We start from the raw sequence: 112271 nt of genomic DNA, 5'->3' as shown, positions 1-112271 counted from the left end.
GGCGAGCTCAGGGATTTCGATTGGGTGGGGGTGGCCAAGAGGGGTTATCGAGTTGGCCTCGTGCCCGCCGGGCAGTCAGCGGCACGCTTCCACAAGGTGACGACCCCCGCTGACCTTCACGACTACACCGGGCCGAAGGAGCCGATCCCCGAAGTCAGCTAGAGGCCGGCACGCTTTATCGACCCGGGTGCGAGGCGCGATCAGCGGGCTTGGGGCCACGACGGAGCGCCGACGAGGCGGCCTGTGCTCACGCGCCCACAAACGGAAGCGATACGTACCGGTTGGAAGGCGCTATGCCTCTCCGACAGGGAAGGCCGCGGTGGGGAGGGGGGTACCTCCCCACCCCTCCGGCGTCAGACACCGCCGATATCGTGAGGGAATGGGCTACTCGATCGAGAGACTCCGCGGAATGACAGACGACGAGCTCGTCGCCGAGCACGATCACGTAGCGAAGTCGACTCAGGTCGGAGTGAACTACTACCTCGACGAGCTCGACCGTCGCTCGCGGGATCGCGCTACCGTCGCGGCGAACCGACTCGCACGCAACTCATTCTGGCTGTCGGTCGTCGGGACTGTGCTCTCTGTAATCAGCACCGCGATAGCTGTCCTCGCGCTGTTCGTCGCGATCGAGAACGGGTAATCAGGTGCCGCCGATCACCATCGCATGCCCGGTGTGCGGCGCGCGTGTCCGGGTGCTAGCCGAGGGCTACGTCGACGAGCACACCGGCCGGGGAGGCCTCCGCTGTTCGTTCACGAAGACGGCGAGCTCTCCCGGCGGGAGCAAGGCCCCCACGCCGCCGCGCGAGAAGAAGGCGGCCGAGACGCCGAAGGAGACTTCCGCCGTACCTCCGCCGACGAAGAAGGATCGGCCGAAGAAGCCTGCCGAGCATCAGGCGTGCCCCGCGTGTGGACTCGTCGTCGGCGTGAGCGGAGACGGGGAGCTCTACGCTCACCAGCGCGCCGATGGGCGATGGTGCAAGGAGGGCCAGAAGGCGAAAGGCAAGCGCAAGCCCCGCCGAAGCATCCGGGCACTCAGGGGCGGCCTGCCCGGCCTCGGCAGGAAATGACGCCGGAGGAGATCCGCCGGGCGATCGTGGACGCGCCGGGCGAGACGCTCCACGAGTCGAGCGCGCACGCCTGCTACGCGACGCTGCTCGCCGCGCAGGAGGCCGGAGCGCCGGGCCCCGAGCTCGTCGCGATCATCTGGGCATTCCGTCGGGAGTGGAAGGCGCTAGAGGCGGTCGTCGACGAGCTCGGAGTTTAGGCCAGGCCGCGCGACGCTCCGCGAGCCACGCGCGACGGCGACGACGAGCCTCGGCCTTCGCAGCGTGGGCCGCGGACTCCTCGCGCCGGACGACGGCGATCGGGGCCCACTCGCCAGAGGCGTCGGAGATCGCGAAGAGCGCACCGGGACGGAACTTCCGAGGGCCGCGAGGCGCGGCGGGCGGCTCTGCGGCGGCGGCCTGCTCGGCGGCGCGGCGGTCGCGGCGCTCGGCGAGCTCGGCGAGCGCCATGGCCGGAACGCGGGCGCGGATATGGGCCTCGCGCTCAGCGACGGTCAGGCCGAGGAAGGCGTCGCGGGTCAGGTTGTGTCGGAGCTTCGCGGGCGCACGCCTCGCGGTCTGCGGGTCAGCATAGGCGAGGAGCTGCTTTGCCCGGCGCCCGACATGGACGCGCTGGGACGGCGGGACGGCGGAGAGATCGAGGGTCATCGGAGGGTCCTTTCGGGGTGGGGCGGTGGGACAGCGGGACGGGACGGGTCAGCGGTCGCCGTCGAGACGGGCCGCGAGGTCCGCGAGGGACGGGACAGCGGACGACGCGGCGTCCCGACGAGCGTCCCGGCGGGCTTCCCGCTCGGCGGCCCGACGGGCCTCTCGGGACGACGGGACGGCAGCGTCAGCGGACGGCGGGACGCCGGACGAGAGGCTCTCGCGGAGGCGGTCAGCTCCAGCGGTCCGGAGCATCTGGCGCTTGCGGTTGTTGCTCACGCGCGGACCCCGTTCGCGGCGGTACGAGCGTCGAGGACCGAGGCGACGACAGCATCCGTCGCGGCGTCGAGCTCTGGCTCGATCGACAGCTCGCCGACGAGGCCGAGACGGCGACGCCGGAGCGAAGTCGAGACGGCCTCCTCGACTCGGGCGGCGGCGCGGAGCTCGGTTCGGGCGGCGTCGATGGTGAGGGACTCACGGGCAGCGAAGGCGTCGAGGCGGGCGCGGGTGTCGGCGTCGAGCGCGTCGACCGACCTCGGGAGGGTCGGCGCGTCGGCAGCAGCCTTCACGAGGGCGGACAGGCGGAGAGTCATCGGGCGGGCCTTTCGGTAACGGGAGGGAACGGGCGAGGGTGGGCGGCGAGGTAGGCGTCGAGCGTCGCCTCGACGCGGGCGAGGAATTCGGTCATCGGTCGGCGGCCTCCGGGGCCATGGCGCGCAGCCATGCGGGCGCGTCAGCGGGGAGCTCGGCGAAGTCGACGACCGGACCGACCGGGCGGCGCGGAGGGAGCGGGGCGTCGCCCCAGAGGACGCCGGAAGCGTCGAGCTCGTGATGACAGCGGCGGCACATCGGCGCGTAGTCGGCGGGGTAGGGGCTCCAGAGGGCGAAGTCCTCCGCGCCGCGGTACGGCGGGCCGACCTGCTCGTCGAGGGACGAGCCGGTGTAGGCCCACTCTTCGGCCCGCTCGCCGCAGCCGTCGCACCACTGAGCGGATGCAGGGCCGCGCTCGGCGCGGACGCGGGCGTGAGCGGCGCGATACGAGATCGGGCGGGGAGGGTGACCGCCGCGGAAGCGGAAGTCCCGGAGGTAGGGGCGCTGATCTTCCCACGCGGTAAGGCGGCGGCGGAGGACGAGCGAGCGGCGGGCGGTACGCTCGTGATCGGCGATCCGGACGATCAGGTCGCCGTCGAGGCGAGCGCCGTCGAGAGTCGACAGGAGGCGATACAGGCCGTCCCGGCCGAGGATGCCGGGGACCGTCTGTAGGTCCTTCCAGAGCGCCGAGAAGGCGATCCGGCGGATCCTATGGGCGGCGTAGGCCGGGAGGATCCACTCCAGAACGTCGAGGGTGGCCGCCTCACGGTCGGCGAGGTCGGCGGCGCGTCGGGCGCGGGCGCGAGCGGCGCGGTCGGGGGTGGGCGAGGTTGCGGGCATGAGGGCTCCAGAGGGGGTGTGGGATGGGGTGTCGTCTGTGCGGTGAACCCCGCCACGCTGAAGCGTGACGGGGCCTCCCATCCACACAGACGCGCGCGGGGGATCAATCCCGGCGCGAGGGAGCCGACGACGCGAGGCCGTCGGAGATTTAGGGGGCGGCGGGCCCGAGCCGGCACGCGACTAGACCACTGAGAAGACCCATCTAGGGCTACTAAGGGGATTCGTGGCGTTTCGTCACTGCTGGGCCGCCGAGAGGCCGCGAGGCCCGGAATGACGCGGAAGTTGGGCGGTGACGGTTCCGTCACCGATCGTCACCGTTCGTCACTCCGAGGGAGGCCAGGGCGTTTACACGCGGTCGAAGAAGGCCGCCGCGAGAGCGAGGCGGGCGGCGCGCTCGCGGGCGCGGAAGAGGCGTCGGCGGCACGTAGCGCCGCAGGCGACGGCGTAGGCGTTCGCGGCGGTGAACGGGAAGCGGCAGAAGCCGCAGGAGATCACGACGGGCGCGGGCATGAGGGCCTCCTAGAGAAACGTCACGGGGAGAGGGACAGAGAGAGGCGGGCCGCCCGCTCCGCCCGAGAGGGAAGAGGGGCGACCCGCCGAGAGGGCCGTTAGGCCTAGGCCGCGGTGTCCACGCGCACAGCGTTGCCATGCGGGACGAGGGTCACGGTTCCGTCTTCGTTGTCCTTCGCCTGAGGCATCGGGACGACGGCGACGAGCGCCTCGACGATCGAGCGGTCGGAGCCGGTCGCGACGTCGAAGGCCTGAATGTGCGTCAGCGCGAAGGGCGAGTCACCCTCGGCGCGGATCGATGCCGCGTAGGGCGCGCCCGCCGGGGGCTCGGGAGCGCGGACCACGAGGGAGAAGGCCTCGCGGGTGAAGGCGATCACGTTATCGGCCGCGATGCGGCTCGACTCGTGGATCTCGATCCCGCGGACGGTCGAGCCGGTCGCGTCCCACGTACCCGCCGGGCCGTCGAGGAGGTCCGCGTACACCGAGCTACCGACGACCGCGACGATCTTCGACTCGGCGTCGACGCCACGGTCGCGGAGGGTCTTCCGGATCGCGGTGAAGAGCTTCGCCGGAGTCGCGCTGGCGTAGGTGAGGGCGGTCGCCGGGGTCGCGACCAGCGCGGCGGCGGCCTCCGACTCGACCTTACGAGTGATCGCGCGGGTCTGCGGGTAGATCACCTGCTTGCCGAAGTCCATCATGTTCAGCTCGGTGTCTGCCACGGAGAGCGCGACGTTCGAGTAGGCGAGCGTGTCGAGGGTGACCGGGACGCTCTGCTCCGAGATCGTGTCGACCGCGAGGGCCGTGCTGACGTCGTTCGCGGCGCGCTCACGCGACGGGACAGCGCCGGGGATGCGGACGCGGATCGTGTCGCCGGTGCCGCCGCCGAAGTCGGCTTCGACGTCCCGGCTGAAGAGCTTCGAGATTCCGAGGTCGCCGCCGACGAGCTTCGCGCCGATCTCGGCGACCTGATCGGCAGTAAGGATGTTGTTGGGCATGGGTTGCTCCTTGGGTTAGGGGTTGGGTTGGGAAGGAGCCCCTCGCGGCTTCGCGGGACGCTGGATCCGTCGAGGCCTGCTCGGCGGCCGGAGTCCGAAGGGGTAGGGGTGGCGCGATCGAGCCGCGTCGCGTGGCCTGCACGCGGACGAGCTCGGCGTCGCCGAAGGGGTGGCGCGGGAGCGCCGACCGGACGGGATCCCCTCGCGACTCACGGCGCAAGAAGGGGTAGGACCGGGCGCAGGGGACGCCCGTCCGGAAGCTGAAGGAGGCGACCCCCTCCATCGCGACAGGAGCGCAGACGGGAGGGCCGCCGTTCGGCGAGAGCCTCCGGAAGCCATACGGAGGATCGCCGCGCGACGCGCCGGGGAACCAACCCGGAGGCGTCGCGGGCGCGAGATCGGCCGCCGATAATCAGCCGAGCTCGCGGGGGTGCGAGCGTGCCCGAGAAAGGACGACCGGGCGGCTCGCGGTGCAGCGTCATCGCCGCGGGCCGAGGCGCTCGCGCAGGAACGGGGCGGCTCGGGGGTCAGGGGTGCGCCGGAGAGGCGCGAGAGAGGGGTCGAGATAGTAGAGGGCCGGGAGGGCCTCGGCTGCTCAGACTTCGTCACAACCCCACGAAAGAAGAGAGGGCCGGGAAGGTGGGACACACGTCACGGGCCCTCGAAAGAGTAGAGGGCCAGGGTTACGCCGAACGGCGAGGGGCCACGAGATAGAAGAGGGCCGGGAGTGTTGCAGGGCGTCACGGCCCTCGAAAGAGAAGAGGGCCAGCTCGCCGGTACGCCCGTCACGGGCCCTCGAAGTAGAAGAGGGCCAGCGGTGTTTACACACGCCGAAGGCCGCCCCGGCGCGTCGTGCAAACGCGGCTGGAGCGACCTTCGGGGGGAGGCGTCAGGCGGCTTCGACCTCCGCGAGCTCGTCAGCCCAGACGATCGCGACGCGGTCGCGGTGGAGGCCCTTCCGAGGCTCCTCCGGGCGGAGCTTGCGGATCGCGACGTGATCCATCGCCGAGCCGAGGAGACGGCGACGCTCGTCGAGCTCGGCGGCGTCCCATGCCTCCGCGTAGGTTCGGCCGGTCGGCCGTCCGACCTCCCGGATCTCGGCCGACGCCGAGCTGAGCTCGGCACGACGAGCCTTCAGAGCCCCGATGCGAGCGAAGAGCGCGGCAGAGTCGGCATCATCCCGGAGGAGCTCGGTCGAAGCCTCTCGGAGGCCCGCCTCGATCTCGGCGAGCTCCTCGGAGACGCCGGGGTCGCCGACGAGCTGGACGATCTCCAGCTCGGGGTGAGATCCGACGATCGCGAGGAAGCGCTCGACGACGATCCGCTCGGCATTCGCGGCGGTCATGCGCGGACGCTCGCAGCGCCGGTCGAGATCATTCGGGCAGGCGTACATCGGGACGCCCCTCGACATGCCGATGTGCATTCGCGCGCCGCAGCCCGCGCAGAAGGCGAGGCCCGAGAGGAGGCGCGCCGCCCGCTTGCGGCGGGACCGCTTCCCCTCGGTCGTGCCCGGATTCCGCAGACGGGCGAGGACTCGCTCGCGAGTCTCGAAGTCGATCACGGCGGGCCAGACTCGGAGGCGGAGGCCGTCCTCGCCGCGGACGTATTCGCCGCGGTGGAGCACGTAGCCGAGAAGGTGAGCCGACGTCCACGTCTTCTGGATCGTCCCGCCGAGCCAGTGGCCGCGGTCGAGGCCCTCCGCGGGTCGCCCGGTCTTCAGGGCGCGGCGGTAGTCGCTACGGACGGTCGGCACGCCGCGAGCCGTGAGGTCGAGCGCGAGCTTCGTCGTCGACTCACCACGACAGAGACGCTCGGCGATCTCGCGGACGATCGCGGCCTCCGCCGCGTTCAGGACGAGCACGCGGCCCGGTCCGTCGGGGTTGGGGATCGCGTCGTAACCGAAGGGGACGACGCCGCCATGAAAGCGGCCGACTGTCTTCAGGTGAGAGATCGAGCTCCGCACGCGGGCGGACGTGTTCTCGGCCTCCATCTTCGCGACCTCTGCGAGGACCGAGGCGATGATCCCGAAGGCGGGCTGATCGGAGCGGAGGCCGTCGCGAAGGGAGACGAAGAGCGATCCGGGGGCGTCCTTCAGAGTGTCGGCGAGGACGCCGACAGCGGAGAGGCCCTGTCGCGTCCAGCGATCGAACTTCCACACCGCCAGGACGTCGGCCTCGCCGTCGGCGATCATCCGGAGCGCTTCGGTGGCGTTCGCGCGGGCCTTCCGGCCCGAGATCCCGTCGTCGACGAGAGGCGGCTCGATAACGTCCCAACCCTCGCGGGCGGCGATCTCGCGGAGGTCAGCCTCCTGTCGGGCGATCGAGGTCGAGTCGTCGTCGGAGGCTGAAATGCGGACGTAGAGGACCGCGCGGATAGGCTTCGTCATTGTGGAATGTCCCTTCTCGGAGGCGTTGTCGAGAAAGAAGAGGGCCGGGCGGCCGTTCTTGCTCGGTTAGCGCTCTCGGGGGAGACCGAGTCGAAGGACGCCAAGAAGAAGTAGGTCTTCCGTTCGCGTCCGAATCGTGATGTCGCGCGCACCGTCAGCCCAATAGGCTGCTGCTGCGCACCATGGGGGAGCGCCGGACGCAGCGAGTCCTCGCCTGGCCGTGGCCATCGACGAGGAGTCGCAGATGACGCCTACCCTGTCCGAACCCGAGCGAGATCCCGCGATCACGCCGGCCATCCCGACGGAGGGGGCCGATTCCGTGCGGGCGCGTCGCGCGCCGTTGTCCCGGCTGGTCTCGTCGGGACGCCGTGGACGAATCCTCGCCGCGGGGGCAGGGATCGTCGTCGTGGCGCTGGTCGCCGGCGGCATCGCGCTCGTCTCCGGCTTGTCGTCCGCCGAGGCTGACGCCTCGTCCGTCGGCAGTGAGACCGCTGCGGGGTCGGCGAGCGAAGCGAAGTCCGGAGGGACGACGACGCCGAGGGGCCTGGAGACCGCGTCGCCGACGGAGAAGCCGGTCGCGGTCACGCCGAAGCCGGCTTCCGATGATCCCGACGCCGCTCCCGCGTTCGAGGTCGGACCGAAACCCGAGGCACTGGTTCCGATCGGCTGCGAGGGCCTCGTCTCGGAGGACCTGCGCATGCGGGTGATGGGCGACGGCGGCACCCTGTACGAGGACATCGGGCGGCCGGCGAGGGATGACGGCGTCGCCGCCGAATGGCAGGCCGGCGTCCGGCACTGCGTCTGGTTCAGTGCCGGGGAGACGGCGTCCCTCGAACTCCATCTCCTCCCCGATGCGGTCGACGATTTCCGCGCCTTCTCGACGTTGTTCGGCACCTACGGGTCCGACGCGCTCGGACCCGATTCGCGACTGGACTGCACGCCGAGGACCCCGACTAGCGTGTGGAGCTGCAGGGGCGGGTTCACCGCTGCCGGCCACTGGGTCGAGTTCAACTTCGGGGGAGCCAACGCGAACGGTGACGAGGCGCCGTACGGGCTGGCTGCAGAGCTCGGCGCGTCGATCGAGGCGGCGTTGGACGCCGCCGGTCCGGCGCGCACGCGGGAGGACCTCGGCAGTGCACCGAGTTGCGACCGATTCGACAGTGCAGGGCTGCGCGGCGCGGTCGCCTCGCCGAACCTCGGGGCCCCCGTGGCCGACGTATTCGGACTCACGTTGACCGAGGCCGCATTCCGGCGAGCGGGTTTCGGCATCTGCAGCTGGAGCGGGTCGAGCGCGGGGAACAGCTTGCCGGGCGTGTCGATCGGCATCCTCCCGGGCGGCGGTTGGGCCGTACCGGAGCCTGCGACGTTCGCAGCGAAGTACCCGACCGGTGACGCCGAACTGGTGGCCATCACGGGCGCAGAGGCCGCCGTGCGGACCTGCTTCCACGCGTACGGCCACTGCTCCATCCAGGCATCGGTCCGCGGAACCCTGGTGACCGTCTCCACCGTCACGCCCACCAACTCTGGGCGCGACGCGGAGGCGGACGTCCTCGCGGCGGCCCGGTTCCTGATCGCGAATCTTCCTCGATGACGACGCCACCGGCGAGCGGTTCGAGGCGCCGATCCAGACCGCGATCGCTCGGCAGTTCGGAACTCCAGGGTCGGAGAGTGCCGTCACGCGCCCCGCTCCCGTTCGCGCTCCTCCTGATCATGCTGCTGTCGGCATGTGCCACGCCGTCAGGCGACGTGCAGACCACGACGGTTCCGCGACCCAGCCAGACTCCGATGGCGGAGCCGACGCAACCTCCCACCGAGCCCCCGCTCTCGCGGCCGGCGGCGCTCATCCCTATCGCGTGCGACGAGCTGGTGCCGGCAGCGGTCCGGGAGACCGTGCTCGGTGAGGGCGGTGTCGCGGTGGAGCATCCGCTTTCCGACGGGTCGGCCGCGCAGCTGCAGGCCGGCGTCGTCACGTGCGAGTGGCAGGTCGACGGCACACCGGCCGCGCGCCTGCACGTCGATGTCCTTCCGAACGGCGTCGAGGACTATCGGGCGTTCGTGGTCGCCTACCCGTACCCCGGCGGCACGGCGGCCTTCGGTCCCGACTCGGACCTTCGCTGCTGGACGGACGAGGTCGTGGGATGTTCCGCCGACCTCACCCCGGGCGGCCACTGGGTCGAGTTCGAGGTCTCCGTTCCGGCCGACGCCGCGACCGGCGACGCGTCGACGGCGGCCCTGCAGATCGGAGCGACGATCACCGAGGCGCTCTCCACGGTGCAGGCGGGAGCACGGGGTGACCTCGGGGACGTCCTGCCTGCGTGGGATGACTGCCTGCGACTCGATGCCGGTGACCTCAGGGGCGCCAGCGGATCTCCGTCGCTCGGCCTCCCGGAGCCGTCGTACGCCGGGCCCGGCGTGATCTTCTCGGTGGCGTGGCAGCGTGCGGCGTTCCGGACCTGCGTCTGGCGTCAGGCAGACATCTACGACGCGCCCGATGGCGAACTGCGGATGCTCACCGTCACCGTGCTCCCGGGGGGCGCGTGGGCGTGGCGTGAGGTGTCGGACGCGGCGATGTCGGGTGTGGATGTCCGTCCACTCGACGTCCCCGGTGCGGATGCCGCGTCCCTCGCGTGCGCCTACGAGACCGAGTGCGCTGTCCATCTCAGCGTCCAGGGGAGCCTGCTCATCGTCAACGGTTCCTACGACTCCGTGGACGACGGGGATCTCGAGGCGGTCACCGAGGCTTCGGCTGCAGCGGTCGTCGCGACGCTCACGGCCGGCTGACTGCGTCGGCGTAGCCCCAGGCGCGTTCCGTAGAATCGACGGATGACCCGACGCAGCACCTTCACCGACCAGTCGGTCACGTACGGCGCGATCGGCGCGACCCTGGCGCCCGATCTCCTGCGCTACCCGCCGGCCGGGTACCGCCCTGCGGAGGACTCCGTGCGGCTCGGAAGCGGCGCCGACCGGTTCGCGCGCGCCGCCGAGGCGCTCATGACGTGGGGCATCCAGCGCGGTGCGGGGTTCGAGGTCGTCGACATCTCCGAGGGCACGGGCGCGCAGTACCCGGGCATCGTGTACGACGCCGAAGGCGCCCCGCTCGCGGAGCAGCCGGCTCCGCGCACCGAGGACCGGTTCGGCGCCGACGGCACCCCCTACATCACGGCGGGCATGACCGCCACGCTCCGGCGGCGCCGGCGTATCGGACACCGCGACACCCCCGTGCTCGTCGTCTACGTGATCGACGAGCCGCAGCGCATCGGCTTCGCGTACGGCACGACCGCCGACGGCCCCGAGAGCGGCGAGGAGTCGTTCATCCTCGAGCACCGCGACGACGACGGCGTGTGGCTCACGATCCGGTCGCTCCTCGGCGGCCGCGGCGGCGTGCGGCGGCTCGGCTCCGGCCGGCGGCGGCGCAAGCGCCGGGAGCTCACGACGCGCGAACTGCGCGCGCTGCATCCCGCCTTCCCGAGTTGATCGTGGGATCGGCGCTTCCGCTCGGCGAGCCGGCGCCCCTCGACGGCCTGCTGCCGGCATCGGCCGCTGAGGGCGCCGCGGACCGGGCGTTCGGCGTGTACCTGCACGTCCCGTTCTGCCGGGTCCGCTGCGGGTACTGCGACTTCAACACGTACACGTCCGACGAGCTCCGCGGTGCGCGCCAGGCGGACTACGCCGACCACGCGATCGGCGAGGTCCGGATGTCGCGACGCGTGCTCGCGGCATCCGGCGTGCCCGCTCGAGCCGCCTCGACGGTCTTCTTCGGCGGCGGCACGCCCACGCTGCTGCCCGCCGACGACCTCGTGCGCATGCTCGCGGCGGTGCGCGACGAGTTCGGCCTCGTCGACGGCGCCGAGGTGACGACCGAGGCGAATCCCGACTCCGTGGGACCCGACGACCTGCGCCGGCTCGCCGACGGCGGCTTCACGCGCGTGTCGTTCGGCATGCAGTCCGCCGTGCCGCACGTGCTCGCGGCGCTCGACCGCACGCACGATCCCGATCGCATCCCGCTCGTCGTGGGCTGGGCCCGCGACGCCGGGCTCGACGTGAGCCTCGACCTCATCTACGGCACGCCGGGGGAGTCCCTGGCCGACTGGCGACGCAGTGTCGAGGCGGTCGTGGCCCAGCGTCCCGACCACGTCAGCGCCTACGCGCTCATCGTGGAGCAGGGCACGAAGCTCGCGCGGCAGATCCGTCGCGGCGAGCTCGCCCAGCCCGACGACGACCTCGAGGCGGACATGTACGAGCTCGTCGACGACATGCTCGGCGCCGCCGGGTATGCGTGGTACGAGGTGAGCAACTGGGCGACCACGCCCGAGTACCGGTCGCGCCACAACCTGGGCTACTGGCGGGGTGACGACTGGTGGGGCGTCGGGCCCGGTGCGCACAGCCACGTCGGTGGCGTGCGGTGGTGGAACGCGAAGCATCCGGCCGCGTACGCCGAGCGGGTGACGGCCGGGTTCTCGCCGGCGGTGGGGCGCGAGGTGCTCGACGAGCCGACGCGGGAGACCGAGCGCGTCCTGCTGCTCACGCGGATCCGGGAGGGCATCGACGTCCCGTCGCTGCACGCGGGCGGGCGCCACGCGGTCGCCGGGCTCATCGCCGACGACCTCGTGGACGCGAGAGCCGCCCTCGGCGGGCGGCTGACGCTCACCCGGCGAGGACGGCTGCTGGCGGACGCGGTGGTCCGGCGGCTGCTCGACGCCTGAGCGCGTCGCGCGCGTGACTGCCATCGCGAATGCAGGAAGAACCAACGGGTGGTCGGCGTGTCGACCGCAGACACGCCGTGAGGGTCCGACTTCTTCCTGCAAGCTCGTCGAACGAACGCGCTTTCCGGGCGGGAGCGGACTGCCGACGGATCGGCTCGGACGGAGCGCCGGTCGCGAGCCGTCGCCGGAACGCGGAAGCCCGCCCGACGGTGCTGTGCGCACCGCGGGCGGGCCTCCGCGCGACGAGTCCGGCGACCGGCGCCGGCCGGCGTCAGCTCACGAACTTGATCGAGAGCGGGTAGGTGTAGAGCTGGCCCTGGTTGGCCTTGATGGCCGCGATGATGCTGAACACGATCTTCACGATCTCGATGGCGATCACGAGCAGGATGCCGATGAAGAGGAAGATCAGGATGTAGCTCACGACGAGCGCGATCGCGATCGTGATCTGGAAGTTCAGCGCGGTCGCGGTGTGGTGCCGCACGAAGGGGCCCTTGTCCTTGAGGACGAGGTAGCCGATGAGCGCCGGCACGAAGTAGAAGAAGATGCCGCCCACGTTGATGAGCGTCGCCCACAGCTTCTCGTCGGCCGGGCTGAGCTGCTGCGGAGCCTGACCCCCGTACGGCTCCTGCGGCGGCGGCGGACCCTGGGGCGGCTGGCCCGGAGGCGGCGGCGGACCCTGCGAGGGCGGCGGCGGTGGCGGAGGGCTCTGGGGCGGCGGGGGAGGCTGGGGCGTGTCGGACATGCGCGGACTCCTTCTTCGGGGCCTCTGAGCGAGACTCGGTCGATTCTCATGCTGGCACAGCGACGCCCGCCGCGGGAGTAGGCACTCCTGCGGCGGGCGCAACGGTGCGACGCCTGCGCGCTACTTGATGAGGCGGATCGCGAAGGGGTAGCGGTAGTGCTTGCCGTCCTTCGCCTGCAGGAAGGCGATGATCGAGAACACCACGCCGAGGATCCACACCGCCCAGACCAGGATGGCGCCGATGAACACGACGACGAGGATCCACGAGATCACGTAGCCGAAGAGCAGCGTGATCTGGAAGTTCAGCGCCTCCTTCGCCTCGGTGTTCGTGAACGAGCCGCGGTCCTTGAAGACCAGCCAGATGATGAGCGAGGGCAGGACGCCGAGGACGCCGCCCAGGTGGGCGAACGAGCCCCACTGCACGTCCTGCTCGGGCGTGAGCGGCACGACGCCGGTGGGGGACGACGAGGCCGGCTGCTGCGGCGGGGGCGGCGGGACGTTCGGGTCGGGGGTCTGCGAGTTGGGGTCGGTCATTGCGTGCCTTTCGGGGGTTCTGGGGTGAACCGCGGGCTGCGAGCAGGGTGGATCGCAGCCGGGGTGACTCGCGGGGTACGGCTACGGTATCGCCGAGGTCGTCGGGTGGCAACGGCCGGGTCGCGGCATGTCGCGATAGGATTGGCACTCAGGAAGAACGAGTGCTAAGCGGTGAGGGAAGCGAGGAACATGGTCTCCGAACGCGGTCTCGAGGTGCTCCGCGCCATCGTGCAGGACTACGTCGCGTCGCGCGAGCCGGTGGGCTCGAAGACCATCGTCGAACGCCATGCGTTCGGCGTCTCCGCGGCGACGATCCGCAACGACATGGCCCTCCTCGAGGAGGAGGAGCTCATCGCGGCGCCGCACACGTCGTCGGGTCGCATCCCGACCGACAAGGGCTACCGCGTCTTCGTCGACCAGCTCACCGACGTCCGGCCGCTCACGCGGGCGCAGCGACAGGCGATCGAGACCTTCCTCGGCGAGTCGAGCGACCTCGACGAGCTCCTCGCGCGCACCGTGCGGCTCATCGCGTCGCTGACCAAGCAGCTCGCCGTCGTGCAGTACCCGAGCTTCGGCAGCGCCCGCGTGCGCCACGTCGAGCTCGTCTCGCTGGCGCCCGCGCGCGTGCTGTGCATCCTCATCGCGGACTCGGGCCAGGTCGAGCAGCGGCTCGTCGAGCTCGAGCAGCCCGTCGACGAGGAGACGCTCGCCGGGCTGCGCGTGCGACTCAACGAGATCGCCGGCGGTCGCACGATGGCGGATGCCGCGGTGGCGCTGTCGGGCGAGATCCCCGGCACCGACCGCCGTCACGCGCTCGTCCTGCACACCCTCGCCCTGACCCTCGCCGAGCAGGCGCGGGCCCAGCGCAGCGACCGGCTCGTCGTGGCCGGCGCCGCGAACCTCGTGCGCACCGAGCAGGACTTCGCCGGGTCGATCCTCGACGTGATCGAGGCGATCGAGGAGCAGGTCGTGCTGCTGAAGCTCTTCGGAGAGATGTCGGGCGACGAGCACGCCGTGGCCGTGCGCATCGGTCGCGAGAACGCCTCGTTCGGCCTCGGCGAGACCTCCATCGTCTCGAGCGCGTTCGAGATCCCCGGCCGCGACGTGTCGCGCCTCGGCGTCGTGGGCCCCACGCGCATGGACTACACCACCAGCATGGCGGCCGTGCGAGCCGTCGCCCGCTACCTCTCCCGCACCCTCGGCGAGAGTTGACTCCCGCTGCCGACCCACCCGCTCGGCATCCGGCAATCGAAAGGACACGCCCTCCGTGGCAGACCACTACGAGGTCCTCGGCGTCGCACGCGACGCCACCCCCGACGAGATCAAGAAGGCCTATCGACGCCTCGCACGCGAACTCCACCCCGACGTCAACCCGGGCGCCGAGGCATCCGAGCGCTTCAAGCAGGTCACGCACGCGTACGACGTGCTCTCCGACCCGAAACAGCGCCAGCAGTACGACCTGGGCGGCCGCGGCGGCGGGTTCGGCGACCAGGGGTTCGGCGGGTTCGGCGACATCTTCGAGACCTTCTTCGGCGCCGGGCAGCAGACCCGCGGACCCCGCTCCCGGCGCGAGCGCGGCCAGGACGCGCTCATCCGCGTCGAGGTGGGCCTCGACGAGGTGATCTTCGGCACGCACCGCGACATCGAGGTGGACACGGCCGTCACGTGCGAGACCTGCCACGGCTCGTGCTGCCAGCCGGGCACCGCCCCGGTCACCTGCGACATCTGCCATGGCACGGGCTCGATCCAGCGCTCGGTGCGCTCGCTGCTCGGCAACGTCATGACCTCGAGCCCGTGCGGCACGTGCCGCGGCTACGGCACGATCATCGCCACGCCGTGCGTCACCTGCCAGGGCCAGGGGCGCGTGCGCGCACGTCGCACGGTGCCGGTCGACATCCCAGCGGGCGTCGACACGGGCGTGCGGCTGCAGATGCCGGGCTCGGGCGAGGCCGGTCCGGCGGGCGGCCCGAACGGCGACCTCTACCTCGAGATCAAGGTGAAGAACCACGACGTGTTCAGCCGCAACGGCGACGACCTGCTGTGCACGCTCGAGGTCGCGATGACCGACGCGATCCTCGGCACGACGACCACGATTCCCGCGCTCGACGGCGACGTCCACGTCGAGCTCCGCTCGGGCCTGCAGAGCGGCGAGGTCATCACCGTCAAGGATCGCGGCGTCACGAAGCTCCGCGGCACGGGCCGCGGCGACCTCCGCATCGGCGTACAGGTGCTCACGCCGTCGAAGCTCTCGTCGAAGGAGCGCGACCTCATCCAGCAGTTCGCCGCATCGAAGAAGGCGCCGAAGCCCGAGCTCACGCACTTCCAGCAGGGCCTCTTCGCGCGACTGCGCGACCGGTTCCTGGGCTGATCCCTCGACGATCCTCCGACGAGCGCACGAACGAGAAGAAGGCACGGATGCCGCGATGAGCCACCTCTACCTCGACGAGTCGCTCGACCTCGCCGCCGTCGCGCCCGGCGCGGTGGTCGAGCTCGCGGGCGACGAGGCGCGCCACGCGGTGACGGTGTCGCGGGTGCGACCGGGGGAGCGCATCGCGATCGGCGACGGCCGCGGCACGCTCGTGCACGGCGTGGTCGCGTCGACCGGGCCGCGCGAGCTCGCCCTCGAGGTCGACGAGGTCGTCGTCGAGCCCGCCGCGTCGCCGCGCCTCATCCTCGTGCAGGCCCTCGCGAAGGGCGACCGCGACGAGCTCGCCGTGCAGGCCGCGACGGAGCTCGGCGTGGACGCGGTCGTGCCGTGGCAGGCGAGCCGGTCGGTGTCCCGCTGGGAGGGCCCGAAGGCCGAGAAGGGGCGCCTGCGCTGGGCGTCGATCGTGCGCGAGGCCGTGAAGCAGTCGATCCGCGCCTGGCTGCCGCCCGTGGCATCCGTGACCGCGACGGCCGCCCTGCCGGCCGCGCTCGGCGGCAGTCGGATGCTGCTGCTCGAGCCGACCGCGACGATCGCGCTCACCGAGCTCCGGCCCGACGGCCGCGACCTCGCGCTGGTCGTCGGCCCCGAGGGCGGGATCGCGCCGGCCGAGCTCGAGCGCCTCGTGGCGGCCGGGGCGGAACCCGTGCGGCTCGGGGCTTCCGTGCTGCGCACCTCGACCGCGGGGCCCGCCGCGATCGCCGTGCTGAACGCAACCCTCGGGCGGTGGTGAGTCATCCGTCGCTACGATGGTGAGATGACCGAACACGCTGAGCCGACCCTCTTCGAGCGGATCGCGGCGCGTGAGATCCCCGCGCAGATCGTGGCCGAGACCGACCGCGTGATCGCGTTCCACGACATCGCGCCCAAGGCGCCCGTGCACGTCGTCGTGACCACGAAGGAGCAGGGCGGCTACCGCGACGTCGTCGAGCTCGCCGCGGGCGACCCGGCGCTGCTCGCCGAGCTCGTGGCCGTGGCGCGCGGCGTCGCCGACGAGCTCGCCGACGGCGACTTCCGACTCGTGTTCAACACGGGCGGCAACGCCGGGCAGACCGTCTTCCACGTGCACGCCCACGTCCTCGCGGGCGGCCTCGAGGAGGGATCGCTTGCCGGCTGACCTTGAGGGTCCCGACGGTGCCGCCCCGCGGCCCGCTCGCGACGACGAGGAACGTCTCCGCATCGACGGCATCGCCATGGTGCGGCTGCTCGGCCCGCAGGACCGGCTGCTCACGTCGATCCAGCGCGAGTACCCCGGCGTCGAGGTGCACGTGCGCGGCAACGAGATCGCCATCCGCGGCGACGCCGACGAGCGCACCCGCGTGCGCCGCCTGATCGAAGAACTCCTGGAGCTCGTGCGAGCCGGCCAGGATCCGACACCCACCGAAGTGAGGAGCTCGGCCCGAATGCTCGATGCCGATCCCAACTCCCGGCCGTCCGAGCTGCTCGGACAGGTCATCGTGTCCGCGCGCGGACGCACCATCCGGCCCAAGACCGAGGGCCAGCGCGAGTACGTCGACGCGATCGACGAGAACACCATCGTGTTCGGCATCGGCCCCGCCGGCACCGGCAAGACCTACCTCGCCATGGCGAAGGCCGTGCAGGCGCTGCAGCGCAAGGAGGTCAGCCGCATCATCCTGACCCGGCCTGCCGTCGAAGCGGGGGAGCGGCTCGGCTTCCTGCCCGGCACGCTCACCGACAAGATCGACCCGTACCTGCGCCCGCTCTACGACGCGCTCAACGAGATGATGGATCCCGAGGTCGTGCCGAAGCTGCTCGCCTCGGGCACCGTCGAGGTCGCCCCGCTCGCGTACATGCGCGGCCGCACGCTGAACGACTCGTTCGTCGTGCTCGACGAGGCGCAGAACACGACGCCCGAGCAGATGAAGATGTTCCTCACGCGACTCGGGTTCGGCTCGAAGATGGTCGTCACCGGCGACATCACGCAGATCGACCTGCCGGGCGGCGCCAGCGGCCTGCGGCTCGTGACCCGCATCCTCGACCACGTCGACGACATCCACTTCTCCCGGCTCACGAGCGACGACGTCGTGCGGCACAGCCTCGTCGGTCGCATCGTCGACGCGTACACCGAGTACGACCAGCGTCAGCAGGCCAACAGGTTCGAGCGCGAGCAGGCCCGCGAGTTCGCCAACCGGGCGGAGCGCCGCGGCCACGCGCCGCGCGACCACCTCCCGCGGAAGGGCAAGGCGTGAGCCGGTGGGACGAGGCGTGAGCGAGTGGAGGGGCGGCCGGTGAGCATCGAGGTCAACAACGAGTCGGCGATCGAGGTCGACGAGGCCGCGCTGCAGCGGCTCGCGGTCTACGCGCTCGACGCCATGCACGTGCACCCCGACGCCGAGCTCGCGATCGTGCTCGTCGACGAGGGCGCGATGGAGCAGCTCCACGTGCAGTGGATGGACGAGCCCGGGCCCACCGACGTGCTGAGCTTCCCGATGGACGAGCTCCGCCCGGGCACCGAGGACCAGCCTGCGCCGCCCGGCCTCCTCGGCGACGTCGTGCTGTGCCCGCAGGTCGCCGAGACCCAGGCGAAGTCGGCGGGGCATCCGCTCATGGACGAGCTGCTGCTGCTCACGACGCACGGCATCCTGCACCTGCTCGGCTTCGACCACGCCGAGCCGGCAGAAGAGAAGGAGATGTTCGGCATCCAGCGCGACATCCTCGTGGGCTTCGCGATGCAGGAGCGACGCCGCTGACCATGCAGCCCTGGCTCTTCCTCGGCGCCGCCTTCGTGCTCGTCGCCTTCGGCGGCCTCATGGCCGCGGTCGACTCCGCCCTCGGCGTCTCGAGCCGAGCGGATGTCACGGACCTCGCGTTGGGCTCCCGCGTCCGTCGTTCGCTCCTCGCGATCGCCGACGACCCGGGCGCGCACGTCAACGCCGTCAACTTCGTGCGCATCATCTCGGAGACGACCGCCGCGGTGCTCGTGACGCTCGCGTTCACGTCGTTCCTCGACAACGTGTGGCTCGTGCTGCTCTACTCGGCGCTCATCATGACCGCCGTCTCGTTCGTGCTCGTGGGCGCGAGCCCCCGCAGCGTCGGCCGCGCGCACGCCGCGACCGTGCTGCGACTCACCGCGCCCGTCGTGCACTTCCTGCGCGTGCTCCTCGGGCCCCTGGCGAACGCGCTCGTGTCGCTCGGCAACCGGGTGACGCCCGGGCGCCTGCGGTTCGCGGGCGTCTCGAGCGAGGAACAGCTGCTCAGCATGGTCGACGAGGCCGCCGAGCTCGAGGTGCTCGAACCGGGCGATCGCGAGCTCATCCATTCGATCTTCGAGTTCAACGACACGGTCGTGCGCGAGGTCATGGTGCCCCGCACCGACATGGTCACGATCGACTCGACCGCGCACCTGCCGCAGGCGATGGCCCTGTTCCTGAAGGCCGGCTACTCGCGCATCCCCGTGATCGCGCGCGACGCCGACGACGTCACGGGCATCCTGTACCTCCGCGACCTCGCGCGGCTCGGGTTCGAGCGCCCGCTCGATGCCGAGGGCCTCACCGTCGGCGAGCTCGTGCGACCCGCCGTGTTCGTGCCCGACTCGATGAAGGCCGACGCGCTCCTGCGCAAAATGCAGCTCGAATCCAACCACCTCGCGATGGTCGTCGACGAGTACGGCGGAATCGCCGGCCTGGTGACCCTCGAAGACCTCATCGAGGAGCTCGTCGGCGACATCTCCGACGAGTACGACCGGGAGGCGGCGCAGGTCGAGGAGCTGGGCGACGGCCGCTACCGCGTGAACGCCCGCCTGCCCATCGACGAGCTCGGCGAGCTCTTCGGCCTCGACCTCGAGGACGAGGACGTCGACAGCGCGGGCGGCCTGCTCGCGAAGGAGCTCGGCCGGCTCCCGCAGACCGGCGAGCGCGTGACCGTCTCGGGGCTCGTCCTCGAGGCCGAGCGCACCGAGGGCCGACGCAAGCGCATCGCGACGATCCTCGTCGAGCGCGACCAGGCGCTCATCGACGCGCAGGCCGCGTTCGAGACCGGGGAGTTCGAAGGAAGGAACCACCGTGGCTGAGTACCGGGCCGGATTCGTCTCGATCGTCGGGCGCCCCAACGTGGGCAAGTCGACGCTCACCAACGCGCTCGTCGGCGAGAAGGTGGCGATCACGAGCTCGAAGCCGCAGACCACCCGGCGGGCCATCCGCGGCATCGTGCACCGTCCGCACGGCCAGCTCATCCTCGTCGACACCCCGGGCCTGCATCGGCCGCGCACGCTCCTCGGCGAGCGCCTCAACTCGCTCGTGCAGTCGACGCTCGGCGACGTCGACGTCATCGCGTTCTGCGTGCCCGCGAACGAGCCGATCGGCCCCGGCGACCGCTTCATCAACGAGCAGCTCGACCAGTACCCGAACGCGAAGAAGGTGGCGATCGTCACCAAGACGGATGCCACGTCGAAGGCCAAGGTGGCCGAGCAGCTGCTCGCCGTGTCCGAGCTGCGCGAGTGGGCGGCCATCGTGCCGGTCTCCGCGCCCAAGGGCGAGCAGCTCGAGGTGCTCGTCGACGAGCTGCTCGCGCTCATGCCCGAGGCGGAGCATCCGCTCTACCCGGCCGAGACCCTCACCGACGAGGACGTCACCGAACGCATCGCGGAGTACGTGCGCGAGGCCGCGCTCGAGGGCGTTTCCGACGAGCTGCCGCACTCGATCGCGGTGACGGTCGACGACCTCATCGAGCGCGAGGACAAGGACCTCGTCGAGGTGTACGCGAACCTCTACGTCGAGCGCGACAGCCAGAAGGGCATCATCATCGGCAAGGGCGGCGCCCGGCTCAAGGAGGTCGGCGCGACCGCACGCACGCAGATCGAGCGGCTGCTCGGGCGCAGGGTGTTCCTCGCGCTGCACGTGAAGGTCGCCAAGGACTGGCAGCGCGACCCCAAGCAGTTGGGGCGGCTCGGGTTCTGACCCGTCGCGCACCACGGCGGCGCGTACGACTCGAGGATGATTCCGCGCCGGGGCGCCGGAGGGCCTCCGAGGGAGCGCGTACGGTGGTTCGGTGCACACCTCCCTGAGCCGCGGCAGGCTGACGACCGACATCGTCCTCGCCGTCGTGTTCGGACTGCTCTGCCTTCCGTTCGCGCTGCTCGGCAACGCCGTCGACGTCATCGTCCTCATCGGGTTCGTCGGCGCGCTCGCGGTGCGCCGACTCTCGCCGGCCTGGTCGCTCGGCATCGCCTGGGCGGCGGCGATCATGCAGATGCTCGCGTTGCGCGACCTGCAGCTCTACGACGCGGCCGTGCTCGGCGTGCTCTACTCGACGGCTGCGCACGGCGGCAGCGTCGTGAAGTGGGCGGGCCTCGCGAGCGCCGGCGCCGGCGCGATCATCGCGACGGTCTACCTCGGTGTCCTGAAGCCGCTGTTCGGCGGCGCCGCGGTCCTCGGCACGCCGGGCGACGCATTCGGTGCGACCTTCATGCTCGGCTTCCTCTTCGTCGCCTCGATCGCCGTGCTCGTGCTCGCCTGGACGGCCGGCCTCCTCGCGCGGTCGGTGCGCGACTCCCGCGAGGTGCGACGCCGCGAGGACCTCGCGAACCGCGAGCGCGTCCTCGTCGAGTACCGCTACGCGGTCGAGCAGGAGCGGAATCGCATCGCGCGCGACATGCACGACGTCGTCGCCCACTCGCTCGCCGTCGTCATCGCCCAGGCCGACGGGGCGCGCTTCGCGGCGCGCACCCGGCCCGAGGCGGCCGTCGGGGCGCTCGACACCATCGCGGGGGTCGCGCGCGGCGCCCTCGGCGACGTGCGCGTGCTGCTCGCCGAGCTCCGCCACGACGAGGCGGACACCCCGCAGCCCGTGCTCGACGACCTGGACGGCCTGCTCGAACGCGTCCGCGACGCCGGGCTCGACGTGCGCTTCACCGAGACGGGCGACCGCCTCCCGCTCGGCACCGGACACCAGATCGCCGTCTACCGCATCGCCCAGGAGGGGCTCACGAACGCCCTCCGGCACGGGGACGTCACGGCTCCGGTCGACCTCGGCCTGCGCTGGGACGAGGGCGGCGTCGACCTCGAAGTGGTCAACGCGATGCGAGCGGATGCCGCGACCGCCGTCGAGTCGCACGGCATCCGCCACGGCATCCCGGGCATGCGCGAGCGCGCACAGCTCGCCGGCGGCTCCCTCACCGCCGATGCCGGTGCGGACGGGATGTTCCGCGTGCGCGCGCGCATCCCTGCCGTGACGGGGAGGGCGGCATGAGCGGCGTCCGCGTGGCCCTCGTCGACGACCAGGCGCTGTTCCGCGCCGGCGTCCGCATGCTCGTCGAGTCGCAGCCCGACCTCGCGGTCGCGGGGGAGGCCGGCGACGGGGTCGCCGCGATCGAGCTCGCCGCGCGAGCACAGCCCGACGTCATGCTCATGGACGTGCGGATGCCGCTGCTCGACGGCATCGCGGCCACCGAGCGGATCCTCGCCGATGCCGACCGCGACGGGCGCACGCCGCCGCGCATCCTCGTGCTCACGACGTTCGACCTCGACGAGAACGCCGCCCGGGCCATCCGCGCCGGCGCGAGCGGATTCGTGCTGAAGGACGCCGATCCCGAGTTCCTGCTCGCCGCGATCCGCACGGTGCACCGGGGCAACCAGGTGATCGCGGCGAGTGCAACGCGCGAGCTGTTCGCGCACGTCGGCCGGGGGAGCGGACGACGCCCGGCGCCGGCCGCATGGTCGGAGCTCACGCCGCGCGAGCGGGAGATCTTCGCGCTCGCGGCCCGGGGCCTCTCGAACGCCGAGATCGCGGCATCCGAGTACCTCTCGGAGGCGACGGTCAAGACGCACGTGAGCCGTGTCCTCGCGAAGCTCGGCCTGCGCGACCGCGTGCAGCTCGTGGTGTTCGCCTACGAGCACGACCTCCCGATGGTCGAGTAACGACAGCCGCCTCGGTGGTCGAGTAGCGCCGGCCGGAGGCCGACGCGTATCGAGACCGAACACGCTGCGTCTCGATACGCGTCGCGCTGCGCGCGGCGCTACTCGACGACCGGGTGGGGAGTCATCCCAGAGGATGACCCACGACCATCCGACCGCCCGATGACCCGCTGGCACCTCGGTCCGTAGCGTCGGAGGCATGCAGATCCAACCCTCCGACCTCGGTCTCATCGCCCGCGTGACGGGCCTCGGCAAGCGCTACGGACACGGCGCCGGAACCGTCACCGCCCTCGACGACGTCTCGCTCGGACTCCGCCGCGGCGAGTTCACCGCCATCATGGGCCCGTCGGGCTCGGGAAAGTCGACGCTCATGCACATCATGGCGGGGCTCGACTCGCCGACGGCCGGCCGCGTCTGGCTCGGCGACACCGACATCACCGAGCTCTCCGACTCGGCGCTCACGGTGCTGCGCCGGCGCCGTATCGGCTTCGTGTTCCAGTCGTTCAACCTCGTGCCGACCCTCGACGTGCGCGGCAACGTGCTGCTTCCGTTCGAGCTCGACGGTCGCCGCCCGAGCCGCGACGAGCAGGCGTGGATCGACGAGCTCATCGACACCCTCGGGCTCGGCGCCCGCCTGCGCCACCGTCCGCACGAGCTCTCGGGCGGACAGCAGCAGCGCGTCGCCATCGCGCGCGCCCTCGCGACGCGTCCCGACCTCGTCTTCGCCGACGAGCCGACGGGCAACCTCGACTCGCGCACGGGGCGCGAGGTGCTCGGCCTGCTCGCGACGGCGAGCGCGAGGTATGGGCAGTCGATCGCCATGGTCACGCACGACCCGGTGGCGGCCAGCCACGCCGATCGCATCCTGTTCCTCGCCGACGGTCGCATCGTGCGCGATGCCACGCGCTCGTCGGCCGAGGAGATCTCGGCGTTCATGCTGTCGATGGAGGTCGCGGCCTGATGCGCACCCGGATCAGGGACCAATGGCCGACGCTGCTCGTGGCGGCGCTCGCGGGCACCTTCGGCGTGATGCTCCTGCACGTGACGGGACTGCTCGGCGCGGCGATCGCGGCCGACGACGTGACCGGCGAGAGCGGCACGGTCCGGATCATCCTGGGGATCGTCGCGACCGTGTTCATCGTCATCGCGGTCTACGTGAGCGCGATCGTGACGGCGAACACGGTCGCCACGGTCGTGGCCGGGCGCACGCGGCTCATCGCGCTGCTCCGGCTCATCGGGTCGAGCGCCCGCGCCCAGCGCGGGCAGATCGCGAAGGAGGGCCTGCTCGTCGGGCTCGTCGGCGCCGTCATCGGCGTCGGCGCGGGCACGGGCGCCGCGATGCTGCTCGAGGAGGTCGCGGTGGCGACCGACCTCATGCCCGCGACCGACTACGACTACCTCAATCCGGCCGTCGTGCTGCCCGCCGTCGCGGTGGTGATCACGACGTGGCTCTCGGCCTGGGTGGGTTCGCGACGCGTGCTGCGCGTGCGCCCGATCCAGGCGATCGGGGACTCCCACGAGCAGGACCGCGAGGAGCTCGCCCGCCATCGGGTCCGCAACATCGCCGCGATCGTGCTCGTCGTGCTCGGCCTCGGGCTCCTCGTGGCGGGCATCCTGTGGGGGCTCACCGAGCCCTACGGCGTGCTCGTGGCGATGGCCGGCGGCATCCTCTCGTTCACCGGCATCGTGCTCGGCGCGCACGTGGTCATGCCGCCCGTGCTGCGGCTCGTCGGCCGCGCGCTCGGCACGTCGCCCGCGGCCCGACTCGCGGCCGAGAATGCCGTGCGCCACCCCGAGCGCAGCTCGCGCATGACGATCGGCCTCGTCATCGGCGTGACCCTCGTCACGACGTTCGCCGTGACCATGGAGTCGTACCGCGAGCTCATCCGCGCCGCGCAGCGCGCCCAGCCCGAGGTGTACCAGGGCGTCGACCAGATGCTCGACGTGACCGTGGCGGTGTTCACGGTGCTCATCGGCTTCAGTGCGCTCATCGCCGCGATCGGCATGGTGAACACGCTGTCGCTGAGCGTCATGCAGCGCACGCGCGAGCTCGGGCTGCTGCGGGCGCTCGGCTTCGAGCGACGCCAGCTGCGCTGGATGATCGTCGCCGAGAGCGCCGCGCTCACGCTCGCGGCCACGGTCACCGGCATCGTGCTCGGGTTCGCCTACGGCTGGGCGGGGGCCCAGTCGCTGCTCGGCGGCGCGCAGGGCGAGGGCACCATCGTGCTCCCCGGCATCCCGTGGGCGATGTTCGGCGTGCTCCTCGTGGCCGCGGGACTCCTCACGCTGGCCGCCTCGATCGCGCCCGCACGCCGCGCGATGCTGGTCGCGCCCGTCGTCGCGCTCGCGGTCGAGTAGAGCCAGAGCCGACCACGTGAACGGGCGGATGCCGCAGCCACGCGGCATCCGCCCGTGTCGTCATGGTTGCGCACCTGCACGAGGCAGGTGTTAGCCTGAGGTCGTGCTTCGCGGCCTGCTCCTCCTTAGCTGCCGCAGCGAGTCCTAGTTCACAGGCCTCCCTCGCTGCGGAGTTCGTCGTCGGCTGAAACCCCCGAGTAGCGAGAAGAGCACCCCATGCAGAACCACCAGAAGCCGTCGCCGATGCCCGTGCACCGGTATCGCCCGTTCCACGAGCAGATCCGCGTCGACCTGCCCGACCGCACGTGGCCGTCAACGCGCATCGAGAAGGCGCCGCGCTGGTGCGCCGTCGACCTGCGCGACGGCAACCAGGCCCTCATCGACCCGATGAGCCCCGAGCGCAAGCGCATCATGTTCGACCTGCTCGTGCGCATGGGCTACAAGGAGATCGAGGTCGGGTTCCCGAGTGCGAGCCAGACCGACTTCGACTTCGTGCGCAGCCTCATCGAGGAGGGCGCGATCCCCGAGGACGTCACGATCCAGGTCCTCACGCAGGCCCGCGACCACCTCATCGAGCGCACCTACGAGTCGATCCGCGGCGCCAAGCAGGCGATCGTGCACCTCTACAACTCGACGAGCGTGCTGCAGCGCGAGGTCGTCTTCCGCACCGACAAGCAGGGCATCATCGACATCGCCCTGCACGGCGCCCGCAAGTGCCGCGAGATGGAGTCGACCGTGCCGGGCACCACGGTGTACTACGAGTACTCGCCCGAGAGCTACACGGGCACCGAGCTCGAGTTCGCCGTCGACGTCTGCAACCAGGTGCTGGAGATCTTCGAGCCGACGCCCGAGCGCAAGGTGATCATCAACCTGCCCGCGACGGTCGAGATGGCCACGCCCAACGTCTACGCCGACTCGATCGAGTGGATGAGCCGGCACCTCGCGTACCGCGAGAACGTCATCCTGTCGCTGCACCCGCACAACGACCGGGGCACCGCGATCGCGGCCGCCGAGCTCGGGTACATGGCGGGCGCCGACCGCATCGAGGGATGCCTCTTCGGCAACGGCGAGCGCACCGGCAACGTCGACCTGGTGGCGCTCGGCATCAACCTGTTCACGCAGGGCATCGACCCGCAGATCGACTTCTCCGACGTCGACGACGTCAAGCGCACCGCCGAGTACTGCAACCAGCTGGCGGTGCACGAGCGCAGCCCGTGGGCGGGCGACCTCGTCTACACCGCGTTCAGCGGCTCGCACCAGGACGCTATCAAGAAGGGGTTCGAGGCCATGGACGCCGAGGCGGAGCGCCGCGGCATCCCGGTCGACCAGATGCACTGGGCGGTGCCGTACCTGCCGGTCGACCCGAAGGACCTGGGCCGCAGCTACGAGGCGGTCATCCGCGTCAACTCGCAGTCGGGCAAGGGCGGCGTGGCCTACCTGCTGAAGACCGACCACGCGCTCGACCTGCCGCGCCGGCTGCAGATCGAGTTCTCGGGGGTCGTGCAGGCGAAGACCGACGCCGAGGGCGGCGAGGTCACCAGCGAGGAGATCTGGCGCGTCTTCAACGACGAGTACCTGCCCGCCCCGGCCGACCGGCCCGAAGAGAAGTGGGGCCGGTTCGAGCTGCTGTCGCTGCGCACCGAGAGCGACCTCGACGGCGTCGTCAACGTGCGGGTCGGCCTGCGCGACGGCGACGAGCGCGTCGAGGCCGACGCGAGCGGCAACGGCCCGATCTCCGCGTTCCTCGCGGTGCTCGGCGCCGAGGGCGTCGAGGTGAAGCTCCGCGACTACGTCGAGCACACGCTCGCGGCGAGCGGCGACTCGCTGGCGGCCGCCTACGTCGAGCTCGAGGTCGAGGGCCGCGTGCTCTGGGGCGTGGGCATCGACGCCGACATCTCGACCGCGTCGCTGAAGGCCGTCGTGTCCGCGGTGAACCGCGCGCTGCGCGTCACCGCGCACGCCGAGGCCGAGCGCGAGGTCGTCGGGGTCTGATTCAACGGGCCCCGGTGGTCGAGTAGCGCCGCGCGCAGCGCGACGCGTATCGAGACCCATGCCCGGTCTCGATACGCGTCCGCCTCCGATGGGCGCTACTCGACCACCGAGGCGGGCACGCTCACGCCCGGCGCCACACCCGCCAGCTGCCGAGCGCCCGCTGCTCGGGGAGGCTCCACCCGAACCGCACCGAGCCGAGCCGGATGAGCGTCGTGACGATCACGCACGCCGTGCCGGCGATCACGATGTTCACGCCGAACGCGACGAGCACGACGAGCAGGACCGTGCCGGCCGTCGCCGCGATCGCGTAGAGCGAGCCCACGTGCATGAGCGCGATGGGGAGGTTCAGCGTCACGTCGCGCAGGATCGAGCCGCCGACCGCCGAGAGCACGCCGACGAACACGGCGGGCACCACGGGGACGCCGTAGGCGAGCGCCTTCGAGGTGCCGATCGCGCCGAACAGGCCGATCGTCACGGCGTCGAGCGCGATGATGAGCCCGTTCAGCCGCGTGAAGAGGCGCAGCAGCAGCATCCCGAGCAGGGCGGCGGCGGTTGCGACCGGCAGGTACCAGTTGTCGGAGATCGCGGCCGGCAGCTGGTTCAGCAGGATGTCGCGCATGAGGCCGCCGCCGAGGCCCACGATCACGCCGATGAGCGCGATGCCGAGCAGGTCGATGCGGCGTTCGGTGAGCCGGGCCGAGAACATGGCGCCCTGGATGGCGCCGATCGCGACGGCGGTGAGGTCGAGCCACAGGGGGATGGTGAAGAGCGCGGAGGACACGGCACCAGTGAACCACCTGCTGCGCGTCCGTGACGCCCGAGCGCGAGGTCGCGGCATCCGCGGGGCTCGGCCGTCGGGTCTGCAGGCCGTGGGATGATGAAGGGTGCCCGTCTACCGAGATGAAGCCGTCGTGCTGCGCACCCACAAGCTGGGCGAGGCCGACCGCATCCTCACGCTGCTGACGAGGCGCCACGGCAAGGTGCGCGCGGTCGCCAAGGGCGTCCGGCGCACGGGCTCGAAGTTCGGCGCGCGGCTCGAGCCGTTCATGGTCGCCGACCTGCAGCTCTACGAGGGCCGCACGCTCGACGTCGTGACACAGGCGGAGTCCCTCGGCTCCTACGGCGCCGAGATCACGCAGGACTACGCGTCGTACACGGCCGCGAACGCCATGGTCGAGGCCGCAGACAAGCTCACCGAGGCCGAGGGCTCGCTGCAGCAGTACCTGCTGCTCGTCGGCGCGCTGCGATCGCTCGCACGCGCCGAGCACGGTCCGAGCCTCACGCTCGACTCCTACCTGCTGCGGGCGCTCGCCCTCGCAGGCTGGGCGCCGAGCTTCCAGGACTGCGCGCGCTGCGGCCGCACCGGCGAGCACACCGCTGTCGTCGTGCAGCTCGGCGGCGTGGTGTGCGACGACTGCGCGCCCCCCGGCACGCCGCGCATCGCGCGGTCGACGGTCGCGCTCCTCGGCTCGTTGCTCGCGGGCGACTGGGAGCACGCCGAGTCGGCCGCGGCATCCGATCGCAACCAGGCGAGCGGCATCGTCGCCGCCTACACCCAGTGGCACCTCGAGCGCGGGCTGCGTTCGCTGCCGCACGTCTCCCGGGAGACGACCCCCACCGCACCGACCCCCAGGGAAGCGACCCCCACGTGACGCCCAAGCCCTACACCCACAAGGACGCCGTGCCCTATCGGCCGCTCGACTGGACGGGCCTGTATCCGCCGAACCTGCCGAAGGGCGCCGTGCCGAACCACGTCGCGATCGTGATGGACGGCAACGGCCGCTGGGCGAACAAGCAGGGCCTCACTCGAATCGAGGGGCACAAGGCCGGCGAGGAGGTGCTGCTCGACGTCGTCGCCGGCGCCGTCCAGATCGGGGTGAAGCACCTCTCGGTGTACGCGTTCTCGACCGAGAACTGGAAGCGCTCGCCCGACGAGGTGCGCTTCCTCATGGGCTACAACCGCGACGTGCTGCACCGGCGCCGCGACCAGCTCAACGAGTGGAACGTGCGGATCCGCTGGGCGGGGCGCAAGCCGCGGCTCTGGAAGTCGGTGATCGACGAGCTGCAGTACGCCGAGCGGCTCACCGCCGGCAACACGGGACTGCAGTTCACGATGTGCGTGAACTACGGCGGGCGCAACGAGCTCGTCGATGCGGTGCAGTCGATCGCCGACGACGTCGCGGCTGGACGCCTCCGCGCGTCGGCCGTCTCGGAGAAGCTCATCGCCAAGCGCCTCTACGTGCCCGGCATGCCCGACGTCGACCTGTTCGTGCGCAGCTCGGGGGAGCAGCGCACCTCGAACTTCCTCCTCTGGCAGTCCGCGTACGCCGAGATGGTGTTCCTCGACACGCTCTGGCCCGACTTCTCGCGCGTCGACCTCTGGCAGGCGATCGAACTCTACGCGGGTCGTAATCGCCGCTTCGGCGGTGCGATCGACGCGCCGACGGCGTGAGGGCGAGCGAGCGGATGCCGCGACCCATGCGCGGCCGCCTGGCGGGCCCGTGAGTCGACGGACGTTCTGCAGCGACACGCCGAGCCGGCTCGGCGTGTCGACGAATCCGTCCTTCGACTCGCGAATCGAGGGTGGAGTTCAGGAGTTGCATGCACGGGAATACGGATGCCGGGGCATCCGTTGGGCCTCATCGTGACGTCCCCCATCAAGATCGACATCTGGTCCGACATCGCCTGCCCGTGGTGCTACATCGGCAAGCGCCACCTCGAGGGCGGCCTGGCCGCGCTCGGCGACGACGCGCCGGAGGTCGAGATCGAGTACCACTCGTTCGAGCTCGCCCCCGACACGCCCGTCGACTTCGAGGGGTCGGAGGTCGACTTCCTCGCCGGGCACAAGGGCATCCCGATGGAGCAGGCCCGCATGATGATCGACCGCGTCACCGGCGTCGCCGCCCAGGCCGGCCTCGACTACGACTACGACGCGCTGCAGCACACCAAGACGCTGAAGGCGCACGAGCTGCTGCACTTCGCGAAGGAGCAGGGCAGGCAGCTCGAGCTGTCGGAGCGACTGTTCCGCGCCTACTTCACCGAGGGACGACACGTCGGCCGCACGGACGAGCTCGTCGAGCTGGCCGCCGAGGTCGGGCTCGACGCGGATGCCGCGCGCGAGGCGCTCGAGTCGGGCCGCTACGGTGCCGCGGTGCAGGCCGACATCGCACAGGCGGGCGCCTACGGGATCCGCGGCGTGCCGTTCTTCGTGTTCGAGGGCAAGTACGGCGTATCGGGCGCTCAGCCCGCCGAGGTGTTCTCCCAGGTGCTCACGCAGGTCGCCGGCGAGCGAGACGGAGCCGCGGCGTGACCGCGGAGCCGACGCCGTTCGCCATGCTCGGTGGCGAGGGCGTCGTCTGCGAGGGCGACGTCTGCTACGTGCCGGGGTTCGGCGAGGCGGGCGCTGAGTCCGCCTCGGCGATCGCGGAGTAGGGTCTCGATACGCGTCGGCCTGCGGCCGGCGCTCCTCGACCACCGGGAGGCTACTCGGGTTCGCTGATGTCGGCGACGGTCGCGTCGAGGGCCTCGACGAGCCGGTCGGCGTCGACGAACAGGCTGCGGCCGTGCTCGCCGGCGCCCATCGACACGCGTCGTCCGGGGATCGTCTCGTCGATGACGACGGGCCACGCGATGGTCGAGCCCAGCGGCGTGATGGTGCCGCGCTCGTAGCCGGTCGCCGCGAGTGCAAGCGAGGCATCCGGCAGCTGGAGCTTGTTCACGCCGAGGAGCGCCCGCAGCTTCGGCCACGAGATCTTGCGACCGCCCGGCACGAGTGCGAACACGTACGTATCGTCGCTGCGCTTCACGACGAGCGACTTCACGATGTCGGCGGGCGTGATGCCCATGAGCTCCGCGGCCTCCTCGAGGCTGCGTGCTGCCGGGCGCTCGATGATCTCGACGTCGAGGCCGCGCGCCGCGGCATCCGCCCGCACCCGGTCGGAACCGGTCAGCCCATCGCCTGTCGCCTGTCCGCCGTCGCCCATCTCGTCCTCCACACGTCGTCCTGCAGGTGCATCCTAGGCGCGCGGCCGGGGCACCGGGCGACGGGCCCCTGTTCTCTGGGAGAATCGAGGGTGATGTCCGCTTCCACCACGCTCCCGGCCGGTCCGCTCGCGATCGGCGACCTCGCCCTCGACGTGCCCGTCGTGCTCGCCCCCATGGCCGGCATCACGAACACCGCGTTCCGGCGGCTCTGCCGCGAGTTCGGCGCGGGGCTCTACGTCAGCGAGATGATCACGTCGCGCGCGCTCGTCGAGCGCACGCCCGAGTCGATGCGGCTGATCACGCATCACGAGTCCGAGACGCCGCGATCCATCCAGCTCTACGGCGTCGACCCGAAGACCGTGTCCGAGGCGGTCACCATGCTCGTCGCCGAAGATCGGGCCGACCACATCGACCTGAACTTCGGATGCCCCGTGCCGAAGGTCACCCGCAAGGGCGGGGGAGCGGCGCTGCCCTGGAAGAGCGGGCTCTTCCGCGACATCGTCGAGGGCGCAGTGAAGGCGGCCGGCGAGGTCCCGCTCACGGTCAAGATGCGGAAGGGCATCGACGCCGAGCACCTCACCTACCTCGAGGCCGGGCGCATCGCCGAGGGCGCCGGCGTGGCATCCATCGCCCTGCACGCGCGCACCGCGGCCGAGTTCTACTCGGGCGAGGCCGACTGGTCGGCCATCGCGAAGCTCAAGCAGACCGTCACGAGCGTGCCGGTGCTCGGCAACGGCGACATCTGGTCGGCCCAAGACGCCCTGCGCATGGTCGCCGAGACCGGATGCGACGGCGTCGTCGTCGGGCGCGGCTGCCTCGGGCGTCCGTGGCTGTTCGGCGACCTCGCGGCGGCGTTCCGCGGCGAGGATCGCAAGGCGGAGCCGAGCCTGGGCGATGTCGCGCGCACGTTCCGTCGCCACGCCGAGCTGCTGACCGAGTTCTTCGACAGCGAGGAGCGCGGCTGCCGCGACATCCGCAAGCACGTCGCCTGGTACTTCAAGGGCTACCCGGTCGGCGGTGAGCTGCGCGCGAAGCTCGCCACGGTCGAGTCGCTCGCCCAGCTCGACGACCTGCTCGGCACCCTCGACTGGTCGATGCCGTACCCGGGCGAGGGCGCCGAGGGCCCGCGCGGGCGCGCCGGCACGCCGAAGAACCCGTCGCTGCCCGACGGCTGGCTCACGTCGCAGGAGCTCGCCGGGCATGACCGCGTCACGCTGGTCGACGCCGAGCTCGACACGAGCGGCGGCTGACGTGCGCGAGCGACTCTTCGGCGGCTACGACGACGCCGACACCGAGCGCTGGCTGCCCGAGGAGCACACGAGCCGGCGCAGCGACTTCGCGCGCGACCGCGCCCGCCTGCTCCACTCGAGCTCGCTGCGCCGCCTCGCCGCGAAGACGCAGGTGCTGAGCCCCACCGCCGGCCTCGACTTCGCGCGCAACCGGCTCACGCACTCGCTCGAGGTCGCCCAGGTCGGGCGCGAGCTCGCGGCCAGCCTCGGGCTCGATCCCGACGTCGTCGACACCGCGTGCCTCGCGCACGACCTCGGCCACCCGCCGTTCGGGCACAACGGCGAGAAGGCCCTCAACACGTGGGCGGCCGAGATCGGCGGGTTCGAGGGCAACGCGCAGACCCTGCGCATCCTGACCCGCCTCGAGCCCAAGGTCTTCGGCGACGACGGTCGCAGCTACGGACTCAACCTCACCCGCGCGAGCCTCGACGCGAGCTGCAAGTACCCGTGGCCCGAGGCGACGTCGGTCGCCGACCCGAGCGGGCGCGCGAAGTTCGGGTTCTACCGCGACGACCTCGAGGTGTTCCAGTGGATGCGCGCCGGTGCGCCCGAGCGCCGGCTCTGCATCGAGGCGCAGGTCATGGACCTGTCCGACGACATCGCGTACTCGGTGCACGACTTCGAGGACGCGATCGTGAACGGCTACGTCGACGTCGAAGCGCTCGGCGCCCGCGTCGACCACGACGCACTCGTGTCCTCGATGCACGACTGGATCGGCGGTGCCATCCCGCACGACGAGCTGATCGCCGCCTTCGACCGGCTCGACTCGCTCGACGGATGGCTCGAGTCGTGGAGCGGCAGCCGGCGCGAGCAGGGCCGGCTGAAGAACCTCACGAGCCAGCTCATCGGGCGGTTCGCGCACGCCGCCACCGACGCGACGCGGTCGGCGTTCCCGCTCGCGAGCCTGATCCGGTTCGACGCCGACGTGGTCGTGCCGCGCGAGATCCAGGCTGAGATCGCGGTGCTGAAGGGCATCGTCGCAGCGTTCGTGATGTCGAAGAACACGCGGCAGCCCATCTACGCGCAGCAGCGACAGGTGCTCACGTCGCTCGCCGACGTGCTCTTCGCCTCGGGCGACGAGCACCTCGACCCGGGTTTCGCCGCCGACTGGAACGCCGCATCCGACGACGCGGCCCGCAAGCGGGCCGTCGTCGACCAGGTCGCGAGCCTCACCGACCAGTCCGCACTCGCCTGGTACGAGCGGCTGTGCCAGTAGCCATCGGCGACCAGCCGCGGCATCCGTCGCGCGGAATAGGATGAGAGCCATGGCGGGCCGCATTCGACAGAGCGATGTCGATGAGGTGAAGGCCCGCACGAACATCGCCGACATCGTCGGCGAGCACGTGAGCCTCAAGTCGGCGGGCGTCGGCTCGCTGAAGGGCCTCTGCCCGTTCCACGACGAACGCAGCCCGAGCTTCCACGTGCGACCGCAGCTCGGGTACTACCACTGCTTCGGATGCGGCGAGTCGGGCGACGTCTACACGTTCCTGCAGCGCATGGACCACGTCACGTTCGCCGAGGCCGTCGAACGGCTCGCCGGACGGATCGGCTACGAGCTCCACTACGAAGACGGCGGACCCGCGACCGACCACGGCAATCGGGCCCGGCTGCTCGCCGCGAACCAGGCGGCGTGGGAGTTCTTCGTCGAGCGTCTCTCGTCGCCCGAGGCCGAGCCCGGACGCCGCTTCCTCGGCGAGCGCGGCTTCGACGCCGAGGCGGCCCGCCACTTCGGGGTCGGCTTCGCGCCGAAGAGCTGGGACGCGCTCACGAACCACCTGAAGGGCCGCGGCTTCAGCACCGAGGAGCTCGCCGCCGCCGGACTCGTCTCCCAGGGCGACCGGGGCGTGTACGACCGGTTCCGCGGACGCCTGATCTGGCCGATCCGAGACGTGACGGGCCAGACGGTCGGCTTCGGCGCCCGGCGCCTGCTCGACGACGACCAGGGGCCGAAGTACCTGAACACCCCCGAGACCGCGATCTACCACAAGGCGCAGGTGCTCTACGGGCTCGACCTCGCGAAGCGCGACATCGCGAAGACCCGCCGCGTGGTGCTCGTCGAGGGCTACACCGATGTCATGGCCTGCCACCTCGCGGGCGTCACCACGGCCATCGCCACGTCGGGCACGTCGTTCGGCGTCGACCACATCAAGGTGCTGCGCCGCGTGCTCGGCGACGACTCGGGCGTCGGCGAGGTCGTGTTCACGTTCGACGGCGACGCGGCAGGTCAGCAGGCCGCCATGCGGGCCTTCGCCGAGGAGCAGCGGTTCGCCGCGCAGACCTATGTGGCCGTCGCGCCCGACGGGCTCGACCCGTGCGACCTGCGGCTCGCGCGCGGCGACGCGGCGGTCCGCGCGCTCGTCGAGACGAAGACGCCCATGTTCGAGTTCGTGCTCCGGCATACGCTCTCGCGCTACGACCTCGAGACCGTCGAGGGCCGCGTGTCGGCGCTGCGAGCGGCAGCGCCGGTCGTCGCGGAGATCCGCGACCCGGCGCTCCGTCCGGGGTACACGCGCGAGCTCGCGCGCATGCTCGGCATGGAGCTCGCCGAGGTCACGCGGGCGGTCCGCGCGGCGCCCGGCGGCGGCCGGGCGGGCGGTGGCGACCGGGGCAGGGGAGCGCCCGGCGGCAACGGCGGCGAGCGCTCGAACGAGGGTGCCTCCGGCCGGCCGGGCGGGCCCGGCAGCCAGCGCGGTGAGCCCGGCGTCTCGAGCGCATCCGGCGCGCCGGGCTTCCCGGGCGCCGGCGATGGCAGCGAGGCGGATGCCGCGACGCGCCCCTTCTCGATCGCCGACCTGCCGAACGACCCTTCGACCCGCCTCGAGCGCGACGCGCTGCAGGCGATGCTCCAGTACCCCGACGCGGTCGGCGACGACCTGCTCCGGCACGCCGTCGACAGCCGGTTCGGCAACGCCAACCTCGCCGTCGTCCGCGACGGCATCGCCTCGGTGCTGGCCTCACCCGACGCCGCCGTGCGGGTCGACCGGGTCGTGGCCGAGGTGCCGGCCCCGTTCGCCGGCATCGTGCGCCAGCTCGCCGTCGCACCCGTGCCGCAGCGCAGCGAGGCCGAGCTCGCCGCCTACGTCAGCGGCGTCGTGAGCGCGCTCGTCGACCGCGAGCTCCTCCGCCAGAAGTCCGAGCTGCTGGGCCGGCTCCAGCGCACCGACCGGAACGACACGGCGACGTACGCGAGCCTGCAGCGGGCCCTTGTCGAGCTCGAGGCCGAGCGGCGAGCACTCAGGGGGGACTGAGCCGAGCGTCCCGTCCTGAAGCGCCTGTGCGGGACTTCCGGCGCCGGAACCCCGCGTCGACGCGCATCGGTTGCGTCCAAGGTTGCACTTCCATAAACATTCCGCCGTCCGCCCCGGCCACCCTGCAACATCCCCGGGCTCGTGTGCTACCTGTGGGGGATACGACAACGCGCCGCGAGGCTTCGCTGTGCGTTTCAGTCCTGACAGGAAGAGGTAGACGGATATGACATCCGCATCCACGAACCGGCGCGTGCTCGTCGCGGCAGCCGGTGTCTCGGTGGCAGCCCTCGCCCTCGCCGGTTGCACGGCAGGCGGCGGCGGAAGCACCGAGGCGGCCGGCGGCACCCTGACGATCGGCACGACCGAGCAGATCACGTCGATCGACCCCGCCGGCTCGTACGACAACGGCTCGTTCGCCGTCATGAACCAGGTGTACCCGTTCCTCATGAACACCCCGTACGGCAGCCCCGACCCCGAGCCCGACATCGCGGAGTCGGCCGAGTTCACCGCACCCAACCAGTACACGGTGATGCTCAAGCCCGACCTGAAGTTCGCGAACGGCAACGACCTCACCTCGTCCGACGTCAAGTTCACGTTCGATCGCCAGCTCGCGATCGCCGACGAGAACGGCCCGTCGGCGCTGCTCTACAACCTCGACTCGGTCGACACGCCCGACGACACGACGGTGGTCTTCAACCTGAAGTCGGAGAACGACCAGATCTTCCCGCAGATCCTGTCGAGCCCCGCCGGCCCGATCGTCGACGAGGACGTCTTCTCGGCCGACTCGCTCACCTCCGACGACGACATCGTCGCGGGCAACGCGTTCGCCGGGCAGTACGTCATCACGAGCTACGACTTCAACAACCTCGTGTCCTACAAGGCGAACCCCGACTACCAGGGCCTCCTCGGCGCCGCGAAGACCGACACGGTCAACGTGAAGTACTACACGGATGCCTCGAACCTGAAGCTCGACGTGCAGGAGGGCAACATCGACGTGGCCCACCGCACGCTCAGCGCGACGGACATCGAGGACCTCCGCGGCAACGACAACGTCAAGGTCGTCGACGGCCCCGGCGGTGAGATCCGGTACCTCGTCTTCAACTTCAACACGATGCCGTTCGGCGCCACCACGCCCGAGGCCGACCCGGCCAAGGCGCTCGCGGTCCGCCAGGCGATCGCCGACCTCATCAACCGCGACGAGATCTCGGAGGACGTCTACAAGGGCACCTTCACGCCGCTGTACTCCTACGTGCCCGAGGGCCTCACCGGTGCGAACGAGGCGCTCAAGGAGCTCTACGGCGACGGCAACGGCGCACCCGACGCCGACAAGGCGGCCGAGCGCCTCTCGGCGGCCGGCATCCAGACGCCGCTCGACATCTCGATCCAGTACGTGGCCGAGCGCTACGGACCGTCGTCGAGCGACGAGTACGCCGTCATCAAGGACAACCTCGAGTCGAGCGGCCTGTTCACCGTGAACCTGCAGTCGACCGAGTGGGTCCAGTACTCCGAGGACCGCGTCGCGGACCTGTACCCGGCCTACCAGCTGGGCTGGTTCCCCGACTACTCGGACGCCGACAACTACCTCAGCCCGTTCTTCCTCACGGAGAACTTCCTCGCGAACCACTACGACAACCCCGAGGTGAACGACCTGATCCTCGAGCAGGCCGTCACCACGGACCCTGCCGAGCGCGAGGCCCTCATCGGCGAGATCCAGGACAAGGTCGCGGCCGACCTGTCCACGATCCCGTACATGCAGGGTGCGCAGGTGGCGGTCGTCGGCTCCGACGTCGAGGGCGCCGAGGACACGCTCGACGCATCGTTCAAGTTCCGCTACGCAGCGCTCTCGAAGGGCTGATGACGGACTAGAGTCGTTGAAGCTCGACGACGGGGGCGACCTGCTACCGCGGGTCGCCCCCGTTCCCCTGCACCCCCGAGGAATCCATGAGCACTCTTGACACCACGGCCTCGACGGAGGGTCTCCCCGCCGCCGCACGGCCGAAGCCGAAATCGCAAGGAGGCGGGTTCGGGCGATACCTGCTCGTCCGCTTCCTGCTGATCTTCCCGACCATCTTCATCCTGGTCACCCTGGTCTTCTTCCTGATGCGCACCACGGGCGACCCGATCACCGCATCCCAGGGCGGCCGCCTCGGGCCGGAGGCGCTCGCAGAGCTGCGCGCTGCCGCCGGATACGACCGGCCGATCTTCATCCAGTACTTCGAGTACCTCGGCCAGCTCCTCACGGGCAACTTCGGCGAGACGATCACCACGAACCGTCCCGTCCTCGAGGTGCTCGCGACCTACGGTCCGGCGACCTTCGAGCTCGCGTTCTACTCGCTCATCGTCGCGTTCGTCGTCGGCATCCCGCTCGGCCTCCTCACGGCGTACTACCGCGACAAGCCGCAGGACGCGGTCTTCCGCGTCTTCGCGATCTACTGGTACGCGGTGCCGATCTTCTTCGCCGGCCTCATCCTGAAACTCATCTTCTCGGTCTGGTTGCACTGGTTCCCCGTCGCGGGCCGCGCCAGCGTCGGCGCCGAACTGCAGATGCAGGCCCTGCCGAACAAGACCGGGTTCTACACGATCGACGCACTCATGACCGGCAACCCCGAGGTGCTCGGCGACGTGCTCTCGCACGCCGTGCTCCCGTCGATCGCGCTCGGGCTCTACACGGCGGGCATCTTCCTGCGCCTCGTGCGCACGAACGTCATCGGCACCCTCTCGACCGACTACGTCGACGCCGCACGTTCGCGTGGTGTCGGCGAGCTCCGGCTGCTCCGCAAGCACGCCTACCGGCCGGCGCTCATCCCGATCATCACCGTGATCGGCCTCCAGATCGCGCTGCTCCTCGCGGGCGCCGTGCTCACCGAGACGACCTTCGAGTGGAAGGGCCTCGGCTTCATCCTCGTCGAGTTCATCGAGAACCGGGACTACGTCGCCGTCCAGGGCATCGTCGTGATGCTCGCGGTCATCGTGGCCCTGACGAACTTCATCGTCGACATCATCGCGGCGTTCATCGACCCGAGGGTGAGGTACTGAGATGACCGCGGCATCCGTCACGCCGGCCGCGCCGAAGCGGCGGCTTCGAGACCGGCTCCCGGTCGTCCATCAGCTGCGCCAGAGCGTGGGCCTCCAGCGCGGCATGCTCGTCGCCGGCCTCGTCATGATGGCAGTCTTCATCATCCTCGCGATCTTCGCGCCGCTGCTCGCGCCGTACGGCTTCGCGCAGCGCGCCGACGCACAGGGATCGTTCGGCACGCAGCAGCCGCCGTCGGCCGAGCACTGGTTCGGCACCACCGTCGGCGGCTACGACGTGCTGTCGCGCGTCATCTTCGGCGCGCAGACCGCCCTGCTCGTGGTCGTCATCGCGGTCGTGCTCTCGCTGTTCCTCGGCGTCGCGCTGGGCCTCTACGCCGGGTACTTCGGTGGCTGGCTCGACAAGACGATGGTCGTGGTCTTCGACGCGATCTACGCGTTCCCGTCGCTGCTGCTCGCCATCGTGCTGTCGATCGTGATCTCCGGCGGGCAGTCGAGCCTGTGGGGCGGCGTGCTCGCGGCCGGCGGCTCGATCGTCGTGGTCTTCATCCCGCAGTACTTCCGCGTCATCCGCGCCGAGACGGTGCGCATCAAGGCGGAGCCGTTCGTCGAATCGGCGAAGGTGCTCGGGGCATCCAACTCGCGCATCGTCTTCAAGCACGTGTTCCGCAACGCCACGCGCACGCTGCCGCTCATCATCACGCTGAACTCCGCCGAGGCGATCTTGACCCTCGCGGCGCTCGGCTTCATCGGGTTCGGCATCGAACCGACGGCCGCGGCCGACTGGGGCTACGACCTCAACAAGGCGCAGTCGGATGTCACGAGCGGCATCTGGTGGACGGCGACGTTCCCCGGCCTCGCCATCGTGCTGGCCGTGCTCGGCATCATGCTCGTGGGCGAGAGCCTCAACGACCTGGCCGACCCCCGCCTGCGCAGCCGCCGACGGGTGGCGCAGGCGGCCGGACAGGTCGCCGAGACGTCGGTGGTCCCCGGCGGCGCGCTGACCGCGGGCCCCGGCGGGCTGACCGGCCTCGAGGACGGGGAGACATTCGACGAGCACGGAATCGAGGTCAAGCAATGAGCACGGTGGTCGACATCAGGAACCTCGGCGTCTCGTTCTCCACCGACGCGGGCGCCGTGAAGGCAGTCGACGACGTGTCGCTGTCGGTCGAGCGCGGCGAGGTGCTCGCCATCGTCGGCGAATCCGGCAGCGGCAAGACCGTGACGGCGAAGACGATCCTCGGCCTGCTGCCCGAGACCGCGACGACCCGGGGCGCCGTGCTGCTCTCCGACCGCGACGGCGGCCGGGCGCAGGACGTCATCAGCCTGTCGAAGCAGAAGCTCCGCGAGGTGCGTGGCGAGGACGTCGCGATGGTGTTCCAGGAGCCCTCGACGGCGCTGAACCCCGTCTACACCGTCGGCTGGCAGATCATGGAGGGCCTGCGCGCCCACGGCGAGATCACCAAGAAGGACGCGCGCGCCAAGGCGATCGACATCCTCCGCCGCGTCGGCATCCCCGACCCCGATCACCGAATCGACCACTACCCGCACCAGTTCTCGGGCGGCCAGAAGCAGCGCGTCGTCATCGCGATGGCGCTCGTGCTCGAACCGGGCCTCATCGTCGCCGACGAGCCCACGACCGCGCTCGACGTGACCGTGCAGGCCGAGATCCTCGACCTGCTGCGCCGGGTCCGCGACGAGTTCGGCACCGCTATCGTGCTCATCACCCACAACATGGGCGTCGTGGCCGACCTCGCCGACCGCGTGGCGGTCATGTACCAGGGCAAGGTCGTCGAGGAGGCCGACGTCAAGACGCTGTTCGCGGCGCCGAAGCACGAGTACACGAAGGCGCTGCTCGCGGCCGTCCCGTACGTCGGGCACGGCACCGTTCGCGCCGCCGAGCGCGCCGCCGAGCGACCGGCCGAGTGGGCCGAGCAGACGCCCGTCGTCGAGGCGCGCGGCCTCGAGATCGTCTACCCGGGCCGCTTCGGCCGCGAGGGCTTCCGTGCGGTCGACGGCGTCGACCTCGTCATCCGCCCGGGGGAGGTGCTGGGACTGGTCGGCGAGTCGGGCTCGGGCAAGACGACCATCGGCCGCGCGATCGCGGGGCTCACGAAGGTCACGGGCGGTTCGCTGAAGGTGCTCGGCGCCGAGATGAACGGCATCCGCGAGCGGCAGTTCCGCCCGCTTCGGAGCCGCATCGGGTTCGTGTTCCAGGACCCGGCGTCGAGCTTCAACCCGCTGCTCACGATCGCCGAGTGCGTGGCCGAGCCGCTCGTCATCCACGGTCGGGCGAAGGATCCCGGTTCCGCTCGCAAGCGGGTCGACGAGCTCCTCGAGGCGGTGCAGCTGCCGAAGGCGTACGGCGACCGGTTCCCGCACGAGCTCAGCGGCGGCCAGCGCCAGCGTGCGAGCTTGGCGCGGGCACTCGCCCTCGGGCCCGAGCTGCTCATCGCCGACGAGCCCACCTCGGCGCTCGACGTGTCGGTGCAGGCGCGCGTGCTCGAGCTGTTCGGCGAGCTGCAGCTCGAGTTCGGCTTCGCCTCGCTGTTCATCAGCCACGACCTGGCCGTCGTCGACCTGCTCGCCGACCGCATCGCCGTGCTCTACCGCGGTCGGCTCGTCGAGGAGGGCACCGGCGTCGAGGTCCTCGGCGCACCCGAGGACGAGTACACCCAGCGGCTCCTCGCGTCGCTGCCCGTGCCCGACCCGATCGCCCAGGCCGAACGACGAGAGGAACTCCGCCGGCTCCGGGAGGCGATGTGATGCGCGGAGCGGCACACGGCTTCCCGATCGTGCTGAGCGACCTCACGCTCGAGTACCCGGCCCACGGGGCGAGCCCCGCGCATGTGGCCCTGCACGGGCTCACGCTGACGGTGGAGCCGGGGGAGGTGCTCGGCCTGCTCGGCAGCGCCGGCAGCGGCAAGTCGACGCTCGCGAAGGTGCTCTCGGGCGCCGCGCTCGAGCAGGTGCGCGGCGGCGACGTGCGGCCGGTGATCACCGGCGGCGAGGCGAACGTGCTCGGCCATCGCCTGCGCACGCTGCCGAAGCGCAAACTCCACGAGTTCCGGTTCCACGTCGGCTACCTGCCGCAGGATGCCGCAGCGACGCTCCCGCCCGACCGCACGGTGGCGGAGATCGTGGGCGAGCCCATCCTCGAGCGCGACCGGCGCTACAACCGGCGCGCGCTCGCGACCCGGGTCGCGACGATGATCGACGCGGTGCGGCTCCCGCTCAGCATGCTCGACAAGTTCCCCTACGAGCTGAGCGGCGGGCAGCGCCAGCGCGTCGCCCTCGCCCGCGCGCTCGTGCTCGGGCCGGCGCTGCTCGTCGCCGACGAGCCCACCGCGGGCATCGACCTGACCGTGCGCGACGCGGTGGCCCAGCTCATCAGCGAGTTGCGCGACCGCGAGCACGGCACGTTCTCGGCGCTCATCATCAGCCACGACCTCCCGGTGCTGCGGCGCACGGCCGACCGCATCGCGGTGCTCGATCGCGGCGAGCTCGCGGCGATCGGCACGATCGACGAGGTGTTCCACGACCCGGGCCATCCGTACGTCATGGCCCTCGCGGGTGCGCTCGATGGCGGGCACGCAGTGATCGACGAGCTCGACGAGGGTCCCGCGGTATGACGGATGCCGCGGCGGCGCGTCCGCGGCATCGAGCCGTCGCGGGATCCGAGCCGCCATCCTCGGCGAACGCCGTCCTCGCGCCCGAGCCGGGTCCGATCGCGGTGCTGCCCGCGGACGACGTGGTCGAGACGGCGGTGCGCGGTTCCGGCGGCACGGTCGCGCCGCCCGACGACGCCACGCGCGGGCTCGTGTGGACCGCGGCATCCGGTGCCGGCGACCTCGACGCCGTGCTCGCGGCGCACCCCGGCATCGCCTGGGTGCAGCTGCCGTGGGCGGGGGTCGACGCGTTCGCCGACGTGCTGCGGCGCCACCGCGATGACGGCCGCGCCTGGACGAGCGCGAAGGGCGCGTACGCGCAGCCCGTCGCGGAGCACGCGCTCATGCTCGCCCTCGCCGTGCTCCGCGAGGTCCCGCACCGCGTGCGGGCGCAGCGCTGGGAGGTCGACGAGCGGGGCCGCACGCTGTTCGGCGCCGAGGTCGTCATCGTGGGTGCCGGCGGGATCGCGTCGGAGCTGCTGCGGCTGCTCGCCCCGTTCGGCGTGCGCACGACCGTCGTGCGCCGCCGCGACGAGCCCGTCGCCGGAGCGACCCGCACCATGACCGAGGCGGGCCTCGGCGAGGCGCTCGCACAGGCCGAGGTCGTGTTCGTCGCCGCGGCCCTCACCGACGCCTCGCGCGGCCTGATCGGCGCTGAAGCCCTCGAGCGGATGCCGCGTGGTGCCGTGCTCGTCAACGTCGCGCGCGGCGCCGTGGTCGACACCGACGCGCTCGTCACGGCGCTCGCGTCCGGACGGCTCGGCGGTGCGGGCCTCGACGTGACGGATCCCGAGCCGCTCCCGGCGGGGCATCCGCTCTGGTCGGCGCCGAACTGCCTCATCACGCCGCACGTCGCGGACACGGAGGAGATGGTCGTTCCGCTCTTCGCCGAGCGGGTGGCGCGAAACGTGCGCGCATTCCTCGACGGGGCGCCGCTCGAGGGCCGGATCGACCTCCACGCGGGGTACTGATGCGGCACCGGACGCGAGGGGCGCTCGGATTGGGAGTCCGCGCCTCCCTTTGCTAGAGTGACTCTGCTGAAACACGCGATCCTCCATAGCTCAATTGGCAGAGCAATCGGCTGTTAACCGATAGGTTCTTGGTTCGAGTCCAAGTGGGGGAGCAGCAAGGGCCGTCCGGGTGCACCGGGCGGCCCTTCGTCGATTCGGGAGGGGTGCGTGGACGAGCGCGAGACGTCGACCCGGCGCACCACCGTCGTGCGCGACAGCGTCGGCGTCGGCCTCGCGACGGCCGCCTACGGCATCTCGTTCGGAGCGCTGTCGGTCGCCGCGGGCCTCGACGTGTGGCAGACCTGCTTCCTCAGCCTCGTGATGTTCACGGGAGGGTCGCAGTTCGCGCTCGTGGGCGTGCTCGCGTCGGGCGGCGTGGCGGCCGGCGGCTCGGCGATCGCCACGGCGGCGCTCCTCGGCATCCGCAACGTCGTCTACGGCATGCGCATGAAGCCGCTCGTCGACCGCGGCGGGCTCGCGCAGCGGATCGGGGCGGCGTGGATCACGATCGACGAGTCGACCGCGGTGGCGCTCGCCCAGTCGGATGATCGAGCGGCCCGCCGGGGCTTCTGGCTCACCGGGGTCGTCATCTTCGTCGGCTGGAACCTCACGACGCTCGCGGGCGCCCTCATCGGCGATGCGCTGGGCGACACCCGGGCGTGGGGGCTGGATGCCGCGGCCGCCGCCGCGTTCCTCGGGCTCCTCTGGCCGCGGCTGAAGCGCTTCCAGGCGGGCGCCGTCGCGGTCGCCGCGGCGCTCGTGGCGACCCTGGCGACGCCCGTGCTCATGCCCGGCCTGCCTGTGTTGGTTGCGGCCCTCGTCGCGGTCGCGGTCGGCTGGTTCGACCTGTTCTCGCGGCGGAGCGCGTCGTGACCACGTGGCACGTGATCCTCATCGCGTCCGCGGCGACGCTCGCCCTGAAGCTCGGTGGCTATTTCGTGCCCGCGGGCCTCCTCGAGCGGGAGCGCCCGGCCCGCATCGCCGACCTGCTCACCGTGGCGCTGCTCGCGGCGCTCATCGCCGTGCAGACGCTCGGTGCGGGGCAGGCGATCGTGTTCGACGCGCGCGTGCCGGCCGTCATCGTCGCGGCCGCGCTGTTCGCCCTGCGAGTGCCGTTCCTCGTCGTGGTGATCGTCGCGGCGCTCGTCGCCGCGGGCATCCGCGCATTCGTCTGAGGCGTTCGGCCGTTTCGGCCTGGCGGGAGTGCGCCCCCCGCTCAGTCCTCGAGGTGGTCGACGCCCGGCAGCCACGAGACGCCCGGCCTGCCCCAGCCGAGCTTGCGGGAGATCTTCGCGACGATGCGCTGGTCCTTCTCGCCGAGGCGGTCGACGTACAGCGTGCCGTCGAGGTGGTCGTACTCGTGCTGGAAGATGCGCGCGAGCCAGCCCTCGGCGTCGATCTCGAACGGCTGCCCCTCGAGGTCGGTCGCCCGCAGGATCGCCCGCTCGGCGCGACGCAGGCCGAACCGCTCGCCCGGGAACGACAGGCAGCCCTCGGACTCCTCGTCGAGGTCGGGCTCGCCGGCGGGCGGCGGTGAGATCCACAGCTCGGGGTTGATCGCCACCCCGCGCCACTTCGTGCCCGCCTCGTCGACCCACCCGTACGTGAACAACCGCAGCGGCACCCCGACCTGCGGTCCTGCGAGCCCGACGCCCGGCGCGGCATCCATGGTCTCGAACATGTCGCGGACGAGCGCGCGCAGCTCGTCGTCGATCGTCTCGACCGGAAGGGCGGGGGAGTGCAGCACCGGATCGCCGGTGATGCGTATGGGGAGCACGGCCATTCGCCAAGGATATCCGCGGCGCAACGGGTAGGGTCGTCACCGTGGATCCGGACCTGAGCGACCTCTCCGAGCAGATCGCGCTCGACCCGACTTCGTTCATCGGCATCCCGCTCGCGCTGATCGGAGCGGTGTTCCTCTCGCTCGGCGCGCAGTTCCAGCACCGCGGCGTCGTCAAGGTCGAGGCGCGCACGGTCGACACCCTCGGCAAGGGACTCAACGGCAAGCAGCTCGCCCTGCTGCTGGCCCGGCCCTCGTGGGTGATCGGCACGCTCATGCTCGGCCTCGCCATCGTCTTCCAGCTCGGCAGCCTCTACTTCGCGCCCATCATCGTGGTGCAGCCGCTCGGCGCGATCGCGCTCGTGATCACGTCGGTCATCAACTCACGCGTCAATCACGTGAAGCTGAACCGCAAGTCGATCATCGCGATCGTGATGTGCGTCGGCGGCGTGTTCCTGTTCGTCGGCGTCGCGGCGTTCACGGCCGTCGACAAGCCGGTCACCGACCGGCAGCTGATCACGATCCTGATCATCCTGGCCGTGGTCCTCGCCGTCGCCGGCGTCACGTTCGCCCTGTTCCGTCGCCGCATCCGCGCGGTCTTCTACGTGGTCATGGCGGGCGTGCTCTACGGCTTCGTCGTCACGCTCGCGAAGGTCGTGATCGGCCGCCTGCAGCAGCAGGAGTTCGAGTGGCTCACGTTCACGTGCGTCATCGGCCTCCTGCTCGCCATGGCGCTCGGGGCGTACTTCGTGCAGAACGCCTACGCGACCGGGCCGCCCGACCTCGTCATCGCGGGCCTCACCGTCGTCGACCCGCTCGTCGCGGTGGTCATCGGCATCGTCGTGCTCGGCGAGGCGTCGCAGGCGCCGCTGTGGGCGAACCTCGTGTTCGTCGTGGCGGGCGCGATCGCCGTGTGGGGCGTGTTCATGCTCGCGCGGAATCACCCGCAGACGCGCCTCTGAACGCCGCGCGGGCGCGCACCTGAGCGCACCTCACGACATGCGACCCGGGCAACGCGCAGGCGGCGATGCGTAGACTATGGTCGGATCCAAACCCCGCGCCTGACCCCTGCGCCGTGATCCCAGAGGCCGATCGCCTCCATCCGACGAACTGTGAGGAACAACACCACGTGTCTGACACACCCGGTGCGACTACCCCCGCCGGCACCGACGGCGCAGAGACGGAACGCCCGCTCACGATCCTGATCGGCGCCGACACGTTCGCCCCCGACGTGAACGGTGCCGCCCGCTTCGCCGAGCGGCTCGCGGCCGGGCTCGTCGAGCGCGGCCACGACGTGCACGTCATGGCGCCCGCCGCCAGCCGCAAGCACGGCACGTGGAAGGAGGTGCACGAGGGCCAGGAGGTCACCGCGCACCGCCTGCGCAGCTGGCGCTGGTATCCGCACGACTGGCTGCGATTCGCGCTGCCCTGGCGCATCAAGCAGAACAGCGCGCGCGTCATCGACGCCGTCAAGCCCGACGTCGTGCACTTCCAGTCGCACATCGTCGTGGGCCGCGGCCTCTCGGTCGAAGCGCAGAAGCGCGGCATCCGGATCATCGGCACCAACCACTTCATGCCCGAGAACATGCTCGAGTTCACGCTGCTGCCGAAGTCGGTGCAGGACTTCGCGGTCGGGCTGGCCTGGAAGGCCGCGGGCCGCACGTTCGGCCGCGCCGAGGCCGTCACCACGCCGACCCGAAAGGCGGCGCAGTTCCTCGAGAAGCACACCGGCCTCGAGAACGTGCACGCCATCTCGTGCGGCATCGACGCGCACAAGTACTCGCCCGACTGGGAGCCGCGCACCGAGAACCGCATCCTCTTCGTGGGCCGGGTCACCGGCGAGAAGCACATCGACGTGCTGCTTCGCGCGCTCACGCTGCTGCCGGCCGAGCTCGACGCCAAGGTCGAGATCGTGGGCGGCGGCGACCAGCTGCGCAACCTGCAGCACCTCGCGTCCGAGCTCGGCATCGCCGAGCGCGTGACCTTCACGGGCTACGTGACCGACGACGAGCTGCGCGAGGCCTACCACCGCGCCTCGGTGCTCGCGATGCCGTCGATCGCGGAGCTGCAGTCGATCGTGACCATGGAGGCCATGGCCTCGGCGCTGCCGGTCGTCGCCGCGAACGCGATGGCGCTGCCGCACCTCGTGCACGACGGCGAGAACGGCTACCTCTTCGAGCCAGGCAGCCATCAGGACCTCGCGGCGAAGCTCCGCGCGGTGCTCGAGGCGTCACCCGACGAGTACCGCGCGATGAAGGAGGAGTCGATCCGACTCATCGCCGCGCACGACATCCAGCGCACGCTGTCGACGTTCGAGAGCCTGTATCGTGGGAAGCCGGTGACCGATCCGGTCACCGATGTCGCGCCGGTCGCCCTTCCCGAGTGACGCGCCGCGAGGGGCGGTAGCTCAGCCGGTCAGAGCAGTGGACTCATAATCCATCGGTCACGGGTTCAAGTCCCGTCCGCCCTACGGATTCCTGATCAGCGGACGGTTTCGTCAGTTCAGGTCACCCGCTCGCTTCGAAAGCTCGATCGATTCCTCTGGACGGCTCCAGAGGCGTCTGGGTCGATGTAGGTTCAGGCGTTCTGCTGGCCTAACGAGGCCCGCGACGCCGGGGAGCCGACGGCCGGCCACACCGCGTTGTGGATATCTGCGCGGACAACGGTGATCGAGCGCGTTCGGGCGTTTGACGCCTTCTTGGATTCGCGGCCGTCATGAACACGCCAGCCGTACTGGCCGCGTGACTTCACCTCACCTATCCGTGCAGCAGACCCGACGAAGACCGGAATCCGTCGCCACAGCGCGAAGGCGGTCGTCAGGGAGCAGTCTCGGTTCGTCCATCGCGGGAAGTGGCCGCATCGTTTCGTCGCCCTTGTCGCGTATTGCCGCGTGCAATACGTTCGCCCTGTGAGGCGGGGGATGCCTTCAGCCGGAACATGGAGCACGCCGATACGGCGGATGACACGGGACCGAGGACTCCTGGGACTCGGCGGTCTCCTCGCCGCCGTGGCCCTGACGACCGGCGGATGCACGGCTGGAACGGTCGACGGCACCGGAACCGCCCCTCCCTCCCCGCGCCCCGAGGCCGACTTCACGGGGACCGTCGACATCGGCGGCCGCGAGATGTACCTCGAATGCACGGGGCAGGGCGCGCCCACCGTGATCCTTGTTTCGGGTGGGGGCATCGCCGGCGACGTGTGGGACAGCCCGCTCGGCGAGCGGCCGACCGTGCAGCCGACGATCGGCGAGGAGACGAGGGTGTGCTCGTACGATCGTCCGGGCACCACGAGAGCGCAGGCCGAAGGAGGAGTGAGTCGCAGCGATCCCGTCCCCCAGCCGGTCACTCCGCGCGACTCGGTCGCCGACCTGCATGCGCTGCTCGAGGCATCCGGCCAGGCGCCGCCGTATGTTCTCGCTGCCCATTCGTACGGAGGCCTTGTTGCGCGCTACTACGCCAACCAGTACCCCGACGACGTCGCGGGGATGGTGCTGGTGGACAGCTTCTCGCCTGAGCTCCGGGAGGCGATGCCCGAGGCGTGGTCCGCATGGCTCGCTTGGAACGCGGCGTCTCCGGAGATCGTCGCCGACTACCCCGACTACGAGCAGGTCGCCTTCGACGAGGCCCTCGACCAGGTGGCGGCCGCTCGCGAGCTGCAGCCGATGCCGCTCGTGGTGCTCACCGCAGACGAGCCATACCCGGCACCTACGAAGCCCGGCCTCCCGGCCGACCTCAACACCGTGACCAGGGAGGCGCAGGACGTGTCCCAGCGCCTGGTCGCCGAGTTGGTGCCCGGGGCGCTGCACGTCACCGAGACCCACAGCGGCCACGACATCATGCTCGAGAATCCCGTACTCGTCTCGGACTCGATCCTCGCGGTGGTCGACGCGGTCCGCGCTGGTCGCACCGCCATGAACTGACCACGGCTCCTCTCCCGGTGGATGCCCCGGGCGCGTGGAACGCGCGTGTCGGGAGTGGCCGAAGGAGACTCGGCTGCGGGAATAGGGCAGTCTTGCGGGATGACGCGGCGAAGGATTGACTTGTGATATGTCGGCGTCGAACGGGACGCGGGGATGGCGAACGGGCCGGCAGGGTCGTTGGACCGCGCTGGTCGCGGTGAGTGTCCTGAGCGCATGCACCGGTGAGCCCGCAGACGTCGATTCGGCGGAACCCGTCGGTCCCACCACCGACTCGGCGCCCGCCGTCGATTGGAGCGAGCAGACCGACGAGATGAGCCCGCTCGTGATCGAGGCGGTCGCTCCTGAGCCGATACCCGTACTCGGATCCGACGAGAATATCCACGTCGCCTACGAACTGACGGTGCTCAACTTCGCTCCGCGGCCCGCCGTCATCACGTCCGTCGAGACCCTCGCGCCGGACGGCAGCGTGGTGGCGACCTTGTCGCAGGACGAGGCCGCCGCGCGAACGATGATCGTCGCCGACTACAGCCCCCCGCAATCCGCGCAGGCCGGAGAACCGGCCACGGTGCAGATTCCCTCGGGCAAGACCGCCCTGTTGGCGCTCGACAACGCCTATGCGAACCGCGAGGACGTCCCTGAGTCGGTGACGCACGAGATCGCTGCCTCGTTCGGTCCCGCAGAGTCGGGAGCGGGCGGTATCGCTGAGCTCTGGCCCGACGAGGTCTCGCAGACCGGCGGAACGGTGGCTATCTCAACCGAGCAACCGGTTTCGATCGGCGCTCCGCTTCGCGGGCAGGGATGGCTCGTCGGGAACGGGTGCTGCACCCTCAACGGGCATCGCAACGTCCTCCTCCCGGTGGGCGGGCAGATCAACGGTGGCGAGCGATTCGCGATCGACGTGAGCCGAATCGACGTGGAGTCGACCCGCGAGAACGGTTACAGCGCCGGTGTGGAGGTCGATGGTGACCCGTCCGACAACGAGAGCTATCTGGCGTATGGGGCGCCTGTCCTCGCGGTCGCGGACGCCACCGTGGTCACGGTGCACAGCACCGACTCCGACACCACACCGGGCTCGCTGCCCATCGGCCCGGGCTTCACGCTTGCCAACCTCGGCGGCAACGCCATCGCACTGGAACTGGCCCCCGACCTCTTCGCCGTCTATTATCATCTGGCACCCGGGTCGCCGACGGTTCAGGTCGGAGACACCGTGACCAAAGGTCAAGAGATCGCCCGGCTGGGGAACTCCGGCAACTCTTCCGCCGCTCATCTGCATTTTCAGGTGAGTCGCACACCCCTGATCTTCTCGTCCGAGAGCGTGCCCTATGTCATCGATGACTTCACGGTGGTGGGATCCATCGACCCCGATTCGGGTGAGCTGATCGATGAGCCGCCCCCCGGACCACGAGAGGACACGCTGCCGCTTGCCCTGACCATCGTCGACTTCCCCTGATTGCGAGCGTGCGCTCCGACTCTGGGCAATGGCCGCGTTGGACAATCTCACCGTCCGGAGATTGACCGTGGCCCGGATCGATCGCTTACTGAAGGTGCAGCGCGCGAAGTCCTGTTCGCGGGCCAAGCGGTCGCTCACGATTCTCAGCATGCTGCTCGGCCTCGCGGTCCGTCGTGGCGTCATCGCGGCGAATCCGGTCAAGGACATCGCTCGCATGAAGCGACCCAAGCGCATTCCGAAGGCGCTGACCGAACCCAGCGCGCCCATCAGCTAATGGCAGCTGGTGGCCGGGTCCCCGTCGATGTCGCCGAGGAAGCTGCCGAACTCGCCGAGGTGGGCGTCTTCGCCCAGGACTTCTCGCGTGACGTTCCCGAGTCCGAGGCGTGGCTCCTCCTGGGACGATGCGTGCTCGCCGATGTCGTGGTGGGCTATCGCTCGCTGCTGGGTCACCACGCCCAGGCAGTTGGCGGAGTCGGGCGTGTCTGCCGCGACCGGTCCGGCGGTTCCGAGTACGAGGAGTGACGCCGCCACCGCTGTCGCCAGTGTCCTGTTCATGTCGTCTCCTGATTGTCGTCTGGGCTCGAGGGAGTGTCCTTGAACCGGCGCACCATTAAAATCCTGCGCTGCCGAGCGCCGCAATCGTTTCGGGCCCAGCCGAAACGTGGCGGCCGTCGTTGGCATGATCCGGCCTCCGGCCGACAATGAATACATGCTTCGTCTTCACTTCGGGGTCGACGACCTTGCCCGGACGACGTTCGAGATGCCGTCGGTGATCGACGACATCGCCGGCAGCGCGCAGTCCGTGCAGCAACCTCACAGCCGGGTGCGCAGGCAATTCCAGGGTGCCAGGAGGCCGCTGCCCCCTGCGGCCCGGCCGCTGCTTGAACTGGCCGGTGCCCACGGTGATGTGCCCGGCTTCCTCATCCCGGAGGCCACCGGCACGGTCGAGGAGCTGTTGGACCTGGTGATGGCCACCCCTCCAGCGCAGGTTCGGGCTGACTTGGAAGCCGCGACGGCAACGTCGCCGCGAGCTGCCTGGGCGAGCGAACTCGCCACAGGGAGAGGGCGCGCGATGGATCTGCTCGGCGCGGCGTTGGACGCCTTCCACCGGGAAGTAGTGGCACCGATGCGGCCCGGGTTCCGCAGGATCGTCACCGCCGAGCTCGGCCGCCTGGCCTGGCAGGCAGCCACACTCGGGATGGAGTCGGTCCTGAACAGCATGCATCCCGCCATCAAGTGGCGCGAAGGGCGACTCGATGTCGATCTCCCGGTCGACGCCGACGTTCACCTGGAAGGGCGCGGCCTGATCATCAGCCCGTCCGCCGCCTGGTCCCGTCCGGGGTTCACGTTCCACTGGCGCGACCAGCTGGGCCTGATCTACCCGGTCCAGGCCGACTGGGCAGCACCGGCTGCGGTCGCTGACGACCCGAATCTCCGACTGGGCACCGTGCTCGGGGCGACCCGGGCGAAGGTGCTCATTGCTCTCGCCGAGGGGCCGGCCGAGGGGCACACCACGAGTAGCCTGGCGACCAACCTCGGCATCAGCCTGGCATCGGCCTCCTCCCATGCGGCGGCACTGCGCGGCGTGGGCCTCGTCACCACCAGGCGCGCCGGGCGGGCGGTGCGGCACACCCTCTCAGACCTGGGCCGCAGGATGGTCACCGCCGAGCCGAGCGCCGAACCCGGCTATGCCGACCTGCGCCTGCTCGGCCCATGACAGCCACGTCTACAGCGGGGGAGGCCCTGCCCCGCACGACCTGTGCTGTGGGGAGGCTCCACCCTCTCGACGTCGGCCCAGCCACCGGCCGGATGAACACGAGGGGCCAAAGACCCATCCATCGGCCCTCCTCTGGGTGATGCTGGGAGCGCGAACAGGAGAGGGCTGAGATGGCTGACACGCCGACCACAACGACGCGGGCTGGCGAGCAGGCAACCCGGGACGAACGTCCTGGCAGTTCCGCGGGCGTCGCGGCGACGACGCTTGGACGGATGTCCGATCGGGATCGTGCCGCCCGCGGCAAGGCAGCACGGGCGACGACACCGCTGGCGGCACACGCCGAATTCCGGCGGTCCGATGAGGTGGACCCGATCGCACTCCTCCTCGGGCAGGCTGAGATGCGCGTGCCAGAACTGGTGCCGATCCGGCATGGCCGGATGCTGGTTTCCCCGTTCACCTTCTACCGCGGCGCGGCGCTGGTCATGGCCGCGGATCTCGCCGACACGTCGACCTCCGGGCTCGAGACCCAGCTCTGCGGGGATGCGCATCTTTCGAACTTCGGCGGTTACGCGTCCCCCGAGCGGAGACTGGTGTTCGACATCAACGACTTCGACGAAACCTTCCCGGGACCGTTCGAGTGGGACGTCAAGCGGCTGGCGGCCAGCTTCGTCGTCGCCGGCCGCGACAACGGGTTCACCGCGAAGCAGTCGCGCACCGTGACGATGGCTGCGGTCGAGAGCTACCGGACCGCGATCCGCACCTTCGCGACCCAACCCATACTCACCGTCTGGTACGCGCACCTCGAGATCGAGGATGCGATAGCCCGGTTCGCCGCCTCGCTGACCGACCGGGAACGAAAGGAGCGCAAGGCGGCCGTGAAGGACGCCCGGAAGGCGCTGGCCAAGGCGCACACCCGCGACAGCCTGCAAGCGCTCGACAAGCTGACCACCGTGATCGACGGTCAGCGGCGGATCGTCGGCGCCCCACCGCTGATCACTCGGCTGGACGACATGACCGGCCTCGACACCGATGACGTGCTCCAGCGGCTCACCACGCTCATCGCCGACTATCGCGACACCCTGACCGCGGACCGCCGACGGCTGTTCGACCACTTCGAGCTCGTCGACGTCGCGCACAAGGTCGTCGGGGTCGGCAGCGTCGGCACCCGCGCTTGGGTGCTGCTCCTCCAGGGCGGCGTCGAAGGCGAAGTCCTCCTCCTGCAGGCCAAACAGGCGCAACGCTCGGTCCTGGCTGACTTCGTGCCCGACCTCGGCGCGGCATCCCCAGCAGCAATGGACCCCGCCGACCCGCCCGGCCACGCGCACGAAGGACGGCGGGTGGTGATCGGACAGCGGCTGATGCAGGCGAGCAGCGACATCTTCCTCGGCTGGCTGCGCGCCACGCCGACCCGTCAAGGCGAGCAGGACTACTACCTGCGGCAACTGCGGGACTGGAAGGTCTCGGCCGAGATCGAACAGCTCACACCGAGCAGCATGGAAACGTATGCCCGGCTGTGCGGGTGGACGCTCGCCCGGGCACACGCCCGGGCAGGGGACCGGGTCGCCATCGCGGCCTATCTCGGCAAGTCGGACAGGTTCGACCAGGCCATCGGCGACTTCGCCGAGACCTACGCGGACCAGAACGAACGCGACCACGCAGCGCTTGCCACGGCCGTCGATTCCGGACGAGTCCAAGCGCAGTCCGGGTTGTGACCGGAGCGGAGGAACTCCGATCCGGGCGCGATTGCTGGAGGCTCTCTGACCCCGTGCGGGTCGTCGAGACTTCTCGGCGCAGGACGTGCGAGTGGCGATGGCGCGCACTCGCCCGCAGACGTGTCGTGGGATCGACGGACTTCACGAGCCGGATCCGATGTCACAGGATGGTCGCCCGTCGTGTCCTATGTACAGAGTCCTCGACATCGGGCCGAGGCTCGGAGGGAAGACCATGGGCATGCTCGACTGGTTGCACCGCCCGCTGCACCACAGGGCGGTGCATGTGTTCCGCCGCGCGGCCGAATGCGGTGACGGCGAACGACTTGCCGCGCTGTTGGATCCCGGCGTCGCCGTGGTCGTCGATGCCGGAGATCTGGAGCAGCCCAGGATCAGAGTGGTTCACGGCGCCTACGAGGCGATCGCGTTGCTCACGCACGGCATGGCGGCCAAGCCGGGCCTCATCATCGACGAGCGCTCGGTCAACGCTCAGGCCGGGCTCATGCTCAGCCGAGGCGGCGAGACGATCGCTGCGATGACGGTCGACTTCACGCGAGGGCTCATCAGCATGGTGTGGATCCGCTTGCGTCCGGAGAAGCTGCGGCACTGGAACGAGGTCTGACTGGTTCGAGGTGTGCGATGGCCACTCCGGCAGGAGATCGTCGCCGAGTGAGTTCCGGGAAGTAGGGTTCACACATGGCGCGACTCGAAGACGTACGTCGTCTGGGCACCGAGCTCGAGCGGTCGTACGAGGTGTATGTGCGCGGCAGGTTGAAGTTCCGCGTCGGACAGCTCGTCTACGTCGCGTTCTCCCTCGATGAGACGGTGATGGGCTTCGCGTTTCCACGGGAGGAGCGGGCAGCACTCGTCGGGGGCCAGCCGCACAAGTTCCAGATGCCGACCCCGGCCGACATGCGCTTCAACTGGGTGCACGCCGACCTCGCGGCGCTGGAGCCGAGCGAGGCGCGTGAGTTCGTCGTCGACGCCTGGCGCATGGTCGTCCCCCAGAAGGTCTCCCGCGCCTACGATCTTGCGAATCCCAACGGCCCAGGATGAGCCCGGCGCGTGCGACACCTCGAGCAAGCGTTCCGCGAGATGCTCGTCCATCGGCGGCCGCGGCCGCCGTCCTGGGCAGCCGGCCGTGGCATACTCGCCATCGTGACCCGGAACGCACTCACCGTCGTCCTCGTCAGCGTGCTGACCTTCGGCGGACTCCTGGTCATGGTCGAGCTCACCACACCCGGGGGGCTCATCATCGATCGGCCCGACGCCGAGATCGCGGCGCTCGCCGATGAGGCGTTCCTCACGATGGAGGGGCGCGAGATCTTCTTCGATGCCCGGCCGCGACTACGCGACGAAGACGAGTTGTCGCGGGCTTGCGACCAGCGTGCGTCCGAGCCCGATGACTCCGGCGGCAGCACGACGGTCGGGTGCTACAGCGGGTACGACGTCATCTCGATCTTCAAGCCCGACGATGCGCGACTGCGGCCGATGATGGTGACGACGGCCGCGCACGAGCTGCTGCACGCCGTCTACGCCCGACTGGATCCCGCAGAGCGCGATGAGGTCGACGCGCTCGTCGAGGCGGAGCTCGTGCGGGTGCCGGCCGACGACGTGGTGCACGGACAGATCGCGGCGTCGGTGGGCGACCGGTCCGAGAACCGCGCCAGCGAGCTGTTCGCCTACCTCGGTTCCCAGGTCGCGCTCGACGGCGGGTTCGCCCCCGAGCTGGAGGCCTACTACGCGCGGTATTTCACCGACCGGGATGCACTCGTCGACGTGTTCCTCGCGTTCGAGTCGACGCTCGACGGAAGCGGCGTCGAGCTCGAGAACGACTGGGCGGATACGGGTCGCTGGTGACGTCGGCTCAGGACCCCGGGCTCACGCGGCGTTCCAGGGCCTCGATGACGGTCTCGGCGATGTCGAAGTCGTAGAGCCGCTCGACGCTCTGGAAGCCGCCGGGACTCTCCGCGTTGATCTCCACCACCTGGGTGCCGATCACGTCGATGCCCACGAGGAACATGCCGTCGGCGACGAGCTTGTCGCCCATCGCCTCGACGATGCCGAGCTCGGCCTCGCCGATCTCGAGGGGCACCGACCGACCGCCTGTGCTGATGTTGGCGCGCGGGTCCTTCCCGTTGGGTACGCGTCGGAAGGCGGCCACCTTGCCGTCGCGCTCGAGGAGCCGACCCTCCAGCAGGAAGATCCGGGCATCGCCGTCCTCGGCACCGTCGATGAACTCCTGGATGATGGCGTAGCCGTCCTGCAGGACCGCCTCCGTCATCTGCGCGAGGTTGGTCTCGCCCGGGCCCTCGATCATGAAGACGTTGCGGCCCTTCTGCCCGTAGAGCGGCTTGACGACGCAGTGTCCGACTTCGTCGACGAATCGCTCGATCGCCTCCGGGTCCCGCGTCACCAGCGACCGTGGTCGGATCGTCTCGGGGAACTCCTCCAGGTAGAGCTTGCTGGTCGCTCGATGGAGCGTGTTCGGGTCGTTGACCACGGTCACGCCCCTGCCCGCGAGCATCTGCCCGAACACCACGCCCATCGGGCTGGCCCACGGGCGCTCCTGCAGGTCGTCGATCGACTCGTTGCGCAGGAAGATCGCATCCAGGTCGTCCATGACGATCCGCTCGGCATCGCGCGCCTTGATGCCCTCCATGAAGCTCGCGAGGGTGTCGTCGCTCGTCCACCTCGCGGCGCGAGCCCTGGCCGCGAACAGTCCGTCGCTGCTGCCGAACTCGACGTCCCCGACGCCGACGTACCAGGTCTCGTGCCCGGCCCGTGCTGCGGCCCTGGCGAGTCGGGTGGTCCCGTATTCGTCCACCTCGATGTCGACATCGTTGACCAGAAATGCGAGCCTCATGCTGCCGCGTCTCCTTCGTAGAGGTCGGTGACCGTCGCGCCCTCGCGCAGCCGCTCCAGTCGGTCCTGTGCACCGGGCACGTCCAGCCAGCGCGGCCGAACCCACGGCGCGTGGAGCACCTCGCGGTCGAGCAGGTCCTGCACCAGCGGGATGTGGTCCAACGCGAGCTTGCCGACGAGCAGGACGTCGAGGCGGCTGCCCTCGGCGAGGGCGTCGAGGATGCGCGTGATCCCACGCAGGTAGATCGCGTCCTTCACCGAACCGCCCCCGACGACGACCCGGATGGCGATGGACCACGCGGTCCGTGCCGGTATGCGGTGGTCGGCCCGCAGCGACTCGAAGATGTCCAGGAAGCCGGCGCCGTCGAGCATCCTGCCGACCGCGACCACTCGCGCCGCGAGCACGCGCAGCCGCCGCGGATCCAACCCGCCGGTCAGGTACTCGGCGAGCACGGCGAGGCCCTCCTGCGTCTCGTCGTAGCCGGGCAGGCCGATGGTCAGCAGCGTCAGTGGCTGCCGGGCACCGTTCTGGTAGGTGACCACGTGGGTGCCGACCTCGTGGTGCAGCAACGGCTCGACCCGGTCGGCCCGGAAGGCGGCGGACTCCGGGATCAGCAGGCGGCCGAACGACACCATCAGCTCGGAGATGTCGTCTCGTACCTCGACGCGGACCGGGAAGTCGGGGTACACGGCGCGGTAGTGCTCGAACTCCGCACGGGCCGCGTCGGCGAACGCCCCGGCCGTGACGGTCTGGGTGCTGGGCGCCTGCGGGGGAATGGTCTCGAGCAGTTCCTCCGCCGCCGCCGCCAGTGGCGGGGCCACCGTTCCGTAGAGCTGGAGTGACCCGTAGAGGAACCGTGACGTGTCGCGGTCCTCCAACGCGGTGATCTGCCGGGCGATCTCGTCCCGCTTCGCCCGGAAGAGCGTGTGCAGCGCCGGGTCGTCCACGTTCTCGACCTCGAGGTCGTACAGGTCGCGCTGCGCCAGGTCGGGGTCGAAGTCCAACTGCCGCAGCCGCAGCGTGGGGGCCGTGCTGAAGTCACTGCGTTCGAAGTCCGCCCACGCCTCCGCCGCGTTGAGCGGCGTGACGTTGACGAGCAGGTTCACGCGGCGCTCGATCTCGGTGAGCCGGGCGTCGATGTCGAGTGCGGGCGCCAGCCGCTCGGTCGGTGATGACATCACGTCCGGGTCGTTGTCGTTGCCGGCCATCGGAGACCCCCGTTCTCGTGCTCACACGGTACTTCTCAGTCGAGACGGCAAGAAACCCCTTGCGGATCGCCTGCATGGCGGTGTTGCGGTCAGAGATGGGGCGACGGATGCCGCAGGCGGAGGCCGTGGCATCCGTCGCCGTCGAGCAGGTCAGTGCATACCCCTGGCGGCGCCGCCCGTCGCCATGGTCGTGCCCGACGGGACCACGACGGCCGCGAGGAGCGCCGCTACGGCGGCGACGATCGCCGCAGTCGCGAAGCCCACGCCGGAGCCCGAAGCGAGGATGGCGCTGAACGCCGAGACGCCGACGGCGCTACCGATCTCGTGCGAGGAGCTCAGCACGCCCGACGCGGTGCCCGCCTCGGCGTGGTCCACGCGGGCGAGCGTCGTGGTGCTGGCACACACGAACCCCGCGCCGAGTCCGGCCGCCGCGACGCTCATGCCGGCGACCGCAACGCCCTCGGCGAGACCGGTGGCGATCGCGACGGCCGCGAGAGCGAGCCCGGCGGCCCCCACGAGCAGGGCGACGGCCGCGACGGGGCGGGCCCCGACCGAGCCGACGGCATGGCCGGCGAGCTGGGCGCCGAGTACGACGCCGAGCGCGATCGGGAGGAAGGCGAGTCCGGTCGGGATCGGCCCCCATCCCGCGCCGACCTGCAGTTCGAACGAGAACATGACGAAGCCGCCGACGAGCAGCCCGGTGGCGACGAGCATCAGCAGCGAGCCCGTCGCGACCGGTCGGGAGCGCAGCAGCCCCAGCCGGACGAGCGGTTCGGGCGCGCGCCGCTCGACCCCGACGAACGCCGCGAGCAGTGCGACCCCGCCGAGGGCGATCGCGACTCCTGCCCAGGGCTCGACGATCTCGCCCACCGTGAACGAGGCCACGAGTGCGGCGATCCCTGCGGTCGCGAGCAGGGCACCTGCCACGTCGATCCGGCCGCGGGGACGCGCGCCGAGCACCGCGGTGCCGACGACGGCGGGGACGGCGAGCGCGACGAGCACGCCGACGGGAAGGTTGATGAAGAAGATCCAGCGCCATCCGGGACCGCCGGCCAGCAGGCCGCCGAGCAGCACGCCGACGGCAGCCCCCGCACCCCCGATCGCGCTCCAGACCCCGAGGGCGCGGTTGCGTGCGGGGCCTTGGAAGCGGTGCAGGAGGGTCGCGAGCGCCGCGGGCGACAGCAGGGCGGCGCCGACGCCCTGCGCGGCGCGAGCGCCGACGAGCCACGCGGCGTCGGGCGCCAGCCCCGCGACGAGCGAGGCCGCCGTGAAGACGGAGAGCCCGGCGAGGAGCATGCGGCGCGCGCCGAAGACATCGGTGAGGCGGCCGCCGAGGATCAGCAGGCCGCCGAACGGGACGGCATAGGCGGCGATCGCCCAGCCGGCGAGCGCCGGGTCGATGCCGAGTTCGGCGCTCATCACGGGGAGCGCCACGTTGACGACGGTCAGGTCGATGACGAGCATCGCCTGCGCGAGGGCGAGGACGACCAGGGTGAGCCGCGGACCGTGTTCGCGGCGTGCGGGCACGGCATCCGTTCGAGCTGGTCCGGGGGTCGTGGACGAGTGCGACATGGCGATTCCTATCTTGAACAGTGGTGTACAGGTTAACTCATACACTTATGTTTGAGATAGAGTCAAGGCATGGCCGAAGCGACCCCGCGTCCCACTCGCAGCGACGCCGTGCGGAACCGCGACGCGATCCTCGAGGCCGCGATCGACGTGCTTGCGCGCGATCCCCGCGCGAGCATGACCGACATCGCGCGCGCTTCGGGCGTCGGCCGCGTGACGCTCTACGGGCACTTCTCGTCGCGCGAGGAGCTCATCGAGGCGACCCTGCTCCGGGTCATCGAGCGTTCGGAAGCCGAGCTGGCGTCGCTCGACCTCAGCGGCGCGCCGATGGCCGCGCTCGACCTCCTGGTCCACCGCTCGTGGCGGATCGTCGACACCTTCCACCGGTTGCTCGGCGTCGCCGAGCTCGCCCTTTCGAACGAGCAGATCCTGGCGCACCACGCCGAGCCGATGGCGCGCGTCCGTCTCCTCATCGAACGGGGTCAGCACGACGGCGCGATGCGTCGCGACCTCGACGCGGGCTGGCTCACGAGCTGCTTCACCGCGATCCTGCACACGGCGGCGGGCGAACTCCGCGCCGGACGCCTCGCCGAGGATGACGCAGACCGCGTCGTCGCCGCGACCGTGGTCTCGCTGCTCGCCGCCCCGCCCAGCTCCTGAATCCGTCGACCTCGTCGCCATGACGGCACCCGCCACCATGAGCCTGCGTCGATCGACACCGCATCGTCCATCGCGTTCACTCGTGTTCGGGCAGCATGGGCGGCGACCAGCCCGGGTCGCGCCCGAGTTGCGCTGCTCTCGCGACGGATGCCGCGCCGAAGCGATCGCGGACCGCGTCGAGCACCGTGTCGAGGCGCTCCCCGTCCTCCCAGTCGATCGGAAGCTCGGGCTGGAGGCTGTCGGCGCGTGCCAACTGCGAGAACGAGACCCCGATCAGGGTGATGCCGCGGTCGGCGATCCGGGGCTGCGCACCGGCGAGCAACCCCTGCGCGATGGCGAGCAGCACCGAGGTGCGGTCGGTCGCAGTTCGGAGGGTGCGCGATCGGGTGGCCCTCGCGAAGTCGCCGTAGCGCAGGCGCAGGACGACCGTGCGGCAGGCCCGGTCCCGATCGCGGAGGCGCCGGGCGAGCCGATCGATGATCTGGGTGAGGATGACGTCGAGTTCCTCGGGCGAGCGCGGGCGGGTGCCGAGCGCGCGTTGAGAGCCGATCGAGCCGCGGCGGTGCGTGCTGTCGACCGGGCGCGGATCCCGCAGCCGGGCGAGTGCGTGCAGGTGCGCGCCGGTCGCCTTGCCGAGCAGCCGTTCCGCGGCCGCGGCTTCGAGCTCGGCCAGTTGCCCGACCGTGCGGATGCCGAGCCGGTGCAGCTTCTCCGCGGTCACGGCGCCGACTCCCCACAATCGTTCCACCGGCAGCGGAAGCAGGAACTCCTCTTCGCGCTCGGGTTCGACCAGCAGCAGGCCGTCGGGCTTGCTGACCGCGCTGGCGACCTTGGCGAGGAACTTGGTCCGCGCGATCCCGACCGAGATGGGCAACCCGACCTCCGCGCGAACCCGCTCACGCAATCGCACCGCGATATGCTCGGGCGTGCCCGCGATGCGACGCAGACCCCCGACCTCCAGGAATGCCTCGTCGATGGAGAGCCCCTCCACGAGCGGCGTCGTGTCGCGGAAGATCGCGAACACGGCTTTGCTGGCCTCCGAGTACGCGTCCATCCGTGGCGGGACCACGACGGCATCGGGGCACAGGTCGCGCGCCTGCCGGCCGCCCATCGCGGTGCGCACCCCGCGGGCCTTCGCCTCGTAACTCGCCGCCAGCACGACGCCGCCGCCGACGATGACGGGCCGCCCGCGCAGCTCGGGCGCGTCACGCTGCTCGACCGAGGCGTAGAACGCGTCGAGATCCGCGTGCAGCACGGTCGCCTCGCCCCGCATCCCGCCCTCCACTGATCGTCCTCCTGCGCATCGTCGCACGCACCGGGGACACCGGGTGCCGGCGCACGGGACCTTCTACCCGTCGTCCGAGCATCCGTTCCGGCAGACTCGGGCTCGACGGAGCGGAGGTGCGGTCATGCACGAGGCGACGGTGGTGGGATGGGATGGCGGCAGGACCGCGGAGGCCGCGCTCGCATGGGCGATCGCCCGAGCCGAGCGGCAGCCCGCGGGAGCACGGAAGCTCAGGATCGTGCGCGTGTTCGACGAGGCCGCGATCGCGGGGGAGGACCGCGCGATCGAGGACCTCGTGCGCGTCGCCGAGTCCGACGCCGATGCCGCGGGCCTCCGGGTCCGGACGGAGCATCCGTCGTTGGAGGTCGAGGTCGAGTTCGTGCGCGACGAGCCGGGCGAGGCGTTGCGGGACCGGACGGGCGATGACGCCGTCGTCGTCGTCGGTGCGGAGAACGGGCGCACGGACGAGTACTGGCACAGCTCGAGGCTCGGCGCGAGGCTCTGCGGCATGGCCGATGGGCCGGTGGCGGTGATCCCCACGGATGACCCGGGGTCGAGGTCTGGGGTTCTCGTTGCCGTCGATCACGGGCTCGCGGCTCAGGGGCTCTGCCGATTCGCCGCAGCCTTCGCGGCATCCGCCGGCGAGTCCCTGCACGCCATGCACATCGGTTCGCGCTCGCACACGGTCGGCGTCGATGTGGAGGAGCTCGAGGACGCGCTCGGTCCGGCCCGGCGCGAGTTCCCCGATCTCGAGATCGTGACGCACGTCGAGTCGGGCCCGACGGCGACGACGCTGCTGCGACGCGCGGAGGATCACGACACGGTCGTGGTCGGTTCGCGCGGGCTCGGCGCCGTCGGGAGGATGTTCCTCGGATCCGTGAGCCATGCGATGGTCACGAACGCCCGCTGCCCGACGATCGTCGTGCCGCCGGCGCGCCGTTGACGAGAGCGTTCTCGCTCCGAGTGCACCATCACCCCAGAACTGGGGATTCCTCAATTGTTCCGTGTTGTGGACACCGTTCCGGATCGGTGGGACAGTCGGAGGTATTCGGGGGGCCCTGTCTGCTCGCACCATCTGGGGGGCATCATGACCCATCAACGATTCGTCAGCCTGGTGGCCGGGACGATCGTGGCATCGGCCGCGTTCGGCGCGTACGGCGTCTCGGTCGTACCGCTCGTGGCATCCGCCGCACCGCCTGTTGCCGCGGACGCCACTGCCGTCCTCCACTGGAACCAGGTCGCGGCGACCACGCTCGCCGCCGTTCCGGGACCGAACGGCGGCGCGCCACCCGCGTTCCAGATCAACATGGGCATGACCCAGGGCGCCGTGTACGACGCGGTGAACGCGATCGGGCCCAAGCAGCATCAGCCCTATCTCCTCGACAAGCGTTTCGGCGCGAAGGCGTCAGTGGAAGCCGCCGTGGCGACCGCCGCCTACGACGTGCTCGCGGCGCTCGTCTCGAGCGCACCGGAACGGGCGCCGTTCCCGGGCCGGGCGGCACTCCTGGCGGGTCTCGCCACCGAATACGCGACCTCGCTCGATGCGGTCGCCGATGGCCCCTTCGAGAAGCAGGGCGTCGCCGCCGGACATGCAGCGGCCAGCGCCATGCTCGAGGCGAGGGTGGACGACGGACGGTTCGGCGAATCCCAGTGGGTTCCCGACACCTCGCCCGGACACTGGTGGCCGCTCCTGAACGCGCAGGGGCAGCCGATCCTCGACCCGACCCCATGGGCCGGCGGTGTCGAACCGTTCCTCATCGAGAGCCAATCGCAGTTCCGCACCGAGCCGCCGCCCGCGCTCGACAGCGACGCCTACGCGGCGGAGGTCAACGAGGTCCAGGCGCTCGGACGAGCCACGGGGTCCACCCGGACGGAGCATCAGACGTACGTCGCCAAGTGGTGGCAGAGCGCGCCCATCCTGAGCTGGAACGAGGTCTCGCGACAGCTCATCGAGCGCAACGAGCTCACCGCCGCCGACAGCGCGAGGCTCCTCGCGCTGCAGAACCTGAGTGGGGCGGATGCCGCGATCAACTGCTGGAACGACAAGTACTTCTACGACTTCTGGCGACCGTGGAACTCGATCCCTCGGGCCGACGAGGACGACAACCCCGCGACCATCGCCGAGCCCGGATGGACGGCCCTGATCACCGCGCCGTACCCCGACACGCCGTCGGGGCACAACTGCCTCGACGCCGCCCACGTCACCGTCATGCGGATGTTCTTCGGCGACGTGATCGAAGGCGGGTTCCAGATCACGAGCCTGTCCGCCCTCCTCACGGCCGCCGAGCCGAAGGTGCGCACCTTCGACTCGTTCTCGCAGCCGCTCGGCGAGCTGATCGACGCGCGCATCTGGGCGGGCCTGCACTATCGCTTCGCAGACGTCCAGGGCCAGCTGCTCGGCGCGAACGTGGCGAACTACGGAGCCGCGAACTACTTCCAGGCGGTGGGCCGCTGAGCTCTTCTTCAGGTCGGGGGTGCGCCATAGGCTCGGTCCGTGGCCACCCTCGACGACGTCCGCCGCACCGCCACGGGGCTGCCCGGCAGCGAGGAGCGCGCGACCACCGGCGGTGCCGCGTGGTTCGTGCGCGGCAGGCTCTACGCGTGGGAGTGCCACCCGTGGCCGAGCATCCCCGAAGACATGCGGGCGATCATCGCGGGCGAGCTCGTCGTCGGGGTCAAGGTCGCCGATCGCATCGACGCGCTGGCCCTCGTCGAGATGGCGCCCGACGTGTTCCTGCGCACGACCACGAGGTGGGGTGAGCCGAAGGTCGCCTTCCGCATGGCCGGCATCGACGACGACCATCTCGCCGAGCTCGTGACCGAGGCGTGGCGCATCCAGGCACCGAAGTACCTGCGGCGGGAGTTCGACGCCGCCGACCGCTGAATCGGGCCGTCAGGAGGCGAAGGAAACGGTCGATTCACTCGCCGAGCGCGTACGCCGCCGCGGCCGCCGTCCCGAGGTCCGCACCCGCCGCCACCCACCCGGCGAACCCGGGTTCGTGCCCATGCTCGTCCTCGAGCCGGCGCGCCGTCTGTGCGAAGGCGGCGAGCGGTGGGCTGTTGTAGACGCCGCTGATGGCGCGGGCCGCGCGAGCCGCACCGAGCAGCGTCGCCGCACGCTCGACATCGCCGCGATCGGCCGCGACGGCGCACAGCGCCTCGAGCGCGTGCGCGATGCCCTCGACGTAGAAGAGCCGGAGCGAACGCCGGAGGCTGTTCTTGAACCGCGGCTCGGCGGTGACCGGGTCACCCGCGAGCACCTCGGCGACGCCGACGTGATGCTCGCTCATGGCTCGGCTGAACTCGTCACGTCCGGCCGCGGCGATCTCGTCGCCGCGCAGGAACGCGCGATGCGCGCCCATGACATCGTCGGCCGCCAGCCGCAGCAGGCCGTGGATGACGTGCGCCAGGCTCTCGCCGAGCGGATGGCGCCGCTCTGCGAAGAGCGCGAACCCTCGGGCGATCTCGCGGTCCGCCCCCGGCAGGTCGCCCACGCTCCGGTCGGCGAGCGCCAGGGCGAGCGAGTTGCGCGCGAACGCCTCGCCGAGCACGTCGCCGACGGCCGCGAAGCCCTCGGCGCTCTCGCGCAGGTCGCGCACCGCGTCGGTGCGATCCGCGTCGCCGAAGGTGATCGAGCCGGTGAAGTACAGCGCCGACGCCCGCGCACGGCCCTCGAGCGGATGCCGCGCGAGGAGCTCGCGCATCCAGGCGGTCACCTCGCCCTGGCGTCCGCTCGCCCACCAGAACGGGAAGAGCCGCCACGCGAGCACCTCGAGCTCTTCGGCGCGTCCCTGGTCGAGCAGCGTCCGGCCCGCTGCGCGCAGGTTCTCGTGGTCGGCGCGCAGTCCCCAGAGCGTGTCGACGCCGCCGGGCCCGTAGAGCCGCGGACCCTGCTGGCGAGCGACCGCGATGAAATGAGCCGCGTGGCGATCCGCGAGGGCGTTCGTGTTGCCTTCGGCGGCGGCACGCTCGAGCGACGCCGTCCGCACGGTCGTCAGCATCGTGAACCGGCTCGACCGGCCAGCGGTCTCATGCACGACGAGGCTCGCGTCCACGAGCCGCGCCACGGGTTCGAGGGCGTCATGACCGATGAGGGCGGATGCCGCGTCGAGGTCGAATCCGCCCGAGAAGACGCCGATCACGTCGAACGCGTCCCGCGCCTCGTCATCGAGGAGGTCGACGCTCCAGTCGATGGTCCGGGCGAGGGTGCGCTGCCGTTCGGGCCGGTCGGGGCCGGCTTCGGGGAGGATGTCCAGTCCGCGCTCGAGTCGCTCGCGAAGCTCGGCCGGCGTCAGGAGTCGCGTGCGCGCGGCGGCCAGCTCGATGGCGAGCGGCAGCCCGTCCAGGGCACGGCACACGGCGCGGATGTCGTCGACGTCGCCGTTCCCGAGGCCCACGGCCCCTGCGGCCCGGGCGCGGTCGAGGAACAACTGCTCCGCCGGACCGGGCGCCGCGGCATCCGCTCGGTCGTCGCGGATCGCGAGCGGGCGCACCTCGTAACGGTGCTCGCCCGCGATGCCCAGGGCGACGCGGCTCGTCGCGAGTACGACGGCACCCTGCGCGGCCGCGAGCAGTCGCGCGAGCTGCGGTGCCGCGTCGAGCACGTGCTCGAGGTTGTCGACGACGAGGAGCGTCGGCCGATCGCCGATCGCCGTGGCCACCCGCTCCTCGAGGCGCCCGTCGCCGACGTCGATGACCCCGAGCGACGACGCGATCGCCGGGATCACGAGCGAGGCGTCGCGCACCGGTGCGAGGTCGATGAAGTGCACGCCGGCGGCGAACGCCTCCGCGGCACCCGCTGCCGAGGCGATCGCGAGCCGGGTCTTGCCCACTCCGCCCGGTCCGATCAGCGTCACGAGACGATCGCGTTGCGACAGGAGCAGATCGCCGACCGCCGCGACATCGACCTGCCGCCCGACGAAGGAGTCGACGGGGGCGGGGAGCGCCTCGCCCTGCCGCGCCGGCTCGGTCGCGCGGCCCCGGTCGAACCGCTCGCCGATGAGCAGTGCCAGATCGCGGGCGACGAGCTCCTCGAGCTCCGCGGGGTCGCGGAACGTGGCGTACGACACGTCATCCCGGCTTCGGATCCGGTCCACGAGCGCCTCGAGTCGTCCGTCGCGGGAACCGTGCCCGTTCGTCAGGTAGACGAGGCGCGGCATCCCCTCGGCGAGCGAGTATTCGTCCTCGAGGCCCGAGACGTCCTCGCCGGGCGCGATCCACCCGTAGCTCGCGCCGTAGATGCCGACGAAGATGTCGCTCTGCGCGAGGTAGGCGCGGTAGAGGTCGCGCGGCGGGTGCGGGCGGGAGCCGAGCTCGAACATGACCGGCGTCAGCATCAGGCGTTCGATGGCGGCGCGCGCGGCGGCGCGCTCGGCCGCGAGCTCGCGGAGGGTCGAGCTGACGAACACGCGGAGCCGCTGGTCGGGTGTCCGGATCGCCGTCGAGTCCACCGCCATGACCTCCCCAGGGCGCTGGCTGCAGTCTAGCCCTCGGGCTCCGGCGATCGGCCGATGGGCGGGCACTGCGGACGTGCCCGCCCGTCGTCGGGATCAGTCGCGCGGCGTCTCGGCCTTCACGAGCTGGCCGCCCGCGAGGCCGGCGAGGATCGCTCCGACGTCGAGCCCGGTCAGCGACTTGACGACCTCGGTGCCCTCGCCGAGCACCTGGCCGACGGTCTTCGTGATCGCGCTCGCACCGTCGGTCGAGACGACCGTGAGCGTGTCGATGTTGCCGATCGGCTCCGCGGCCGCGCGCACGATCTCGGGCAGGCGGGAGATGATCTCCTGCGCGAGGGCCGCCTCGCCGTACTTCTTCAGGGCGATGGCCTTCGCGTCGGTCGCCGCGGCATCCGCGATGCCCTCGGCCTGGATGGCGGCGGCGCGTGCCTCGCCCTCGGCCCGGATACCGGCCGCGAGCGCCACCTGACGGTCGCGCTCGGCCTCGCCGGAGACGCGCACGGCCGTCGCCGACGCCTCGGCGTCCTGCACGGCGGCGACCTTGTTCGCCTCGGCGATCTTCGTGCGCTTGTAGGCGTCGGCCTCGGTGGCGGCGTTGGCCGCGTCGCGCTGCGCGTTCGCGCGCTGCACCTCGGCGTAGGCCTCCGCCTCGGCGGGCTTGCGCACGTCGATGTCGAGCTTCTCCTGCGTCACGAGCGCCTGCTCGGCGAGGGCCTCGCGCTCCTGCGTGGCGACGAGCTTGTCCTGCTCGGCCTTCGCGAGCAGGCCGGATGCCTCGGCTTCGGCGTTCGCGCGGTCGGTCTCGGCCTTGATGCCGGCCTGCTTGAGGCTCAGCGCCTTCTGACGCTCGGCGATCTGCTCTGCGGCCTCGATGCGGGCGAACTCGCTCGCCCGCGCCGCCTCGGCCTCGCTGACCTCGGCGACCTGGCGGGCGCGCGCGGCCTCGGCGCGGCCGAGGTTGGCGAGGTAGTCGCTGCCGGGCGTCGAGATGTCGGAGATGTTGAGGAGGTCGACCTGGAGGCCCTGCTCGACGAGGTCGGCCTTCGTCTCGGCGACGACGCGGTCGGAGAGGCTCTTGCGGTCGGAGATGATCTGCTCGATCGTCATGTCGCCCACGATCGAGCGCAGCGAGCCCTCGAGCGACTCCTTGATGATCTCGGTGAGCAGCTCCTGCTGCGACAGGAAGCGCTGCGCGGCTCGCCGCACGCCCTCCTCGGTGCCGCTCACCTTGAAGTTGATCGACGCCTTGATGGCGATCTTGATGCGGTTCTTGTCGACGCCCTCGACCGTGATGCCGATCTGGCGCTGCTCGAGCGAGATCGCGAAGCCCTGCTGGAGGATCGGCCACACGAAGGTGCGGCCGCCGATGACGACCCGCTGGCCGACGGGAGCCTCTCCGGGAGCCGGGCGTCCGGCGCCGCGGCCGACGATGACGAGGGCCTCGTTCGGCGGCACGCGCCGGATGCGGCGGCCGATGAAGACGAGCAGGGCGATGAGTGCGATCGCGATCGCGACGATCGAGATCACCTGCACGAGGAAGGGATCGAGCACGGGCGGTCCTTTCAGGAACGGAGCGGTCAGGAGGGGATGGGGCAGGGGTGGTGCGGGGTCAGGGGCGTGGTCAGTCGGCGACGACCTTGACCCGCGTGCCGGCGTGCTCGATCACGCGGATCCGCGCGCCTTCGGCGATCGGAGCATCCGACCAGGCGAGCCGCCGTTCGATCTCACCGGGGCCGTCGAGGCTGACCTCGCCGCCCGACGACGACACGTCGGACTTCGCGACGCCCGTGAGTCCCAGGGCCGACGCCGGTACGCCGTCGGAGCTGCGGGTCAGGCTGCGCACCGCGACGGCACTCAGCAGGTAGGCGACGACGGCGAGCACTGCGGCGAGCACGTACGCCCAGACGAGGTCGAGCCCCCAGGTCACCGTCAGTGCGCCGGCCGCCCCGAAGACCACCAGGCCGACGGCGAGCGCCGTGCCCGAGATCGCGCCGTCGCCGATGTCGAAGTGATCGAAGATGTCGCCGAGCAGGAGCGAGATGACGAGCAGGACGAGGCCGAGGCCCCCGACGATCAGAAAGGGGAGGAGCAACGTCGGAAGGCCTCTCTCGCGCACGAATCCCGCGGGCGACCACCCGCGGGTGGACTCACCCTATCGGCGGCGGGGCCTTTCGCGCATCACTCGTGCGAACCTTCGTCCCCGAGACCTCACGACACTACGGGATGGCCGATCGAGACGGCGGCACCGTGGCGGCGAGGCGTGCTGGAACGGGTGCTCGAGCGTCGGCTGCGGACTGGACGCCCCCGGAGGTGCACGCGACAATGGCCCCATGTGGCGCCGGTCCTGGTGCGCGCAGTGGTTGCGGGAATCGTCGTGAGCGATCCGACCGACGAGCCCGTCATCAGGACGCCCGACCAGCTCCTGCGGATCTTCGTGAGCTCCACGCTGCGCGAACTGGAGGCGGAGCGATCGGCAGTGCGAGGCGCCGTCGAGCGTCTGCATCTCGCACCCGTCATGTTCGAGCTCGGCGCACGTCCGCATCCGCCCCGCGAGCTGTATCGAGCGTACCTAACGCAGAGCGACGTCTTCATCGGCATCTACTGGCAGCAGTACGGATGGATCGCACCCGGCGAGCAGCTCTCGGGTCTCGAGGACGAGTACCGCCTCGTACCCCGGGAGATGCCCAAGCTCATCTACGTGAAGCGGTCGGTCGACCGCGAGGCGCGTCTGGAGACGCTGCTCGAACGGGTCCGCGACGACGACTCCGCCTCCTACAAGCCCTTCACGGATGCCGCCGAGCTCGCGGGCCTCGTCGAAGCCGACCTCGCGACCCTCCTCGCCGAGCGCTTCGACGCTTCGCGGGCGCGTCCAGCCCATGACGCGGAGGAGCCGACCGGTGACCTCCTTCCGGCTCCGTCGACCGACGTCGTCGGGCGCGAAGCCGAGATCGACGCCCTGCTCGCGTGGATCGACGATGAAGGTGGCCCGCGGCTCATCACGCTCGTCGGAGCGGGTGGGATCGGCAAGACGCGTTTGGCGCTCGAAGTGGCTCGCCGAGTCCGCGACCGGTTCGATCGGGTCACGTTCGTGCCGATCGAGCACGTCCGGGAGGATCGGGACGTGCTCCCGACCATCGCGCGACGCTTCGGCGTCCGCGACCTCGGCCACCGATCCATGATCGAGGGGCTGGCCATCGCGAGGCGGGGGCGGCGCGACCTCATCCTGCTCGACAACTTCGAACAGGTCGTCTCGTCCGCCCCGCTGGTCACGATGCTGCTCGACGCGCTGCCACAGGCGAAGGTGCTGGTGACGAGCCGAACGCGACTGCGGCTGCGGAGCGAGCAGGTCTTCGACGTGGATCCGCTGGGGGTTCCCGCAGAACCGGAGGGCACGGCCCTCCGCGAGATCCTCTCCGCCCCAGCGGTCCGTCTCTTCCGCGACCGGGCCAAGGCGGCGGACCCGACCTTCGAGGTCACCGATGACAACGCCCGCGAGGTGGCCGGCATCTGCCGGGCGCTCGATGGCGTGCCGCTCGCCATCGAGCTTGCGGCGATCCGCGTTCGGGCGCTGACACCGGCGGCGATGCTGGAACGGCTCGATCGCGCGCTGCCGCTGCTCGGGACCGGCGCGCGCGATGTGCCCGAGCGCCAGCGTACGATCCGCGCGACGGTGGAGTGGAGCGTCGACCTGCTGGGTGCCGAGGCCCAGGCGCTGTTCACGCGGATCGGCGTGTTCACGGGCGCATTCAGTCTCGACGCCGCTGAGGCGGTCGCCTCAGGTGCGCCCTGGGCGCCCGACCTGCTCGAGGCGGTCCTCGAGCTCGTCGACGGCAGCCTCCTGCGACGGCACGACCATGCCGGCGTGCCGTTCTACTCCATGCTCGTGCCGGTACGGGAGGTGGCGACCGACCGATTCGAGCACGAGACCGATGTCGAAGCGGTGCGTCGGGCCCATGCCGATCACTACGTCCGTCTTGCGGTCGAGATCGAACCCCGACTGCGGGGCGCCACGCAGGTGGCGGCACTGGACCGGTTGGAGACGGAGCGGGACAACATCCGATCGGGATATCGCCACCTCATCGCCATCGGCGCGGCCGAGGCCGTGGTCGACGCCGTGTGGCGGGTGCTGCTGTACTGGTGGATCCGCAACCAGCTTCCCGAGGCGAAGGCATGGATGGAGGACGTGCTCGCCGCCGGGGCGAGGCTCACCGATCGCACCCGGGCGATCGCACTCGCGATCTCGGGTTGGGTCTCGCTGCTGCAGCCCGGGGCCGGGATCGATCCGGCGGCGATCGAGGAGAGCGCGGACCTCTTCCATGCGGCCGGCGACGCCTTCGGAGAGGCGTGCGCGCTGACCGTGCTGAGCACCATGCGGACGTGGGGCTCCCCGCCCGACCTCGATCTCGCGGAGTCGCTGCAGCGCCGCGCCATCGGGCTCGTGCCCGCCGAGCTGGACCCCACGTTCAACGCCTTCTTCCGAGCGAGCCTCGGCACGATCGAGCTCTATCGGGGACATCCTGATGCGGCGCTCGCGGCGGCCGAGGAGGTGGTCGCCGATGCGGGCCGCATCGGTGACCGGTTCGTGGAGGCGGTCGCCCTCACGAATTGCGGCTGGTCGCGACTGGCCCTCGGTGAGGGGCGACCCGACCTGTTCGTGCGGGCGCTGGAACTGTCGTTGGAGCTGGGCTTCGAGGACGGGACCGGCTACGAGCTGGAGGGGCTGGCGGCGTGCGCGGCCATGTCCGGCGACCTCGACCGCAGCGGCATGCTCCTCGGTGCCGCGGAGGCATCACGCACACGCACCGGGATGGGCGACCGCCGGGCGAGCCTCACGCAGGCGCCCTTCGTGCGGCAGGTGCTCGCGTCGGAAGGGGCGGCCCGGTTCGAAGCTGCGAGGGACGCCGGTCGAGCTCTTCCGCGCAGCGAGGCGCTTGCACTCGCGATGGAGGCACGGCCCGACGGATGAGCGGGTCGTGGGTCAGCCGACCACGGGGTGCCCCTTCGAGATGGCGTCGACGGCGGCGTCGCCGCGGATCCGGCGCATGCAGGCGACGACCTCGTCGACGACCGCGGGGGAGAGCGCCGAGCAGACGATGCTGTTCCGCCCCACGGCAGCGAGACCGCCCGCGCGGATGCGCACGACCTCCCAGCCGACCTCGCGCAGCGCCTCGTCCTTCTCGAGGTCGGAGCCTTCCTTGAGCCCCCGGTGGGCTCGCCGCGACCGACCCGGATCGTCGTACTCGATCGCGATGCGCAGCTGCGGCACGAGGATGTCGGGCCAGACCTCTTGACGGCCGTAGAACGTGCGGGCGATGCGCACCGCGTTGACGCCGTGGTGCAGCCGGATGCGCTCGCCCAGCAGGATCTTCAGCCGCTGCTCGGTCTGCGACGTGCGCGTGCGCAGGCCGGGGTTCATGTACGCGACGCCCGCCTCGCGCGCTGCCGTCGGACCGGCCGCGTTGACCCGGCACTTCGGGCAGCCGGGGCCGGTGAGCACGTCGCTGATCGTGGCGGCGTATCGATCGTGTCCGCGGTCGCAGCGCCAGTCGTAGGTGGCGCCGATCCGCGTCTCTCGGGCCAGCGCCGATCGTTGGGCGGGCGCGACCCGACCGAGGAGCTCGCTGCGAGTGCGGTGCGTCTCGTCGATGAGCATGCACAGCGGACAGACACGACGGAGCGCGACGACCCCGTCTGCACCCGCGGCGGCGCCGTGACCGCAACGGAAGCTCACGGCGACCACGATCGGACCCTTCGCTGCTCCATGCGACCCATGCTGCGGCATCCCGCCGACACTCGCGCAGCCGGGGCGCGGCCGGTCTCCGACACCGATGCCGTGATCGGATCAGGGTCGGAGTCCGCCGCCGGTGTCACCGGCGGCCACGACAATGGAGCCGTGCACGTGGTGGTCGGCGCAGGAGCGCAGGGTCGGATCGTCCTCGTCGACCCCGACGACCCGGCCCGACCCCTCGCCGAGGTCTCGCTCGACGGGTTCGCCGAGGCCGTGCGCGCGCTGGAGGCGCGCGATCACCCCCGCTGGGTGTGGACCGAGACGCGACGCTGGTATCCGCGCCTCCTCGACGCGGGCGTCCGGGTCGAGCGGTGCCACGACGTGCGGCTCTGCGGCGCGATCCTCGACCGCTCGACCGTCACCGAGTCGGCGCGCGCCGGCGGGCGGCACCCGCGCCCCGCGTGGCTGCCGCCCGGACCGGCGGAGGCCGGCGGCGCGGCTGCCGAGACCACGACCCCGTCGCCGGTCGCGCACAGCGCGCTCTTCGACCTCGACGACTTCGGCGACGACCGGGCGACCGACCCCGAGGGCACCGCGCCGCCGGGCTCCGAGGTCCTCGCACCATCGACGGATGCCGCGGCTCGCACCTCCGGGGCATCCGTCGCCGTCGACGCGGTCGTGGCCGAGCTCGCCCGCCAGCTCGCCCTCGTCGCCGAGAGCGCCGACCCCGGCCGGCTGCGGCTCCTGCTCGCCGCGGAATCCGCGGGCGCGCTCATCGGCGCCGAGCTGCACGCCGCGGGCCTCCCGTGGGACCGCGCCGTGCACGAGGCCGTCCTGGAGTCGGAGCTCGGTCCCCGCCCGTCGCCGGGATGGAAGCCGGCGCGCATGGAGGCGCTCGCGACGCAGGCGCGCGAGGAGCTCGGCGCGGCATCCGTGAACCTCGACTCGCAGGCCGACCTGCTGCGGGCGCTGCGCGCCGCGGGCATCCCGGTCGAGTCCACCGCCAGATGGGAGCTGCGAGAGCACGACCACCCCGTGATCGAGCCGCTCATCGCCTACAAGAAGCTCTCGCGGCTCCTCAGCGCCAACGGCTGGACCTGGCTCGACGAGTGGATCGTTGACGGACGCTTCCGGCCCGAGTACGTGCCGGGCGGCACGGCGACGGGTCGATGGGCGACCTCGGGCGGGGGAGCGCTGCAGCTGCCCAAGAACGTCCGCAGCGCCGTCGTCGCGGATCCGGGATGGACCCTCGTCGTGGCCGACGCCGCGCAGCTCGAGCCGCGCGTGCTCGCCGCGATCGCCCGCGACGAGGCCATGGCCGAGGCGGCACGCGGCCGCGACATCTACCGCGGACTCGTCGACGGCGGCGTCGTGGGCACGCGCGACGAGGCGAAGGTCGCGATCCTCGGCGCGATGTACGGAGCGACCACGGGCGACAGCGGACGCCTCGTCCCGCGACTGGCCCGGGCGTTCCCGCGGGCCATGGCGCTCGTCGACCGGGCGGCGGCCGACGGCGAGCGCGGGCTTCCGGTCACGACGCTCCTCGGCCGTTCCTCACCGCTCCCGTCGGCGGAGTGGCGTGCGGTGCAGGCCCGCGCGAGCGAGCCCGACGCGACGGCGACCGACGAGCGGCGCGCACGGTCGCGCGCCCGTGACTGGGGCCGGTTCACCCGCAACTTCGTCGTCCAGGGCAGCGCGGCCGAGTGGTCGCTGTGCTGGATGGCCGCGCTGCGCGGCCGGCTCGCCGAGATCGGGTCGACGGTGACGGATGCCGCGCCGGCCGCGTCCGAGTCGGGACCGGTGTTCGGCCGGGCCCCCCACCTCGTGTACTTCCTGCACGACGAGCTCATCGTGCACGCCCCGCGCGAGACCGCCGACGCGGTCGCGGTCGCCGTCGAGGAGACCGCCGCGGCCGCGGGGCGGCTGCTGTTCGGCGACTTCCCGGTCGACTTCCCGCTCGATCTCGCGATCGTCGAGAGCTACGCGTCGGCCGGCTGAGGCGCCGCGGCCGGTCGCCTCCCGCGCTTCGGCCGCTCGGCGCGGGGAGCGAACGCGATCCGCTCCTGCGACGACACCGTGTCGAGCCAGCCGAGCACGGCCTCCGCCCGGGATCGCTCCGCGGCCGTGACGAGCGCGACGAGCCGCCGTTCGCCCTCGAGCGCGGTGTCCTCCTCATCGAGCGAGCCGGCCGCCGCCGCGCTCTCCACGGCGCCGGCAGCGGATGCCGCCTCCCGGCGTCGCTCCCACCGACTCCGCTCGGCGGCGAGCACCGCCTCGGCGTCGACGCCCGGCAGGGATCGGGCGATGAGCACGCGATCGACGGTCTCGTCCCACGGGTCGGCGCCCGCGGCATCCGGGCCCTCGAGCCACGACCGCGCGGCGGCCGCGCCCGCGTTCGTGAGGCCGTAGAGGGGGAGCCCGTCGTCGGTCGTGCCCGCGGACTCGACGAGTCCCTGCTTCTGCAGCCGCTCGAGCGTGGCATACGTCTGGCCGACGTTGATGCTGCGACGGCCGCCGGTTCGCGCCGCGAGGCCGCCGTGCAGTTGGAACCCGTACGCCGGACCGACGGTGAGCAGCGCGAGCAGCGCGTCGCGCACGGCCATGTGCACCTCCGGAGGCGGATCGGGAACGCTTCACCGAGCATACTGTTTCGCGCAGGTGGTCGTCATCGCGCAGGCTCGATGGGCCCGGAATGCCCCGCCGACCCGCGCGGATCCTTGTCAGGGCCCGGATTCCGCGGCATACTCGTCGATGACGGCTCGCCGTCCACAATCGAACATCCGCTGTCCGGCGGTTCCGAGGTCGTAGGGGAAGACGCACCTCGAGAACGGAGACGGAGATGGCGGAGAAGGTCACGCGGGCCGTGCGCGCCGCGCGAGGCGTGCTGTTCGTGCACTCCTCGCCGCGGGCGCTGTGCCCGCATGTGGAGTGGGCTGCCGGGCGTGCGCTCGGCACGGCCGTGAACTTCGACTGGTCCGAGCAGCCGGTCTACCGCGGCCTGCTGCGCGCCGAGTTCTACTGGGAGGGCGAGGCCGGCACGGGTGCGAAGCTCGCGTCGGCGCTGCGCGGCTGGGACCAGTTGCGCTTCGAGGTGAGCGAGGACCCGACGCCCGGGTCCGACGGCGCGCGGTGGATGCACACGCCCGACCTCGGCGTGTACTTCGCGCAGACCGACACGGCCGGCAACACCGTCATCCCCGAGGACCGCATCCGCTACGCGATGGAGATCGCCGGCCACGATGCCGTCGAGCTGCACCGCGAGCTGCGCCTCGCGCTCGGCCAGGCGTGGGACGACGAGCTCGAACCGTTCCGCCACGCGAGCGACTTCGCCCCGGTCGTCTGGTTGCACCAGGTGGGTTGAGCGGCGACGCCGCCCGAGCGGCGCGACGCGGACGTCGGATGACCCTTCCCGGCGGCCGCACGAGCGAAGCAGCAGGCGGCGACGAAACGGGCCCCGCGCCGGGAGGCGTCGGGGCCCGTTCCATGAGCCGTGCGGGATCAGGCGGTGCGGAAGCCGACCACCGCGTTGTGTCCGCCGAAGCCGAACGAGTTCGAGATCGCGACGAGCGGGCCGTCGCCGAGGTCGCGCGGCTCGCGCACGACGTCGAGGTCGATCTCGGGGTCGAGCTCGGTGACGTTGATCGTCGGGGGAGCCGTGCGGTGGTGCAGCGCGAGCACCGTGAAGATCGCCTCGATCGCGCCGGCGCCGCCGAGCAGGTGCCCGGTCGAGGCCTTCGTCGCGCTCACGGCGATGTTCGGGAGGTGCTCGCCGAAGACGGCGGCCAGGGCGGTGTACTCGGCGATGTCGCCGACGGGGGTGCTCGTCGCGTGCACGTTGATGTGCGCGACCTGGTCGATGCCGACGCCGGCCTGCTCGAGCGTCGCCACCATCGCACGGGCGGCGCCGGTGCCCTCGGGGTCGGGCGCCGTGATGTGGTAGGCGTCGCTCGTGACCGCGCCGCCGATGAGCTCGGCGTAGATGCGCGCGCCGCGGGCCTTCGCGTGCTCCTCGGTCTCGACGACGAGCGCCGCTGCGCCCTCGCCCATCACGAATCCGTCGCGCGCGACGTCGTACGGCCGCGACGCGTGCGCCGGGTCGTCGTTGTTGCGCGAGAGCGCCTGCATCGAGTTGAAGGAGGCGATCGTGATCGGGTGGATGGCGGACTCCGAGCCGCCCGCGATGACCACGTCGGCGAGCCCCGCCTGGAGGTGGTCGTACGCGTTCACGAGCGCCTCGGTGCTCGAGGCGCACGCGGAGACGACGGTGCGGATGCCGGCACGCGCGTGCAGGTCCATGCCCACCGCGGCGCCCGGGCCGTTCGGCATGAGCATCGGCACGGTCATCGGCAGGACGCGTCGGGGGCCGCGCTCGCGCAGCGTGTCCCACGCGTCGAGCAGCGTCCACACGCCGCCGATGCCGGTCGCCCAGTCGATCGCGAGGCGGTCGGACGGCACGTCGGGTGCGCCGGCGTCGGCCCAGGCCTCGCGGCCCGCGATGAGCGCGAACTGGCTCGACGGGTCGAGGCGCTTGATCTCGTGGCGCTCGAGCACGTCGGCCGGCGACACCCTGGCATTGGCGGCGAAGGTGACGGGCAGCTCGTACTCGGCCACCCAGTCCTGCTCGATGGTGCGGGCGCCGGACTCGCCGGCGAGCAGGTTCGTCCAGCTGTCACGGGCGGTGCCCCCGAGCGGGGAGGTCGCACCGATGCCCGTGATGACGATCTTCTTGGTCATTCGAGAATCACTCCAGGAGGGAAGAGGGCAACGTGATCGAGCGGGCCGGACCGATCGGCCGGCCCGCTCGGGTCAGCGACTAGGCCTGGGCCTTGACGATGAAGTCGACGGCGTCGCCGACGGTCTTGAGGTTCTTGACCTCCTCGTCGGGGATCTTGACGTCGAACTTCTCCTCGGCGTTGACGACGATCGTCATCATCGAGATGGAGTCGATGTCGAGGTCATCCGTGAACGACTTGTCCAGCTCAACCGTGTCGGTCGCGATGCCGGTCTCGTCGTTGATGAGCTCGGCCAGGCCGGCAAGCACTTCTTCGGTGGACAATGCCATGGTTCTTCTCCTTGGGGGGTGTCTCGTTTGACCGAGACTCAGTCTAGATGGACGATGAACGGCGGTTCAGGGAAGAACCACCACTTGGGCGCCGAACACGAGGCCCGCGCCGAAGCCGATCTGGAGGGCGAGCCCTCCGGAGAGTTCCGGGTGCTCCTCGAGCAGCCGGTGGGTCGCGAGCGGGATCGACGCCGCCGACGTGTTGCCGGTGGTCGCGATGTCGCGCGCGATGACGACGGACTCGGGCAGCTTCAGCTGCTTCGCGAACTCGTCGATGATGCGCATGTTGGCCTGGTGCGGGATGAACGCCGACAGGTCGGCGCTCGTCACGCCCGCGGCATCCAGCGCCTGCTTCGCGACCTTGGCCATGTCCCACACGGCCCAGCGGAAGACGGTCTGCCCCTCCTGGCGAAGGGTGGGCCACTCGGATGCCCCGTCGCGGAACTCCACGAGCGTGTGGTTCATGCCCACCGCCGCTGCCTTCGAGCCGTCGGAGCCCCACACCGTGCGCGCGATGCCGGGGAAGTCGCTCGGGCCGATGACGATCGCGCCCGCGCCGTCGCCGAGCAGGAACGAGATCGACCGGTCGGTCGGGTCGACGACGTCGGAGAGCTTCTCGGCGCCGATCACGAGGGCGTAGTGCGCGACGCCCGTGCGGATCAGCGCGTCGGCCTGCGCGACGGCGTAGGCGTAGCCGGCGCACGCGGCGTTGGCGTCATACGCGGCGGCGGGGTTCGCACCGACCCGGTCGGCGACGACGGCCGCCATCGACGGGGTCTGCTGCACGTTCGAGATCGTCGCGACGATGACGAGGTCGATGAGCTCGGGCGCGACGCCCGACTTCGCGATGGCCTCCTTCGCGGCATCCGTCGCGAGGTCGAGCGCGGACACGTCGGCGCCGGCGCGGGCGCGCGTCACGATGCCGGTGCGCTGCTGGATCCACTCGTCGGAGGAGTCGATCGGGCCGATGAGGTCGTCGTTCGGCACCGCGTTCTCGCCACGGGCGGCCCCGACCGCGTAGATGCGCGTGTAGGCGGGTCCGTGCGACTGCTGCAGGGTGGGTTTCGTCATGCTCGGCTTTCTCTGTGCGCCCGTTGGAGGTTCGTGCCCGGTCAGGCGGCCCGCTCGATGAGCTCGATGGCCGCGGGCAGGTCGTCGGGGGTCTTCACGGCCACGGTCGGCACGCCCTTGAGCGCGCGCTTCGCGAGGCCGACGAGCGCGCCGGCGGGGGCCACCTCGATGAGGCCCGTGACACCGGCTTCGGCGAACGATTCCATGTCCATGTCCCAGCGCACCGGCGAAGAGACCTGTCCGACGAGCAGGTCGACGAACGCCGTGCCCGAGGTCACGACGCTGCCGTCGCGGTTGGTCCAGAGGGTGACGCCGGGGTCCGACACGTCGAGGCCGGAGGCGACGGCGCCGAGGCGGTCGACCGCCGGGCGCATGTAGCGCGTGTGGAAGGCCCCGGCGACCTGCAGCGGGATGACACGTGCGCCGGCCGGCGGCTCGGCCCGGAGGCGCTCGAGCGCGTCGAGGGCGCCGGCGACCACGATCTGGCCGCCGCCGTTGAAGTTCGCGGGCTCGAGTCCGAGTTCGTCGAGGCGGGCGGTGAGCTCGACCTCGTCGGCGCCGATGACGGCGCTCATGCCGGTGGCCTCGAGCGCAGCGGCATCCGCCATCGCTCGGCCGCGCTCGGCGACGAAGCGCATCGCGTCGGCCTCGGCGAGCACGCCGGCGCCGGCCGCGGCCGTGATCTCGCCGACCGAGTGGCCCGCGATGCCGCCGATGCGGTCGCGGCGGCCGTCGGCGAGGAGCCGGGAGAGCGCGAGCAGGCCCGCGGCGACGATGAGGGGCTGCGCGACCGCCGTGTCGCGGATGGTGTCGGCGTCGCTCTCGGTGCCGTGCGCCGCGAGGTCGACGTCAGCGGCCGCGGAGTACGCGGCGAGCTGCTCCGCTGCGGCGGGGTCGGCCAGCCAGGGGGCGAGGAATCCGGGGGTCTGCGAGCCCTGTCCAGGGCAGACGACGACGATCACCCTCCCTATCCTGCCAATGACCGCCACCTCGGGTGTGTGTCATTGCGACAAGCTCTCGCGAGAACCCTTGTGCGCGCCCGACATGCAGGGATGGGGCGGCTGCCGCCGAGCCGCTCGGATCGGCGTCAGCTCGGGCGTCGGCGCGGCTGGTGCTCGTGGTCGCTCATCGAGCCGATGATGAGCGCGGACTGCAGGATGAGCGCCTCACGCGCGCCCGTGGCATCCCACCCGATGACGTCGGAGACGCGCTTCAGTCGGTAGCGCACCGTGTTCGGGTGCACGAACAGCTCGCGGGCGGTGGCCTCGAGGGAGCGACCGTTGTCGAGGTAGCTCCACAGCGTCGTGAGGAGCTCGGTGGAATGCGCCTGCAGCGGCCGGTAGATGCGGTGCACGAGCGTCGCGCGGGCGAGCGGGTCGCCCGCGAGCGCGCGCTCGGGCAGCAGGTCGTCGGCGTGCACGGGTCGCGGCGCGTGCCGCCACGACCGGGCCACCGCGAAGCCCGCGAGCGCGGCCTTCGCGCTCTTCGACGCGTCGACGAGGTTGGGGACCTCGTGCCCGAGCACCAGGTGCCCCGGGCCGAAATGCGGCTCGAGCTGGGTGGCGATCTCCATGAACGTGAGCGCGGGGGAGGTGCCGATGGCGTCCTCGGGCTCGCGCCCGAGCGGGTCGGATCGACCGATCACGAGCACGAGCCGGTTGCCCTGCACGCCGATGAGCACGTCGGCGTGCATGTGCCGCGCCGCCCGACGCACGTGGTCGACGTCGAGCTGCTTCGGGGCGGTGCCCACGAGCACCGCGACCTCGCCGTGGCCGTGCCAGCCGAGGGCCGCGATGCGGCTCGGCAGCTCGTCGTCGTACTCGCCCGAGAGGATCGAGTCCACGACGAGCGCCTCGAGGCGGGCGTCCCAGAGTCCGCGCGCCTCCGCGGCGCGTGCGTACACGTCGGCCGCGGCGAAGGCGATCTCGCGCGAGTAGAGCAGGATGGCCTCGCGCAGCTCCTCGCCCCCGCCGTTCTTGACGCGCTCCTCGACGACCTCCACCGTCACGCGGATGAGCTGCAGCGTCTGCTGCAGGCTCACCGACCGGAGGAGCTCACGCGGCGCCGCGCCGAAGACGTCGGCCGCGATCCACGGGGTCGACCGCGGATCGTCGTACCAGGCGATGAACGAGGAGATGCCGGCCTGGGCGACGAGGCCGACGGCCGAGCGGCGGCTCGGCGGCATGTCGCCGTACCACGGCAGCGTGTCCTCCAGACGCTTCAACGTCTGGGTCGACAGCTCGCCCGCGATGGTGCGCAACCATGCGAGCGTCTCCGCCTTCGTCCTGGGCTTCGTCGCCACCGGGTCGCCTGCTAGCTCTCGCCGCCGGCCGTTCCGGTGGTGCCGGCGTTCACGTCGTGGAGCCGGTACTTCTCGATGGCCTGCGCCGGGAGCGACCGGTCGACCTCGCCGCGCTCCGCGAGGAGCTCGAGCGTGCGCACCACGACCGACGGGCCGTCGATCTTGAAGAAGCGACGTGCGGCCGGGCGCGTGTCCGAGAAGCCGAAGCTGTCGGCGCCGAGCGTGGCGTAGTCACCGGGCACGTAGGCGCGGATCTGGTCGGGCACGGCATGCATGTAGTCCGACACGGCGACGAACGGCCCGCCGGAGCCCGAGAGCTTCTGCGTCACGTAGGCGGTGCGGCGCTCCGCGTCGGGGTTCAGGAAGTTGTGCTCGTCGGCGGCGACGCCGTCGCGACGCAGCTCGGTCCAGCTCGTCACCGACCAGACATCCGCCGACACGCCCCAGTCGTTCGCGAGGAGCTCCTGCGCCTCGATGATCCACGGCACGGCGACGCCCGAGGCGAGCAGCTGGGCCTTCGGGCCCTGCGCGGTCGACTCCGAGAGGCGGTGGATGCCGCGGACGATGCCCTCGACGTCGACGCCCTCGGGCTCGGCCGGCTGCACGAGCGGCTCGTTGTAGACCGTGAGGTAGTACATGACGTTCGGGTCGGGGTGGGTGCCGCCGTACATGCGGTCGAGGCCCGAGCGCACGATGTGCCCGATCTCGTAGCCGTAGGCCGGGTCGTACGACACGACCGCCGGGTTCGTCGAGGCGAGGAGGATCGAGTGGCCGTCGGCGTGCTGCAGGCCCTCGCCCGTCAGCGTCGTGCGGCCGGCCGTGGCGCCGATCATGAAGCCGCGCGCCATCTGGTCGCCGGCCGCCCAGATCGCGTCGCCCGTGCGCTGGAACCCGAACATCGAGTAGAACACGTAGATCGGGATCAGCGGCTCGCCCTCGGTGGAGTACGAGGTGCCGACGGCGGTGAACGCGGCGAGCGCGCCCGCCTCGTTGATGCCGACGTGCACGATCTGGCCCTGCGGGCTCTCCTTGTAGGCGAGGAGGAGCTCGCGGTCGACCGAGGTGTAGTGCTGGCCGTTCGGGTTGTAGATCTTCGCGTTCGGGAAGAACGCGTCCATGCCGAACGTGCGCGCCTCGTCGGGGATGATCGGCACGATGCGGTTGCCGAAGTCCTTCGCCCGCATGAGGTCCTTCAGGAGGCGGACGAACGCCATGGTGGTGGCGATCTCCTGCGTGCCAGAGCCCTTCTTCGCGATCGCGTACGCCGAGTCGTCGGGCAGGGTGATCGCGGTGTGGTTCGTGCGGCGCTCGGGCAGGTACCCGCCGAGCTCCTTGCGACGCTCGTGCAGGTAGCGGATCGCCTCGTCGTCGTTGCCGGGGTGGTAGTACGGCGGGAGGTAGGGGTTCTCCTCGAGCTGCGCGTCGCTGATCGGGATGCGCATCGCGTCGCGGAACGTCTTGAGGTTGTCGAGGGTCATCTTCTTCATCTGGTGGGTCGCGTTGCGACCCTCGAAGGACGGCCCCAGGCCGTAGCCCTTGATCGTCTTCGCGAGGATGACCGTCGGCTGGCCCTTGTGCTCGGTCGCCGCCTTGAACGCGGCGTAGACCTTGCGGTAGTCGTGGCCGCCGCGCTTGAGGTTCCAGATCTGCTCGTCGCTCAGGTCCTTCACGAGCTCGAGCGCACGCGGGTCGCGGCCGAAGAAGTTCTCGCGCACGTAGGCGCCCGACTCCGCCTTGTAGGTCTGGTAGTCGCCGTCGGGGGTGACGTTCATGAGGTTGCGCAGCGCGCCGTCGTGGTCGCGGGCGAGCAGGTCGTCCCACTCGCGGCCCCAGACGACCTTGATGACGTTCCAGCCGGCGCCGCGGAAGAAGCTCTCGAGCTCCTGGATGATCTTGCCGTTTCCGCGCACGGGGCCGTCGAGGCGCTGGAGGTTGCAGTTGATCACGAACGTGAGGTTGTCGAGGCCCTCGTTCGCGGCGACCTGCAGCTGCCCGCGGCTCTCGACCTCGTCCATCTCGCCGTCGCCGAGGAACGCCCAGACGTGCTGGTCGGACGCGTCCTTGATGCCGCGGTTGGTGAGGTACTTGTTGAGCTGCGCCTGGTAGATCGCGTTGATCGGGCCGAGGCCCATCGACACGGTCGGGAACTGCCAGAAGTCGGGCATGAGCCGCGGGTGCGGGTACGACGACAGGCCGTTCGGCGCGTGCGACTTCTCCTGGCGGAAGCCGTCGAGCTGGTCGGCGCTCAGCCGGCCCTCGAGGAAGGCGCGGGCGTAGGTGCCGGGGGAGGCGTGGCCCTGGACGAAGATCTGGTCGCCGCCGCCGGGGTGGTCCTGGCCGCGGAAGAAGTGGTTGAAGCCGACCTCGTAGAGGGCGGCGCTCGAGGCGTACGTCGAGATGTGGCCGCCCACGGCGATGCCGGGGCGCTGCGCCCGGTGCACGAGCATGGCGGCGTTCCAGCGGATCCACGCGCGGTAGCGGCGCTCGATCTCCTCGTCGCCGGGGAACTCGGGCTCGTTCTCAGGAGCGATGGTGTTGAGGTAGTCGGTCGTCGGGACCATCGGCACGCCGAGGTGCAGCTCCTTCGAGCGCTTCAGCAGGCTGAGCATGATCTCCCGGCCGCGCTGATGCCCCTTCTCGGTGACGAGCGCATCGAGCGACTCGGCCCATTCCGACGTCTCCTCGGGATCGGAGTCCATCGCCTCGACCGAGTAGGGATCCTGGTCGTTGACAGTCACACTCGACCTCTCTCTTCAGCAGGTCTTGCCTGCGGCTGGGGGCGTGCGCACGACGAAGCGACCGGTTCACGGTCGGGTGGGCACCACGCCATCCTAGTGATTCTATGCCCGGTGCGTCGGGGCTAGGCTGGGCGCCGTCCCCGCCCCGAGTCCACTGGGAGGAACGGCCCCGATGATCCTCGGCCCCGGCGCCATCGCCCCCGATTTCACGCTCGCCAACCAGTTCGGCCAGCCCGTGTCGCTCGCGGACTTCCGCGGTGAGAAGCCGGTGACGCTCGTGTTCTTCCCGCTCGCGTTCTCGCGCACGTGCCAGGGCGAGCTGTGCGAGCTCCGCGACCACCTCGCGATGTTCGAGGCGTCGGGAACCGCGCTCGTCGGCGTGTCGGTCGACTCGAAGCACGCGTTGCGGGCCTGGGCGGAGGAGCAGGGCTACGGCTTCCCGCTGCTCGCGGACTTCTGGCCGCACGGCGAGGTCGCCCGCGCCTACGGCGCGTTCCTCGAGGAGCGCGGCTACGCCAACCGGGCGACCTTCGTGATCGGCGTCGACGGCATCGTCCGCTCGAGCTTCGCGACCGCGCCCGGCGAGGCACGCACGCTCGAGCAGTACCGGGCGGCCCTCGCGGGCTGACGGATGCCGCGGCATCCGCTCGCCCTCAGTCGAGGATGCCGACCGACCGGGCGATCACGAGCGCGAGGATCACGAACCCGCCGAACGCCTGCAGCCCCATGAGGAGCTTCGTGCGCTGCCGCAGCGGCATCGAGTCGCTCGCGCTGAACGCCATCGAGTTCGACAGCGACGTGTAGAGGTAGTCCACGAATCGCGGCGTCCAGTCGACGCGTGCCGACGAGCCCTTGGCCACCTCCTCGATGGTCGCCTCGTCCTCGTCCTGCGAGAAGCGGAAGTCGGCGGGCGGGATCTCGGTGCGGGCCCAGGCGGTGCGCACCACCGGGCCGCCGCGGTCGAGCTCCCAGTACAGCAGCGCGAACCCGATCACGTTCGCGACCCAGACCTGCAGCGCGGCGAGCAGCAGCCCGGGGGCGTTGTGATGGCCGGCGACGAGCTTGTACACGAGGATCACGAGCGCGATCTGGTTGATGAGCACGAGCAGGGCCACGAAGGCGACCGAGACCATGCGGTACCACCGCGTCTGCCGGCGCAGCCGGTGGGGGTTCACGAAGCTCAGCGTGAGGAGGAAGGCGAGCCCGGCCCCGACGAGGACGAACCGCTGGCCGCCGAAGATCTCGTTCGGCAGGAACGCGTAGAGTGCGAGCGCCACGAGCAGGGCGACGACGGCGGGCCACCGGTACTCGGGCTGAGCCATGCGACTCGGATGCTGCTCGACCACCTCCATGGGCGTGAGTCTAGGGAGGCTCCGATAACATGGGCGTGCGCCGCGCGGCGCGGGCGCGAGCCCGTCGCGCAGTGACGGGCCTTTAGCTCAGTTGGTAGAGCGCCACGTTTACACCGTGGATGTCGTCGGTTCGAGCCCGGCAGGGCCCACCACGGATGCCGCGGGGCTCCGGCCCGGCCATGTCGCCGAACCGCGCCGCTAGGCTGGGGCGCGTGCCAGTCGTTCTCGCCGAGGTCTTGACCACGATCGATCGGCTGTGGCCGCTCGAGGGCGCAGAGCCGTGGGATGCCCCGGGCCTCGTCACCGGCGATCCCGAGGCCGCGATCGAGCGCGTGCTCTTCGCGGTGGACGCCGTCGGCAGCACCGTCGACGAGGCCGTCGGCCTCCGTGCCGACCTGCTCATCGCGCACCACCCGCTGCTCCTGCGCGGCGTCACGTCCATCGCCGAGGACCGGTACAAGGGAGCCCTGCTCGCGCGGCTCATCCGCGCCGGCTGCGCGCTCGTCGCCGCCCACACCAACGCCGACGTCGTCGACCAGGGGACCTCCGCCGTGCTCGCTGCGCGGCTCGGGCTCGTCGACGTGCGGCCCATCGTGCCCGGCGCCGACCCCGCGCTCGGGCTCGGCCGCGTCGGACGGCTCACCGAGCCCACGACGCTCGGCCGACTCGCACGCATCCTCGCCGAGGTGCTGCCGCCCACGGCCACGGGCGTGCGCGCGGCAGGCGGCTTCGACGACCCCGTGGAGGTGGTCGCGCTCTGCGGCGGCGCCGGCGACTCGCTCCTCGGCGACCCGCTCGTGCGCGGCGCCGACGTCTACATCACGGCCGACCTCCGGCACCACCCGGCTTCGGAGGCGCGCGAGCAGGCCCTCGTCGGAGGCGGGCCGGCGCTCATCGACGTGTCCCACTGGGCGAGCGAGTGGCTCTGGCTCGACGCCGCCGCCGCGGAGCTGCGCGCCGCCCACCCCGAGCTCGACGTCCGCGTGAGCGAGCTCCGCACCGACCCCTGGGACTTCCAGGTCGTGCAATGATGACCACTCCCGCACCGTCCCCCACGAGGAGCACCAAGTGAAGGCCAGCCCCGCCGACCAGCAGGAACTGCTCAGGCTGCAGTCCCTCGACACCCGACTCCAGCAGCTCGCGCACCGCCTCGGCTCGCTGCCCCAGGCCGCCCCGCTCGCCGAGCTCGCCACGCGCGACACCGCGGTGCGCGGCACCCGAGCCGAAGCGGTCGGCGGACTCGAGGACGCCCGCGCCGAGCTGAAGCGGCTGGAGTCCGACGTCGCCATGGTCGAGGCGCGCATCGCCCGCGACGGCGACCGGCTGCAGCACACGTCGTCGACGAAGGACGTCGCCGCGCTCGAGTCCGAGCTCGCCTCGCTCGCCCGGCGGCTCTCCGACCTCGAGGACCAGGAGCTCGCCGTCATGGAGAAGGTCGAGGCGGCCGAGGCGGCCGTCGCCGGCATCGACGCCGAACGCGCGACCATCGCCGCCGAGGCCGCCGCCCTCGAGGCCGAGCGCGACGAGGCGGCATCCGGACTCGGCACCGAGCGCGACGCGGCCGAGCGCGACCGGGCGGTCGTCGCCGGCAGCGTGCCCGCGGAGCTCCTCACGTTCTACGAGCAGCACCGCCTCCGCGGCGGGGGAGTCGGCGCGGCGCTCCTGCGCCAGCGCACCTGCGGCGGCTGCACGATCACGCTCACCGGCTCCGACCTCGAGCAGGTGCGGCGTGCGGCGCCCGACGACGTCCTGCAGTGCCCCGAGTGCGACCGCATCCTCGTGCGCACCGACGAATCGGGGCTGTGACGACGCTCGGCGTCGAGCCGGAGCCCAGCCGCGACCTGTAGCCTTGGAGGGCGAGCGGGTCGGCAAGACGGTCGCGTCATCCGAGTGATCGGATGCCGAGGAACGTCCGGGCTCCGCAGGGCAGGACGGTGGGTAACACCCACCCGGGGCAACCCGCGAGACAGTGCCACAGAAAGCAGACCGCCCCGGACGCGAGTCCGGGGTAAGGGTGAAACGGTGGGGTAAGAGCCCACCAGCGGCCGCGGTGACGCGGTCGGCTCGGTAAACCTCGTCCGGAGCAAGGCCAGACAGGGAACCATGGGGCGGCCCGTCCCGTTCCCGGGTAGGCCGCTGGAGGGCTGCGGTGACGCAGCTCCGAGAGAGATGGCCGTCCAGCCGGTGTCGCGCAAGCGCCCGGTGAACAGAACCCGGCGTATCAGCCGGCCCGCTCGCACCCCGCCCAGCGCGGCGCTGTCAGTGGTTGGCGAGGGCTGCGGCGCCCAGGATGCCGGCGTTGTTGCGGTGCACGGCGGGGACGATCTTCGTCTTGAGGTCGAGCAGCGGCAGGAACTCCTCGCTGTGCTTCGACACCCCGCCGCCGACGACGAACAGGTCGGGCGTGAACAGGAACTCCACGAACGAGTAGTAGCGCTGCAGCCGCTTCGCCCACTTTTCCCAGCTCAGCGACTCGCGCTCCATCGCGGCGTACGCGGCGCGCTTCTCTGCGTCGTGCCCGTCGATCTCGAGGTGCCCGAGCTCGGTGTTCGGCACGAGCACGCCGTCGTAGATGAGCGCCGAGCCGATGCCGGTGCCGAGCGTGGTGAGGATCACGAGCCCGTCGACCCCGGCGGCCGCGCCGTAGCGGAGCTCGGCGAAGCCCGCGGCATCCGCGTCGTTGATGAAGTGGATCTCGCGGCCGAGCGCCTGCTCGAAGAGGTCCTCGGCCTGCAGGCCGATCCACTCGTCGGAGATGTTCGCAGCCGACAGCGTGTAGCCGCGCTTCACGATCGCGGGGAAGCACACGCCGAGCGGGAGCTTGCCGCCGCCGGAGAGCTGCGCGTCGATCTGGTCGACGAGCTCCTCGGTGGCCCGCAGCATGTCCTTCGGGCGGCCGCCCTCGGGGGTCTTCACCTTGAACCGGTCGGTGACGAGCTCGCCGGTGCCGAGGTCGACGACCGCCCCCTTGATGCCCGTGCCGCCGATGTCGATGCCGATCGCGTGGTCAGTCGCCATGGCGCCACACTATCGCGGGCCCGCCGGGCGAGGCCTCCGCCCCCCCGGCGGTGCCTCAGGGCAGGGTGAGGATCTCCGCGCCGCGCTCGGTCACCACGAGCGTGTGCTCGAACTGCGCGGTGAGCGCCCGATCGCGCGTGACGACCGTCCAGTCGTCGTCCCACACGTCCCACTCGATGGTGCCGAGCGTGAGCATGGGCTCGATCGTGAACACCATCCCGGGCTCCATGACCGTGTCGAACTCGGGGGCGTCGTAGTGGGGGATGACGAGGCCCGTGTGGAACGCCCGCCCGACGCCGTGTCCGGTGTAGTCGCGCACGACCCCGTACCCGAACCGCTTCGCGTACGCCTCGATCGCGCGGCCGATCACGTTCACCTGCCGCCCGGGCGCCACCGCACGGATGCCGCGCGCGAGCGCCTGCTCGGTCCGCTCCACGAGCAGCGCCGCCTCCTCGCTCGCCTCGCCGACGAGGAAGGTGCGGTTGAGGTCCCCGTGGTAGCCGTCGAGGAACGCCGTGACGTCGAGGTTCACGAGGTCGCCGTCCTCGAGCACGGTGTCGTCGGGGATGCCGTGGCAGATCACCTCGTTGACCGACGTGCATGACGACTTCGGGTATCCGCGGTAGCCGAGCGTCGACGGGTAGGCGCCGTGCCCGACGACGTACTCGTGCGCGATGCGGTCGAGCTCGTCGGTCGTGACGCCGGGTGCGATGGCGGATGCCGCGGCGTCGATCGCCTGCGCCGCGATCCGCCCCGCGGCGCGGATGCGCTCCACCTCGTCGGGCGCGTAGCGGTCGCCGGCCGTGTTGGGGGCGGGCGCACGGCGCCCGACGTACTCGGGACGGCGGATGCCGGCGGGGACCTGGCGCGTCGGCGACAGGCGTCCGGGGATGAGGTGGCCGGCGGCATCCTTGGGCATAGGATCACCCTATGGCGCAGGATGTCGAGCACCAGTTCTGGTACAACATGAAGACCGGCGAGGTGGAGCAGGGCTACGTGTCGCCGGCCCCCGATCGCGTCGGTCCGTTCGAGACGCGCGCCGAGGCCGAGCGGGCCCTCGAGATCCTGCGCGCGAACAGCGCGAAGTGGGCCGAGGAGGAGGCCGCCGAGGACTAGGCGGCGTCACCGTCCACGGCGCACGGCGCCGGCGTCGGGCGACGCCGCCGGCGGGCGGACCGACCTGTCACTCGTAGCTGTGCTCGGCGTTCGGGTAGCTTCCCGCCTCGACGTCGGCGCGCCACTCGCGGGCGGCCTTTGCGAGGATGCCCGACAGGTCGGCGTACTGCTTCACGAACTTCGGCACGCGCCCGACCGTGAGCCCGGCCCAGTCGGTCCAGACGAGCAGCTGCCCGTCGGTGTACGGTCCGGCGCCGACGCTGATGGTGGGGATCTCGAGGAGCTCGGTCACCTGGCGCGCCGCATCGGCCGGCACCATCTCGAGCACGACCGCGAACGCCCCGGCGTCCTGCACCGCCTTCGCATCGGCGAGCAGCTGCTGCACGCCCTCGCCGCGGCCCTGGATGACGTGTCCGCCCAGGCCGTGCTCGCTCTGCGGTGTGTAGCCGATGTGCGCCATGACCGGGATGCCCGCCTGCACGATGCGGCGGATCTGCTTGTGGCTGCGTTCGCCGCCCTCGAGCTTCACGGCGTGCGCGCCGGTCTCCTTCATGAACCGCACCGCGGTGTGCAGCGCGTCCTCGGGGCCGTTCTCGTAGGAGCCGAAGGGCATGTCGGCGATGACGAACGCGCGCTTCACGGCGCCGGCGACCGCTCGCGTGAGCGGGATGAGGTCGTCGATCGTGACGCGCAGCGTCGTGTCGTAGCCGAGCACGTTGTTGCCCGCCGAGTCGCCGACGAGCAGGAAGTCGATGCCCGCCTCATCGAAGATGCGCGCCGTGAGCATGTCGTAGCTCGTGAGGCCGGTGATCTTGATGCCCTCGCGCTTCGCGTTCTGGAAGTGGCGGGTGCGCACCCGCTTCGGTCCTCCGGCTGCCGCGGCGCCCCCGTACGGATTCGTCTCCGCCACGGGCTGGGTCGCGGATGCTGCGTCGTCGACGGGCTGCTCTGACATGTCGCCAGTCTGGCACACGCGGCATCCGTGCCCGGCGTCTCGCCCGGCGCCGAGCCGCTACCCTGAGAGGTGCGAGAGAGGGTGTGGATGGATAAGCAGCGCGACTTCGTTCTCCGGACCATCGAGGAACGAGGAGTCAAGTTCGTACGGCTCTGGTTCACCGACGTGGTCGGCACCCTGAAATCGGTGGCGATCGCACCCGCGGAGGTCGAAGGGGCGTTCACCGAGGGCATCGGGTTCGACGGCTCCGCGATCGAGGGCCTCAGCCGCACCTTCGAGTCCGACCTGCTGGCCTTCCCCGACCCGACGACGTTCCAGACGCTCCCGTGGCGTGGCGACATCGACCCCACCGCGCGCATGTTCTGCGACATCACGACGCCCGACGGCGAGCCCGCCGTGGCCGATCCCCGCAATGTGCTCAAGCGCACCCTCGCACGCGCCGCCGACCGCGGGTTCACCTTCTACACGCACCCCGAGATCGAGTTCTACCTGCTGCGCTCGTCGAAGTACGGCGAGGAGGGCCCCGTGCCCGTCGACTCTGCCGGCTACTTCGACAACGTCCCGGGCGGCACCGCGCACGACTTCCGTCGTCGCAGCGTGCGGATGCTCGAGGACCTCGGCATCTCGGTCGAGTTCAGCCACCACGAGGCCGGCCCCGGCCAGAACGAGATCGACCTGCGCTACGCCGACGCGCTCACCACGGCCGACAACATCATGACCTTCCGCACGGTCGTGAAGGAGGTCGCCATCGAGCAGGGCGTGTACGCCACCTTCATGCCGAAGCCGTTCTCGCAGTATCCCGGCAGCGGCATGCACACCCACCTCTCGCTGTTCGAGGGCGACACCAACGCCTTCTACGAGCCCGGCGCGCAGTACCAGCTCTCGAAGATCGGCCGCCAGTTCATCGCCGGCCTCCTCCGCCACGCCAACGAGATCTCGGCGGTCACCAACCAGTTCGTGAACTCGTACAAGCGGCTCTGGGGCGGCGACGAGGCGCCGAGCTTCATCTGCTGGGGCCACAACAACCGCTCCGCGCTCGTGCGCGTGCCGCTGTACAAGCCCAACAAGGGCCAGAGCGCGCGCGTCGAGTACCGCGCGATCGACTCCGCGGCCAATCCGTACCTCGCATTCTCGCTGCTGCTCGCGGCGGGCATGAAGGGCATCGAGGAGGGCTACGACCTGCCGCAGGAGGCGGAGGACGACGTGTGGGCCCTCACCGACAGCGAGCGCCGCGCGCTGGGCTACCACCCGCTGCCCGCGAGCCTCGACCACGCGATCGAGTACATGGAGGAGTCGGAGCTCGTGGCCGAGACCCTCGGCGAGCAGGTCTTCAACTACGTGCTCGCGAACAAGCGCTCCGAGTGGCGCGACTACCGTTCGCAGGTCACGACGTTCGAGCTGCAGCGCAACCTCGAGATCCTCTGACCAGCACCCGATGTCCCGCCAGGCGCAGACCCTCGGCCGGCTCGCACGCGCGGGCTTCGACGACCTCGACCGCGCCGCGGCCGGACTGGAGGCGCTCGCCTCGGCGACGGGCCTCGACGACGAGGCGCTGCTCGAGGCGTTCGCGCACGCGGGCGACCCCGACGAGGCGCTGAGCGCGACCCTGCGCCTGCAGGAGCGTGCGCCGCATGACGTCGCCGCCGTGCTCGTGCACGGCGCCTCAGCCGAGCGCATGGCGCGGCTGCTCGGCGCGTCGCGGGGCTTCGCCGACGTGCTGGCGCGGCATCCGCGCGAGCTCGCCGTGCTGCAGCAGGTGCCCATGGCGCCGTTCGGGACCGACGAGGCCCGCGCCGTGCTGCTGCAGGCCCTCGACGAGGTCGACGTGCCCGCCGCCCGGTACCTCGAGGCGGCCGCGGCGGCGATCCGCGTGCGGTACCGGCGGCTCCTCGCGGCGATCGCCGTGTACGACCTCACCCGCGCGGACGCGATCGAGGCAGTCGACACCGTCGCGTCGGGCCTCGCCGACCTGGCCGGCGCCGCGCTCGACGTCGCGATCGTCGCCGCGCGCCGCGCGACCGCGCGGACAGCGGGCGAGGCGGCCGGGCCCGGGAGGTATCCCGCCGCCGAGGTGGACGCGACCCGGCTCGCGGTCATCGGCATGGGCAAGGCGGGCGCGCGCGAGCTCAACTACGTGAGCGACGTCGACGTGATCTTCGTCGCGGAGTCCGCGGACGAGGACGTGGTCACGACACCGCGCGCCCTCGACATCGCCACGCGACTCGCCATGATCGCGATGCGCGTCATCTCGGAGCCGGGCATCGAGCCGCCGCTCTGGGAGGTCGACCCCAACCTCCGCCCCGAGGGCAAGGACGGCGCGCTCGTGCGCACGCTCGAGTCGCACCTGCAGTACTACGACCGCTGGGCGAAGAGCTGGGAGTTCCAGGCGCTCCTGAAGGCCCGTCCGCTCGCCGGCGACCATGCGCTGGGGGAGCGGTACGCCGCGGGCGTGGCCCCCAAGGTGTGGGCGAGCTCGGGTCGGGAGGGCTTCGTCGAGTCGGTGCAGCGCATGCGCGAGCGCGTCACCCAGCACATCCCGGCCGACGAGGTCGACGTGCAGTTGAAGCTGGGGCCGGGCGGCCTGCGCGACATCGAGTTCACCGTGCAGCTGCTCCAGCTCGTGCACGGCGCGACGGATGCCGCGATCCGCCAGGCGGGCACGCTGCCCGCCCTGGCTGCCCTGGCGGAGCACGGCTACGTCGGACGCGAGGAGGCGGCGGAGTTCGCCCGCGACTACCGGTTCCTGCGCGTGCTCGAGCACCGCCTGCAGCTCGCACGCCTTCGGCGGACGCACCTCATGCCGCGCGGTGCCGCGGAGCTGCGCGCGCTGGCCCGATCGTCGGGCCTCGGCCGGAGCGCCGAGGACCTGACCTCCATGTGGCAGGCGACCCGCCAACGCGTGCGGGGCCTGCACGAACGGCTCTTCTACCGCCCGCTGCTCTCGGCCGTTGCCGCGCTGCCGGCCGAGGGCCTCGAGCTCACGAGCGAGCAGGCGGAGGCGCGCCTGCGCGCCATCGGGTTCCGCGACCCGCGCGGCGCGCTCGCGCACATCGGTGCGCTCACCGCCGGCGTCTCGCGCCGCGCGACCATCCAGCGGCACCTGATGCCCGTGCTCATCTCGTGGTTCGCCGACGGCGCCGACCCCGACTACGGCCTGCTCGCGTTCCGTCGACTCAGCGACACGCTCGGCACCACGCACTGGTACCTGCGGCTGCTGCGCGACTCGTCGGATGCCGCGCTGCGCCTCACGCGCGTGCTCTCGGGCTCGCGGTTCGCGGGCGAGCTCCTGGAGCGCATCCCCGAGGCGGTGGCGTGGCTCGAGGACATCGACGAGCTCCGCCCGCGGTCGCTCGCCGCGCTCGACGACGAGAAGCGCGCCGTGCTCGGCCGTCACGGCGACGCGGATGCCGCGGCGAAGGTGTTCCGCGCCATCCGCCGCCGCGAGGTCCTGCGCCTCTCGCTCTCGGCGATCCTCGACGTCTGCACCGTTGAGGAGCTGGGGCACGGCCTCTCCGACGTCACGCAGAGCCACATCGCCGCGATCGTCGAGGCGATCCGGGGCGAGGAGCCCGACGGCATCGAGTTCGCGGTCATCGGCATGGGCCGGTTCGGCGGGCGCGAGCTCGGCATCGGCTCGGACGCGGACATCGTCTACGTGTTCCGGCCCGACGGAGCGGAGCCCGGGGCGGCGCAGTCCCAGGCGCTGCGCATCGTGGCGGAGCTCGTGCGGCTCACCGAGGACGCGCGCCTGCCCTTCGAGCTCGACGCCGACCTGCGCCCCGAAGGACGCAACGGCGTCGTCGCCCGGTCGATCGACGCCTACCGCGCCTACTACGCCCGCTGGTCGCTCACGTGGGAGGCGCAGGCGCTGCTGCGCGCCCGCGGCGTCGCCGGCGACGCCGCGCTCATCCACGACTTCATCGAGCTCGCCGACACGGTGCGCTACCCCGAGGCGATCTCGGAGCGCGACGTCCGCGAGGTCAAGCGCATCAAGGCGCGCGTGGAGAACGAGCGGCTGCCGCAGGGCGCCGATCCGACGCGCCACCTCAAGCTGGGTCGCGGGTCGCTGTCGGATGTCGAGTGGTTCGTGCAGCTCGTGCAGCTCCAGCACGGCGCGGGGGAGCCGTCCCTCCGCACGCCGTCGACGCTGGACGCCCTGACCGCGGCCGTCGCGCATCGGCACATCACGGCACCCGACGCCGAGACGCTGCGCGCCGCCTGGATGTTCGCGTCGCGGGCCCGCTCCGCCCTCACGCTCTGGCTCGATCGCACGACCGACGTGCTGCCCGTCGAGCGCTCGCAGCTCGAGGGCGTCGCCCGCATCATGGGCTACCCGCCCGGCTCGGCGTCGCGCCTCGAGAGCGACTACCTCGCCCTCACGCGCCGCGCGCGCACGGTGTTCGAGCGCGGCTTCTACGGCGTGGAGCCACGTCGCGAGCCGACGACGGGCTGAAGATCAGCCGTCCTGTGCCGCTTCGATGCGGTTCACCGTGTTCTGGACGTCGATCAGGCGTCCGGCGACCGAAGGGCCGACGTCGGCATTGAAGTTGTCGGCACCGGTGACCTGTCGATCGAGGTTGACGATGCGCCGCTCGAGCGCTGCCAACGTGTCCTCGATCAGGAGCAGTCGCTCGATGACCGATGCCTGTCCGGCGTTGCCGCCCCCCATGAATACGGCCGCGTGGACCGACTGCAGGCGGTTCCGGTCGTCGTCGGTGAACATGTCGTCCTCCACTGAATCGAAGAAGTTCCACGGATTGCGTCGGGCCCCATCGGGGTCGATGCGGTGCCAGTGCACGTGCGGCTGCCCTGGCGCGCCGGTGTCGCCGGAGAAGCCGACGACGGCGCCTTTCGCCTTGCTGCCCGCTGCGACGAATCGCGAGAGGTGCATCATCTGATCGCGCCAGCCGTCGGCGAAGCGCAGTTCGATCGTGTTGCCTCCGGTCCCGTTGTCGGGGATGTTCCGGAGCTCGCAATCCGCGGGTGCGAGGATCGCGGTGCCGATGCCGGCTACGCAGTCGACACCGCCGCTGCTCCCGCGGTCGAGGTGGTGCTGCCAACTCACGAACGGGTCGCGGAGGTCGGCTGCGATCACGATGAAGGCGTTGACATTGTCGTATCCGGCGGTCATCTTTGCTCCTTCCGTCGTGGGCGTGGCTCCGCAGGATACGCCGTTCCGATCGGGTCGGCATCAGTGGAAGCACCGAATCCCGGCGATCCACCCGATGCGCACGACGAAGCCCCTCCCAGGGGAACCGGGAGGGGCTTCGTGTTCGGGTCTGGGCGGCTCCAGATCCTGGGGAGGGGGACCGGAACCGCCGATCAGGGGTGTGATTGCGGACTAGACGCCGTAGTAGAGCTCGTACTCGAACGGGTGGGGGCGCTGGGCCAGCGGCTTCAGCTCCTTCTCGCGCTTGTAGTCGATCCAGGTCTCGATGAGCTCCTTGGTGAACACGCCGCCCTCGAGGAGGAAGTCGTGGTCGGCCTCGAGTGCGTCGAGCACGGCGTCGAGCGAACCCGGCACCTGGGGGATCGACTTCGCCTCCTCGGGCGGGAGCTCGTAGAGGTCCTTGTCGACGGGCTCGTGCGGCTCGATGCGGTTCTTGATGCCGTCGAGGCCGGCCATGAGCTGCGCGGCGAAGGCGAGGTAGGGGTTGCCCGAGGCATCCGGCGCCCGGAACTCGATGCGCTTGGCCTTGGGGTTGGTGCCCGTGATCGGGATGCGGATCGCCGCCGAGCGGTTGCCTGCCGAGTAGACGAGGTTCACGGGAGCCTCGAAGCCCGGCACGAGGCGGTGGTAGGAGTTCACCGTCGGGTTCGTGAAGGCGAGCAGCGCCGGGGCGTGTCGCAGGATGCCGCCGATGTACCAGCGCGCGATGTCGGAGAGGCCGCCGTAGCCCGCCTCGTCGTAGAACAGGGGCTTGCCCTCGTTCCAGAGCGACTGGTGGGTGTGCATGCCCGAGCCGTTGTCGCCGAAGAGCGGCTTCGGCATGAACGTGGCCGTCTTGCCCCACTCGTTGGCGGTGTTCTTGACGATGTACTTGAACTTCAGGATGTCGTCGGCGGCGTGCACCATCGTGTCGAACTTGTAGTTGATCTCGCCCTGGCCGGCGGTGCCGACCTCGTGGTGCGAGCGCTCGACCTCGAGGCCCGCGTCGATGAGCTTGAGCACGATGTCGTCGCGCAGGTCGGCGTGCTGGTCGACGGGGGAGACGGGGAAGTAGCCGCCCTTGTACGCCGTCTTGTTGGCGAGGTTGCCGCCCTCCTCCTCGCGGCCCGAGTTCCAGGCGCCCTCGCTGGAGTCGACCGAGTAGAAGCTCGCGTTCTGCTTCACCTCGTAGCGCACGTCGTCGAAGATGTAGAACTCGGCCTCGGGCGCGAAGAACGCCGTGTCGGCGATGCCCGTGGATGCGAGGTACTTCTCGGCCTTCTTGGCGACCTGGCGCGGGTCCTTGCCGTAGATCTCGCCGTTGCGCGGGTTGTAGATGTCGAAGACCATCACGAGCGTGCGCTCGGCGCGGAAGGGGTCCACGTAGGCGGTGGAGACATCCGGGATCAGCTGCATGTCCGACTCGTGGATCGAGGCGAAGCCGCGGATCGACGATCCGTCGAAGAGCTGGCCGACCGTGAAGAACTCCTCGTCGACGGTCGACGCCGGGATGTTGAAGTGCTGCTGCACGCCCGGAAGGTCGGTGAAGCGGATGTCGAGGAACTTGACATCCGTCTCCTTGATGAACTTGAGCACTTCAGACGAATCACTGAACATGTGTCGGAATCTCCAAGAGGGGCGAGTGGGACCGGACGGACGTCGACAGCCGTACCCGACGCTAGCGAGTCGCCGTTTCCCGACCGTGACGCGAATGTTTCCGCCATGTTACGCGCAGGCGGGCTCGGTAGACTCGTCGGGTGCCTGACGCGAAACCCCGAACCTCCGGCGGCCTCGAACCCAGCCGGTGGCCGGGGGAGCGGCTCGGGCTCCCCGATTCCGGGCCCGGATCGGTCGGCCGCGTCGGCCGCCGCATCGCCGCGATCGCCATCGACTGGGCGGCGGCGATGCTCATCGCGCTGCTGTTCGCGCCGTACGACTCTGCGGTGTTCTCGTGGATCACCCTCGGCATCTTCGCTCTCATGCAGGTGCTCTTCATCCCCACCATCGGCGGCAGCGTCGGCCACCGCATCGTCGGCCTGCGGGTCGTGCCCATCGCCGGCGGCTGGGTCGGCCCGTGGCGCCCGGTCGTGCGCACGCTGCTGCTCGTCCTCGTGATCCCGGCGGTCGTCTGGGACTCCGACCAGCGCGGGGTCCACGACAAGCTCGCCGGCACGGTGCTGACCCGGGCGTAGCCCCGAACATGCAGAAGCGGCATCCGCCGATGACGGATGCCGCTCGCTGGGCGGTCGGGGTCAGCGCATCTTGCCCCGCTGGGGCCGAGCCTTCATCGGGTCGATGCCCTTCGGGATGGGCAGCGCGGTCTGGAGCGAGTTCAGGCGATTCGAGACCGCGAGGACCTCGGGCTTGGTGAGGGTGCGCTTGGTCTTTCGCATGGTCGCGGCCAGGCGGTGCAGCTCGACGGCGCCCTCCTCGTGGCCGACGGCGATGAGCGTGACGGGCACGTTGGGCAGCACGCGCGCGATCTTGCGCTTCTCATCGTCGAGCATGCGCTGCGTGCGGGAGACCGGGCCCTCGCTGATGAGCACCACGCCGCCGCGGCCGACCGCGCGGTAGACCGCGTCCTGCGTCTTGCCGTTCACGGCGACGGGCATCTCGTTGCCGACCCAGCCGCGGCGCAGCCCGCTCCGGAGCACGGCACCGACCGCGCCGGGCTGCCCGTCGATCTGCGAGTACGCGGCGCGCTCGGCGCGGCGGCCGAGGATGACCAGGGCGAGCAGGAAGCCCGCGAGCACGCCCGCGACGATCCAGAGCGCGATCGTGAGGCCGTTGCCGTCGCCGAGCCAGAGCGCGAGCGCGAGGCCGACGAGCACGGGGGCGAGGAAGCCGAGGAGCATGAGCCACTGCGCGCTCGAGTCGTAGCGGCGCGTCATCTGGAAGACCTGCCACATCTGCTTCATGCGGCCGGGTTCCTTCGGAGCGGACGACGTGTCCTTGGTGCGTGCCATGGTGTCAAGGATACCGGCGGCGGACGCCGCCTCCGACCGCGTTCACCGACGGCGGAGGCGGCATCCCGACGCCTCAGCCGACGGCCTGCGCGAAGCCGAGCGACGCGTCGGCGAGGTGGCTGAGCGCGGGCGGCAGCTCGCGCCCCTTCGCGTGCATCGACTGCGCCCAGAGGCGGCCGGCGCGGTACGACGAGCGCACCAGCGGACCGGCGAGCACGCCGAGGAAGCCGATCTCCTCGGCCTCCTGCTTGAGCTCGACGAACTCCTCGGGTCGAACCCAGCGGTCGACCGGCAGGTGGCGCGGGCTCGGGCGCAGGTACTGGGTGATCGTGATGATGTCGGTGCCGGCGTCGTGCAGGTCCTGCAGGGCCTGCGTGACCTCGGCGCGCTCCTCGCCCATGCCGAGGATGAGGTTCGACTTCGTGATCAGTCCCGCGTCGCGGCCCTGCGTGATCACGTCGAGCGAGCGCTCGTAGCGGAACGCCGGTCGGATGCGCTTGAAGATGCGCGGCACCGTCTCGACGTTGTGGGCGAACACCTCGGGCCGGGCCGAGAAGACCTCGCCGAGCAGCTCGGGGTTGCCCGAGAAGTCGGGGACGAGGATCTCCACGCCCGTGCCGGGCGACTGGCGGTGGATCTCGCGGATCGTCTCCGCGTAGAGCCAGGCGCCCTCGTCGGGCAGGTCGTCGCGGGCGACGCCCGTGACGGTGGAGTACCGCAGCTGCATCCGTACGACGGACTCGGCCACGCGGCGCGGCTCGTCGACGTCGTAGTCGGCGGGCTTGCCGGTGTCGATCTGGCAGAAGTCGCACCGGCGGGTGCACTGCGAGCCGCCGATGAGGAACGTGGCCTCGCGGTCCTCCCAGCACTCGTAGATGTTCGGGCAGCCCGCCTCCTGGCAGACCGTGTGCAGCTCCTCGCCCTTCACGAGCTGCTGCAGCTGGCGGTACTCGGGTCCCATCTTCGCCCGCGTCTTGATCCACTCGGGCTTGCGCTCGATCGGCGTCTGGGCGTTGCGGACTTCGAGGCGCAGCATCCGGCGCCCCTCGGGTGCGGTGCTCATGCGGCGACCGCCGCCTCGGCCTCGGCGCGGAACCGACGCGTGATGGGGTCGACCAGGTCCTCGGGGGTGACCTCGTACCCGAGCTCGCGCGTGATGGTGGTCACGCCGGCGTCGCGGATGCCGCAGGCCACGATCTTCCCGTAGGGCTCGAGCGAGTTCGAGCAGTTGAGCGCGAACCCGTGCATCGTGACGCCGTCGGCGACGCGGATCCCGATGGCGGCGATCTTGTTCTCGCGGCCGGTTTCGCCGACCCAGACGCCCGAGCGTCCGTCGACGCGACGGCCGTCGACGCCGAGCTCGGCGAGCACGTCGATGAGGATGCCCTCCACCCGGCGCACGTAGCCGACCACGTCGACCGGCTCGGCGAGCCGGAGGATCGGGTAGCCGACGAGCTGGCCCGGACCGTGCCAGGTGATCTTTCCACCGCGGTCGACGTCGATGACGGGTGTTCCGTCGGTCGGCCGCTCGTCGGGCGCAGTGCGCTTGCCGGCGGTGTAGACGGAGGGGTGTTCCAGGAGGATGACGGTGTCGGGGCGTTCGCCCCTGACGACCGCGCGATGGACGGCGCGCTGAAGGTCGAGACCCTCGATGTACGGCACGGAGTTGGCGCTTAGCCCCGCGACGACGAAGTCGAGCATGCCCTCCAGTCTAGGCGGGCGGATGGCGCGACTCGTCCTCCACACGACCTGCCGTGTCGTGGGCGCCGACGTGCGGTTCCTGCGGCCGGTCGACGTCCGTCCGGCGCGGCATCCTTTCAGCATGAGCCGTCGATCGCGCCGCGAGCGCCGCACCGAGCGCATCCGCGAATCGAGCGATCGCATCGTCGACGCGGCACCCCTCGACGGCAGGCTCGTGGGCTACCGGCTGATCCGCCGCATCGCGTCGGGCGATCGGGCCGACGTCTACCTCGCTGCGGTCGGTCGGCCCGTGCCGACCGGCCGCGACGGCGGCGAGCCCGCGGGCCGGTCGACCGATGTCGCAGGTGGTTCGACCGGTGTCGCAGGTGGAGCGCACGGCGTGCCGGCGCTCGTGGTTCTCCGCGTCTACGACGCCGAGGCCGACGACGCCGCGATCGCGTGCGAGCTCGAGGCGATGTCGACGGATGCCGCGGGCGCGCTCCCGCGGCTCCACGACGTGGCGACGCTGCCCGACGGGCGCTGCTGCGTCGTGGTGGAGCGGCTCGGCGGCGGCTCGCTCGCGCGGACGCTCTCTGCTCGCACGATCACTGCCGGGGAGGCCGTCACGATCCTCGCGCCGATCGTGGTCGCCGTCGGCGACCTCGCTTCGCGGGGGTACGCGCACACGCGCCTCGCCGTGAGCGACATCGTCTTCGACGACGCCGGTCGTCCGCGCCTCCTGGGGCTCGGCGCCCTGCGGCGCATGTCCGACCACGGCGCCGAACGCACGGCGCTCCGTCGCGTCGCCCACGAGCGCCTGGCCGATCTCGTCGAGGACGTGGCCGCCGCCGTGATGCCGCCCGGTGCGCTCGGCGAGGCGATCGAGCTCGTTCGCGCGCGGCTCGCCGTCCGTCCGTTCGCGCCGTGCGAGGCCGAGCTCGAGCGTCGACTGTTCGAACTGGCGACGCCCGAGCCCGTGCGGGAGGTCGCCACTGCGGCGAGCCCGCGCCGGCTGCCCGGCCGAGTGATGCCGCCGACCGTTCCCCTGACGGAGGAGGAGCGTGCTGGAGCAACGATGGCGGCGGCGGCGCCCCGGACAGCAGGCGGGATGGTCGGCACCGGATTGCGGCGGTGGCTCGCGCTCGCCCAGGCGCCCGAGGGCGTCATCGAGCAGTTCGCCGCGGCGGCCGACGTCGACCGGGTAGCGGACGGTCGGAAACGCCTCACGGGCCTCATCCGAGCCCGCGGCCGAGCGGTCGCCGTGGGTGCGCTGCTGGGCGGGGCAACGCTCGTGACGATGCTCACGCTCGTGCCGCCCGCCGGCGCCGACGGCGGCCGTGTGGCTGAAGCGTCTGGCGGCTCAGCGGGGGAGCCGGTCGCGGGCGAGGATCCTGTGATCGGGGAGCGGAGGGCCGACGGTCCGGCCGAGGAACCGTCGGGGACTCCCGAGACCGAGGCCGCCGCACCGCCATCGTCGGTGGACGATCTCGGCGAGAGCCCTCCCGACGGCGTCGTGGCCGCCGCACGCGACCTGCTCGGTCGACGCGCGGAGTGCTTCGCGGCACTCGACCTCGCCTGCCTGGGCACGGTCGTGCAGCCGGGCTCGGCGATCGAGGCGTCGGATCGAGCCGCCCTGGTCGCCGCACGCGACGGCGAGGCGCTTCCGCAGACGGAGTTCGACCCGGCCACCGTCGAGGTCGTGGCCGAGATGGGCGGCGCCGTGCTGGTGCGCGCCCGAGCGACCCCCGAACGCGAACCGGCCTCGCTCCTCATGGTGAGGGGCGAGGCCGGTTGGCGCTTGCGCGAGGTGTTCGACTAGATGCCGAGCGACGACTGGAAGTCGCCCTCCTCGAGGCGCTCCTTGACCGCGGTCAGGAAGCGGGCGGCGTCGGCACCGTCGATGATGCGGTGGTCGTACGACAGGGCCAGGTAGACCATCGAGCGGATCGCGATCGCGTCCTCCCCGTCCTGCTTCACGACGACGGGGCGCTTCACCACGATGCCGGTGCCGAGGATGGCCGACTGCGGCAGGAACACGACCGGCGTGTCGAACAGCGCGCCGCGCGAACCGGTGTTGGTCAGCGTGAACGTGCCGCCCGAGAGCTCGTCGGGCTTCAGCTGGTTGTTGCGCGTGCGGTCGGCCAGGTCGGCGATCTGCGCGGCGAGCTGGGCGATGTTGAGCTCGCCCGCGTCGCGGATGACCGGCGTCAGCAGCCCGCGCTCGGTGTCGACCGCGATGCTCATGTTCTCCGTCGACGGGTAGACGATGCTCTCGCCGTCGACCGTCGAGTTGACGATCGGGTAGGCCTTGAGCGCCTCGGCGGCGGCCATCGCGAAGAACGGCAGGAAGGACAGCTTGTTGCCGGTCTTCTCGAGGAAGTCGCCCTTGACGCGGTCGCGGAGGCGCGCCACACGCGTCACGTCGACCTCGACGACGGTGGTCAGCTGCGCGGTCGACGTCATCGAGACGACGGCGCGCTCGGCGACCACCTTGCGCAGGCGGGTCATCGGCACCGTGGTGCCGCGCAGCGGCGACGTCTCGAGCGGCGTGCGGGCGGGTGCCGCGGCGGGAGCCTCGGCCGACGGCGCCTGGCCGGCGGTCAGCACGTCCTGCTTGCGGATGCGCCCGCCGACGCCCGTGCCGGTCACGCTGGCGAGGTCGACGCCCTGCTCGTTGGCGAGCTTGCGCACGATCGGCGTCACGTAGCCGCTGGGGCCGGCGTGCGCACCCGACGGCGCAGCCTCGACTGCGGGAGCCGCCGGAGCGGCAGCCGGTGCCGGAGCAGCGGCGGGGGCCGCGGGCGCCGCCTGCGGAGCGGGCGCGGGTGCGGCCGGAGCGGCCTCGGGGGCCGGCGCGGCGGGCGCCGGAGTTGCGGCCGGCGCGGCGGGTGCCGCCTGCGGGGCGGGTGCCGCCTGCGGGGCGGGTGCCGGAGGAGCCGGAGCGGCGGCAGGCGCGGCCTCGGGGGCGGGCGCGGGCGCAGGCGCCGGAGCGGCCTCGGGGGCCGGAGCCGGCGCAGCCTCGGGTGCGGGTGCGGGTGCGGGTGCGGCAGCCGGCTCGGCGGCGGGCGCGGCCTCGGCGGCAGGAGCCGGAGCGGCCGGGGCCGCCTCGGGAGCGGGCGCGGCCTCGGCAGCAGGCGCCGCCTCGGCGGGCGCCGCGGCGCCGGATCCGTCGCCGATCGTGACCAGCGGCGTGCCGACCTCGACGGTCTCGTCCTCCTGGACGAGGATCGCCTCGATGACGCCGGCCACCGGCGACGGGATCTCCGTGTCGACCTTGTCGGTCGACACCTCGAGCAGCGGTTCGTCGACCTCCACACGGTCGCCGACGTTCTTCAGCCATCGGGTGACCGTGCCCTCCGTGACACTCTCACCGAGTGCCGGGAGGCTGACGGATTCGCTCATGCGCTTGTCTCCTTCACAGCGTGTGACGCTTTCTAGCTTATTGCAGTCGTGTTCGCGGGCGCGGGCTCAGAGCGCGTGCAGCGGCTTGCCGGCGAGCTTGAGGAACGCCTCGCCCAGCGCCTCGTTCTGGGTCGGGTGGGCGTGGATGAACGGGGCGATGTCCTCGGGGTACGCCTCCCAGTTCACGGCGAGCTGGGCCTCGCCGATCAGCTCGCCGACGCGGGCGCCGATCATGTGCACGCCGACCACGGGACCGTCGTTCACGCGCACCACCTTGATCGAGCCGCTCGTCTCGAGGATGTGGCTCTTGCCGTTGCCGGCGAGGTTGTACTCGTACGACGAGACCTGGTCGGCGCCGAACTTCTCGGCGGCGCGCGCCTCGGTGTAGCCGATCGAGGCCACCTCGGGCTCGCAGTACGTGACCTTGGGGATGTTGACGTCCTCGACGACGATCGGGTTGAGGCCCGCGATCTCCTCCGCGACGAAGATGCCCTGCTGGAAGCCGCGGTGCGCGAGCTGGAGGCCGGGGACGATGTCGCCGACGGCGTAGACGTTCGGCAGGTTGGTCGCGAGGCGCTCGTTCGTGATGACGAATCCGCGGTCCATCGTGACGCCGACCTCTTCGTAGCCGAGGCCCTGCGTCGCGGGGCCGCGGCCGACGGCGACGAGCAGCAGCTCGGCCTCGACGGTCTCGCCGTTCTCGAGCGTCACGACGACGCCCTGGTCGTTCTGCGTCACGCCCTGGAAGCGCACGCCGAGCTTGTAGTCGATGCCGCGCTTGCGGAACGCGCGCTCGAGCTGCTTCGAGACCGACTCCTCCTCGTTGGGCACGAGGTGGGGGAGCGCCTCGATGATGGTGACCTCGGCGCCGAACGACTTCCAGACGCTCGCGAACTCGACCCCGATGACGCCGCCGCCGAGCACGGCGACCTTGCCGGGCACGAAGTCGAGCTCGAGCGCCTGCTCGCTGGTGATCACGCGGCCGCCGATCTCGAGGCCGGGGAGCGAACGCGAGTACGAGCCGGTCGCGAGGATGACGTTCTTGCCGACGATGCGGTCGTCGCCGACCTGCACGGCGTTGGCGGCGACGAGGCGGCCCTCGCCCTCGATCACGGTGATGCCGCGGGCCTTGACGAGGCCCTGCAGGCCCTTGAACTTGCTGGCGACGATGCTCTGGCGGTACTGCGTCACGGCGGGGACGTCGATGCCCTCGAAGGTCGAGCGGACGCCGAAGCGGGCCGACTCACGCGAGTTGTCGGCGATCTCGGCGGCGTGCAGCAGCGCCTTCGTCGGGATGCAGCCGCGGTGGAGACACGTGCCTCCGAGCTTGTCCTTCTCGATCAGGCCGACGGTGAAGCCCAGCTCGACGGCCCGCAGCGCCGCTGCGTACCCTCCGCTGCCGCCTCCGAGGATGACAATGTCGAAGTTCTGCTCGGACAACCGCAATCTCCCTTGCGCATCGATCTGCGACACGGTCTGACCCCGGTAGGTGATCGGGGGCAGGGTGCTGGGCGACGATCTCGCCCATAGCACCCTACTACCCTTCGGCGAGCTGCTCGCCCAGCTTGACGAGCGTGCGGACGGCGGCTCCGGTGGCGCCGCTGCCGGTGAATCCCCAGGGCCCTCCGGCGTTGTTCGAGGGCCCCGCGATGTCGAGGTGCGCCCACGGGATCCGCTCCTCGGAGTCCTCCCGCGTGCCGACGAACTCGCGCAGGAAGACGCCCGCCAGGAGCATTCCCGGAACGGTCTGACCGAGCTTGGTGTTCGCGAGGTCGGCGACGTCGGACTTGAGGAGGGCGAGCAGGTCGGCTGGGAGCGGCATGGGCCAGGTGGGTTCCGCGACCGCGTCGGCTGCGGCGCGGACCGTCGCGACGAGCTCGTCGTCGCCCATCAGCCCGGCGATCCGGTGGCCGAGCGCCACGACCTGCGCACCCGTCAGGGTCGCGACGTCGACGATGGCGTCGGGCTGCTCCTCGCTTGCCGCGACGAGCCCGTCGGCGAGCACGAGGCGCCCCTCCGCGTCGGTGTTCAGCACCTCGACCGTCGTGCCGCCGTGGATCCGCAGCACGTCGTTGGGCCGCACGGCGGTGCCGGACGGCAGGTTCTCGGCGAGGCAGAGCCATCCGGTCACGCGCACGGGCACCTGCAGCTCCGCGAGCGCGACGATGGCCGAGAGCACCGCCGCCGCGCCGGCCATGTCGGTCTTCATGCCCACCATCGACGCCATGGGCTTGATCGAGAGCCCGCCCGAGTCGAACGTGATGCCCTTGCCGACGAGCGCGAGGTGCACGGATGCCCCGGCCGGCGCGTATTCGAGGCGCACGAGCCTCGGCCCGCGGCTCGAGCCCTGCCCGACGGCGAGGATGCCGCCGAAGCCGTCGGCGGCGAGGGCCTCCTCGTCCCAGACCTTCGCCGCGACGCCGGCACCGCTCGCCGCTTCGACGGCGAGTTCGGCCAGGCGCGCGGGGAAGAGCTCGGCGGGCGACGTGTTGACGAGGTCCTTGGTGCGCGCGACCGCCGCCGTCACGGCGCGGACCCGGTCGAGCCCGACGGCATCGGCGTCGAGCGAGGAGTGCAGCGTGATCTCCTCGACGGGCGCCTTCGGCTTCGCCTTGTAGTTGGTGTAGGCGTAGGCGCCGAGCGCCGCACCCTCGAGGATCGCCGCGGCGTCCTCGGCGTCGTCGGCCGGGATCGCGACGGCGAGGGTCGCCACGCCGGTGAGCTGTCGCACCGCGCTGCCGGCCGCGAGGCGGAGCGCCGCGGCATCCGCTGCGTCGCCCGTGCCCACCACGACGACCAGGCGCGGCCCGCCCTCGGGACCGGGGACCTTGACGACCTCCTCGGCCGTGCCCTTCGCGCCGAGCGCCGCCAGCGCGGCGGGCACCCACCCGAACCCGTCGACCGCGAGCAGCTCGGCGCCGTCGGCGCCGCTCCTCGCGGCGAGCAGCACGGCGTCGGCGCGGGACTCGGCGGCGGGGGCGGGGGAGACGGAGAGCACGGGGAGGTTCATGCAGCCGATCGTACGTGTTCGCTCTCGGCATCATCCGACGCGCGCGGCGACCGCCGGGCGCCCTCCGGGCCGTCGTTAGGCTGGAGGCATGCGCGATCCACGCTCCCTCTACGAGCGCAATCCCGACGTCCAGGTGCCGCCCGGACTCCCGCTCATCGCGGGGCTGACCGGCTTCGCCGACGCGGGCTCGGCCGTCGCGCAGACGACGGAGTACCTCCTCACGACCCTCGACACCACCGTCGTCGCCACCTTCGACGCCGACGAGCTGCTGGACTACCGGGCGCGGCGTCCGATCATCCTGTTCGAGGGCGACCACCTCGCCGACTACCGCCCGCCGCGGCTGAGCCTCGACCTCGCACGCGACGAGATCGGCCAGCAGTTCCTCATGCTCACGGGCTACGAGCCCGACTTCCAGTGGGAGCGGTTCGGGGCCGCCGTGCTCGGACTCATCGACGAGTTCCAGGTCTCGTCGACGACCTGGATCAACTCGATCCCCATGCCCGTGCCGCACACCCGCCCGATCGGCATGACCGTGAGCGGCAACCGCACCGACCTCATCGAGGCCATGTCGATCTGGCGGCCGACGACCGAGGTGCCGTCGAACGCCCTGCATCTCGTCGAGTACCGCCTGCAGCAGGAGGAGCACCCCACGACGGGCTTCGTGCTCCTCGTGCCGCACTACCTCTCCGACGCCGAGTACCCGACGGCGGCGATCGCCGCGCTCGAGGCCATCAGCGCGTCGACCGGCCGCATCTTCCCGACCGACGCACTGCGCGAGCAGGGTCGGGAATTCGTCGCCCGCATCGACGAGCAGGTCGCCGAGAACGCCGAGCTCGCGAAGCTCGTCGGCACGCTCGAGGAGCGTCACGACTCGTACATGGAGGGGACGACGCTGCGCTCGCCCCTCACCGATGAGGACGGCGAGCTGCCGTCGGCCGACGAGATCGCGGCCGAGCTCGAGAAGTTCCTCGCCTACCGCCGCACGCGCGACGACGACACGCCGCTCGGCGGCTGAGCCTCCGATCCCGCCGCGGCGCCGTGCGGGCGCCCGCGCGATGGCCGGAGTTCCGCGGAATCCCGGGCCCGAAGGGAATGCACAGGGCAGGCAGGGCGTTGCAACGAGCGGGGAGAAGAGCGCGGGCGTCCGCGAGTTCGACGGGCTGCCAGGCTGTATAATAGAGGCAGGACCCGTTCTGGTCTGCGGGTGCGAGATCGTCGCACCGGTTCACGCGGACTTGACATGGGTCCTCATAGTGTCCGAAATCGACCGGACCGACAGCACGAGCCGAACGTCCGAGAGGGCAAGCGCCGCGCGACGGTAGGAGAGGTTCAAACGAATGGCAACGACGAAGGCTGCGACGTCGGCGAAGGGCGAGGCGGAGAAGCCCGCTGCAGCGCGCACGACGGCCGCGAAGTCGACCGCCGCCAAGACGGCCACGAAGGCCACCGCCGCGACGTCAGCGGCGAAGACGAAGGCATCCGCCGCGAAGACCGGCGGCACGAAGGCGGCCGCGTCCAAGAGCGCGGCGACGCCGGCGACCAAGAAGCCGCGCACCAGCACGGCGAAGTCCGCCGCGAAGCCCAAGGGCAAGGCCAAGGCCGGCGCCACGGGTGACGACGAGGACGAGCTCGACCCCGAGGACCTCGAGGAGGTCGACGTCGAGGCCGAGGTCGCCGCCGAGGGCGACGAGGCCGCCGAGACCGCCGACGCGGCATCCGAGGGCGCAGCCGACGCCGAGGGCGCGGCGGAGGCCGACGAGGAGGACGCCAAGCCCGAGGTCGCGGTCGAGCCGCACCCCACCGGTGCGCTCGTGCTGCGCGCGGTCGACGACGAGGACGAGGTCCCCGTCTACTCGAGCGCGATCACCGGCGCGACGGCGGATCCGGTCAAGGACTACCTGAAGCAGATCGGCAAGGTGGCGCTTCTGAACGCGGCCGAGGAGGTCGAGCTCGCGATGCGCATCGAGGCCGGCCTGTTCGCCGAGGAGAAGCTGTCGCACATGAGCGACGCCGAGAAGCGCTCGCAGCTCGGTCGTGAGCTGCAGTGGGTCGCGAAGGACGGCCAGCGCGCGAAGAGCCACCTGCTCGGCGCGAACCTGCGCCTCGTGGTCTCGCTCGCGAAGCGCTACACGGGCCGCGGCATGCAGTTCCTCGACCTGATCCAGGAGGGCAACCTCGGGCTCATCCGTGCGGTCGAGAAGTTCGACTACACCAAGGGCTTCAAGTTCTCGACCTACGCGACGTGGTGGATCCGCCAGGCGATCACCCGCGCGATGGCCGACCAGGCCCGCACCATCCGCATCCCGGTGCACATGGTCGAGGTCATCAACAAGCTCGCCCGCGTGCAGCGCCAGATGCTGCAGGACCTCGGCCGCGAGCCCACGCCCGAGGAGCTGTCGAAGGAACTCGACATGACTCCCGAGAAGGTCATCGAGGTGCAGAAGTACGGCCGCGAGCCGATCTCGCTGCACACCCCGCTCGGCGAGGACGGCGACAGCGAGTTCGGCGACCTCATCGAGGACACCGAGGCGGTCGTGCCGGCCGACGCGGTGGGCTTCACGATGCTGCAGAAGCAGCTCGAGTCGCTGCTCGACTCGCTGAGCGAGCGCGAGGCGGGCGTGATCCGCATGCGCTTCGGTCTCGGCGACGGCATGCCGAAGACCCTCGACCAGATCGGCGACACGTTCGGCGTCACGCGCGAGCGCATCCGCCAGATCGAGTCGAAGACGATGGCGAAGCTGCGCCACCCGTCCCGCTCGCAGTCGCTGCGCGACTACCTCGAGTAGGCCGGCGGTGCGCTACGCGCCGGCGATCCTCGTCGGCAGGCTCACCCGATTCGCCGCCCGGCTGCGCAAGCCCGGCGGCGGATCGGCTGTTCCCGGCCTCGTCGTCAACCGCATCGCGCCGGGGTACCTGAAGCGCACGCTCTCGGGCTTCCCGCAGGGCCTCGTGGTGGTCTCGGGTTCGAGCGGCAAGTCGACGACCACGAAGATGCTGGTCGCGATCCTGCGTGCGCACGGCGTCGACGTGTTCACGAACCCCTCGACCGCGAACATCAGCCAGGGCCTCACGTCCGCGCTCCTCGAGCGAGCCGACTGGCAGGGCCGAGTACCCGGCGACGTGGCCGTGCTCGAGATGGACGAGGGGCACGGCGCGCTCGTCATGCAGGGGGTCGACGCGCGCGTCGTCGCGCTGACCAACGTCATGGTCGACCAGATCGACCGCTTCCACGACTCCGAGATGGTCGCCGGCATGCTGGGCCGCATCGCCGCGCGCGCCCACGAGGCCGTCGTCGTGAACGCCGACGACGCGTACCTCGAGCGCCTCGCTGCGGCGACCGCGCCGGGCGTCGCCGTGCATCGCTACGGTGTCGCCGCCGACGTGCTCCGACGCTCGCCGCGCGGCCTCGGCTACACCGAGACGGCTCCCGAGCGCCTCGCGCCCGAGGCCGGCGTGGTGGTGGAGTCGGCGAGCGGCGCGTCCGCGGTGCTGCGCGACGGCGCGGCATCCGTCGACATCGGGCTGCCCGCCCGCGGCACGCACTACGCCGTCGACGCGGCCGCCGCGTACGCCACCGCGAAGGCGGTGCTGGGGGAGCGGTTCTCGCCGACGACCGCCGCCGACGCGCTGAGCGCCATCCCGGCCGTCTTCGGCCGCGGCGAGCGCGTGCGGGTGCGCGACCAGGACGTCGAGTTCGTCCTCGTGCAGAACCCCGCCAGCTACCAGCTCAACGTCGACAGCATCGAGCCGGGTACCGAGCAGATCCTGTTCGCGATCGGCTCCGACGTGCGCGACCCCTCCTACTTCTGGCCCACGGATGCCTCGTCGCTCGGCCGTGTGGCGATCGTCAGCGGTTCCAAGGCCCACGAGGCCGCGCTCATGCTCGCGTACGACGGCGTCGAGATCGATCGGGTGGAGACCGACCTCGGTCGCGCGCTCGACGACTTCCTCGCGGCGCCGTCGCCGTCGAACGGCGTGAAGACCATCGTCTTCTCGGCCGACGCCATGCGCCGCACGCGCGCTCACCTCGGACTCTCGGGAGCGGAATGACCACCCTCACGATCGTGGCGCTCCTGCCCGGCCTGCAGAACACGAACGGCGACGCCGAGAACGCGCACGTGCTCGCACGTCGCGCCGGTTGGGCTGGGCTCGACGCACGCGTCGTCGCGGTCGAGTCGCGCGACGACCTGCCCGATCGCGTCGACGCGGTGGTGCTCGGATCGGGCAGCGACTCGTCGGTCGAGGCGAGCCGCGCGGCGCTGCTGGAGCTCCACGACGAGCTGCGCACCTGGGGCACCGAGGGCGTCCCGATCCTCGCGATCGGCACCGGCTGGGAGCTGCTCAGCTGGGGCATCGAGCACCCCGACGGGTCGAGCCTCGAGGGGCTCGGCATCCTTCCGGGCCGTGCGGTCCCGCGCGCCGGCCGCGTCACCGACGACCTCGTGGTCGCGTCGCCGCGATTCGGGCTCCTCGTCGGGTTCGAGAACCACGCTCGCGACTACGTGGGCGCCGAGGGATCGCCGCTCGGGCGCATCCGCGCCGGCGCGGGCAACGGCAGGGACTCGGGCCAGGAGGGCGTCGTCATGGGCGCCGTGATCGGCACGCACCTGCACGGTCCGGTGCTGGCGAAGAACCCCGCCTTCGCCGATCACCTGCTGCGGATCATGGCCGAGCGCGCCGGCCTCACGTACGCTCCGGGCGAGCGTGCCGCGGTGGTCGACGCCTATGCCACGGGCGCCCGCGAGGCGCAGCTCGCCGCGGCGCGGGTCGCGGCATCCGTCGCCGACGCCTGAGGCGCGCGACGCACGGACGCTCCAGACCCCCGGATGACCCCGGATACGACGAACGCCCCGGCCGGAGCCGGGGCGTTCACGTCGTTCGGGGGTCAGTCGCGGTCGTCGACGAGGAGTCGGCTCGACTCGTCGTGCCAGCTGTGCGCGATCTGCGAGAGCTTCTCCTGGTGCTTGCGTCCGTGGTGGGCGCAGAAGAGCAGCTCGCCGCTCGCGACGACGACTCGGATGTAGGCCTGCGCGCCGCAGGCGTCGCAGCGGTCGAGCGCGGTGAGCTCGTAGGGGGTGTCGAGTTCGTCGACCGCACCGGGGCTGTCGGTGTACTGCGTCATGGCTCCTCCTCCTGGCTCACGATCGATGTTCCGTTCATCAATGAAAACACGCGGGAGAGCCGGTTCCTTCCGTTGGTCGCCGCATTTCGCTCTGCGCGTAGCGCCTGCGCCGCGGTGTCCTCGGGCGACAGTAGAGTGATCCGACGTGAGCTCCGACTATTCCGCCCGCCACCTCTCCGTCCTCGAGGGCCTCGAGGCGGTTCGCAAGCGACCCGGCATGTACATCGGGTCGACCGACTCGCGCGGGCTCATGCACTGCCTCTGGGAGATCATCGACAACTCGGTCGACGAGGCGCTCGCGGGGCACGGCAGCGAGATCGGCGTGCTGCTGCACCCCGACGGCAGCGTCGAGGTGCGCGACCGCGCGCGCGGCATCCCCGTCGACATCGAGCCGAAGACCGGGCTCTCGGGCGTCGAGGTCGTGTTCACGAAGCTCCACGCGGGCGGCAAGTTCGGCTCGGGCTCCTACGCGGCCTCGGGTGGTCTGCACGGCGTGGGCGCCTCGGTCGTCAACGCCCTGTCCGAGCGCCTCGACGTCGAGGTCGACCGCGACGGCAAGACGTGGGCGATGTCGTTCCACCGCGGCGAGCCGGGCGTGTTCGCCGACACGGGCGCCCCGACGCCCGACGCCCCGTTCACCCCGTTCGAGGAGCGCAGTGAGCTGCGAGTCGTCGGCAAGGTGGCCAAGGGCGTCACGGGCACGCGCATCCGGTACTGGGCCGACCGGCAGATCTTCACGAAGGGCGCCGAGTTCCAGACCGACGAGCTCCTCGGGCGCGCGCGACAGACCGCGTTCCTCGTGCCGGGCCTCGCGATCGACGTGACCGACGAGCGCGGCGCCGAGCCGCACGCGACGTCGTTCCAGTTCGAGGGCGGCATCTCCGAGTTCGTCGAGCACCTGGCGACGGATGCCCCGCTCACCGACATCTGGCGCATCACCGGGTCGGGCGGCTTCACCGAGACCGTCCCCGTGCTCACGGACGGCGGTGCGATGGTGCCGACCGAGCTGCAGCGCGAGTGCCACGTCGACATCGCCCTGCGCTGGGGCACGGGCTACGAGACGATCGTGAAGTCGTTCGTCAACATCATCGC

At 71.2% G+C, this 112271-nt stretch carries 105 protein-coding genes, 3 tRNA genes, 1 other RNA gene and 1 pseudogene (2 of these 110 running past the window's edge); 71 read left to right on the top strand and 39 right to left on the bottom strand.

The genetic code is table 11. The annotated features are described in order from the left end of the window. The 4 genes from FYC51_RS18095 to FYC51_RS18080 all read left to right on the top strand — a co-directional run. Positions 1–162, top strand: the 3' portion of a protein-coding gene (locus FYC51_RS18095) for a hypothetical protein (protein WP_148735138.1). It extends 600 nt beyond the left edge of the window; 162 of the gene's 762 nt are visible here — the last part of the coding sequence; its start codon lies beyond the left edge, outside the window; its stop codon occupies positions 160–162. A 217-nt stretch (positions 163–379) separates the two neighbouring features. Next, positions 380–640 carry a hypothetical protein gene (locus tag FYC51_RS18090; protein ID WP_148735137.1) on the top strand — a complete coding sequence of 87 codons (261 nt, stop codon included), beginning with the start codon at positions 380–382 and terminating at the stop codon, positions 638–640. Between the two features lie 4 nt (positions 641–644). Further along, positions 645–1067, top strand: a complete 423-nt coding sequence (locus FYC51_RS18085; RefSeq protein WP_148735136.1) for a hypothetical protein — start codon at positions 645–647, stop codon at positions 1065–1067. Beyond that, positions 1064–1264, top strand: a complete 201-nt coding sequence (locus tag FYC51_RS18080; RefSeq protein WP_148735135.1) for a hypothetical protein — start codon at positions 1064–1066, stop codon at positions 1262–1264. The genes FYC51_RS18085 and FYC51_RS18080 overlap by 4 nt, the downstream gene beginning before the upstream one ends. 720 nt (positions 1265–1984) lie before the next feature. On the opposite strand, the gene FYC51_RS18075 is transcribed toward FYC51_RS18080, so the two are convergent. The 5 genes from FYC51_RS18075 to FYC51_RS18060 all read right to left on the bottom strand — a co-directional run bounded on the left by FYC51_RS18075 (position 1985) and on the right by FYC51_RS18060 (position 7031). Beyond that, on the bottom strand, positions 1985–2302 hold the full coding sequence (locus tag FYC51_RS18075) for a hypothetical protein (RefSeq protein ID WP_148735134.1): 318 nt from the start codon (positions 2300–2302) through the stop codon (positions 1985–1987). Between the two features lie 91 nt (positions 2303–2393). Then, entirely contained in the window at positions 2394–3140 is a 747-nt protein-coding gene (locus FYC51_RS18070; protein ID WP_148735133.1) for a hypothetical protein, read from the bottom strand. A gap of 345 nt (positions 3141–3485) precedes the next feature. Then, positions 3486–3650 carry a hypothetical protein gene (locus tag FYC51_RS19365; protein ID WP_187432718.1) on the bottom strand — a complete coding sequence of 55 codons (165 nt, stop codon included), beginning with the start codon at positions 3648–3650 and terminating at the stop codon, positions 3486–3488. A 104-nt stretch (positions 3651–3754) separates the two neighbouring features. Next, positions 3755–4645 (bottom strand): major capsid protein, encoded by an 891-nt coding sequence (locus FYC51_RS18065; protein WP_148735132.1) that lies wholly within the window; start codon positions 4643–4645, stop codon positions 3755–3757. Between the two features lie 889 nt (positions 4646–5534). After that, positions 5535–7031: a recombinase family protein gene (locus FYC51_RS18060; RefSeq protein ID WP_148735131.1), complete on the bottom strand. Its 1497-nt coding sequence runs from the start codon at positions 7029–7031 to the stop codon at positions 5535–5537. A 220-nt stretch (positions 7032–7251) separates the two neighbouring features. Here FYC51_RS18060 and FYC51_RS19360 point away from each other — a divergent pair, with 220 nt between their 5' ends. From FYC51_RS19360 to hemW, 4 genes are all read left to right on the top strand, one after another. After that, positions 7252–8622 carry a hypothetical protein gene (locus FYC51_RS19360; RefSeq protein WP_187432717.1) on the top strand — a complete coding sequence of 457 codons (1371 nt, stop codon included), beginning with the start codon at positions 7252–7254 and terminating at the stop codon, positions 8620–8622. 275 nt (positions 8623–8897) lie between these two features. Next, a complete protein-coding gene (locus FYC51_RS18050) occupies positions 8898–9812 on the top strand; it encodes a hypothetical protein (protein WP_148735130.1) in 915 nt (304 codons plus the stop codon). Between the two features lie 42 nt (positions 9813–9854). Continuing rightward, entirely contained in the window at positions 9855–10505 is a 651-nt protein-coding gene (locus FYC51_RS18045; protein WP_148735129.1) for a DUF1990 family protein, read from the top strand. A 2-nt stretch (positions 10506–10507) separates the two neighbouring features. Further along, complete coding sequence (hemW, locus tag FYC51_RS18040; RefSeq protein WP_148735391.1) at positions 10508–11734, top strand: radical SAM family heme chaperone HemW; 1227 nt, start codon at positions 10508–10510, stop codon at positions 11732–11734. 271 nt (positions 11735–12005) lie between these two features. Here the strand turns inward: hemW and FYC51_RS19850 are convergent, their stop codons facing one another. Next, complete coding sequence (locus FYC51_RS19850) at positions 12006–12476, bottom strand: DUF4870 domain-containing protein (RefSeq protein ID WP_148735128.1); 471 nt, start codon at positions 12474–12476, stop codon at positions 12006–12008. A gap of 120 nt (positions 12477–12596) precedes the next feature. Beyond that, entirely contained in the window at positions 12597–13010 is a 414-nt protein-coding gene (locus FYC51_RS18030) for a DUF4870 domain-containing protein (RefSeq protein ID WP_148735127.1), read from the bottom strand. Between the two features lie 189 nt (positions 13011–13199). Between FYC51_RS18030 and hrcA the strand changes: the two genes are divergently transcribed. From hrcA to leuA, 13 genes are all read left to right on the top strand, one after another. Continuing rightward, positions 13200–14222 (top strand): heat-inducible transcriptional repressor HrcA, encoded by a 1023-nt coding sequence (gene hrcA / locus FYC51_RS18025; protein WP_148735126.1) that lies wholly within the window; start codon positions 13200–13202, stop codon positions 14220–14222. Between the two features lie 55 nt (positions 14223–14277). Beyond that, positions 14278–15378, top strand: coding sequence for a molecular chaperone DnaJ (dnaJ, locus tag FYC51_RS18020; RefSeq protein WP_148735125.1), 1101 nt, complete (start codon positions 14278–14280; stop codon positions 15376–15378). Positions 15379–15433: 55 nt separating this feature from the next. Further along, positions 15434–16168: a 16S rRNA (uracil(1498)-N(3))-methyltransferase gene (locus FYC51_RS18015; protein WP_148735124.1), complete on the top strand. Its 735-nt coding sequence runs from the start codon at positions 15434–15436 to the stop codon at positions 16166–16168. A 24-nt stretch (positions 16169–16192) separates the two neighbouring features. Next, positions 16193–16552: an HIT domain-containing protein gene (locus tag FYC51_RS18010; RefSeq protein ID WP_148735123.1), complete on the top strand. Its 360-nt coding sequence runs from the start codon at positions 16193–16195 to the stop codon at positions 16550–16552. Between the two features lie 76 nt (positions 16553–16628). Further along, positions 16629–17645, top strand: a complete 1017-nt coding sequence (locus FYC51_RS18005; protein ID WP_148735390.1) for a PhoH family protein — start codon at positions 16629–16631, stop codon at positions 17643–17645. Between the two features lie 39 nt (positions 17646–17684). Further along, positions 17685–18146, top strand: coding sequence for an rRNA maturation RNase YbeY (ybeY, locus tag FYC51_RS18000; protein ID WP_148735122.1), 462 nt, complete (start codon positions 17685–17687; stop codon positions 18144–18146). A 2-nt stretch (positions 18147–18148) separates the two neighbouring features. Further along, positions 18149–19465, top strand: coding sequence for a hemolysin family protein (locus FYC51_RS17995; RefSeq protein ID WP_148735121.1), 1317 nt, complete (start codon positions 18149–18151; stop codon positions 19463–19465). Beyond that, on the top strand, positions 19458–20351 hold the full coding sequence (gene era / locus FYC51_RS17990) for a GTPase Era (protein ID WP_148735120.1): 894 nt from the start codon (positions 19458–19460) through the stop codon (positions 20349–20351). Before FYC51_RS17995 ends, era begins: the two co-directional genes overlap by 8 nt. A 91-nt stretch (positions 20352–20442) precedes the next feature. Further along, positions 20443–21642 (top strand): sensor histidine kinase, encoded by a 1200-nt coding sequence (locus tag FYC51_RS17985; RefSeq protein ID WP_148735119.1) that lies wholly within the window; start codon positions 20443–20445, stop codon positions 21640–21642. Further along, entirely contained in the window at positions 21639–22310 is a 672-nt protein-coding gene (locus tag FYC51_RS17980) for a response regulator (RefSeq protein ID WP_148735118.1), read from the top strand. Before FYC51_RS17985 ends, FYC51_RS17980 begins: the two co-directional genes overlap by 4 nt. Before the next feature lie 196 nt (positions 22311–22506). Next, positions 22507–23268, top strand: coding sequence for an ABC transporter ATP-binding protein (locus tag FYC51_RS17975; protein WP_148735117.1), 762 nt, complete (start codon positions 22507–22509; stop codon positions 23266–23268). Next, complete coding sequence (locus FYC51_RS17970; protein WP_148735116.1) at positions 23268–24665, top strand: ABC transporter permease; 1398 nt, start codon at positions 23268–23270, stop codon at positions 24663–24665. The genes FYC51_RS17975 and FYC51_RS17970 overlap by 1 nt, the downstream gene beginning before the upstream one ends. 216 nt (positions 24666–24881) lie before the next feature. Further along, positions 24882–26657 carry a 2-isopropylmalate synthase gene (gene leuA, locus FYC51_RS17965; protein WP_148735115.1) on the top strand — a complete coding sequence of 592 codons (1776 nt, stop codon included), beginning with the start codon at positions 24882–24884 and terminating at the stop codon, positions 26655–26657. A gap of 121 nt (positions 26658–26778) precedes the next feature. Here the strand turns inward: leuA and FYC51_RS17960 are convergent, their stop codons facing one another. Then, the gene (locus tag FYC51_RS17960) at positions 26779–27438 is read right to left on the bottom strand and encodes a trimeric intracellular cation channel family protein (protein ID WP_238476446.1); all 660 of its coding nucleotides are present in this window, start codon (positions 27436–27438) and stop codon (positions 26779–26781) included. 103 nt (positions 27439–27541) lie between these two features. Between FYC51_RS17960 and recO the strand changes: the two genes are divergently transcribed. The 4 genes from recO (at position 27542) to FYC51_RS19775 (ending at position 30089) form a co-directional block, all read left to right on the top strand. Beyond that, complete coding sequence (gene recO / locus FYC51_RS17955) at positions 27542–28309, top strand: DNA repair protein RecO (protein WP_148735113.1); 768 nt, start codon at positions 27542–27544, stop codon at positions 28307–28309. Next, positions 28306–29109 (top strand): isoprenyl transferase, encoded by an 804-nt coding sequence (locus FYC51_RS17950; RefSeq protein WP_148735112.1) that lies wholly within the window; start codon positions 28306–28308, stop codon positions 29107–29109. Before recO ends, FYC51_RS17950 begins: the two co-directional genes overlap by 4 nt. A gap of 192 nt (positions 29110–29301) precedes the next feature. Continuing rightward, the gene (locus tag FYC51_RS17945; RefSeq protein ID WP_148735111.1) at positions 29302–29967 is read left to right on the top strand and encodes a DsbA family oxidoreductase; all 666 of its coding nucleotides are present in this window, start codon (positions 29302–29304) and stop codon (positions 29965–29967) included. Continuing rightward, positions 29964–30089, top strand: a complete 126-nt coding sequence (locus FYC51_RS19775; RefSeq protein WP_274379503.1) for a hypothetical protein — start codon at positions 29964–29966, stop codon at positions 30087–30089. The genes FYC51_RS17945 and FYC51_RS19775 overlap by 4 nt, the downstream gene beginning before the upstream one ends. A 50-nt stretch (positions 30090–30139) precedes the next feature. Here FYC51_RS19775 and FYC51_RS17940 read toward each other — a convergent pair whose 3' ends face one another. Continuing rightward, positions 30140–30640, bottom strand: a complete 501-nt coding sequence (locus FYC51_RS17940) for an aminoacyl-tRNA deacylase (RefSeq protein WP_148735110.1) — start codon at positions 30638–30640, stop codon at positions 30140–30142. A gap of 93 nt (positions 30641–30733) precedes the next feature. Here FYC51_RS17940 and dusB point away from each other — a divergent pair, with 93 nt between their 5' ends. From dusB to FYC51_RS17880, 12 genes are all read left to right on the top strand, one after another. Next, positions 30734–31891, top strand: a complete 1158-nt coding sequence (dusB, locus tag FYC51_RS17935) for a tRNA dihydrouridine synthase DusB (protein WP_148735109.1) — start codon at positions 30734–30736, stop codon at positions 31889–31891. Then, complete coding sequence (locus tag FYC51_RS17930) at positions 31842–33146, top strand: deoxyguanosinetriphosphate triphosphohydrolase (RefSeq protein ID WP_148735108.1); 1305 nt, start codon at positions 31842–31844, stop codon at positions 33144–33146. The genes dusB and FYC51_RS17930 overlap by 50 nt, the downstream gene beginning before the upstream one ends. Positions 33147–33195: 49 nt before the next feature. After that, the gene (gene dnaG / locus FYC51_RS17925) at positions 33196–35178 is read left to right on the top strand and encodes a DNA primase (protein WP_148735107.1); all 1983 of its coding nucleotides are present in this window, start codon (positions 33196–33198) and stop codon (positions 35176–35178) included. Between the two features lie 223 nt (positions 35179–35401). Then, positions 35402–37033 carry an ABC transporter substrate-binding protein gene (locus tag FYC51_RS17920; protein ID WP_148735106.1) on the top strand — a complete coding sequence of 544 codons (1632 nt, stop codon included), beginning with the start codon at positions 35402–35404 and terminating at the stop codon, positions 37031–37033. A gap of 86 nt (positions 37034–37119) precedes the next feature. Then, positions 37120–38214 (top strand): ABC transporter permease, encoded by a 1095-nt coding sequence (locus FYC51_RS17915; protein WP_148735105.1) that lies wholly within the window; start codon positions 37120–37122, stop codon positions 38212–38214. 1 nt (position 38215) lies between these two features. Continuing rightward, entirely contained in the window at positions 38216–39292 is a 1077-nt protein-coding gene (locus tag FYC51_RS17910; protein ID WP_148735104.1) for an ABC transporter permease, read from the top strand. Next, positions 39289–40977, top strand: coding sequence for a dipeptide ABC transporter ATP-binding protein (locus FYC51_RS17905; protein WP_148735103.1), 1689 nt, complete (start codon positions 39289–39291; stop codon positions 40975–40977). Before FYC51_RS17910 ends, FYC51_RS17905 begins: the two co-directional genes overlap by 4 nt. Beyond that, complete coding sequence (locus tag FYC51_RS17900; RefSeq protein WP_148735102.1) at positions 40977–41843, top strand: ATP-binding cassette domain-containing protein; 867 nt, start codon at positions 40977–40979, stop codon at positions 41841–41843. Before FYC51_RS17905 ends, FYC51_RS17900 begins: the two co-directional genes overlap by 1 nt. Further along, positions 41840–42850: a D-isomer specific 2-hydroxyacid dehydrogenase family protein gene (locus FYC51_RS17895; RefSeq protein ID WP_148735101.1), complete on the top strand. Its 1011-nt coding sequence runs from the start codon at positions 41840–41842 to the stop codon at positions 42848–42850. Before FYC51_RS17900 ends, FYC51_RS17895 begins: the two co-directional genes overlap by 4 nt. Positions 42851–42929: 79 nt before the next feature. Beyond that, a tRNA-Asn gene (locus FYC51_RS17890) sits at positions 42930–43002 on the top strand. A 55-nt stretch (positions 43003–43057) separates the two neighbouring features. Further along, positions 43058–43762: an AzlC family ABC transporter permease gene (locus tag FYC51_RS17885; protein WP_187432716.1), complete on the top strand. Its 705-nt coding sequence runs from the start codon at positions 43058–43060 to the stop codon at positions 43760–43762. Further along, positions 43759–44064 carry an AzlD domain-containing protein gene (locus tag FYC51_RS17880; RefSeq protein ID WP_148735100.1) on the top strand — a complete coding sequence of 102 codons (306 nt, stop codon included), beginning with the start codon at positions 43759–43761 and terminating at the stop codon, positions 44062–44064. Before FYC51_RS17885 ends, FYC51_RS17880 begins: the two co-directional genes overlap by 4 nt. 41 nt (positions 44065–44105) lie before the next feature. On the opposite strand, the gene def is transcribed toward FYC51_RS17880, so the two are convergent. Beyond that, the gene (def, locus tag FYC51_RS17875; protein WP_148735099.1) at positions 44106–44672 is read right to left on the bottom strand and encodes a peptide deformylase; all 567 of its coding nucleotides are present in this window, start codon (positions 44670–44672) and stop codon (positions 44106–44108) included. A 41-nt stretch (positions 44673–44713) separates the two neighbouring features. On the opposite strand from def, the gene FYC51_RS17870 reads away from it, so the two are divergent. The 6 genes from FYC51_RS17870 to FYC51_RS17845 all read left to right on the top strand — a co-directional run bounded on the left by FYC51_RS17870 (position 44714) and on the right by FYC51_RS17845 (position 50312). Further along, positions 44714–45631, top strand: a complete 918-nt coding sequence (locus FYC51_RS17870) for a DMT family transporter (protein WP_187432715.1) — start codon at positions 44714–44716, stop codon at positions 45629–45631. Positions 45632–45798: 167 nt separating this feature from the next. Beyond that, complete coding sequence (locus tag FYC51_RS17865; RefSeq protein WP_238476445.1) at positions 45799–47055, top strand: glycosyltransferase; 1257 nt, start codon at positions 45799–45801, stop codon at positions 47053–47055. A 10-nt stretch (positions 47056–47065) separates the two neighbouring features. Then, positions 47066–47139, top strand: a tRNA-Ile gene (locus tag FYC51_RS17860). Positions 47140–47676: 537 nt separating this feature from the next. Beyond that, positions 47677–48588 (top strand): alpha/beta fold hydrolase, encoded by a 912-nt coding sequence (locus FYC51_RS17855; protein WP_222863300.1) that lies wholly within the window; start codon positions 47677–47679, stop codon positions 48586–48588. Between the two features lie 127 nt (positions 48589–48715). Continuing rightward, positions 48716–50038: a M23 family metallopeptidase gene (locus tag FYC51_RS17850; protein ID WP_148735096.1), complete on the top strand. Its 1323-nt coding sequence runs from the start codon at positions 48716–48718 to the stop codon at positions 50036–50038. A gap of 28 nt (positions 50039–50066) precedes the next feature. After that, positions 50067–50312 (top strand): hypothetical protein, encoded by a 246-nt coding sequence (locus tag FYC51_RS17845; RefSeq protein ID WP_148735095.1) that lies wholly within the window; start codon positions 50067–50069, stop codon positions 50310–50312. Here the strand turns inward: FYC51_RS17845 and FYC51_RS17840 are convergent. Beyond that, complete coding sequence (locus FYC51_RS17840) at positions 50309–50593, bottom strand: hypothetical protein (protein ID WP_148735094.1); 285 nt, start codon at positions 50591–50593, stop codon at positions 50309–50311. The two genes, FYC51_RS17845 and FYC51_RS17840, sit on opposite strands and share 4 nt — an antisense overlap. 154 nt (positions 50594–50747) lie before the next feature. On the opposite strand from FYC51_RS17840, the gene FYC51_RS17835 reads away from it, so the two are divergent. The 5 genes from FYC51_RS17835 (at position 50748) to FYC51_RS17815 (ending at position 55324) form a co-directional block, all read left to right on the top strand. Then, positions 50748–51755: a helix-turn-helix domain-containing protein gene (locus FYC51_RS17835; protein ID WP_187432714.1), complete on the top strand. Its 1008-nt coding sequence runs from the start codon at positions 50748–50750 to the stop codon at positions 51753–51755. Positions 51756–51925: 170 nt separating this feature from the next. After that, positions 51926–53467: a DUF2252 domain-containing protein gene (locus tag FYC51_RS17830; RefSeq protein WP_148735092.1), complete on the top strand. Its 1542-nt coding sequence runs from the start codon at positions 51926–51928 to the stop codon at positions 53465–53467. Positions 53468–53699: 232 nt separating this feature from the next. After that, positions 53700–54086, top strand: coding sequence for a sigma-70 family RNA polymerase sigma factor family protein (locus FYC51_RS17825; protein ID WP_148735091.1), 387 nt, complete (start codon positions 53700–53702; stop codon positions 54084–54086). Positions 54087–54160: 74 nt separating this feature from the next. Further along, positions 54161–54520: an MmcQ/YjbR family DNA-binding protein gene (locus FYC51_RS17820; protein WP_148735090.1), complete on the top strand. Its 360-nt coding sequence runs from the start codon at positions 54161–54163 to the stop codon at positions 54518–54520. 102 nt (positions 54521–54622) lie between these two features. Next, positions 54623–55324, top strand: a complete 702-nt coding sequence (locus tag FYC51_RS17815; RefSeq protein WP_148735089.1) for a hypothetical protein — start codon at positions 54623–54625, stop codon at positions 55322–55324. 7 nt (positions 55325–55331) lie between these two features. On the opposite strand, the gene FYC51_RS17810 is transcribed toward FYC51_RS17815, so the two are convergent. From FYC51_RS17810 to FYC51_RS17800, 3 genes are all read right to left on the bottom strand, one after another. Further along, a complete protein-coding gene (locus FYC51_RS17810) occupies positions 55332–56330 on the bottom strand; it encodes an ATP-grasp domain-containing protein (RefSeq protein ID WP_148735088.1) in 999 nt (332 codons plus the stop codon). Then, positions 56327–57508: a peptidase MATCAP family protein gene (locus FYC51_RS17805; RefSeq protein ID WP_238476444.1), complete on the bottom strand. Its 1182-nt coding sequence runs from the start codon at positions 57506–57508 to the stop codon at positions 56327–56329. The genes FYC51_RS17810 and FYC51_RS17805 overlap by 4 nt, the downstream gene beginning before the upstream one ends. Before the next feature lie 180 nt (positions 57509–57688). Continuing rightward, positions 57689–59110, bottom strand: a complete 1422-nt coding sequence (locus tag FYC51_RS17800; protein ID WP_148735086.1) for an MFS transporter — start codon at positions 59108–59110, stop codon at positions 57689–57691. A gap of 69 nt (positions 59111–59179) precedes the next feature. Here FYC51_RS17800 and FYC51_RS17795 point away from each other — a divergent pair, with 69 nt between their 5' ends. Then, the gene (locus FYC51_RS17795; protein ID WP_148735085.1) at positions 59180–59767 is read left to right on the top strand and encodes a TetR/AcrR family transcriptional regulator; all 588 of its coding nucleotides are present in this window, start codon (positions 59180–59182) and stop codon (positions 59765–59767) included. Positions 59768–59843: 76 nt separating this feature from the next. Here the strand turns inward: FYC51_RS17795 and dinB are convergent, their stop codons facing one another. Further along, on the bottom strand, positions 59844–61040 hold the full coding sequence (gene dinB / locus FYC51_RS17790) for a DNA polymerase IV (protein ID WP_148735084.1): 1197 nt from the start codon (positions 61038–61040) through the stop codon (positions 59844–59846). Between the two features lie 154 nt (positions 61041–61194). On the opposite strand from dinB, the gene FYC51_RS17785 reads away from it, so the two are divergent. The 3 genes from FYC51_RS17785 to FYC51_RS17775 all read left to right on the top strand — a co-directional run bounded on the left by FYC51_RS17785 (position 61195) and on the right by FYC51_RS17775 (position 63936). Next, a complete protein-coding gene (locus FYC51_RS17785) occupies positions 61195–61995 on the top strand; it encodes a universal stress protein (RefSeq protein ID WP_187432713.1) in 801 nt (266 codons plus the stop codon). 144 nt (positions 61996–62139) lie between these two features. Beyond that, positions 62140–63507 (top strand): vanadium-dependent haloperoxidase, encoded by a 1368-nt coding sequence (locus FYC51_RS17780; protein ID WP_148735082.1) that lies wholly within the window; start codon positions 62140–62142, stop codon positions 63505–63507. 39 nt (positions 63508–63546) lie between these two features. After that, a complete protein-coding gene (locus FYC51_RS17775; protein ID WP_148735081.1) occupies positions 63547–63936 on the top strand; it encodes an MmcQ/YjbR family DNA-binding protein in 390 nt (129 codons plus the stop codon). Between the two features lie 34 nt (positions 63937–63970). Here the strand turns inward: FYC51_RS17775 and FYC51_RS17770 are convergent, their stop codons facing one another. From FYC51_RS17770 to FYC51_RS17760, 3 genes are all read right to left on the bottom strand, one after another. Beyond that, positions 63971–66508, bottom strand: a complete 2538-nt coding sequence (locus tag FYC51_RS17770) for a DUF4062 domain-containing protein (protein ID WP_148735080.1) — start codon at positions 66506–66508, stop codon at positions 63971–63973. Positions 66509–66601: 93 nt separating this feature from the next. Beyond that, positions 66602–68059: a flotillin family protein gene (locus FYC51_RS17765; protein WP_148735079.1), complete on the bottom strand. Its 1458-nt coding sequence runs from the start codon at positions 68057–68059 to the stop codon at positions 66602–66604. Positions 68060–68129: 70 nt separating this feature from the next. Beyond that, positions 68130–68600 (bottom strand): NfeD family protein, encoded by a 471-nt coding sequence (locus tag FYC51_RS17760; protein ID WP_148735078.1) that lies wholly within the window; start codon positions 68598–68600, stop codon positions 68130–68132. Between FYC51_RS17760 and FYC51_RS19920 the strand changes: the two are divergent. Together FYC51_RS19920 and FYC51_RS17755 are read left to right on the top strand one after the other, a co-directional pair. Beyond that, positions 68517–69770 (top strand): annotated as a pseudogene (locus tag FYC51_RS19920) (DUF4062 domain-containing protein); the annotation flags it as partial. The gene FYC51_RS17760 and the pseudogene FYC51_RS19920 overlap by 84 nt on opposite strands. 9 nt (positions 69771–69779) lie before the next feature. Beyond that, the gene (locus FYC51_RS17755) at positions 69780–71474 is read left to right on the top strand and encodes an ATP-binding protein (RefSeq protein ID WP_238476442.1); all 1695 of its coding nucleotides are present in this window, start codon (positions 69780–69782) and stop codon (positions 71472–71474) included. A gap of 12 nt (positions 71475–71486) precedes the next feature. Here the strand turns inward: FYC51_RS17755 and FYC51_RS17750 are convergent, their stop codons facing one another. Beyond that, on the bottom strand, positions 71487–72248 hold the full coding sequence (locus FYC51_RS17750) for a hypothetical protein (protein ID WP_148735076.1): 762 nt from the start codon (positions 72246–72248) through the stop codon (positions 71487–71489). A 21-nt stretch (positions 72249–72269) separates the two neighbouring features. Here FYC51_RS17750 and FYC51_RS17745 point away from each other — a divergent pair, with 21 nt between their 5' ends. Beyond that, positions 72270–74234, top strand: coding sequence for a bifunctional 3'-5' exonuclease/DNA polymerase (locus FYC51_RS17745; RefSeq protein WP_238476441.1), 1965 nt, complete (start codon positions 72270–72272; stop codon positions 74232–74234). On the opposite strand, the gene FYC51_RS17740 is transcribed toward FYC51_RS17745, so the two are convergent. Further along, entirely contained in the window at positions 74216–74839 is a 624-nt protein-coding gene (locus tag FYC51_RS17740; RefSeq protein ID WP_148735075.1) for a PadR family transcriptional regulator, read from the bottom strand. The genes FYC51_RS17745 and FYC51_RS17740 overlap by 19 nt on opposite strands. 236 nt (positions 74840–75075) lie before the next feature. Between FYC51_RS17740 and FYC51_RS17735 the strand changes: the two genes are divergently transcribed. After that, positions 75076–75597, top strand: coding sequence for a DUF3145 domain-containing protein (locus FYC51_RS17735; RefSeq protein WP_148735074.1), 522 nt, complete (start codon positions 75076–75078; stop codon positions 75595–75597). Positions 75598–75734: 137 nt separating this feature from the next. Here FYC51_RS17735 and FYC51_RS17730 read toward each other — a convergent pair whose 3' ends face one another. From FYC51_RS17730 to aceE, 6 genes are all read right to left on the bottom strand, one after another. Further along, entirely contained in the window at positions 75735–76970 is a 1236-nt protein-coding gene (locus tag FYC51_RS17730; protein ID WP_148735073.1) for a beta-ketoacyl-[acyl-carrier-protein] synthase family protein, read from the bottom strand. A gap of 79 nt (positions 76971–77049) precedes the next feature. Then, on the bottom strand, positions 77050–77298 hold the full coding sequence (locus FYC51_RS17725; RefSeq protein WP_056731598.1) for an acyl carrier protein: 249 nt from the start codon (positions 77296–77298) through the stop codon (positions 77050–77052). Between the two features lie 66 nt (positions 77299–77364). Beyond that, positions 77365–78369, bottom strand: coding sequence for a beta-ketoacyl-ACP synthase III (locus tag FYC51_RS17720; protein WP_148735072.1), 1005 nt, complete (start codon positions 78367–78369; stop codon positions 77365–77367). Positions 78370–78410: 41 nt separating this feature from the next. Further along, positions 78411–79331, bottom strand: a complete 921-nt coding sequence (locus FYC51_RS17715; RefSeq protein WP_148735071.1) for an ACP S-malonyltransferase — start codon at positions 79329–79331, stop codon at positions 78411–78413. Between the two features lie 125 nt (positions 79332–79456). Next, the gene (locus FYC51_RS17710; protein WP_148735070.1) at positions 79457–80671 is read right to left on the bottom strand and encodes a PucR family transcriptional regulator; all 1215 of its coding nucleotides are present in this window, start codon (positions 80669–80671) and stop codon (positions 79457–79459) included. Between the two features lie 11 nt (positions 80672–80682). Then, on the bottom strand, positions 80683–83409 hold the full coding sequence (aceE, locus tag FYC51_RS17705) for a pyruvate dehydrogenase (acetyl-transferring), homodimeric type (protein ID WP_148735069.1): 2727 nt from the start codon (positions 83407–83409) through the stop codon (positions 80683–80685). 172 nt (positions 83410–83581) lie between these two features. On the opposite strand from aceE, the gene FYC51_RS17700 reads away from it, so the two are divergent. Beyond that, positions 83582–84037 (top strand): peroxiredoxin, encoded by a 456-nt coding sequence (locus FYC51_RS17700; RefSeq protein ID WP_148735068.1) that lies wholly within the window; start codon positions 83582–83584, stop codon positions 84035–84037. Between the two features lie 25 nt (positions 84038–84062). Here FYC51_RS17700 and FYC51_RS17695 read toward each other — a convergent pair whose 3' ends face one another. Then, positions 84063–84761 (bottom strand): hypothetical protein, encoded by a 699-nt coding sequence (locus FYC51_RS17695; RefSeq protein WP_148735067.1) that lies wholly within the window; start codon positions 84759–84761, stop codon positions 84063–84065. Between the two features lie 76 nt (positions 84762–84837). On the opposite strand from FYC51_RS17695, the gene FYC51_RS17690 reads away from it, so the two are divergent. The 4 genes from FYC51_RS17690 to rnpB all read left to right on the top strand — a co-directional run bounded on the left by FYC51_RS17690 (position 84838) and on the right by rnpB (position 86998). Beyond that, positions 84838–84913 (top strand) — tRNA-Val (locus tag FYC51_RS17690). Between the two features lie 60 nt (positions 84914–84973). Next, complete coding sequence (locus FYC51_RS17685; RefSeq protein ID WP_148735066.1) at positions 84974–85792, top strand: Nif3-like dinuclear metal center hexameric protein; 819 nt, start codon at positions 84974–84976, stop codon at positions 85790–85792. A gap of 37 nt (positions 85793–85829) precedes the next feature. Beyond that, the gene (locus FYC51_RS17680) at positions 85830–86567 is read left to right on the top strand and encodes a zinc ribbon domain-containing protein (protein WP_148735065.1); all 738 of its coding nucleotides are present in this window, start codon (positions 85830–85832) and stop codon (positions 86565–86567) included. A gap of 55 nt (positions 86568–86622) precedes the next feature. Next, positions 86623–86998: RNase P RNA component class A (gene rnpB / locus FYC51_RS17675), an RNA gene on the top strand. A gap of 22 nt (positions 86999–87020) precedes the next feature. On the opposite strand, the gene ppgK is transcribed toward rnpB, so the two are convergent. After that, complete coding sequence (ppgK, locus tag FYC51_RS17670; protein WP_148735064.1) at positions 87021–87779, bottom strand: polyphosphate--glucose phosphotransferase; 759 nt, start codon at positions 87777–87779, stop codon at positions 87021–87023. A gap of 55 nt (positions 87780–87834) precedes the next feature. Then, positions 87835–88698, bottom strand: a complete 864-nt coding sequence (gene map, locus FYC51_RS17665) for a type I methionyl aminopeptidase (protein ID WP_148735063.1) — start codon at positions 88696–88698, stop codon at positions 87835–87837. Between the two features lie 11 nt (positions 88699–88709). Between map and FYC51_RS17660 the strand changes: the two genes are divergently transcribed. Next, positions 88710–88895 (top strand): SPOR domain-containing protein, encoded by a 186-nt coding sequence (locus tag FYC51_RS17660; RefSeq protein ID WP_148735062.1) that lies wholly within the window; start codon positions 88710–88712, stop codon positions 88893–88895. Between the two features lie 67 nt (positions 88896–88962). Here the strand turns inward: FYC51_RS17660 and panB are convergent, their stop codons facing one another. Next, positions 88963–89850: a 3-methyl-2-oxobutanoate hydroxymethyltransferase gene (gene panB / locus FYC51_RS17655; RefSeq protein ID WP_148735061.1), complete on the bottom strand. Its 888-nt coding sequence runs from the start codon at positions 89848–89850 to the stop codon at positions 88963–88965. An 87-nt stretch (positions 89851–89937) separates the two neighbouring features. On the opposite strand from panB, the gene FYC51_RS17650 reads away from it, so the two are divergent. Together FYC51_RS17650 and FYC51_RS17645 are read left to right on the top strand one after the other, a co-directional pair. Next, positions 89938–91275: a glutamine synthetase family protein gene (locus tag FYC51_RS17650; RefSeq protein ID WP_148735060.1), complete on the top strand. Its 1338-nt coding sequence runs from the start codon at positions 89938–89940 to the stop codon at positions 91273–91275. Between the two features lie 10 nt (positions 91276–91285). Further along, positions 91286–94303: a bifunctional [glutamine synthetase] adenylyltransferase/[glutamine synthetase]-adenylyl-L-tyrosine phosphorylase gene (locus FYC51_RS17645; protein WP_148735059.1), complete on the top strand. Its 3018-nt coding sequence runs from the start codon at positions 91286–91288 to the stop codon at positions 94301–94303. Between the two features lie 3 nt (positions 94304–94306). Here FYC51_RS17645 and FYC51_RS17640 read toward each other — a convergent pair whose 3' ends face one another. Then, entirely contained in the window at positions 94307–94981 is a 675-nt protein-coding gene (locus tag FYC51_RS17640) for a M23 family metallopeptidase (RefSeq protein ID WP_148735058.1), read from the bottom strand. A gap of 210 nt (positions 94982–95191) precedes the next feature. Next, a complete protein-coding gene (gene glnA / locus FYC51_RS17635; protein ID WP_148735057.1) occupies positions 95192–96616 on the bottom strand; it encodes a type I glutamate--ammonia ligase in 1425 nt (474 codons plus the stop codon). A 140-nt stretch (positions 96617–96756) separates the two neighbouring features. On the opposite strand from glnA, the gene FYC51_RS17630 reads away from it, so the two are divergent. Further along, the gene (locus FYC51_RS17630; protein WP_148735056.1) at positions 96757–97191 is read left to right on the top strand and encodes an RDD family protein; all 435 of its coding nucleotides are present in this window, start codon (positions 96757–96759) and stop codon (positions 97189–97191) included. A 60-nt stretch (positions 97192–97251) separates the two neighbouring features. Here the strand turns inward: FYC51_RS17630 and FYC51_RS17625 are convergent, their stop codons facing one another. The 3 genes from FYC51_RS17625 to lipB all read right to left on the bottom strand — a co-directional run bounded on the left by FYC51_RS17625 (position 97252) and on the right by lipB (position 99666). Then, positions 97252–97965 (bottom strand): DUF4191 domain-containing protein, encoded by a 714-nt coding sequence (locus tag FYC51_RS17625; protein ID WP_148735055.1) that lies wholly within the window; start codon positions 97963–97965, stop codon positions 97252–97254. 73 nt (positions 97966–98038) lie between these two features. Further along, the gene (gene lipA / locus FYC51_RS17620; RefSeq protein ID WP_148735054.1) at positions 98039–99028 is read right to left on the bottom strand and encodes a lipoyl synthase; all 990 of its coding nucleotides are present in this window, start codon (positions 99026–99028) and stop codon (positions 98039–98041) included. Continuing rightward, positions 99025–99666, bottom strand: coding sequence for a lipoyl(octanoyl) transferase LipB (gene lipB / locus FYC51_RS17615; RefSeq protein ID WP_148735053.1), 642 nt, complete (start codon positions 99664–99666; stop codon positions 99025–99027). Before lipB ends, lipA begins: the two co-directional genes overlap by 4 nt. A gap of 121 nt (positions 99667–99787) precedes the next feature. Here lipB and FYC51_RS17610 point away from each other — a divergent pair, with 121 nt between their 5' ends. Then, positions 99788–101464 carry a serine/threonine-protein kinase gene (locus FYC51_RS17610; RefSeq protein ID WP_148735052.1) on the top strand — a complete coding sequence of 559 codons (1677 nt, stop codon included), beginning with the start codon at positions 99788–99790 and terminating at the stop codon, positions 101462–101464. Here FYC51_RS17610 and sucB read toward each other — a convergent pair. The 3 genes from sucB to FYC51_RS17595 all read right to left on the bottom strand — a co-directional run bounded on the left by sucB (position 101461) and on the right by FYC51_RS17595 (position 106057). Beyond that, complete coding sequence (gene sucB, locus FYC51_RS17605; RefSeq protein ID WP_148735051.1) at positions 101461–103047, bottom strand: 2-oxoglutarate dehydrogenase, E2 component, dihydrolipoamide succinyltransferase; 1587 nt, start codon at positions 103045–103047, stop codon at positions 101461–101463. The two genes, FYC51_RS17610 and sucB, sit on opposite strands and share 4 nt — an antisense overlap. A gap of 66 nt (positions 103048–103113) precedes the next feature. Continuing rightward, a complete protein-coding gene (gene lpdA, locus FYC51_RS17600) occupies positions 103114–104487 on the bottom strand; it encodes a dihydrolipoyl dehydrogenase (RefSeq protein ID WP_148735050.1) in 1374 nt (457 codons plus the stop codon). Positions 104488–104584: 97 nt separating this feature from the next. After that, a complete protein-coding gene (locus FYC51_RS17595) occupies positions 104585–106057 on the bottom strand; it encodes a leucyl aminopeptidase (RefSeq protein ID WP_148735049.1) in 1473 nt (490 codons plus the stop codon). An 88-nt stretch (positions 106058–106145) separates the two neighbouring features. On the opposite strand from FYC51_RS17595, the gene FYC51_RS17590 reads away from it, so the two are divergent. The 4 genes from FYC51_RS17590 (at position 106146) to FYC51_RS17575 (ending at position 110850) form a co-directional block, all read left to right on the top strand. Further along, complete coding sequence (locus FYC51_RS17590) at positions 106146–107072, top strand: proteasome assembly chaperone family protein (protein WP_148735048.1); 927 nt, start codon at positions 106146–106148, stop codon at positions 107070–107072. 322 nt (positions 107073–107394) lie between these two features. After that, complete coding sequence (locus tag FYC51_RS17585; protein ID WP_148735047.1) at positions 107395–108843, top strand: RNA polymerase sigma factor; 1449 nt, start codon at positions 107395–107397, stop codon at positions 108841–108843. Between the two features lie 7 nt (positions 108844–108850). Beyond that, positions 108851–110107, top strand: a complete 1257-nt coding sequence (locus FYC51_RS17580) for a MurT ligase domain-containing protein (protein ID WP_148735046.1) — start codon at positions 108851–108853, stop codon at positions 110105–110107. After that, entirely contained in the window at positions 110104–110850 is a 747-nt protein-coding gene (locus FYC51_RS17575; RefSeq protein WP_148735045.1) for a type 1 glutamine amidotransferase, read from the top strand. Before FYC51_RS17580 ends, FYC51_RS17575 begins: the two co-directional genes overlap by 4 nt. A gap of 92 nt (positions 110851–110942) precedes the next feature. On the opposite strand, the gene FYC51_RS17570 is transcribed toward FYC51_RS17575, so the two are convergent. Beyond that, positions 110943–111179, bottom strand: coding sequence for a DUF7455 domain-containing protein (locus tag FYC51_RS17570; RefSeq protein ID WP_148735044.1), 237 nt, complete (start codon positions 111177–111179; stop codon positions 110943–110945). A 145-nt stretch (positions 111180–111324) separates the two neighbouring features. Here FYC51_RS17570 and FYC51_RS17565 point away from each other — a divergent pair, with 145 nt between their 5' ends. Then, positions 111325–112271, top strand: partial view of a DNA gyrase/topoisomerase IV subunit B gene (locus FYC51_RS17565; RefSeq protein ID WP_148735043.1) — the beginning only. It continues 1132 nt past the right edge of the window; only the first 947 of its 2079 coding nucleotides appear in the window; the start codon lies at positions 111325–111327; its stop codon lies beyond the right edge, outside the window.

It is taken from the genome of Agromyces mariniharenae (genome assembly GCF_008122505.1).
Taxonomy (GTDB): Bacteria; Actinomycetota; Actinomycetes; order Actinomycetales; family Microbacteriaceae; genus Agromyces; species Agromyces mariniharenae.
Note: the sequence above shows the minus strand (reverse complement) of the source record. Positions and strands in the feature narration are given on the sequence as shown.

What these genes read in the sequence shown, in the direction of transcription:
- FYC51_RS17735 (WP_148735074.1), top strand. Translation starts at nt 75,076, where the DNA reads ATGGCGGAGAAGGTCACGCGGGCCGTGCGCGCCGCGCGAGGCGTGCTG.
- lipA (WP_148735054.1), bottom strand. Translation starts at nt 99,028, where the DNA reads ATGAGCACCGCACCCGAGGGGCGCCGGATGCTGCGCCTCGAAGTCCGC.
- FYC51_RS17585 (WP_148735047.1), top strand. Translation starts at nt 107,395, where the DNA reads ATGGCAACGACGAAGGCTGCGACGTCGGCGAAGGGCGAGGCGGAGAAG.
- FYC51_RS17820 (WP_148735090.1), top strand. Translation starts at nt 54,161, where the DNA reads ATGGCGCGACTCGAAGACGTACGTCGTCTGGGCACCGAGCTCGAGCGG.
- dusB (WP_148735109.1), top strand. Translation starts at nt 30,734, where the DNA reads ATGTCCGCTTCCACCACGCTCCCGGCCGGTCCGCTCGCGATCGGCGAC.
- hrcA (WP_148735126.1), top strand. Translation starts at nt 13,200, where the DNA reads ATGGTCTCCGAACGCGGTCTCGAGGTGCTCCGCGCCATCGTGCAGGAC.
- FYC51_RS17810 (WP_148735088.1), bottom strand. Translation starts at nt 56,330, where the DNA reads ATGAGGCTCGCATTTCTGGTCAACGATGTCGACATCGAGGTGGACGAA.
- glnA (WP_148735057.1), bottom strand. Translation starts at nt 96,616, where the DNA reads ATGTTCAGTGATTCGTCTGAAGTGCTCAAGTTCATCAAGGAGACGGAT.
- FYC51_RS17645 (WP_148735059.1), top strand. Translation starts at nt 91,286, where the DNA reads ATGTCCCGCCAGGCGCAGACCCTCGGCCGGCTCGCACGCGCGGGCTTC.
- FYC51_RS17610 (WP_148735052.1), top strand. Translation starts at nt 99,788, where the DNA reads ATGAGCCGTCGATCGCGCCGCGAGCGCCGCACCGAGCGCATCCGCGAA.
- FYC51_RS17825 (WP_148735091.1), top strand. Translation starts at nt 53,700, where the DNA reads ATGGGCATGCTCGACTGGTTGCACCGCCCGCTGCACCACAGGGCGGTG.
- map (WP_148735063.1), bottom strand. Translation starts at nt 88,698, where the DNA reads ATGCCCAAGGATGCCGCCGGCCACCTCATCCCCGGACGCCTGTCGCCG.
- FYC51_RS17660 (WP_148735062.1), top strand. Translation starts at nt 88,710, where the DNA reads ATGGCGCAGGATGTCGAGCACCAGTTCTGGTACAACATGAAGACCGGC.
- ppgK (WP_148735064.1), bottom strand. Translation starts at nt 87,779, where the DNA reads ATGGCGACTGACCACGCGATCGGCATCGACATCGGCGGCACGGGCATC.
- FYC51_RS17840 (WP_148735094.1), bottom strand. Translation starts at nt 50,593, where the DNA reads ATGAACAGGACACTGGCGACAGCGGTGGCGGCGTCACTCCTCGTACTC.
- FYC51_RS17590 (WP_148735048.1), top strand. Translation starts at nt 106,146, where the DNA reads ATGCGCGATCCACGCTCCCTCTACGAGCGCAATCCCGACGTCCAGGTG.
- FYC51_RS18080 (WP_148735135.1), top strand. Translation starts at nt 1,064, where the DNA reads ATGACGCCGGAGGAGATCCGCCGGGCGATCGTGGACGCGCCGGGCGAG.
- FYC51_RS17980 (WP_148735118.1), top strand. Translation starts at nt 21,639, where the DNA reads ATGAGCGGCGTCCGCGTGGCCCTCGTCGACGACCAGGCGCTGTTCCGC.
- FYC51_RS17920 (WP_148735106.1), top strand. Translation starts at nt 35,402, where the DNA reads ATGACATCCGCATCCACGAACCGGCGCGTGCTCGTCGCGGCAGCCGGT.
- FYC51_RS17595 (WP_148735049.1), bottom strand. Translation starts at nt 106,057, where the DNA reads ATGAACCTCCCCGTGCTCTCCGTCTCCCCCGCCCCCGCCGCCGAGTCC.
- FYC51_RS17910 (WP_148735104.1), top strand. Translation starts at nt 38,216, where the DNA reads ATGACCGCGGCATCCGTCACGCCGGCCGCGCCGAAGCGGCGGCTTCGA.
- FYC51_RS17795 (WP_148735085.1), top strand. Translation starts at nt 59,180, where the DNA reads ATGGCCGAAGCGACCCCGCGTCCCACTCGCAGCGACGCCGTGCGGAAC.
- dinB (WP_148735084.1), bottom strand. Translation starts at nt 61,040, where the DNA reads ATGCGGGGCGAGGCGACCGTGCTGCACGCGGATCTCGACGCGTTCTAC.
- FYC51_RS17570 (WP_148735044.1), bottom strand. Translation starts at nt 111,179, where the DNA reads ATGACGCAGTACACCGACAGCCCCGGTGCGGTCGACGAACTCGACACC.
- FYC51_RS17940 (WP_148735110.1), bottom strand. Translation starts at nt 30,640, where the DNA reads ATGGGCGACGGCGGACAGGCGACAGGCGATGGGCTGACCGGTTCCGAC.
- FYC51_RS18005 (WP_148735390.1), top strand. Translation starts at nt 16,629, where the DNA reads ATGGTGCGGCTGCTCGGCCCGCAGGACCGGCTGCTCACGTCGATCCAG.
- dnaG (WP_148735107.1), top strand. Translation starts at nt 33,196, where the DNA reads ATGGCGGGCCGCATTCGACAGAGCGATGTCGATGAGGTGAAGGCCCGC.
- FYC51_RS18060 (WP_148735131.1), bottom strand. Translation starts at nt 7,031, where the DNA reads ATGACGAAGCCTATCCGCGCGGTCCTCTACGTCCGCATTTCAGCCTCC.
- FYC51_RS17975 (WP_148735117.1), top strand. Translation starts at nt 22,507, where the DNA reads ATGCAGATCCAACCCTCCGACCTCGGTCTCATCGCCCGCGTGACGGGC.
- FYC51_RS17995 (WP_148735121.1), top strand. Translation starts at nt 18,149, where the DNA reads ATGCAGCCCTGGCTCTTCCTCGGCGCCGCCTTCGTGCTCGTCGCCTTC.
- sucB (WP_148735051.1), bottom strand. Translation starts at nt 103,047, where the DNA reads ATGAGCGAATCCGTCAGCCTCCCGGCACTCGGTGAGAGTGTCACGGAG.
- FYC51_RS18010 (WP_148735123.1), top strand. Translation starts at nt 16,193, where the DNA reads ATGACCGAACACGCTGAGCCGACCCTCTTCGAGCGGATCGCGGCGCGT.
- FYC51_RS17700 (WP_148735068.1), top strand. Translation starts at nt 83,582, where the DNA reads ATGATCCTCGGCCCCGGCGCCATCGCCCCCGATTTCACGCTCGCCAAC.
- FYC51_RS18030 (WP_148735127.1), bottom strand. Translation starts at nt 13,010, where the DNA reads ATGACCGACCCCAACTCGCAGACCCCCGACCCGAACGTCCCGCCGCCC.
- FYC51_RS17845 (WP_148735095.1), top strand. Translation starts at nt 50,067, where the DNA reads ATGGCCGCGTTGGACAATCTCACCGTCCGGAGATTGACCGTGGCCCGG.
- def (WP_148735099.1), bottom strand. Translation starts at nt 44,672, where the DNA reads ATGGCCGTGCTCCCCATACGCATCACCGGCGATCCGGTGCTGCACTCC.
- FYC51_RS17640 (WP_148735058.1), bottom strand. Translation starts at nt 94,981, where the DNA reads ATGACCGCCGGATACGACAATGTCAACGCCTTCATCGTGATCGCAGCC.
- FYC51_RS17970 (WP_148735116.1), top strand. Translation starts at nt 23,268, where the DNA reads ATGCGCACCCGGATCAGGGACCAATGGCCGACGCTGCTCGTGGCGGCG.
- FYC51_RS17805 (WP_238476444.1), bottom strand. Translation starts at nt 57,508, where the DNA reads ATGTCATCACCGACCGAGCGGCTGGCGCCCGCACTCGACATCGACGCC.
- FYC51_RS17915 (WP_148735105.1), top strand. Translation starts at nt 37,120, where the DNA reads ATGAGCACTCTTGACACCACGGCCTCGACGGAGGGTCTCCCCGCCGCC.
- FYC51_RS17830 (WP_148735092.1), top strand. Translation starts at nt 51,926, where the DNA reads ATGGCTGACACGCCGACCACAACGACGCGGGCTGGCGAGCAGGCAACC.
- FYC51_RS17780 (WP_148735082.1), top strand. Translation starts at nt 62,140, where the DNA reads ATGACCCATCAACGATTCGTCAGCCTGGTGGCCGGGACGATCGTGGCA.
- FYC51_RS17720 (WP_148735072.1), bottom strand. Translation starts at nt 78,369, where the DNA reads ATGACGAAACCCACCCTGCAGCAGTCGCACGGACCCGCCTACACGCGC.
- FYC51_RS18065 (WP_148735132.1), bottom strand. Translation starts at nt 4,645, where the DNA reads ATGCCCAACAACATCCTTACTGCCGATCAGGTCGCCGAGATCGGCGCG.
- FYC51_RS18015 (WP_148735124.1), top strand. Translation starts at nt 15,434, where the DNA reads ATGAGCCACCTCTACCTCGACGAGTCGCTCGACCTCGCCGCCGTCGCG.
- FYC51_RS17800 (WP_148735086.1), bottom strand. Translation starts at nt 59,110, where the DNA reads ATGTCGCACTCGTCCACGACCCCCGGACCAGCTCGAACGGATGCCGTG.
- FYC51_RS17770 (WP_148735080.1), bottom strand. Translation starts at nt 66,508, where the DNA reads ATGGCGGTGGACTCGACGGCGATCCGGACACCCGACCAGCGGCTCCGC.
- FYC51_RS17650 (WP_148735060.1), top strand. Translation starts at nt 89,938, where the DNA reads ATGGATAAGCAGCGCGACTTCGTTCTCCGGACCATCGAGGAACGAGGA.
- leuA (WP_148735115.1), top strand. Translation starts at nt 24,882, where the DNA reads ATGCAGAACCACCAGAAGCCGTCGCCGATGCCCGTGCACCGGTATCGC.
- FYC51_RS17745 (WP_238476441.1), top strand. Translation starts at nt 72,270, where the DNA reads ATGCGACCCATGCTGCGGCATCCCGCCGACACTCGCGCAGCCGGGGCG.
- FYC51_RS19850 (WP_148735128.1), bottom strand. Translation starts at nt 12,476, where the DNA reads ATGTCCGACACGCCCCAGCCTCCCCCGCCGCCCCAGAGCCCTCCGCCA.
- FYC51_RS18075 (WP_148735134.1), bottom strand. Translation starts at nt 2,302, where the DNA reads ATGACTCTCCGCCTGTCCGCCCTCGTGAAGGCTGCTGCCGACGCGCCG.
- FYC51_RS17695 (WP_148735067.1), bottom strand. Translation starts at nt 84,761, where the DNA reads ATGGAGGTGGTCGAGCAGCATCCGAGTCGCATGGCTCAGCCCGAGTAC.
- FYC51_RS17835 (WP_187432714.1), top strand. Translation starts at nt 50,748, where the DNA reads ATGCTTCGTCTTCACTTCGGGGTCGACGACCTTGCCCGGACGACGTTC.
- FYC51_RS17740 (WP_148735075.1), bottom strand. Translation starts at nt 74,839, where the DNA reads ATGGCCGTGCGCGACGCGCTGCTCGCGCTGCTCACCGTCGGTCCGGCG.
- FYC51_RS17755 (WP_238476442.1), top strand. Translation starts at nt 69,780, where the DNA reads ATGCTGCTCGACGCGCTGCCACAGGCGAAGGTGCTGGTGACGAGCCGA.
- FYC51_RS19365 (WP_187432718.1), bottom strand. Translation starts at nt 3,650, where the DNA reads ATGCCCGCGCCCGTCGTGATCTCCTGCGGCTTCTGCCGCTTCCCGTTC.
- lipB (WP_148735053.1), bottom strand. Translation starts at nt 99,666, where the DNA reads ATGCTCGACTTCGTCGTCGCGGGGCTAAGCGCCAACTCCGTGCCGTAC.
- FYC51_RS18045 (WP_148735129.1), top strand. Translation starts at nt 9,855, where the DNA reads ATGACCCGACGCAGCACCTTCACCGACCAGTCGGTCACGTACGGCGCG.
- FYC51_RS17900 (WP_148735102.1), top strand. Translation starts at nt 40,977, where the DNA reads ATGCGCGGAGCGGCACACGGCTTCCCGATCGTGCTGAGCGACCTCACG.
- FYC51_RS18070 (WP_148735133.1), bottom strand. Translation starts at nt 3,140, where the DNA reads ATGCCCGCAACCTCGCCCACCCCCGACCGCGCCGCTCGCGCCCGCGCC.
- FYC51_RS17730 (WP_148735073.1), bottom strand. Translation starts at nt 76,970, where the DNA reads ATGACCAAGAAGATCGTCATCACGGGCATCGGTGCGACCTCCCCGCTC.
- FYC51_RS17725 (WP_056731598.1), bottom strand. Translation starts at nt 77,298, where the DNA reads ATGGCATTGTCCACCGAAGAAGTGCTTGCCGGCCTGGCCGAGCTCATC.
- FYC51_RS17895 (WP_148735101.1), top strand. Translation starts at nt 41,840, where the DNA reads ATGACGGATGCCGCGGCGGCGCGTCCGCGGCATCGAGCCGTCGCGGGA.
- FYC51_RS17575 (WP_148735045.1), top strand. Translation starts at nt 110,104, where the DNA reads ATGACCACCCTCACGATCGTGGCGCTCCTGCCCGGCCTGCAGAACACG.
- panB (WP_148735061.1), bottom strand. Translation starts at nt 89,850, where the DNA reads ATGTCAGAGCAGCCCGTCGACGACGCAGCATCCGCGACCCAGCCCGTG.
- FYC51_RS17625 (WP_148735055.1), bottom strand. Translation starts at nt 97,965, where the DNA reads ATGGCACGCACCAAGGACACGTCGTCCGCTCCGAAGGAACCCGGCCGC.
- FYC51_RS17930 (WP_148735108.1), top strand. Translation starts at nt 31,842, where the DNA reads ATGACCGCGTCACGCTGGTCGACGCCGAGCTCGACACGAGCGGCGGCT.
- FYC51_RS17850 (WP_148735096.1), top strand. Translation starts at nt 48,716, where the DNA reads ATGTCGGCGTCGAACGGGACGCGGGGATGGCGAACGGGCCGGCAGGGT.
- FYC51_RS17905 (WP_148735103.1), top strand. Translation starts at nt 39,289, where the DNA reads ATGAGCACGGTGGTCGACATCAGGAACCTCGGCGTCTCGTTCTCCACC.
- FYC51_RS18090 (WP_148735137.1), top strand. Translation starts at nt 380, where the DNA reads ATGGGCTACTCGATCGAGAGACTCCGCGGAATGACAGACGACGAGCTC.